107 protein-coding genes, 5 tRNA genes, 1 other RNA gene and 1 pseudogene (2 of these 114 running past the window's edge) are annotated in these 113,554 nt (G+C 66.4%); 72 read left to right on the top strand and 42 right to left on the bottom strand.

Features of this window, described 5'->3' with window-relative positions:
* Together AC5WS7_RS13450 and AC5WS7_RS13445 are read left to right on the top strand one after the other, a co-directional pair.
* Positions 1–825: the 3' portion of an ImmA/IrrE family metallo-endopeptidase gene (locus AC5WS7_RS13450; protein WP_495954789.1), read on the top strand. The gene continues 354 nt to the left of window position 1, outside the view; the window shows 825 of its 1,179 coding nt (coding positions 355–1,179); the start codon falls outside the window, past its left edge; its stop codon occupies positions 823–825.
* A gap of 425 nt (positions 826–1,250) precedes the next feature.
* Positions 1,251–2,144: a hypothetical protein gene (locus AC5WS7_RS13445; protein ID WP_495954788.1), complete on the top strand. Its 894-nt coding sequence runs from the start codon at positions 1,251–1,253 to the stop codon at positions 2,142–2,144.
* Positions 2,145–2,248: 104 nt separating this feature from the next.
* On the opposite strand, the gene AC5WS7_RS13440 is transcribed toward AC5WS7_RS13445, so the two are convergent.
* Complete coding sequence (locus tag AC5WS7_RS13440; protein ID WP_495954787.1) at positions 2,249–3,919, bottom strand: hypothetical protein; 1,671 nt, start codon at positions 3,917–3,919, stop codon at positions 2,249–2,251.
* The gene (locus AC5WS7_RS13435) at positions 3,916–4,443 is read right to left on the bottom strand and encodes a hypothetical protein (RefSeq protein ID WP_495954786.1); all 528 of its coding nucleotides are present in this window, start codon (positions 4,441–4,443) and stop codon (positions 3,916–3,918) included. Before AC5WS7_RS13435 ends, AC5WS7_RS13440 begins: the two co-directional genes overlap by 4 nt.
* A 739-nt stretch (positions 4,444–5,182) precedes the next feature.
* Between AC5WS7_RS13435 and AC5WS7_RS13430 the strand changes: the two genes are divergently transcribed.
* The 23 genes from AC5WS7_RS13430 (at position 5,183) to AC5WS7_RS13320 (ending at position 25,116) form a co-directional block, all read left to right on the top strand.
* The gene (locus AC5WS7_RS13430; RefSeq protein ID WP_495954785.1) at positions 5,183–6,514 is read left to right on the top strand and encodes a helix-turn-helix domain-containing protein; all 1,332 of its coding nucleotides are present in this window, start codon (positions 5,183–5,185) and stop codon (positions 6,512–6,514) included.
* A gap of 15 nt (positions 6,515–6,529) precedes the next feature.
* Positions 6,530–7,444, top strand: coding sequence for an NAD-dependent epimerase/dehydratase family protein (locus AC5WS7_RS13425; RefSeq protein WP_495954784.1), 915 nt, complete (start codon positions 6,530–6,532; stop codon positions 7,442–7,444).
* A gap of 587 nt (positions 7,445–8,031) precedes the next feature.
* On the top strand, positions 8,032–8,244 hold the full coding sequence (locus AC5WS7_RS13420) for a hypothetical protein (protein ID WP_495954783.1): 213 nt from the start codon (positions 8,032–8,034) through the stop codon (positions 8,242–8,244).
* The gene (locus tag AC5WS7_RS13415) at positions 8,244–8,540 is read left to right on the top strand and encodes a hypothetical protein (RefSeq protein WP_495954782.1); all 297 of its coding nucleotides are present in this window, start codon (positions 8,244–8,246) and stop codon (positions 8,538–8,540) included. The genes AC5WS7_RS13420 and AC5WS7_RS13415 overlap by 1 nt, the downstream gene beginning before the upstream one ends.
* Positions 8,537–8,689, top strand: coding sequence for a hypothetical protein (locus tag AC5WS7_RS13410; RefSeq protein ID WP_495954781.1), 153 nt, complete (start codon positions 8,537–8,539; stop codon positions 8,687–8,689). Before AC5WS7_RS13415 ends, AC5WS7_RS13410 begins: the two co-directional genes overlap by 4 nt.
* Positions 8,690–9,051: 362 nt before the next feature.
* Positions 9,052–9,411, top strand: a complete 360-nt coding sequence (locus tag AC5WS7_RS13405) for a hypothetical protein (protein WP_495954780.1) — start codon at positions 9,052–9,054, stop codon at positions 9,409–9,411.
* Positions 9,408–9,908, top strand: coding sequence for a hypothetical protein (locus AC5WS7_RS13400; protein WP_495954779.1), 501 nt, complete (start codon positions 9,408–9,410; stop codon positions 9,906–9,908). The genes AC5WS7_RS13405 and AC5WS7_RS13400 overlap by 4 nt, the downstream gene beginning before the upstream one ends.
* Positions 9,905–11,437, top strand: a complete 1,533-nt coding sequence (locus AC5WS7_RS13395; RefSeq protein WP_495954778.1) for a DNA cytosine methyltransferase — start codon at positions 9,905–9,907, stop codon at positions 11,435–11,437. The genes AC5WS7_RS13400 and AC5WS7_RS13395 overlap by 4 nt, the downstream gene beginning before the upstream one ends.
* Complete coding sequence (locus AC5WS7_RS13390; RefSeq protein ID WP_495954777.1) at positions 11,434–12,462, top strand: toprim domain-containing protein; 1,029 nt, start codon at positions 11,434–11,436, stop codon at positions 12,460–12,462. The genes AC5WS7_RS13395 and AC5WS7_RS13390 overlap by 4 nt, the downstream gene beginning before the upstream one ends.
* Positions 12,459–13,361 (top strand): hypothetical protein, encoded by a 903-nt coding sequence (locus tag AC5WS7_RS13385; protein ID WP_495954776.1) that lies wholly within the window; start codon positions 12,459–12,461, stop codon positions 13,359–13,361. The genes AC5WS7_RS13390 and AC5WS7_RS13385 overlap by 4 nt, the downstream gene beginning before the upstream one ends.
* Positions 13,358–14,257, top strand: a complete 900-nt coding sequence (locus AC5WS7_RS13380) for a hypothetical protein (RefSeq protein ID WP_495954775.1) — start codon at positions 13,358–13,360, stop codon at positions 14,255–14,257. The genes AC5WS7_RS13385 and AC5WS7_RS13380 overlap by 4 nt, the downstream gene beginning before the upstream one ends.
* A complete protein-coding gene (locus AC5WS7_RS13375; RefSeq protein WP_495954774.1) occupies positions 14,254–15,066 on the top strand; it encodes a hypothetical protein in 813 nt (270 codons plus the stop codon). The genes AC5WS7_RS13380 and AC5WS7_RS13375 overlap by 4 nt, the downstream gene beginning before the upstream one ends.
* Positions 15,063–17,273 carry a hypothetical protein gene (locus AC5WS7_RS13370; RefSeq protein WP_495954773.1) on the top strand — a complete coding sequence of 737 codons (2,211 nt, stop codon included), beginning with the start codon at positions 15,063–15,065 and terminating at the stop codon, positions 17,271–17,273. The genes AC5WS7_RS13375 and AC5WS7_RS13370 overlap by 4 nt, the downstream gene beginning before the upstream one ends.
* Entirely contained in the window at positions 17,270–17,863 is a 594-nt protein-coding gene (locus AC5WS7_RS13365) for a hypothetical protein (protein ID WP_495954772.1), read from the top strand. Before AC5WS7_RS13370 ends, AC5WS7_RS13365 begins: the two co-directional genes overlap by 4 nt.
* Before the next feature lie 72 nt (positions 17,864–17,935).
* Complete coding sequence (locus AC5WS7_RS13360) at positions 17,936–18,487, top strand: hypothetical protein (RefSeq protein ID WP_495954771.1); 552 nt, start codon at positions 17,936–17,938, stop codon at positions 18,485–18,487.
* A 22-nt stretch (positions 18,488–18,509) separates the two neighbouring features.
* The gene (locus AC5WS7_RS13355; RefSeq protein WP_495954770.1) at positions 18,510–20,267 is read left to right on the top strand and encodes a hypothetical protein; all 1,758 of its coding nucleotides are present in this window, start codon (positions 18,510–18,512) and stop codon (positions 20,265–20,267) included.
* The gene (locus AC5WS7_RS13350; protein WP_495954769.1) at positions 20,264–21,286 is read left to right on the top strand and encodes a hypothetical protein; all 1,023 of its coding nucleotides are present in this window, start codon (positions 20,264–20,266) and stop codon (positions 21,284–21,286) included. Before AC5WS7_RS13355 ends, AC5WS7_RS13350 begins: the two co-directional genes overlap by 4 nt.
* Positions 21,283–21,996: a DUF2786 domain-containing protein gene (locus AC5WS7_RS13345; protein ID WP_495954768.1), complete on the top strand. Its 714-nt coding sequence runs from the start codon at positions 21,283–21,285 to the stop codon at positions 21,994–21,996. The genes AC5WS7_RS13350 and AC5WS7_RS13345 overlap by 4 nt, the downstream gene beginning before the upstream one ends.
* A complete protein-coding gene (locus AC5WS7_RS13340) occupies positions 21,996–22,229 on the top strand; it encodes a hypothetical protein (RefSeq protein WP_495954767.1) in 234 nt (77 codons plus the stop codon). The genes AC5WS7_RS13345 and AC5WS7_RS13340 overlap by 1 nt, the downstream gene beginning before the upstream one ends.
* On the top strand, positions 22,217–22,603 hold the full coding sequence (locus tag AC5WS7_RS13335; protein ID WP_495954766.1) for an ASCH domain-containing protein: 387 nt from the start codon (positions 22,217–22,219) through the stop codon (positions 22,601–22,603). The genes AC5WS7_RS13340 and AC5WS7_RS13335 overlap by 13 nt, the downstream gene beginning before the upstream one ends.
* Positions 22,600–23,640 (top strand): sigma-70 RNA polymerase sigma factor region 4 domain-containing protein, encoded by a 1,041-nt coding sequence (locus tag AC5WS7_RS13330; RefSeq protein ID WP_495954765.1) that lies wholly within the window; start codon positions 22,600–22,602, stop codon positions 23,638–23,640. The genes AC5WS7_RS13335 and AC5WS7_RS13330 overlap by 4 nt, the downstream gene beginning before the upstream one ends.
* On the top strand, positions 23,630–23,830 hold the full coding sequence (locus AC5WS7_RS13325) for a helix-turn-helix transcriptional regulator (RefSeq protein WP_495954764.1): 201 nt from the start codon (positions 23,630–23,632) through the stop codon (positions 23,828–23,830). Before AC5WS7_RS13330 ends, AC5WS7_RS13325 begins: the two co-directional genes overlap by 11 nt.
* Complete coding sequence (locus AC5WS7_RS13320; protein ID WP_495954763.1) at positions 23,830–25,116, top strand: tyrosine-type recombinase/integrase; 1,287 nt, start codon at positions 23,830–23,832, stop codon at positions 25,114–25,116. The genes AC5WS7_RS13325 and AC5WS7_RS13320 overlap by 1 nt, the downstream gene beginning before the upstream one ends.
* Here the strand turns inward: AC5WS7_RS13320 and AC5WS7_RS13315 are convergent.
* Positions 25,082–25,166: transfer RNA gene (locus tag AC5WS7_RS13315), tRNA-Ser, on the bottom strand. The genes AC5WS7_RS13320 and AC5WS7_RS13315 overlap by 35 nt on opposite strands.
* 127 nt (positions 25,167–25,293) lie before the next feature.
* Here AC5WS7_RS13315 and AC5WS7_RS13310 point away from each other — a divergent pair.
* Positions 25,294–26,349 (top strand): alpha/beta hydrolase, encoded by a 1,056-nt coding sequence (locus AC5WS7_RS13310; protein ID WP_495954762.1) that lies wholly within the window; start codon positions 25,294–25,296, stop codon positions 26,347–26,349.
* Positions 26,350–26,370: 21 nt separating this feature from the next.
* On the opposite strand, the gene hisC is transcribed toward AC5WS7_RS13310, so the two are convergent.
* Positions 26,371–27,450, bottom strand: a complete 1,080-nt coding sequence (gene hisC, locus AC5WS7_RS13305; protein ID WP_495954761.1) for a histidinol-phosphate transaminase — start codon at positions 27,448–27,450, stop codon at positions 26,371–26,373.
* 122 nt (positions 27,451–27,572) lie between these two features.
* Between hisC and AC5WS7_RS13300 the strand changes: the two genes are divergently transcribed.
* From AC5WS7_RS13300 to AC5WS7_RS13290, 3 genes are all read left to right on the top strand, one after another.
* Positions 27,573–28,289, top strand: coding sequence for a dienelactone hydrolase family protein (locus tag AC5WS7_RS13300; protein ID WP_495954760.1), 717 nt, complete (start codon positions 27,573–27,575; stop codon positions 28,287–28,289).
* An 86-nt stretch (positions 28,290–28,375) separates the two neighbouring features.
* Positions 28,376–28,465: transfer RNA gene (locus AC5WS7_RS13295), tRNA-Ser, on the top strand.
* 36 nt (positions 28,466–28,501) lie between these two features.
* Positions 28,502–28,574, top strand: a tRNA-Arg gene (locus AC5WS7_RS13290).
* 503 nt (positions 28,575–29,077) lie between these two features.
* Here the strand turns inward: AC5WS7_RS13290 and AC5WS7_RS13285 are convergent.
* On the bottom strand, positions 29,078–30,001 hold the full coding sequence (locus AC5WS7_RS13285) for an MmyB family transcriptional regulator (protein ID WP_495954759.1): 924 nt from the start codon (positions 29,999–30,001) through the stop codon (positions 29,078–29,080).
* A 118-nt stretch (positions 30,002–30,119) separates the two neighbouring features.
* Here AC5WS7_RS13285 and AC5WS7_RS13280 point away from each other — a divergent pair, with 118 nt between their 5' ends.
* Positions 30,120–31,163: an NAD(P)-dependent alcohol dehydrogenase gene (locus AC5WS7_RS13280; protein ID WP_495955172.1), complete on the top strand. Its 1,044-nt coding sequence runs from the start codon at positions 30,120–30,122 to the stop codon at positions 31,161–31,163.
* 156 nt (positions 31,164–31,319) lie between these two features.
* Here the strand turns inward: AC5WS7_RS13280 and AC5WS7_RS13275 are convergent, their stop codons facing one another.
* From AC5WS7_RS13275 to AC5WS7_RS13260, 4 genes are all read right to left on the bottom strand, one after another.
* Positions 31,320–31,991: a PAS and ANTAR domain-containing protein gene (locus AC5WS7_RS13275; protein ID WP_495954758.1), complete on the bottom strand. Its 672-nt coding sequence runs from the start codon at positions 31,989–31,991 to the stop codon at positions 31,320–31,322.
* A gap of 213 nt (positions 31,992–32,204) precedes the next feature.
* The gene (locus AC5WS7_RS13270; RefSeq protein WP_495955171.1) at positions 32,205–32,483 is read right to left on the bottom strand and encodes a transglycosylase family protein; all 279 of its coding nucleotides are present in this window, start codon (positions 32,481–32,483) and stop codon (positions 32,205–32,207) included.
* Positions 32,484–32,913: 430 nt separating this feature from the next.
* The gene (locus AC5WS7_RS13265; protein ID WP_495955170.1) at positions 32,914–33,411 is read right to left on the bottom strand and encodes a hypothetical protein; all 498 of its coding nucleotides are present in this window, start codon (positions 33,409–33,411) and stop codon (positions 32,914–32,916) included.
* Complete coding sequence (locus AC5WS7_RS13260) at positions 33,411–35,834, bottom strand: molybdopterin oxidoreductase family protein (RefSeq protein ID WP_495954757.1); 2,424 nt, start codon at positions 35,832–35,834, stop codon at positions 33,411–33,413. The genes AC5WS7_RS13265 and AC5WS7_RS13260 overlap by 1 nt, the downstream gene beginning before the upstream one ends.
* Before the next feature lie 238 nt (positions 35,835–36,072).
* Between AC5WS7_RS13260 and AC5WS7_RS13255 the strand changes: the two genes are divergently transcribed.
* Genes AC5WS7_RS13255 through AC5WS7_RS13245 form a run of 3 tightly spaced genes read left to right on the top strand, consistent with a single transcriptional unit; the run spans position 36,073 to position 40,323 of the window.
* Positions 36,073–38,115 (top strand): CocE/NonD family hydrolase, encoded by a 2,043-nt coding sequence (locus AC5WS7_RS13255; RefSeq protein ID WP_495954756.1) that lies wholly within the window; start codon positions 36,073–36,075, stop codon positions 38,113–38,115.
* Positions 38,102–39,049: an alpha/beta hydrolase fold domain-containing protein gene (locus AC5WS7_RS13250; RefSeq protein WP_495954755.1), complete on the top strand. Its 948-nt coding sequence runs from the start codon at positions 38,102–38,104 to the stop codon at positions 39,047–39,049. Before AC5WS7_RS13255 ends, AC5WS7_RS13250 begins: the two co-directional genes overlap by 14 nt.
* Complete coding sequence (locus AC5WS7_RS13245; protein ID WP_495954754.1) at positions 39,046–40,323, top strand: ATP-grasp domain-containing protein; 1,278 nt, start codon at positions 39,046–39,048, stop codon at positions 40,321–40,323. The genes AC5WS7_RS13250 and AC5WS7_RS13245 overlap by 4 nt, the downstream gene beginning before the upstream one ends.
* A gap of 28 nt (positions 40,324–40,351) precedes the next feature.
* Here the strand turns inward: AC5WS7_RS13245 and AC5WS7_RS13240 are convergent, their stop codons facing one another.
* The 3 genes from AC5WS7_RS13240 to yczE all read right to left on the bottom strand — a co-directional run bounded on the left by AC5WS7_RS13240 (position 40,352) and on the right by yczE (position 43,714).
* Positions 40,352–40,867 (bottom strand): DUF2231 domain-containing protein, encoded by a 516-nt coding sequence (locus tag AC5WS7_RS13240; RefSeq protein WP_495954753.1) that lies wholly within the window; start codon positions 40,865–40,867, stop codon positions 40,352–40,354.
* Positions 40,868–41,048: 181 nt separating this feature from the next.
* A complete protein-coding gene (locus tag AC5WS7_RS13235) occupies positions 41,049–42,416 on the bottom strand; it encodes a glucose-6-phosphate dehydrogenase (RefSeq protein ID WP_495954752.1) in 1,368 nt (455 codons plus the stop codon).
* Positions 42,417–43,033: 617 nt separating this feature from the next.
* On the bottom strand, positions 43,034–43,714 hold the full coding sequence (gene yczE / locus AC5WS7_RS13230) for a membrane protein YczE (protein ID WP_495954751.1): 681 nt from the start codon (positions 43,712–43,714) through the stop codon (positions 43,034–43,036).
* Positions 43,715–43,774: 60 nt separating this feature from the next.
* Between yczE and yczR the strand changes: the two genes are divergently transcribed.
* From yczR to AC5WS7_RS13195, 7 genes are all read left to right on the top strand, one after another.
* Positions 43,775–45,166 carry a MocR-like transcription factor YczR gene (gene yczR / locus AC5WS7_RS13225; protein WP_495954750.1) on the top strand — a complete coding sequence of 464 codons (1,392 nt, stop codon included), beginning with the start codon at positions 43,775–43,777 and terminating at the stop codon, positions 45,164–45,166.
* Between the two features lie 891 nt (positions 45,167–46,057).
* Positions 46,058–47,200 (top strand): DNA cytosine methyltransferase, encoded by a 1,143-nt coding sequence (locus AC5WS7_RS13220; protein ID WP_495955169.1) that lies wholly within the window; start codon positions 46,058–46,060, stop codon positions 47,198–47,200.
* 15 nt (positions 47,201–47,215) lie between these two features.
* On the top strand, positions 47,216–47,632 hold the full coding sequence (locus AC5WS7_RS13215) for a very short patch repair endonuclease (RefSeq protein ID WP_495954749.1): 417 nt from the start codon (positions 47,216–47,218) through the stop codon (positions 47,630–47,632).
* 832 nt (positions 47,633–48,464) lie between these two features.
* Complete coding sequence (locus AC5WS7_RS13210; RefSeq protein ID WP_495954748.1) at positions 48,465–49,217, top strand: DUF998 domain-containing protein; 753 nt, start codon at positions 48,465–48,467, stop codon at positions 49,215–49,217.
* A 431-nt stretch (positions 49,218–49,648) separates the two neighbouring features.
* Positions 49,649–51,496, top strand: a complete 1,848-nt coding sequence (locus AC5WS7_RS13205; RefSeq protein WP_495954747.1) for an ABC transporter ATP-binding protein — start codon at positions 49,649–49,651, stop codon at positions 51,494–51,496.
* 96 nt (positions 51,497–51,592) lie between these two features.
* Positions 51,593–53,755 (top strand): ABC transporter ATP-binding protein, encoded by a 2,163-nt coding sequence (locus tag AC5WS7_RS13200; protein WP_495954746.1) that lies wholly within the window; start codon positions 51,593–51,595, stop codon positions 53,753–53,755.
* 176 nt (positions 53,756–53,931) lie between these two features.
* On the top strand, positions 53,932–54,510 hold the full coding sequence (locus AC5WS7_RS13195) for a putative glycolipid-binding domain-containing protein (RefSeq protein ID WP_495955168.1): 579 nt from the start codon (positions 53,932–53,934) through the stop codon (positions 54,508–54,510).
* Positions 54,511–54,658: 148 nt separating this feature from the next.
* Here the strand turns inward: AC5WS7_RS13195 and AC5WS7_RS13190 are convergent, their stop codons facing one another.
* Positions 54,659–55,609: a prephenate dehydrogenase gene (locus AC5WS7_RS13190; protein ID WP_495954745.1), complete on the bottom strand. Its 951-nt coding sequence runs from the start codon at positions 55,607–55,609 to the stop codon at positions 54,659–54,661.
* A 58-nt stretch (positions 55,610–55,667) separates the two neighbouring features.
* Here AC5WS7_RS13190 and AC5WS7_RS13185 point away from each other — a divergent pair, with 58 nt between their 5' ends.
* The 4 genes from AC5WS7_RS13185 (at position 55,668) to AC5WS7_RS13170 (ending at position 57,570) form a co-directional block, all read left to right on the top strand.
* A complete protein-coding gene (locus AC5WS7_RS13185; protein ID WP_495954744.1) occupies positions 55,668–56,207 on the top strand; it encodes a tRNA adenosine deaminase-associated protein in 540 nt (179 codons plus the stop codon).
* 18 nt (positions 56,208–56,225) lie between these two features.
* Complete coding sequence (locus AC5WS7_RS13180) at positions 56,226–56,678, top strand: nucleoside deaminase (RefSeq protein WP_495955167.1); 453 nt, start codon at positions 56,226–56,228, stop codon at positions 56,676–56,678.
* Between the two features lie 167 nt (positions 56,679–56,845).
* Positions 56,846–56,933: transfer RNA gene (locus tag AC5WS7_RS13175), tRNA-Ser, on the top strand.
* A 55-nt stretch (positions 56,934–56,988) separates the two neighbouring features.
* Entirely contained in the window at positions 56,989–57,570 is a 582-nt protein-coding gene (locus AC5WS7_RS13170) for a Panacea domain-containing protein (protein WP_495954743.1), read from the top strand.
* A 583-nt stretch (positions 57,571–58,153) separates the two neighbouring features.
* On the opposite strand, the gene AC5WS7_RS13165 is transcribed toward AC5WS7_RS13170, so the two are convergent.
* Both AC5WS7_RS13165 and AC5WS7_RS13160 read right to left on the bottom strand, forming a co-directional pair.
* On the bottom strand, positions 58,154–58,336 hold the full coding sequence (locus AC5WS7_RS13165) for a hypothetical protein (RefSeq protein ID WP_495954742.1): 183 nt from the start codon (positions 58,334–58,336) through the stop codon (positions 58,154–58,156).
* A 127-nt stretch (positions 58,337–58,463) separates the two neighbouring features.
* A complete protein-coding gene (locus tag AC5WS7_RS13160; RefSeq protein ID WP_495954741.1) occupies positions 58,464–58,772 on the bottom strand; it encodes a hypothetical protein in 309 nt (102 codons plus the stop codon).
* 199 nt (positions 58,773–58,971) lie between these two features.
* Between AC5WS7_RS13160 and AC5WS7_RS13155 the strand changes: the two genes are divergently transcribed.
* The gene (locus AC5WS7_RS13155) at positions 58,972–59,724 is read left to right on the top strand and encodes a helix-turn-helix domain-containing protein (RefSeq protein WP_495954740.1); all 753 of its coding nucleotides are present in this window, start codon (positions 58,972–58,974) and stop codon (positions 59,722–59,724) included.
* 440 nt (positions 59,725–60,164) lie between these two features.
* Positions 60,165–60,959, top strand: a complete 795-nt coding sequence (locus AC5WS7_RS13150) for a hypothetical protein (RefSeq protein ID WP_495954739.1) — start codon at positions 60,165–60,167, stop codon at positions 60,957–60,959.
* A 5-nt stretch (positions 60,960–60,964) separates the two neighbouring features.
* On the opposite strand, the gene AC5WS7_RS13145 is transcribed toward AC5WS7_RS13150, so the two are convergent.
* The 4 genes from AC5WS7_RS13145 to AC5WS7_RS13130 all read right to left on the bottom strand — a co-directional run bounded on the left by AC5WS7_RS13145 (position 60,965) and on the right by AC5WS7_RS13130 (position 63,144).
* A complete protein-coding gene (locus tag AC5WS7_RS13145; protein WP_495954738.1) occupies positions 60,965–61,165 on the bottom strand; it encodes a DUF6374 family protein in 201 nt (66 codons plus the stop codon).
* A 53-nt stretch (positions 61,166–61,218) separates the two neighbouring features.
* Positions 61,219–61,635 (bottom strand): hypothetical protein, encoded by a 417-nt coding sequence (locus tag AC5WS7_RS13140; RefSeq protein WP_495954737.1) that lies wholly within the window; start codon positions 61,633–61,635, stop codon positions 61,219–61,221.
* A 184-nt stretch (positions 61,636–61,819) separates the two neighbouring features.
* Positions 61,820–62,455: a LysE family translocator gene (locus tag AC5WS7_RS13135; RefSeq protein ID WP_495954736.1), complete on the bottom strand. Its 636-nt coding sequence runs from the start codon at positions 62,453–62,455 to the stop codon at positions 61,820–61,822.
* Positions 62,456–62,658: 203 nt separating this feature from the next.
* Positions 62,659–63,144 (bottom strand): carboxymuconolactone decarboxylase family protein, encoded by a 486-nt coding sequence (locus AC5WS7_RS13130; RefSeq protein ID WP_495954735.1) that lies wholly within the window; start codon positions 63,142–63,144, stop codon positions 62,659–62,661.
* A 164-nt stretch (positions 63,145–63,308) separates the two neighbouring features.
* On the opposite strand from AC5WS7_RS13130, the gene AC5WS7_RS13125 reads away from it, so the two are divergent.
* On the top strand, positions 63,309–64,229 hold the full coding sequence (locus AC5WS7_RS13125; protein WP_495954734.1) for an RNA polymerase sigma-70 factor: 921 nt from the start codon (positions 63,309–63,311) through the stop codon (positions 64,227–64,229).
* Positions 64,230–64,446: 217 nt separating this feature from the next.
* Here AC5WS7_RS13125 and AC5WS7_RS13120 read toward each other — a convergent pair whose 3' ends face one another.
* A complete protein-coding gene (locus AC5WS7_RS13120) occupies positions 64,447–65,379 on the bottom strand; it encodes a GlxA family transcriptional regulator (RefSeq protein WP_495954733.1) in 933 nt (310 codons plus the stop codon).
* Positions 65,380–65,451: 72 nt separating this feature from the next.
* Between AC5WS7_RS13120 and AC5WS7_RS13115 the strand changes: the two genes are divergently transcribed.
* Both AC5WS7_RS13115 and AC5WS7_RS13110 read left to right on the top strand, forming a co-directional pair.
* A complete protein-coding gene (locus tag AC5WS7_RS13115) occupies positions 65,452–66,114 on the top strand; it encodes an HD domain-containing protein (RefSeq protein ID WP_495954732.1) in 663 nt (220 codons plus the stop codon).
* Between the two features lie 17 nt (positions 66,115–66,131).
* The gene (locus AC5WS7_RS13110) at positions 66,132–66,551 is read left to right on the top strand and encodes a RidA family protein (protein ID WP_495954731.1); all 420 of its coding nucleotides are present in this window, start codon (positions 66,132–66,134) and stop codon (positions 66,549–66,551) included.
* A gap of 237 nt (positions 66,552–66,788) precedes the next feature.
* Here the strand turns inward: AC5WS7_RS13110 and rox are convergent, their stop codons facing one another.
* Together rox and AC5WS7_RS13100 are read right to left on the bottom strand one after the other, a co-directional pair.
* Positions 66,789–68,216 carry a rifampin monooxygenase gene (rox, locus tag AC5WS7_RS13105; RefSeq protein ID WP_495955166.1) on the bottom strand — a complete coding sequence of 476 codons (1,428 nt, stop codon included), beginning with the start codon at positions 68,214–68,216 and terminating at the stop codon, positions 66,789–66,791.
* A 195-nt stretch (positions 68,217–68,411) separates the two neighbouring features.
* Positions 68,412–68,813 carry a VOC family protein gene (locus tag AC5WS7_RS13100; protein ID WP_495954730.1) on the bottom strand — a complete coding sequence of 134 codons (402 nt, stop codon included), beginning with the start codon at positions 68,811–68,813 and terminating at the stop codon, positions 68,412–68,414.
* Between the two features lie 117 nt (positions 68,814–68,930).
* Here AC5WS7_RS13100 and AC5WS7_RS13095 point away from each other — a divergent pair, with 117 nt between their 5' ends.
* Entirely contained in the window at positions 68,931–69,866 is a 936-nt protein-coding gene (locus AC5WS7_RS13095; protein WP_495954729.1) for an LLM class F420-dependent oxidoreductase, read from the top strand.
* A gap of 123 nt (positions 69,867–69,989) precedes the next feature.
* Here the strand turns inward: AC5WS7_RS13095 and AC5WS7_RS13090 are convergent, their stop codons facing one another.
* A complete protein-coding gene (locus tag AC5WS7_RS13090; protein WP_495954728.1) occupies positions 69,990–72,353 on the bottom strand; it encodes an MMPL family transporter in 2,364 nt (787 codons plus the stop codon).
* Between the two features lie 198 nt (positions 72,354–72,551).
* Between AC5WS7_RS13090 and AC5WS7_RS13085 the strand changes: the two genes are divergently transcribed.
* From AC5WS7_RS13085 to tgt, 5 genes are all read left to right on the top strand, one after another.
* Positions 72,552–73,136, top strand: a complete 585-nt coding sequence (locus AC5WS7_RS13085; protein WP_495954727.1) for a TetR/AcrR family transcriptional regulator — start codon at positions 72,552–72,554, stop codon at positions 73,134–73,136.
* Positions 73,137–73,139: 3 nt separating this feature from the next.
* On the top strand, positions 73,140–73,679 hold the full coding sequence (locus AC5WS7_RS13080) for an RrF2 family transcriptional regulator (protein WP_495954726.1): 540 nt from the start codon (positions 73,140–73,142) through the stop codon (positions 73,677–73,679).
* Positions 73,680–73,972: 293 nt separating this feature from the next.
* Positions 73,973–75,709 carry an ABC transporter ATP-binding protein gene (locus AC5WS7_RS13075; protein WP_495954725.1) on the top strand — a complete coding sequence of 579 codons (1,737 nt, stop codon included), beginning with the start codon at positions 73,973–73,975 and terminating at the stop codon, positions 75,707–75,709.
* Positions 75,706–77,646: an ABC transporter ATP-binding protein gene (locus AC5WS7_RS13070; RefSeq protein ID WP_495954724.1), complete on the top strand. Its 1,941-nt coding sequence runs from the start codon at positions 75,706–75,708 to the stop codon at positions 77,644–77,646. The genes AC5WS7_RS13075 and AC5WS7_RS13070 overlap by 4 nt, the downstream gene beginning before the upstream one ends.
* Positions 77,647–77,843: 197 nt before the next feature.
* The gene (tgt, locus tag AC5WS7_RS13065; RefSeq protein WP_495954723.1) at positions 77,844–79,094 is read left to right on the top strand and encodes a tRNA guanosine(34) transglycosylase Tgt; all 1,251 of its coding nucleotides are present in this window, start codon (positions 77,844–77,846) and stop codon (positions 79,092–79,094) included.
* 64 nt (positions 79,095–79,158) lie between these two features.
* On the opposite strand, the gene AC5WS7_RS13060 is transcribed toward tgt, so the two are convergent.
* Together AC5WS7_RS13060 and AC5WS7_RS13055 are read right to left on the bottom strand one after the other, a co-directional pair.
* Complete coding sequence (locus AC5WS7_RS13060) at positions 79,159–80,340, bottom strand: Fic family protein (protein WP_495954722.1); 1,182 nt, start codon at positions 80,338–80,340, stop codon at positions 79,159–79,161.
* A 179-nt stretch (positions 80,341–80,519) separates the two neighbouring features.
* On the bottom strand, positions 80,520–81,293 hold the full coding sequence (locus AC5WS7_RS13055) for a queuosine precursor transporter (RefSeq protein WP_495954721.1): 774 nt from the start codon (positions 81,291–81,293) through the stop codon (positions 80,520–80,522).
* A gap of 49 nt (positions 81,294–81,342) precedes the next feature.
* Here AC5WS7_RS13055 and AC5WS7_RS13050 point away from each other — a divergent pair, with 49 nt between their 5' ends.
* Positions 81,343–81,834 (top strand): DUF4190 domain-containing protein, encoded by a 492-nt coding sequence (locus tag AC5WS7_RS13050; protein WP_495954720.1) that lies wholly within the window; start codon positions 81,343–81,345, stop codon positions 81,832–81,834.
* Between the two features lie 78 nt (positions 81,835–81,912).
* On the opposite strand, the gene AC5WS7_RS13045 is transcribed toward AC5WS7_RS13050, so the two are convergent.
* From AC5WS7_RS13045 to AC5WS7_RS13035, 3 genes are read right to left on the bottom strand one after another with little or no spacing between them, the layout of a single operon-like run.
* Positions 81,913–82,731: an RDD family protein gene (locus AC5WS7_RS13045; RefSeq protein WP_495954719.1), complete on the bottom strand. Its 819-nt coding sequence runs from the start codon at positions 82,729–82,731 to the stop codon at positions 81,913–81,915.
* Between the two features lie 50 nt (positions 82,732–82,781).
* Complete coding sequence (gene gluQRS / locus AC5WS7_RS13040; RefSeq protein ID WP_495954718.1) at positions 82,782–83,702, bottom strand: tRNA glutamyl-Q(34) synthetase GluQRS; 921 nt, start codon at positions 83,700–83,702, stop codon at positions 82,782–82,784.
* Positions 83,699–84,175, bottom strand: a complete 477-nt coding sequence (locus tag AC5WS7_RS13035) for a DUF309 domain-containing protein (protein ID WP_495954717.1) — start codon at positions 84,173–84,175, stop codon at positions 83,699–83,701. The genes gluQRS and AC5WS7_RS13035 overlap by 4 nt, the downstream gene beginning before the upstream one ends.
* A 365-nt stretch (positions 84,176–84,540) precedes the next feature.
* Here AC5WS7_RS13035 and AC5WS7_RS13030 point away from each other — a divergent pair, with 365 nt between their 5' ends.
* The gene (locus tag AC5WS7_RS13030) at positions 84,541–84,750 is read left to right on the top strand and encodes a DUF397 domain-containing protein (protein WP_218025846.1); all 210 of its coding nucleotides are present in this window, start codon (positions 84,541–84,543) and stop codon (positions 84,748–84,750) included.
* Positions 84,751–84,815: 65 nt separating this feature from the next.
* On the opposite strand, the gene qcrB is transcribed toward AC5WS7_RS13030, so the two are convergent.
* The gene (gene qcrB, locus AC5WS7_RS13025; RefSeq protein WP_495954716.1) at positions 84,816–86,447 is read right to left on the bottom strand and encodes a cytochrome bc1 complex cytochrome b subunit; all 1,632 of its coding nucleotides are present in this window, start codon (positions 86,445–86,447) and stop codon (positions 84,816–84,818) included.
* A gap of 117 nt (positions 86,448–86,564) precedes the next feature.
* Here qcrB and AC5WS7_RS13020 point away from each other — a divergent pair, with 117 nt between their 5' ends.
* Complete coding sequence (locus AC5WS7_RS13020; RefSeq protein ID WP_495954715.1) at positions 86,565–88,100, top strand: WS/DGAT domain-containing protein; 1,536 nt, start codon at positions 86,565–86,567, stop codon at positions 88,098–88,100.
* 95 nt (positions 88,101–88,195) lie between these two features.
* Here AC5WS7_RS13020 and AC5WS7_RS13015 read toward each other — a convergent pair.
* The 5 genes and pseudogenes from AC5WS7_RS13015 to AC5WS7_RS12995 all read right to left on the bottom strand — a co-directional run.
* Positions 88,196–88,483 (bottom strand): annotated as a pseudogene (locus AC5WS7_RS13015) (GFA family protein); the annotation flags it as partial.
* A 368-nt stretch (positions 88,484–88,851) separates the two neighbouring features.
* Positions 88,852–89,184 (bottom strand): divalent-cation tolerance protein CutA, encoded by a 333-nt coding sequence (gene cutA / locus AC5WS7_RS13010; RefSeq protein ID WP_495954714.1) that lies wholly within the window; start codon positions 89,182–89,184, stop codon positions 88,852–88,854.
* Positions 89,185–89,406: 222 nt separating this feature from the next.
* On the bottom strand, positions 89,407–90,093 hold the full coding sequence (locus AC5WS7_RS13005) for a PAS and ANTAR domain-containing protein (protein ID WP_495954713.1): 687 nt from the start codon (positions 90,091–90,093) through the stop codon (positions 89,407–89,409).
* Between the two features lie 37 nt (positions 90,094–90,130).
* Entirely contained in the window at positions 90,131–90,457 is a 327-nt protein-coding gene (locus AC5WS7_RS13000; protein WP_495954712.1) for a YciI family protein, read from the bottom strand.
* 91 nt (positions 90,458–90,548) lie between these two features.
* Positions 90,549–91,700 carry an MFS transporter gene (locus tag AC5WS7_RS12995; protein WP_495954711.1) on the bottom strand — a complete coding sequence of 384 codons (1,152 nt, stop codon included), beginning with the start codon at positions 91,698–91,700 and terminating at the stop codon, positions 90,549–90,551.
* A 122-nt stretch (positions 91,701–91,822) separates the two neighbouring features.
* On the opposite strand from AC5WS7_RS12995, the gene AC5WS7_RS12990 reads away from it, so the two are divergent.
* Entirely contained in the window at positions 91,823–92,407 is a 585-nt protein-coding gene (locus AC5WS7_RS12990; protein WP_495954710.1) for a TetR/AcrR family transcriptional regulator, read from the top strand.
* A gap of 56 nt (positions 92,408–92,463) precedes the next feature.
* On the opposite strand, the gene AC5WS7_RS12985 is transcribed toward AC5WS7_RS12990, so the two are convergent.
* A tRNA-Ser gene (locus tag AC5WS7_RS12985) sits at positions 92,464–92,548 on the bottom strand.
* Positions 92,549–92,612: 64 nt separating this feature from the next.
* Entirely contained in the window at positions 92,613–93,617 is a 1,005-nt protein-coding gene (locus AC5WS7_RS12980; protein WP_495954709.1) for a hypothetical protein, read from the bottom strand.
* Positions 93,618–93,755: 138 nt separating this feature from the next.
* Between AC5WS7_RS12980 and ffs the strand changes: the two genes are divergently transcribed.
* Both ffs and AC5WS7_RS12970 read left to right on the top strand, forming a co-directional pair.
* An RNA gene (gene ffs / locus AC5WS7_RS12975) (signal recognition particle sRNA small type) lies at positions 93,756–93,850 on the top strand.
* A 334-nt stretch (positions 93,851–94,184) separates the two neighbouring features.
* A complete protein-coding gene (locus AC5WS7_RS12970; protein WP_495954708.1) occupies positions 94,185–95,471 on the top strand; it encodes an aspartate aminotransferase type Ic in 1,287 nt (428 codons plus the stop codon).
* Between the two features lie 118 nt (positions 95,472–95,589).
* Here AC5WS7_RS12970 and AC5WS7_RS12965 read toward each other — a convergent pair whose 3' ends face one another.
* The gene (locus AC5WS7_RS12965) at positions 95,590–96,414 is read right to left on the bottom strand and encodes a methyltransferase domain-containing protein (RefSeq protein WP_495955165.1); all 825 of its coding nucleotides are present in this window, start codon (positions 96,412–96,414) and stop codon (positions 95,590–95,592) included.
* A 133-nt stretch (positions 96,415–96,547) separates the two neighbouring features.
* Between AC5WS7_RS12965 and AC5WS7_RS12960 the strand changes: the two genes are divergently transcribed.
* A complete protein-coding gene (locus tag AC5WS7_RS12960; protein ID WP_495954707.1) occupies positions 96,548–97,126 on the top strand; it encodes an HhH-GPD-type base excision DNA repair protein in 579 nt (192 codons plus the stop codon).
* Between the two features lie 178 nt (positions 97,127–97,304).
* Here the strand turns inward: AC5WS7_RS12960 and AC5WS7_RS12955 are convergent, their stop codons facing one another.
* Both AC5WS7_RS12955 and AC5WS7_RS12950 read right to left on the bottom strand, forming a co-directional pair.
* Positions 97,305–98,060 carry a hypothetical protein gene (locus tag AC5WS7_RS12955; protein WP_495954706.1) on the bottom strand — a complete coding sequence of 252 codons (756 nt, stop codon included), beginning with the start codon at positions 98,058–98,060 and terminating at the stop codon, positions 97,305–97,307.
* A 529-nt stretch (positions 98,061–98,589) separates the two neighbouring features.
* Complete coding sequence (locus tag AC5WS7_RS12950; protein WP_495954705.1) at positions 98,590–99,741, bottom strand: LLM class flavin-dependent oxidoreductase; 1,152 nt, start codon at positions 99,739–99,741, stop codon at positions 98,590–98,592.
* Between the two features lie 280 nt (positions 99,742–100,021).
* Here AC5WS7_RS12950 and AC5WS7_RS12945 point away from each other — a divergent pair, with 280 nt between their 5' ends.
* The 8 genes from AC5WS7_RS12945 (at position 100,022) to AC5WS7_RS12910 (ending at position 109,248) form a co-directional block, all read left to right on the top strand.
* Positions 100,022–100,726 (top strand): DUF8020 domain-containing protein, encoded by a 705-nt coding sequence (locus AC5WS7_RS12945; RefSeq protein ID WP_495954704.1) that lies wholly within the window; start codon positions 100,022–100,024, stop codon positions 100,724–100,726.
* A gap of 258 nt (positions 100,727–100,984) precedes the next feature.
* Positions 100,985–101,692: a DUF8020 domain-containing protein gene (locus AC5WS7_RS12940; protein WP_495954703.1), complete on the top strand. Its 708-nt coding sequence runs from the start codon at positions 100,985–100,987 to the stop codon at positions 101,690–101,692.
* Positions 101,693–101,815: 123 nt separating this feature from the next.
* Entirely contained in the window at positions 101,816–103,036 is a 1,221-nt protein-coding gene (locus AC5WS7_RS12935; RefSeq protein ID WP_495954702.1) for an acyl-CoA dehydrogenase family protein, read from the top strand.
* Positions 103,033–104,466: an LLM class flavin-dependent oxidoreductase gene (locus tag AC5WS7_RS12930; protein ID WP_495954701.1), complete on the top strand. Its 1,434-nt coding sequence runs from the start codon at positions 103,033–103,035 to the stop codon at positions 104,464–104,466. The genes AC5WS7_RS12935 and AC5WS7_RS12930 overlap by 4 nt, the downstream gene beginning before the upstream one ends.
* Before the next feature lie 143 nt (positions 104,467–104,609).
* A complete protein-coding gene (locus AC5WS7_RS12925) occupies positions 104,610–105,983 on the top strand; it encodes a styrene monooxygenase/indole monooxygenase family protein (protein ID WP_495954700.1) in 1,374 nt (457 codons plus the stop codon).
* 265 nt (positions 105,984–106,248) lie between these two features.
* Positions 106,249–107,364, top strand: coding sequence for a dimethylsulfone monooxygenase SfnG (gene sfnG / locus AC5WS7_RS12920; RefSeq protein WP_495954699.1), 1,116 nt, complete (start codon positions 106,249–106,251; stop codon positions 107,362–107,364).
* Positions 107,364–108,584, top strand: coding sequence for an SfnB family sulfur acquisition oxidoreductase (locus AC5WS7_RS12915; protein ID WP_495954698.1), 1,221 nt, complete (start codon positions 107,364–107,366; stop codon positions 108,582–108,584). The genes sfnG and AC5WS7_RS12915 overlap by 1 nt, the downstream gene beginning before the upstream one ends.
* Before the next feature lie 148 nt (positions 108,585–108,732).
* Entirely contained in the window at positions 108,733–109,248 is a 516-nt protein-coding gene (locus AC5WS7_RS12910; RefSeq protein WP_495954697.1) for a flavin reductase family protein, read from the top strand.
* A 98-nt stretch (positions 109,249–109,346) separates the two neighbouring features.
* Here AC5WS7_RS12910 and AC5WS7_RS12905 read toward each other — a convergent pair whose 3' ends face one another.
* On the bottom strand, positions 109,347–110,051 hold the full coding sequence (locus AC5WS7_RS12905) for a hypothetical protein (RefSeq protein ID WP_495954696.1): 705 nt from the start codon (positions 110,049–110,051) through the stop codon (positions 109,347–109,349).
* Between the two features lie 84 nt (positions 110,052–110,135).
* Entirely contained in the window at positions 110,136–110,762 is a 627-nt protein-coding gene (locus AC5WS7_RS12900) for a DUF8020 domain-containing protein (RefSeq protein WP_495954695.1), read from the bottom strand.
* A 291-nt stretch (positions 110,763–111,053) separates the two neighbouring features.
* Here AC5WS7_RS12900 and AC5WS7_RS12895 point away from each other — a divergent pair, with 291 nt between their 5' ends.
* Positions 111,054–111,785, top strand: a complete 732-nt coding sequence (locus AC5WS7_RS12895) for an LppU/SCO3897 family protein (RefSeq protein ID WP_495954694.1) — start codon at positions 111,054–111,056, stop codon at positions 111,783–111,785.
* Positions 111,786–111,797: 12 nt separating this feature from the next.
* Here the strand turns inward: AC5WS7_RS12895 and AC5WS7_RS12890 are convergent, their stop codons facing one another.
* The gene (locus AC5WS7_RS12890) at positions 111,798–112,661 is read right to left on the bottom strand and encodes an SDR family oxidoreductase (RefSeq protein WP_495954693.1); all 864 of its coding nucleotides are present in this window, start codon (positions 112,659–112,661) and stop codon (positions 111,798–111,800) included.
* A gap of 246 nt (positions 112,662–112,907) precedes the next feature.
* Here AC5WS7_RS12890 and AC5WS7_RS12885 point away from each other — a divergent pair, with 246 nt between their 5' ends.
* On the top strand, positions 112,908–113,554 hold the 5' portion of the coding sequence (locus AC5WS7_RS12885) for an amino acid ABC transporter permease (protein WP_495954692.1). Its footprint extends 295 nt past the window's final position; 647 of the gene's 942 nt are visible here — the first part of the coding sequence; it begins with the start codon at positions 112,908–112,910; the stop codon falls past the right edge of the window.

Below are 113,554 nucleotides of genomic sequence, written 5' to 3'. Positions count from 1 at the left end.
GTCGCAGCTGGGGTATCGGGTGTCGAGATCGACCGCTGGATCTCTCAGCGGTTCATCCTCCCCGAGATGGCATTGCCCCCACTGGCTGGCAACGATCCGAAGACGGCCGCGCAGGTGCTACGCGGGGTCTGGGGCCTGGGAACCAAGCCGTTGCCGAATCTTGTGCAGTTGTGTGAATCTCGCGGTGTCCGCGTCTACAGCTTGCCGCCTTTTGCTGATGCGGTCGATGCGTACTCGATGTGGCGATCCGGTACCCCATATGTGTTCTTGGCACGCCGCAAATCTCCAGAACGCATACGGTTCGACCTGGCCCACGAGATCGGTCACCTCGTTCTGCACGACGGCGAGCCCTGTGAGACAACCGCTGTGGAGAGGGAGGCTGACGCCTTCGCCTCAGAGTTCCTGATGCCGGAGGCGAGTATCGTCGAGTACCTGTCGTCAACCCCCACGGTCGCGGACATCTTATCTGTGCGAAGCCAATTCAAGGTCTCCGCGATGGCGCTTGCCATGGCGGCACACAAAGCTGGCTGGATCAGTGACTGGCTCTACCGGCAGATCTGTATCGAGTTGTCTACACAAGGATTCCGCTCGTCGGAGCCCGGTGGCATGCCGAACTATGAGATGTCCCGGGTGTTCCTGCAGGTACTCAGCCGGTCGAGTGCGAAGGTTAGTGCCCGGATAATCGCAGACGAACTAGACATCCCGGTAAGCGACGTGCATGCGTTGACGTTCGGCGCTGAGCTGCGAACGGTTCAAAACACCGAGGTAATCAGCGATGCGAGCCAAAACCAGTCCGCTGGCCGATACCGGCTACATGCGGTCTAGCTGCGCTGTCTCCTGAGTTTGGTGCTACCGCCGGTGGTCGGGTGGGGCCCCAAAACCCAGGACCCCGCGCGATCCTCTGGCCAGTCCGGTAAATCCAGACAAGGATCGCAGAACCTGCGACCACCTGACCCCCAGGACTCAAATCTGGTTGTTTCCGCACGTCATAGACGTCAAGCGATCGCTATCGTCAGGCGACCGACGTGCCAGCGTTCAGGGTCGCGCACAGCGTGTGGTCCCAGATTGGTCCCAAGTGCGGATCGCAGACAACGTCGCTCACAGCTCGACACGTTCTCGGTTGTGTCTGAAACGAGCTGGAGTGTGGCTGCGCCACCAGTCAGGCCGGCCCCTGTGGGCGGCCACGGTGTTGCCTCGGTCGCGGTGGGTGCGACGTCGGTGTAGCCCCGCGTTCGGGGATAATCCGAAGCGTGGATCCATTCAACGTGATCACTAAGGTGTTTCCGAATCTGCTTGGCTTTACCAAGCCGCGGTTCATGTTTGGCATGGTTTCCACCTGGCTACTGATACTTTCGGTCGTGGAATCGAGGCCTCCGGTAGACGCCGTCCGCACCCTGTTGGGAAAAGTAACCTTCTGGGGGCGAGGCACTCTCGCAAACCTGAGCAGGTACACCGCCGAGCATCATGCGGGCCTGGCTGGTTTCGCAACCTTCGTGTGCATCTACGCCGGAGTTGGCGTACTCCTCGTCGCCGCAATTGAAACCCGCAAGCCTGGTACTGAAGCTGGGCAGCGAGCCAATGCGACTGTGACGCTGCTGGTCGGGGGCGTTTTGTTGGCCCAGGCACACGGTCCAGGTTCTGTGATCTTGGCCGCGTGCCTGGCGCTTCCGGTGCTTGGACTTGTGCTCGCACTCCTTCTTCGGGCCTCCCCGATGTTAATGAGGGTTTTGGCGAGGACATGGCAATACCTTCCCGCAGCGATTCGAGATCTGATCGATTCTCGGACCAACTCGATCCGCTCTCGCGTGGGTGACGGCTTCGCACACTGGTTGACTGCGCTGATCCGCACCGGCGTAGGTGCCCTGCCGCAGCAAACGGAAAGCGGTGATAGGCCGTTGGCCACCGCGTGGTCGGTGGGGATTACCGTCGGCCTACTACGGCAAGGTGCGATGGTATGGGCTTTTGTCTTGTCGCCGCCTTTGCTCGTGATCTTTGGCACGCTGTTCTGGTTTCAGACGGCGAAGGTGGACGAGGTAGCTGCACCAACCGAAACAGTTGCTGCGGCGCCCGTTGACCCCATCGGCAACGGTCGAACTGGCGCCAGCCACTCCGCAGCCTCCACGGAGCCGAGCACAACTTCGTGATCATGCCCTGTTGGTTACCGATCTAAAAATGACTGGGACTGGTGGTGCGGTCAACTGGTCGCAGGGTAGATGTGCCGAAACAACATGGTAGGTACGGATGATTCCTATTGCGGAAGTTGAAGCCGATCCAGCGGAAATCGAGGCGCGCTGCGAAGAATCGCGGTAAATTGCCTTGAAGTGTGTGCGATCCTTGTTGGCTCAGAGCTTCGTGTCTGCCGCGATACAAACTTTCCGCTCTCGAAATCGAGCATGCGAATTTTCTGCTTCAGCCGAGCGCCTGAATACTGACTCAAATCAAGCATGTAAGCCTCCGATCGATGGCCGGCTGAATGTGGGTCGGATACGCCAGCCTCAACTAGATGAATTAGACGCACATCCATGAGGTCGGTCAGTAAGCTGTACCACATTGGGTTATCCTCTTTATCGCGAAAGCTTACGAGGAAATATGTGTATCCTGACTCGTCCAGACAGAAACTACGGATAGTCTTAAGAGTCTCAATAGTTCGTGCCGCCGAACCTGGATTAGATGCCATATCCTCTTCTAGTTCCTTTACTTTTGCGGCTGCGGCATCGCCAGCGGCTTGGTTCACTTCTTGGGCGCCTACCTGCCGTGCTCCTGACCTCTGCTGTGCGCGCGTCACCGCACTGGCGGCGAGCACCATGTAATCTCTCGGGACTGCTCCTGATGCGAGCACAAGGCGATCGAGGGCCTTACGGCTGAATATCTGCAGCAGTGACGATATCTGCACTGCTTTAGCGTATCCGGCGAGGACGTTTTCCAAGAACTGCCTCGCTCGTTGAGGGTCTTGGAGAGTTACATCGAGATCGATGATTTCAGCATCTTGACCTGTCTGCATGCCAGTGGGTGGGGAGCTAACCCACCATCGAGTCAGGTGTTTAATGGAAGCTATCTTTAGCCACAGTTTTATGTCGCGAGATACGGCATGGAGCATATCCAGTATTGCAGGCTGTCTATCTCGAGAAACATAGTAGAAGTCATCCAGGAACACATATATTTCGCCACCCGTAATTTCCAGGTAGCGACTAAGAGCGGCTTGCACCTTTGGTATTAGGAGCGTAACTTCCTGCTCCGAATTCTCATTTTTATCCAAGAGTGCCATTGTTTGTGCATGAACTCTAGAGACGGATATGGAAACCACGCTCTTTGTTGGAAGATCATCATAGCGAGAAACGACGCTAGATAGAATGTTTTCGAGGGTCCACAAGACTACCCTTTGCGGAGCCTCATGCCGATATGTCTGGACGTTAATCCAAGCGGTTATAGCCCCGACAGCTTCTACTCTCCGTCGCGCTTCGACCAGCAATGCGGTCTTTCCCGATCCTCTGCGGCCGAAGATGAGATGATGGCGAGCGGCCGTTACAGCCGAGAGGCTGGCACGAACGTCAGGTACATAAACCAGGCTGGGTTCGGCTGCTGAAACACGGGAACGGGCGCTAACAAGGCCGACTAGTTCCGTAACTCGAGGATCACCGAAGTCTTGAACCGGCGGTGCCAACTTCGTCGACTCTGCGATCATTTGTTCTTGCGCAGCTCGAACTATCAGAAAGATCTGAATGTCGTCAGTCGCGAGCTCCGCTTCTATCTCCGCAGTATGATTGGCGGCCGACGCAAGGTCGTCCTCCGGCACGTAAAGCACATAGTTGCGTTCACCGGGGTAGTCTCGTACCTGTACGTCTATAACCCGGACACCGCTCGCGCGTTCCATCATCAGGCGAACGACATCTTCCGGAGTATGACTTTGCCCGACTTTCACAGAAACCCACATCCTTTGCTTGCCAGGTAGGATCGGCACTCCCTTATGAAACTGTTAGCTAATGGATCTAAGGACTGCACGACGCTTCGAAAGTAATTGCTATTTATTGGATAAGGGTCGTAATCAGCTTCATTTCGGCGAACTCGAGCATCCTTCAATTCATTTGCTCGGAGTTGTCGGCCGGGGAAGTCGTCTGGTATGTACTTGTACAACTGATTGTGCTCTTCGTGGTCATCGCCAGCGTGATGAAAGTAGCATACGGCGCGCATGCCATTATACATTCCATAATAGAATCTTCCGATTACGCTGCGAGGGTTCAGTCTTCGAGCCCGCTTCATAGTGTTTGCGTCGTGAATGAATTCTTCGCCGAGTCGCAGGCGGTCCGCGGTGACCTGATGGACGATGTCCGAGATGCTTAGCCCCAGGGTTCCTTCAAGGGAAACACCTTCCTTGAAGAGGCGAATAGTCTTCTGATCCGCCTTGATGACGCGCCTCAGCCGATCGTCGTGCGCCGGCGTCGTCATGGCTTCTCCTCCTGGATCGCGTACTCCCACGTTGTGGGCGGCCTGCGGGCCGAGGGCTAATCCTCTCACGCACGCCACATGGTGCCCAAAGATCAACGCGCGACATACGGGATTCTGCGTTCTTGTGCGATCGATCCATACGCCCGGTCGTGTGGCGGGTCCTGCCGCCAAGCCTGCTTGGCCTACGGATAGTTGCCTACGGACCGCAGTCCGTAGGCCACCGTCCGCCCCGGTTTGCCCCGCCGACCAGCGGTTTTCGTGGTGGTGTCTGCCTGGCTGCCGCACGGACACTAAACACACCCTGCGGGCGCATTTAGTGTCCATGCGGCAGCCAGGCAGACGGTTGGGTGGGTGGGCTGGTCCGCGGGGCAAACCGGGGCTGATTTGGACTGGATGGATGAGGACTGGACTGAGGAGAGACTTAACCGAGGATTACCGGCACGAGGAGGGACCGGCACAAGAGAAGACCGGCACTGGGTGGGTTGGTGGCATGGTGCGTTGGGTCGGCCGGGTGGCTGTTGGGCCATTGATTCGGTGGGGGACCAGCACGCGCAGAAAGTCGTGATAGAGGGTCGGGGCAGCATGTGGCGATCCTGTTGGGCATTTCGGAGTTTGGGTCGATCTGTCGGTGGGGGTGCTAGAGTGGTGGATAGCCACCTGGGCGGTTGATTAGAGGGGAACGTTTCATATGGCGAGGTCTGTAAGTGATTCGCGTCTGCCTGACGTTATTCGCGCGTACATGCGCGCGCACGGATTGACTAAACAGGAGGAAATGGCCAAGGTCCTTGGCATCGATCGGACTCTCGTGTCGATGTATTTGACTGGAAAGAGAATCTGCCGGGACGTCGGGCAGTTGCGGCAGTTTGCGCGGGCAATGGATCTGCCGCCTGAAACGCTGGGAATTATCGATCTTCCGGATGCTGCCCAGGCGACGCGCGACGAGGCCGTTACTGAATGGCGACTTGTGCGGCAGACGTTGAACCGGAATCGGCATGCACTGACCGCTGCGGCGGCTCGCCTGTACTGGGATGCCACCGTCATCGAGGGGACGACTTGCATCACGTGGCCGGAATGGATGGCGCCGGCGCCGATCGACCTCGATTCGATCGACTTGACCTTCAATACCGACGCTGAACCGCCCATGTTCGATGGCAGCGAGGTGGAATCCGAGCCGTGGCGACCGATGCGGGCGAACGGCTTGCGGTATGGGCGTTATAGCCAGGCCATACGCGCGATCGCCCGGCCGTCGCTGTTCGAGAACCGCACGTCATATCGTCTGCTCGATGCTTCGTTCGAGGGGGCTGGCGGCCGGATGGCTTTCGGGCTGACTACGTACTTCGACATGGTGGACGTCTGCGAAGTCATCGCGCACGAGACCGCTGCTGCTTGGATATCGCGTAATGGGCAGGAGCGGCTCACTCTGGACGAGTTGCCGTTCCGCCGCCGAATCGGGGACCTGTTTGACCCTCGCCGGCGGCCGATTCTTCCGAGCATCAACACGTTGACGATCCGGAGGGCGCCCGAGGGCGACACCTTCTTCCTGCATAGACGTGGATCGGCGCAAGTGACGCTGGCCGCCGGGCTGACGCACATCATCCCCGCGGGCGTGTTTCAGCCTGCAGCGATCGGCCAGGTGAACGTATCGCGAGATTTCAGTCTGTGGCGCAACATGATTCGCGAGTACTCCGAAGAACTTCTCGACACTCCGGAACACGACGGGAGCAGCGGTGTTCCCGTCGACTACGACATCGAGCCGTTTCGAACTTTGACTGAGGGACGGCGAGCTGGTCAGGTTCGCGCATGGTGCTTCGGGATCGGGCTGGATCCGCTTGCGCCGGCGGGGGAGATCCTGACCACGGTCGTGATGGATTCCGACGTTTTTGATGCAGCGTTCGAAGGTTTGGTGTCGCAGAACGCCGAGGGCGAGGTATACCCGTCCGAACCTGGAACGGTGGGGATTCCCTGGACGTCGGCAAATGTGCGACGGGCGCTGAACCGTGAACCGCTGGCCGCCGCCGCGGCGGCGTGTATAGCGCTCACCTGGCGGCACCGTGACCAACTGCTCCCGTGATGCCATGATGGCCTGGTGCGTGTACTGGTAACCGGGGCAAACGGCTACATCGGTCGAGCCGTCGTGGCCACGTTGGGCGAGGCGGGCCACGAACCGGTGGCCATGGTGCGCGCGAAGGGCGCACCGATTACTGGTGCAGCCGAGGTCCGTACAGCTGATCTACTCGATAGCGAGTCGATGCATCGGGCGGTGCGCGACGTCGATGCGGTGTGTCACCTGGCCGCGATCACCCGCGCGCGGGAGTCATTTGCCGAGCCGATGCGCTACTTCCGGGTGAACGTAGGTGGGACGATCAACCTGCTGGAAGCCATGGAGTCCGCCGACGTACGGCGGATCGTCTTCGCGTCGACGGGGGCCATCTACGGGACGCCAGAGCGTCAGCCGATGAATGAAGAGGTCCGCGATGCTCCGCCGCATCCGTACGCGAGCAGCAAGCTTGCGGCCGAGCTAGCGATAGAGGCCCAGGCGCGAGGCGGACATCTCGCGGCGACCGTTCTGCGAGTTCCGAACATCGCCGGCGGCAGCGATCCTGACTTGACCAGGTTGGTTCCGCGAGCGATTGCGGCTGCAGCTGACCAGACTGCCCTGCCAGTCAACGGCGATGGCTCAGCGGTTCGCGACTATCTGCACATCCAAGACGCTGCAGACGCATTTGTGCAGTGCCTTGAGCACCTTCCGGAAATGGGCCAGGCGATCAGGTACAACCTCGGCAGTGGTCACGGTGCGAGCGTTATGGATATCGTCGCGGCTGTCGAGCGGGCGAGCGGTCGGCATGTACAGCTGGAGCACAGACCCCCAGCCTTCGAACCAGCGAAGTTGATCAACGACCCGTCGAAGGTGATCGCTGAGACCGGTTGGTCTCCACGTCGGTCCAATATCGATGCGATTGTTCGGGATGCTTGGTCGGCGACTGTAGCCGCAACTCGCTGAAAGTCACTCCGGCGCAGTCTGATCCGTGCTCGAATTCGTGGTGCCGCGACGGCTCGTCGAAGGGGGCCGCGGGGGGAGTTCGTCGGTATCACCAGACAGCCAGCTCAGAAATGCGATGACATGCGCATTCATGTTCGAACCAACCTGTTCGACCGCCGCTTGGGCGCGCTGGTACAGCGCGGGATCCGGTCGGTAGACCCTCGCTGGATTCAGGTGCTTACTCGGCATAGATAACAGCATGTCATGGTGGCTAGCCATACGTCCACCGGGGGCGTATGATTATGAGGTGGCTAGCCACCGTGACCATTGGGAATGATCCGGTGACAAATCATCACACCGTGATCTTGGGTTCGTGATCAGGCTTATAAGTACACGGATGATCTAGCTCATTGAAAGGGGTTCTGTACCGCCAACTTTGATCGCCTCAGCGGCGAGCGCCTTGGCCCGGATGAATTGTTCCAGCGATTCGGAATGGGTTACGACGCAAAAACTCCCCGGCAGTTCCAGCTACCGGGGAGCCGAGAACCAAAGCGGTTGCACCCGCTTCAGTCATTTCCCTTACCTCAGTGACGAAAGGTCCCTGAAGCATGTCCAGTGTATCTGGCCGGTCGGCCAAATCTGGTTACAAGAAGTCCCGTACCCGCACGAAGACCCGCTCGGTGCTGCCGAGCCGGTTCGAGCGGGCGGTGGATCCCGATGGGCTGTTGCAGCCCGAGGAACGGAAGCATCGCGCCGCGCTGCTGCGCAATCAGGTGCAGTTCACGCGCCTGGCTCGCCGTTACGAGCAGGGGGTCGCGTGATGCGCGATCGCATGGGTGCTCATGTCTCCCAGGTCGACACGTTCGGTTCGCAGGAGGACGCCGACGACGTGTTCGTAACCACCTGTGTCCGTGGCTCGTTCCGGGTCCGGTACTTCGACCACGTCGACCGGGTGTGCCTCGATGTCCAAGGCCCGATCGGTGGCGGGGATACGTCGATGCAATTGACTCTAGACCAGGCCGTTCTTTTGCGCGAACTGCTCGATGCCGGAATCGCGGACGCGATCGCGGCTGCGGCGCCGGTGCGGGCGCTTCCTGCCGGCGGTGATGCGGTGTGAGGCTCGCGACCGAGGTTCTGCTGATTCTGTTCGTGCTCGCGGCGCTGTTGTTCATCGCGGCGCCGGGCACGGTCCTGGCCGTGGTCTTCCTGGCCGTGCTGTACGCCGCCTGGCGCCGGCGGCCCCGTCGATCGGGGGTGCGGCGATGAGCGAGGACTTGGAGCGATACGAGCTGGTGTACAACCCGACGACGCTGGAGCCGGTCGGGGTGACGGATCTGTGGCAGCCGGCCGGCGCCAGCTCCGGGGTATGGGCCGGTGTACCAGCCGGTTCCGATGTCGGCGCCGCACCCGGCCGCGTATCAGCCTGTGCGGTCGCGAGTTCCGGGCCGGATCTGGATCCGGGTGGGCTTGTATACCGCGGCAGGGATTTTCGCGGCCGGTGTGGCGGTGGGGTGCTGGTTCTCCAGCTCCCGCGAGCCTGAGGCCCCGACCGTGGTCGTGTGCCCGCCGCCGGGAGTTCAGGTTGCTGCCCGGCCCGCTGAGTGCGGACCGGGGCAGGAGGTGGCCCGATGAAGCTGCCGAAGATATGGGGACCTGACGAGTGGGCGCGTGCCGCCGCGCCGGCGATTCCCTCGATCACCGTCGATCACGGTGTGATGCGGTCCGAGGCGACCGGGCACCGGGCGATGGACGTCGGTGAGGGCCAGTGGGTGTTCACCGGGCTGCCTGGACGTCAGTTCACTCCAGAGCAGGCCAAGGCCGGTATGCGCTTGGCGGTCGCTCCGGATCGGCTGGAAGCCCGTGAGTGGGCGACCACGCTCGGGCTGACATTGAACGAGGCCGTCGGTCTCATCAACACCGCACGTCCTTCGCTGGAGAAGACCGCGAATCCGGTTGAGGTGCAGCGGGAGTGGGGGCTGGAGCGATGACCCCGAAAATCAATCGCGACCACGCCACAGGGCTGCGGGTGGAGCCGAGCCGGATGTGGTTCGACGAGCTGCCGCACACCGCGGAGTTGGGTGAGCGGGGCTGGCAGGTGTCGTGGCTGCCCGGTCGCGACGATCTGAGCCAGACACAGGCTCGTGACGCGCTGACGGTGGCGAAGATGTCGACCAGCTACCGGATGCGGGAGTTCGCACGCCGGGACTGGCCGCGGATCAAGCAGTTGGCCCTGGGCGTAGGGGTGGATCCGCGAGACGCGGTCAAGCTCGTCCGCGACGCGGAGGCACGTGCTCAGGAACAGGCGATACAGACCCCGATATGGCAGATCGCGCACCTGGAGGCGCCTCTGCCGTCGGGGTCCGAGCTGGCCGAGAAGGTGATACGGGTCGATGCGCCGAGAGCGCCGGAGGTCCGCACACCCGGCCGGGTGCCGGGGCAGTGGCTCGCGTCGGGTGAGTTCCTCGATCGGGGGTTGGAGCGATGAGCCTGACCGTCACCGATTTGTTTTGCGGCGCTGGGGGATCCAGTACTGGTCTGTTGCAGGTGCCGGGGTTCGAGGTGATCGTGGCCTCGAATCACTGGCAGCTCGCGCTGGACACGCACGGCGCGAATCATCCGCAGATCGATCACAAGCGCGCCGATATCCATGCGGTCGACCCGTTGACGTTCCCGCGTACCGAGGTGCTGTGGGCGTCGCCGGAGTGCACGAATCACTCGCAGGCCCGGGGCCGTAAACGCAATGTGGACGCGACGCCGGATCTGTTCGGGGAGATCCTGCCGGACGAGGCCGCGGAGCGGTCGCGGGCCACGATGTGGGATGTGCCGCGGTTCGCTGAGCGGCACATGTATCAGGCGATCATCACCGAGAACGTGGTCGATGCCGCGCAGTGGGTGATGTTCCCGGCCTGGTTGCAGGCGATGACGTTGCTCGGCTACGCGCACCGCATCGTGTACGGGAACTCGATGCACGCCCAGGCCGGCGGGCTCCCGGCGCCGCAGTCCCGCGACCGCATGTATGTGGTGTTCTGGCGCAAGGGCAACCGCGCCCCGGACCTGGAGCGGTGGACCCGCCCGTCCGCGTACTGCGAGGAGTGCGGGGAGATGGTGTCGGCGATCCAGTCGTGGAAGCGACCCGAGCGCGCACCGTGGGGCCGGTACCGGGCGCAGTACGTGTGGCGGTGCCCGCGCACGAGCTGCCGTAACAGCGTGGTTGAGCCGGGCTGGCTCCCGGCCGCCGCGGCGATCGACTGGACGCTCAAAGGCGAGCGGATCGGCGATCGAGCGAAACCGTTGGCGCCCAAGACGATCACACGGATTCAGGCCGGGCTGGCCAAGTTCTACCGGCACGAACCGTTCCTGACCGTTCACCGTCACGAGTACCGGACGCACCCGGTGAGCGTGCCCGCGCCGACGCTGACCGCCAGCGGTAACCATGTCGGATTGTTGGTGCCCGCCGGCGGGACGTGGCGCACCGAGGCGACCTCGCTGCGGGAGCCGATGCCTACGCGCACGACCCGCGACAGCGACGCGCTGCTGATCCCGGTCGAAGGCCGCGACGGCAAGGAAGCCCGCTCGGCGAGCGAGGTGTTGCGCACCATGACCACCCGCAACGAGACCGGGTTGTTGATGCCGTACTACGGCACCGGCCAGATGCGGCCGGTCGGCGAGCCGATCGGCACGTTGACCACTCGGGACCGGTACGCGTTCGTGCTGCCGATGCGGAACAACAACACCGCCAAGGGGATCGGCGAGCCGTTCGACACCTTCGCTGCGGCCGGGAACCACCACGCGATGGTCACTCCCGACCGTGAGCCGAAGACGCCGGCGGTCGAGGACTGCGTGTTCCGGATGCTCGAGCCGCACGAGATCGCCGCGGGCATGGCGTTCCCGCCCGAGTACCGGATCCTGGGCAACAAGCGTGAGCGGGTGCGCCAGGCCGGGAACGCGGTCACCCCGCCGATGGCCCGCGACCTGGGCCATGCGGTTGCCGAATCGCTGGGGGTGACCGCATGACCGGCCACCAGCACGGCGCCTCGTTCGACCGCGTCGTCGACGCGCTGCGACAGGTGACCACCGAAGGCGCCGGACGGTCGGGGCAGTGGACCAAGTTCGTGTGCCCCGCGCACGCGGACTCACACCCCTCGCTCGGGGTGAAGTACGACCCGACGCGGGAGAAGACGATCGTGGTGTGCTTCGCGGGCTGCCCGCAGGAAGACATCCTGGACGCGGCGAAACTGCGGGTGCGGGACCTGTTCGACCATCTGCCCGACGGCACTGCGCCCGGCTACCGGCCCCCGCAGCGACGGCCCGATCAGGCCGCGCCACGCCGCACCCCGCAGCGTCTGCGGCCGGGGCCCGGTCGGGGCGATGAGCTGGGGGAGGTGACCGGGCCGCGGCGGCGGGTGGCGACCTACACGTACACCACTGCGGCGAATGAGCCTGTCGGACAGGTGATTCGCACCCAGACCCCGCACGAGCACGGTGTGGAGAAGGGGTTCTATCAGCGGCGCTGGGACGCCGAGCAGCAGCAGTTCATACCGGGCGGGTTCGCGCCGGTGCTGTATCAGGCGCCGACGGTGGCGTGGGCGGTCGAGCACGCGCATCCGATCCTGGTGTGCGAGGGCGAGAAAGACGTCGACCGCGCCATCGCCGCGGGATACCCGGCCACCTGCAACGCGGCCGGGGCGGGCAAGTTCACCACCGAGCACGCCGAGCAGCTGCGCGGCGCCGCGCACGTGGTGATCGTCGCGGACCGTGACCGGGCCGGGTTCGATCACGCCCTGCAGGTGCACGACCGCCTGCAGGGGATGGCCGGGCAAGTCACGGTGATGCAGGCCGCCACAGGCAAGGACCTGTCCGATCACCTCGACGCCGGCCACGGCATCAACGATCTGACCTGGATCCCACCGGACCAGCTGCAGATGTACCGCGAAGGCCCCACCACCGCAAGCGGCGGCGGTTCGCCGCGGCCGTCGGCGGTGTCGGTGATCAACCGTGCGATGCGGCAGCCCGAGATGGAGTGGGGGCTGGATCGATGAGCACACCTCACGAATCCGCCACCAGCGGAACCGCCTCGGGTGCAACGAGTTCGGCGTGCGGCTGCGGGGCCACGGAGGTGTTTTCGCGCGGCATGTGCAGCCACTGCTACAGCCGTGACCGGTACCGGGGCAAGGTCCTGCGGACCTGGAACCCGGATCGCGTCGACCCCGCCGTGGCGCGCGAGCACCTGGACCGGTTGCAGGCCGCGGGTGTCCCGGCGAACCAGATCGCCAAGCTCGCCGGGATCAATCACTCGGTGCTGTCCCGGCTGCCCAACGCCGTGCACATCACCCGCCGCACCGAGGCCGCGATCCTCGCGGTCGACGTTCCTGCGGACCCGGCCGCAGTTGTGGAGGACGCCGCGCGGGTGCCCTCGATCGGGGCGGTGCGCCGGATCCAGGCACTGGTGGCGGCGGGGCATACGCAGACCGAACTGGCGCGCGAACTCGGCATCGACGTGGCGAACATGCGCCCGCTCACCGGCCGCCCTGCCGGGGACGCTCGACACCGTGGTGAGGAGATCACCGCAGGGCGGCACCGTCAGATCGCCGAGTTGTTCGACCGGCTGCAGATGGTTCCCGGGACCTCGCAGCAGGCCCGCGAGCTGGGCAAAAAGCTCGGGTGGGCGTTGCCGTTCGAGTGGGACGAGGACGCGATCGACGATCCCGCCGCCCGGCCGCAGCGGGCGCGCTGGACCCCGACCTCGGGCCGCACCGAGCGCCGATCCTCGCGCCAGATGCGTCGTGAGCAGGTCAGCCACCTGACCGAACTGGGCATGTCCGCCGGCCAGATCGCGACCCAGCTCGGCGTCACCGGCCGCACCGTCCAACGCGACCGCCACCAGGCGGCACTCGCGAATTCACGACAGCCACAGATGGATTGGGGGTTGGACCGATGACATCACCCACCTTGCGTTTACTCAGCCTGGGGGCAGGCGTGCAGTCAACCGTGCTCGCGCTGATGGCCTGCCGCGGTGAGCTGCCCGGCCTGGACGGCGCAATCTTCGCCGACACCGGGTGGGAACCGAAAGCCGTGTACGCCCAGGTGAATCGCCTGGAGGTGGAGCTGGCGGCGGCGGGGATCCCGTTGTACCGGGTCAACAACGGCAACCTGCGCGATGATGCGCTGGACCCGCAGCACCGATTCGTGTCTGTCCCGTACTACACCCGTTCGGCGGCCGACGACGATGGCATGGCGCGCCGCCAGTGCACCAGTGAATACAAGCTGGTGCCGATCAACCGCAAGGTGCGAGAACTGCTGGGCGCCAAGCCTCCGACGTTCCGGACGGTGCCCAAAGGCCGTGTGGCCGAGCAGTGGATCGGGTTTTCCACCGACGAGGTGCATCGGGTCAACGATCGCCGCCAGAACCGGTACACCACCAAACGGTTCCCGCTGCTAGAGCTGGAGATGTCCCGCAAGGACTGCGAACGCTGGCTCAAAGTCCTGGGCTGGGGCCACACCGTGAAATCCAGCTGCATTGGGTGCCCGTTCCACGGCAACGCCCACTGGCGCGACATGCGCGACCGTCACCCCGAGGAATGGGCCGATGCCTGCGATTTCGACCGCCGCATACGTAAAGGCAACGCGGGCGCTGCCCCGATCCGTGGCGAGGCATTCCTACACCGCTCACGAGTGCCGTTGGAACTGGCCCCGATCGGCCGTGTGACTCGTCGTGAGCGCGCGGACTTGCAGCTGGAGATTTTCGACGAACTCGCTGAACAAGGCGACCTCGACGGCTGCTCACCGTACGGATGCCGCTCGGGTATCCCCGTTGCGCGGAGGACGAATCGATGACACGTCGACCGAAGCCGGACCCACGATTGCAGTGGACCGAAGGTGATGAACAACTGACCGTATTCGTCTGCCAGCAGTGGTGCATCGACTTCGCCACGCTGCAGGTGCTGCGCGGCACCGAACGTTCCCGCACGTACGAGCTGATGGCGCGGTTGCGGGACGGGTTCGGGGTGTTGCGGTCGGTGTCGATCCGCCCGGATGGTGCTGACCGGGATGTGACGGTGGTGTGGCCGTGGCCCGCGGTCGCGGCCGAACGGCTCGGGCACGCGGTGTCCGGGTGGAACCCGACAGGTACGAACATCGCGCACAAGCTCGCGGTGTCGCGGGTGCGTGCGGCGCTGTGCGGGCTGGATGCGTCGCTGTGGGTGCCGGAGCGAAAGCTGTTGCGCGACGCGGCGATCGCGACCGGGCAACGTCCCGGCGGGCTGAGGCTCGCGGACCGTTCCGGATTCCTCGGCAACAGCCCTGGTGCCGGTCCTGTGGTGCGTGGGCACGTGCACGACGGCCGGTACCGGTACGGCGAGAAGTGGCTGGCGGTCGAGGTCGAACTCACCCTCAAACGCCCTTCGCGCAAGCGGCTTCCGCAGGTGGTGCTGGCCGCGTACGAGCGGGCGGCCGCGGTGGGGGACGGGTTGCTGTACGTGTACGGCACCGAGGTGATCGGCCGCTCTCTCAAACGCCTGGTCCGCGAACTCATCGACGACGGGCGCCTGCCCCAACATCCCGACATTCGTTTGCGGCTGCTGGACAACGTGATTCAGCGCCGCAGCATCGACCTGCCCTCGACACGAGAGGAGCGCAGCCAATGAACCCCTACACCAGATTCCACCTGCCCAGCGACTGCCAGCCCCTGATCACCGCAGCCGACTGCGGCACCACCGCTACCGGGCCCACCCCGGCCGCACCAATCCCGACAGCACCGGCAGCGGGGAGCGAGTGCCACCCGTTGATCACCCCGGCCGACTGCGGCACCGCGCCGGCACCGGGGACACAGCGCCCGGTGTTCGACCTGACCCCGGCATCGGACCAGCATTCGACCGGTCTGCTGCACTTCATGAACAGCCACGACCCGAGCATGCACACCGACACCGAATGGGTGCATCATCTCGGCGGATTCCTGGCCGATACCGGTATCGGAGTTGGATTCGCCGGCGCGGTGGTCGCCGCGGCGGTGTGGCAGGCCCGCCGCGGCGGCTGGGACGCGGCGCGGTTGCGGAACTACACCGCGGGATCGCTGGTCCTTCCGGCCGCGACCGCAGCGGTGTCCGGATCGGTGTGGACACCGCTGGAGTTGTTCGCACACGGCACCGCCCTGGCCGCGGAGGCGGACTGGATCCCGGCCGTGCTGGATATGAGCGTCGCCGGCGTGCCCGCCGGGTTGGCGGTGGCGATGGTGTGGTGGGCGCAGCGGGTCAACAAGCTGCACACCGTCGGCAAAAAGGACATTCCCGCGACCGAACGCGCCCAGCGCCGCGAGATCGACGCCAAATTCAGTGCCGCTCGCGACCTGGCCACCCGCGCCACCCCGCTGACCGTCGTGACCGGCCGCGGCCGCCGCCAGGTGGTGATGGGCCGCCAGGCCGCCACGGTCACCCAGCACCGCAAATCCGTTGCCGGCTCCCTGCTTTCTGGCACCGACACCCTGTTGAGCATCCCCTACAGCGCGGTGTGTAAGCACCTGGGCGTGCTCGGCGGGCCGGGCACGGGCAAGACGATTGCGGAGTGCCGGTTGTCCGTCGCGGCGCACTTCGCCGGACACGAACGCTATCTGGCCGCCGCGGGCACCTCGAAGGTGGCGCGCAAAGCGCTGGGGATCAAGCCCAAACGCGCGGTAAGCATCTTCCTGTCCTGCAAGGGCGGCATCGAGGACCTGGTCACCTTCGCCGACATCAAAGCCGCCCTGCTCGCCGGCGGGGTGCATCCGTCGAAGATCGCGATGGTTCCCGCCGACAAACTCAACATCTGGGGACTGGAGCCCGACCGGCTGCGGCACGTGATCGAGGACCTGGCCCCGACCGCGAAGGCGAGCGATTCGGCGCAGAAGTTCTACGAGGAACTGCGGATCTCGCTGGTGCACTTGATCATCGACGCCCCGGACCCCGACACCGGGACGGGGCCGGGGGAGAACCCACCGACGAACTCGAAGGAGTTCATGGCCCGGTTCGATCCGGCGTTCCTGTGGCACGCCTGGGGCGGGATGTTCGACGGCGACGGGCACTTCACGTTCCCGCCGACCCCGGCACATCGGGCCGAGCTGAACGCGATCATCGCCGCCAACGACGGCAAACAGCCTGTGCTGCCCGCGGAGACCGCGCGTTTCGACAACCTGTTCCGCGAGCTGGACGGGGTATTCGACGGCCCGTTCGATGTCCTCGATAAGGACTACTGGTTCATCACCGTGCCCGGCACCGCCCAAAAGAGCGTCGCTATCTCGCAGGCCAAGGCCGTGATCAAGCTGGTCGAGCAGGTCGCGGCCACTCCACACGGCTGCCAGATCACCTTCACCATCGACGAATTCTCCCGCGTCTCCGAAGGCGCCAGCCTCACCGACGCCTGCGAGGCGCTGCGCTCGCAAGGGGTGTCGTGCATCGTCGGCGCGCACTCGTTCGAATCCCTCGCCGGCACCGACCGGGACGCCAAACAGCTGATGAAGGCGTGGTCCGGTGGCCTGTTGTGCTTCGGCATGGAAGGCCCCGACGAGGTCGTCACCCTGTACGGCACCCGCCGCGCGTTGGAGCCGTCCAAACACACCGTCGGCGAACGCCACGGCGACGAGGGCCAGGTCCGCATGCAAGACGCGCTGCTGATCGACCCGAACCTGTTGCGGCGCTTGGAACCCGGGGACTGCGTGTACGTCAACCGCGGCACCGCGGTCTGGGGCCGAGTCAGCGTGCTGGACCCCGACACCATCCCCCTGCTGCCCATGGAACCCGGCACCAAACCGAAGGACGCCCGCAGCCGACGGTGGCTGCGCGCAGGTGGCGCGCTCATCCACGGGCCCGGAGCGCCCGCGTGAGCGAGGAAGCCGATTCCGAAAGCGACTTCGGCCCCGCCGACGACAGCCACGATCGAGCCCGCGGCCTGCCCGACCCCACCAAACCCGACGACAAGGAGGACCCCGACATGCTGCCCGAACCCCTCGACCCCGACGACGACACCCCCGCCTCGCACCGCGCCATCGACGCTCCGAAACCGGCCGCCGAACCCCGCGACGCGCAGGCCCCGACCGCGGGCCAGTTGCACGCGATGTTCCCCGACGCGTTCCCGAAGAACACCCCCGAGCGCCGGGAACGGCACCTCACCGCCGTCCCGGACCCGGTTGACGAGACCACCGTGGACACCCTGCCCGCAGACCTCGACCAGGACGACCCACTGATCGCCGCTGCGCTGCGGTGGCGCGCGGTGATGACGTTCTGGTGGCGCCCGGCCGCGACCGTCGCTGTGGTCGTGGTGATCGGCGTTGTCGCGTTCTTCGCCACCGGTATCGCTGTCGGCATCGCCTGGTGCGTCTACGGCATCGGCTGGACCGGCCACAGCGTGTGGGCCGCCCACGGCCGCCCCAGCCTGCACCAGCTCGCCCACACCCGCCGCGGAGGCGGCTGGTGACAGAAGACGAACCCCAGTCCTCGGCGCCCATGCCGACGACCAGCAGTTCTGACTTGGAAGGAGTCTCACCCCATGCCCGACAACACCTCTCACAACCCGGCCGACATCGACTACCTCGACGATGACCAGCTGTTCGACACGCTCGACGACCCTGATTCCGACCCCGGTCACGCCGACGACTGTCCGGTGTGCGGCACAGACATGGACCGCCCCGAGCTGGATTGGCTGTGGGCCCTGGACTCGAACACACTCCGGATCCTGTTCGAAGGCGCCGGGCCGATCGCCATCGCCGCAGCCGAAGGGCGTGTGCCGGCGTTCGCGATCGAAATGCGCAGCCTTGCACTGCATCTGATCATGGACGCCCCCGCTGGCCCGCCCACCAGCGCCAGCGAATTCATTGCCCGATGCGTCCCGAGCGAACTGGCCACCGCATGGCGTCTTGATTGGGATATCCCGGCCCCGCCAGCGCAACCCGACGCCGTCGACATCCAGATCGCGGCTGTCAACGAGGAGCGCACGCTGGTCAACCTCGTCGCCGAGTTCTCCAACCTGTTCCGGCAGTGGGCCGCTCACCCCGAACACGCCCGCACCTGCCTCCACAGCGCGGCCCGTGCCATTCACTGACCCCCAAGGAGGTCCAAAGCCTATGTCCAATAACTCTTCTGAAATCGACCAGATCACCGGCGAGGCCGCCAGCCTGGGCCACAAGGTGCACCAGCTGATCAACACCTGGCGCGCCAACAACCCGAAAGCCCGCCGGGTGCCGCGCAGTGTCCGCCAGGACATCAACCGGTTGATCAAGCTCGACAACCACCAGCGCGAGTTCGCGCACGCCCAGGAACGCGCCGGCATCGAGCGCCGGGTCCTGGAGTACCGGTGGAACCTGTTGCGCGACCGCGACGTTCGCTCCTGGGACACCCAAGAAACCTGGTTCGCCCGCCAGCAACAGTTGGCGATCGAGCACGAACAGCTGCGCACCAGCATCTACACCGCCGGTCACCTGACCGCCGTCGAACGCGGCCAGGCCGATCGTGCCCTGGCCATCGCGCACCAGCACCCGCGGATCCCGATCAAGACCGTGTTCGGCAAGACCAGTGGCATCGCGGCCCTGCGCGCACGACTGCACGACGGATTCACCCGCGTACGCCTCGGCCTGGCCGGACCGGGCGAACAGCAGCGCGTGCAGCAGTGGCAGCACCTGCGGCGCGAGCAGACCACGTCCGCCCCACCGCAGTCCGACCGGGCAGCCATCGACCGCGACGCGGCCGAGGAAGCCATGTGGCACAAGGAATGGGCCGAGCAGTACAGCCCCGAGCAGAGCGCGCAGATCATCCGAGACTTGCAGGCCGATCGAGCCCGCGGCATGCAAGCCGCAGGTGCGATCCCGTTCCAGAAGGAGCAGCAGCGCACCCCGGCACAGGGACCCGACCCGGTTCCGGTCCCTACTGCTCCACCGGCATCGCCGCAGGTGACCGTGGGCGGGCTGACCGCCCGGATCGACCTGTACGCCGACGTCCTGCAGTACCGGGACAGCTACGCCGGCGAGAACCCCGAGCAGTTGGAACCAATCGACCGCGCCAACGCTCGTATGCGTGAGCAGATCATCGCCGACGCGCGCAGCCTCGGGCCGGACCAGGCTGCCCTGGTCGAAGCAGCCCTCTACGGCGTCGACAACCTCCACCGCGCATCCATCGTGCCCGCGGAGGTGGAGCAGGAGCTGAACGCCCTGCGGCAGGACAAGGCCGCCGTCGAGCTGGAGCGCGACCAGGCCCGCGCCGAACTCGGAACGGTCACCCAGGAGCGTGACCAGCTCGCCACTCAGATCGACCAGCACCAGGCCTCGATTCCGGTTCCGGAAGAGCCCGCGCGTGGCTATGAGGTGATCGTCGGTACTCACGACTATCTGGAGAGGAACTGGAAGGACGCCGAGCGCATCCCCGCGCAGACGAAAGCCGAGGCATTCACCGCGGTGCTGGATCGTCTCAGCGATGACTCGCAGGGCTGGCCGGACAAAGCCCGAATGCTGGCTTACGTCTACGACCACGGCGCCGTGCCGAGTGAGATGTCCGTCGACGCAGACGCCTCCGACCTGTCGGGGCAGGTGTTGTTCAACTACGGCACCCGTGACGAGCTGATCAATAAGGTCATCGCCCACCAGGAGCGCCACCACAACACCACGTTGGACCGGATCGAGCAGCTGCAGGCCCGGCTCCAGGCCGCGCAGGCCGAGAACGCCCAGTTGCGCACCGAGAACACCGATCTGGTCCGCAAATTCGCCGACAACGAGCGGATCCGCAAGCCCAGCCCGACGGCGCCGGCGATGCCCGGTGGCCCGAAACTGGCGCAGCCGATCTTCTCCGGCCCGGTCCTGCCCCGCCCCGCGATGAACGGACTGGACCGATGAACGGCGAGTCCCAGCACACCCCGCTCACCATCGGGGACGTCGTCAGTCGCTACCAGCGCCTCGATGAGATCAGCACCGCGATCGACCACGCCCGTACCACTGCCGCCAGCACACCCGACAACGTCCAAGAGGACCAGATGCGTCGCTCCCACATGGCGCATCTGCGGTCGCTGCTCACAGACATCGCCACGGTCGGTTCGGGAGTCGATCCCGAACGTGCGCACGCCCTGCGAGCCCTCAGGAACTGGGAGCCCTCCCAGCCGGTACAGACCGCCACGCCCACGCACGATGTCGAAGAGCTCTACCAGACGTTCGAGCACGCCAGCGACGAGCTCGAACGCGACATCGCCGCAGTGGCAGGCCCGGAATTGCTGATGGACATCATCGCCGAGCGTGAGACCTGGGCCAGCAGCATTGTGGACGACCTGAATGAGCAGTATGCCGAGAACGTCGAGCTGACAAAGCGATTGACAGGTCGGGATCGCCGTATCGAGGGCCTCGAACGGGACAACGCCGCGTTGAGCAAACAGATACGGATCGAACGAGAGTGGCACGGTGTCGCGCTCCGCGAGGCCGGGATAACCGACACCAAGCTCGACGACCTTCAAGCCAAGCACGACCGCACGATCGCCGAGCACGAGCACCAGATCAGCGACCTGGACGCCCGACTCGAACGTCTCACCGACGAAAACTCCGCGCTCACCGAGCAGGTTGCCACGCTGAAAACCGAACTGGCCGAACGCGACCGACACCTCACCGAGCTGAACGAACAGCCGCGGCGACTCGACCAGGACAACAACACCTTGGCCACCTCGGGCGGCGGGCCGGCGGCGCCCGCACGCGATCCGCGCGGCGCGATGCCGCAAACGGGCACCAAGCCTGGTCCTGCAGCCGTGGAGCGGCACAGTAGTCCAGCCGATCACCGGCGGCCGGGTCCAGGATCGGCCACGGCTTCAACCCTCCCGGTGCCGGTCTTCGCCCGCCCCACCCTGCCGCACCTGGGAGGGCTGGATCGGTGACACCGACTCAAGCCCGCGACAAGGTCGCCAAACTCCGCGCACACGCCGCCAGCGTCGACGGCACCCCCGAAGCGGCCCTGTTCTACGCCAAGGCCAACGAACTCGCCCGCACCCACGGCCTGCCACTCACACCGCACACCCAGCCCGCCACCGAAACACCGCGCCCCACCGGGGCGCGGCCCGGCCCGGCACAGCAGCCCACCACCACCACGACATCGAGGAGGACCACCACCATGACCAACACCACCACCAAGACCAAGCCGAGCAAGCCCACCCGCAAGGCCACCGACGGCACCCTGCGCAACGCGTTCAACCCGCGCGCCCGCGCCGGGTTCGGCCGCACCAGCGAACCGGGCGCCGAGGTCAACGGGTACATCGTCGCGATGGAGGAGGAGCCGGATCTGGACTACTACACCAAGGCGCCCAAGCTCGACGCCGACGGCAACGAGCTGATGGTGCCGATCCTGATCATCCAGACCGACGGCACGGCAAAACCCTACGGGCAGGGCCTGCGGAAAGTCTGGGTGCGCACCGGCATCGCCGACGCGCTGATCGGGGCCTGCCTCGACGCTGGGGTCAACCGCACCGCGATCGGCGGCAAGGTCGGTATCCGCTACGAGGGCCTGGGCGAGCCCGCCCGCGCGAACTTCGCCGCCCCCAAGCTCTACACCGCGGTCTACGAGCCGCCCATCGACGAGGAGGCATGCTGATGACCGACCAGCACGACACCGAAGCAGCCCCCGACACCGTCAAACTCCGTGTCACCGGCGACCGAGCCGTGGTCAAGACCATGATCGATGCGCTGGACCCCATCGTCGACATCGTCACCGATTGGCGGATCTTCCCCCAGCGCAACGGCACCACCGTCAGCGCCTACCTCGAAGCCCGACCCCGCACCGACGCCGGCAGCGACACCCCCGAGGGGGCCGCATGCCCCGACTGATGTCCGTCGCGCTCACCGAACCCCAGGTCCGCAGCCGCACCAAGACCGTGACCCGCCGCGCTGGCTGGCGCATGCTGCGGCCCGGCGACCGCGTCACCCTGTGCCGCAAGGTGCAGGGCCGCAAGCCCGGTGAGCCACTGGACCGCATCACCGACGTCGAAATCGTCTCCGTGCACCGCGAACGCCTCGACGCCATCACCGGCGCCGAGGTCGCCGCGGAAGGATTCCCCGAGTGGACCCCTGCTCAGTTCGTCGAGTTCTTCTGCAACACCCACCACGACATCCGGCCCGACAGCCAGATCACCCGGATCCGGTGGCGCTATCTGGACACGACCGGCGAGCCCATGCGCATCCAGGAAGGCGGTGCGCAATGACCACCCCCGTCCCGCCGACAGGACAATTCGAACCCGTCGAGGTCGGCTCGCGCATGCTGTATCTGCCCGGCCAGGCCGCGCCCACGCACCACGAACAGCCGGTCGCGGACACCGATGGTGCGCACGCGGTGCGCAGCCAGGATCGTGCGCACCAGCACGCACCGGGCGGTGCGCAGTCGAAAAACAAGCCGTTACGGGCGTGGCCGATCCTGCTGCTGGCCTTGCCCGCGTTCGTGGCGATCTGGTCCGGATGGGTCGGACTCGGCCAGTTGACCGGGTTCGGACCCGTGCACCCGCTGCCCGGAATCTGGGACCGGTTCACCCTCAACACCGCGATCACCCTGCCGATCGGGATGGAAACCTACGCCTCCTACGCGCTGTACGTGTGGCTGTCCGGACGGATCCGATCCAACCGAACCCGCAGCTACGCCAAAATTTCCGCGTTCGGCAGCCTGATCCTGGGCGCGGTCGGGCAGGTCGCCTACCACCTCATGCGCGCCGCCGGCGTCACCGCCGCACCGTGGGGCGTGACCGTGCTGGTCGCCTGCCTCCCGGTCGCCGTCCTCGGAATGGGTGCAGCCCTGGCGCACATGATCATCCGTGAGCACCACCAAGCGAACCGTTCGATCCCTAACGCACCAGCGGTGCACAGCGACCCGGACCCGGTGCGCAGCCCCGACACCGTACGCACCGTCTCGGTGCGTGAACTGCGTACCGAGACCTACGCGACCACCGAAACCCTGCCCACCGTGGCACCGCTGCAGCAGATCGAGCAGACGCCACGCACCGCCCTCGAAGCTGGCAGTGCGCAGGATCGGTGGGCTGAAATCGCTGACGCGGTCTGCGAGGCCGACCCCGCCGGCCGCCGCGACCCCGACAAGGTCGCCACCATCCTGCGGCTGAAATTCGAACAGCAGTGGTCGCACTCGCGCATCGCCGACCACGTCGAACTCAGCGCCTCAGCAGTCACCCGCACTCTCACCGCTGCGCGCGAGCACATCGGTGCGACGGAAGGAGGAACACAACATGGAAAGTGAGATGTATCTGCAGGCGAAGGATTGCGAACAGCTGACCGGAATTCCCGCCGCCACCTGGCGCTACTGGGCGCACATCGGTGCCGGTCCTGCCAACTTCAAGATGGGCCGGCGTCGGGTCTGGCGCAAGAGCGTGATCCTGGCCTGGATCGCCGAGCAGGAAGCAAAGGCCACCCGTGGAGGTGCCGCCTGATGACAGCGGTTCGCAATCCGCGCTCCGGTGTCGAGGACCGCTGGATGAAGACTGTCACCAAGACGGACCCTGCTACAGGCAAGAAGGTCAGCAGTCGGGAGCGGTCCGCGAAGTACGGACAGGGAAAGCGTTGGCGTGCACGATATGTCGATCCGAACGGCGTCGAGCGTGAGCGGTTGTTCGGGACCAAAATCGAAGCGCAGCGCTTCCTCGACGGTGATGTCACAACGAAGGTTGTGACTGGCACTTGGGTAGACCCGGATCGCAGTGGTGTGCGGTTCGAGGTGGTGGCCGAGAAATGGTTCGCCACGAAAAAGGGCCGCAAGCCGAAGACGGTCGCCGGATACCGGTCACTGCTGGACACCGTGGTACTTCCGCGATGGGGAGAAATTCCCTTGCGGGACATCGAATTCGAAGATGTCCAAGGCTGGATTGTGTCGCTCTCGGAATCCGGCAGCACTCGATTTGAAGGCCGCGGCCTTTCGGCATCGCGAGTGACTCAGTCGTACCAGATACTTGATCGCGTCCTTCGGTTCGCGATCAAGTCGAAGCGATTGGCATCCAACCCAGCCGAGGACGTCGACTTGCCGCCGATGGCGGCCGGCGAGCGGCGCTATCTCACTCACCTGGAGGTCATGGAGTTGGCGCTCGCTGCCGGCCGATTCCGCGCGTTGGTGTTCACCCTCGCGTATACCGGCATTCGATTCGGTGAAGCTACGGCTCTGCGCGCGGTCGATCTCGACCTCGATAGACGACGAATTCGAGTGTCACGATCGGCATCATCGGTCACTGGCCAGGGCGTCGTGGAGACCGACACGAAGAACCACACCACCCGTGAGGTGCCGGTCCCAGAATTCCTGGCGGCTGAACTGACTCGGAAGGCCGAGAACCTCACACCGAGAGCGCTGGTGTTTCCCAGCCGTTCCGGTGAATACCTGACCTCGAGCGAATTTCGGTGGGCGTTCGATCAAGCGGTCAGGGCAACCGGATTACACGGTGTGATTCCGCATGGATTGCGCCATACCGCGGCGTCGCTCGCGATCCGCGCCGGCGCCAATATCAAGGTCGTTCAGAAGATGCTCGGGCACAAGACGGCCACGCTGACGCTCGATCTGTATGGCCACCTGTATCCCGATGACCTCGACACCGTGGCAGCCGGGATGCAGGCGGGTGCTGTGGCTGCTGCGGGCCAATTGCGGGCCGCGCCCGACAAACCCGCCGTCGAAGATGGTGAAAATGGTCCCTCACCTGCGGTGGGTGTGGGATTTGAACCCACGGTGGCGTGAACCACGACGGTTTTCAAGACCGTTCCCTTAGGCCGCTCGGGCAACCCACCTCGCCTCGCGTGGGAGCGGGGCCGTTTCAGAGTAGCGGCGGGAGGGGTGGGTTGCCGAATCGGCGGTTCGGGGGTGTCGCTGTCGTCCCACAGGAACGATTCAGGGGACTCTGGCAGTATGTCGGCCATGAGACGCCGTTGGACCCGGCGTCGGGTTGCCGGCGCTCTCGCGTGCGTCGCACTGGTGATCGGTGCGGCCACGGGGACGACGCCGACCGCGCTCGCAGGTCCACCAGTGAATACCGGGTCGTCGGACGGTCCCGAACCGCAGGCTCCGGTGGACAATCCGCGCCCGGTCGCGGCCTCGATCGACCGCGTTCAGAAGATCACCGATCGCCGGTTGAAGGTGTTCGTCCGGTCGCCCGCGATGGGCCGCACAGTGCCGGTGGAGTTACTGCTGCCGAAGGACAACCACGGCCCGCGCCCGACGCTGTACATGCTCGATGGACGCAGCGCGAGCAACGAGGTGAACAACTGGACCAAGCACGGCGGCGCGGTGCAGTTCTTCGCCGACAAGAACGTCAACGTGGTGCTCACGCTCGGCGGGCCGGCCAGTTACTACACCGATTGGCAGCATCCGGATCCGGTGCTGGGCGCCAACAGGTGGGAGACCTTCCTCACCAGCGAGCTGCCCCCGCTGATCGACGCGAAGTTCGACGGCAACGGTCTGAAGGCGCTCGAGGGCGTGTCGATGGGCGCGGAGGCGGCGATGATGCTGGCCATGCGGCATCCGGGCGCGTATCGCGCGGTCGCCGCGCACAGCGGCTGCTACGCCATGGGGTCGGATGTCGGCCAGGCACAGGCGCGCGCGATCATCAGCACCTACAACGGGAATCCGGACAATATGTTCGGCGAACAGAACAACCCCGCCTGGCTCGCGCACGACGTGATGGCGCATGCCGACCAACTGCGCGGTACGGCCCTGTTCCTGTCCGCGGGCAACGGTTTGCCCGGCTCGTTCGACGGCCCGAGCAATCCCGATTCGCGCACCTCGGTCGTCTTCGGCGGCCCGCTCGAGGCCGGCGCGTACGCCTGCACGATGGCGCTGGCCGACCGCCTCGAGCGCATGCAGATCCCCGCGAAGGTCGATCTGCGCAGCGTCGGCACACATTCCTGGCCGTACTGGGCCGCCGAGCTGCCGCAGGCCTGGCCGACGCTGGCCGGTGCGCTCGGCGTCAGCTGAGCCGGCGTCGGCCCTGCCGCGTCAGCCCAGGAAACGCCCGGTGATCTCCGGATCGGTTGCGAACGCGAGGAATTGGTCGTTCTCGTGCGGATCGCCCGCGGTCACCCGCACGCCGTCCGCGCCGTAGGGGCGCACCAGCACTCCGGCCGCCGCGCTCGCCTCGCCGAATTCCGCACTGCGCGAACCCAATGCGAGCCAGACGAAGTTTGCCTCGCTCGGGACGACCGGGTATCCGGCGGCCAGCAGCGCCGAGCGGATCCGATCACGTTCGGCGACAGTGTGTTCGGTGCGATCGAGCAGTTCGTCGCGGGCCTCGAGGGAGGCCATCGCGGCCGCTTGGGCGAGACGGTTCACGCTGAAGGGAATATGCACCTTGAGCAGTGCGGTGATCACTTCCGGATCGCCGACCGCGTAGCCGACGCGCAGTCCGGCCAGGCCGTAGGCCTTGGAAAAGGTCCGCAGCACAAGCACATTCGGGCGGTCGCGGCCGATCTCGACACCGTTCGGGTGGTCGTCGGCGGGCAGCCGCAGATATTCGTGATACGCCTCGTCCAGAACCACCAGAACGCGCTCGGGCACCCTGTCCAGGAACCGGATCAGCTCGGCGCGGCCGACAGCCGTGCCCGTCGGATTGTTCGGATTGCAGACGAAGATCAGGCGGGTGTGCTCGGTGATCGCGTCGGCCATCGCGTCGAGGTCGTGCACCAGCCCATCGGTCAGCGGCACCTGCACGGACGTCGCGTTGCCCACCTGCGTGACGATCGGATACGCCTCGAACGACCGCCACGCGAACAGCACCTCGTCGCTGAGGGAATCGCAGGTGATCTGCACCAGCTCCTGGCACAGCGCGACGCTGCCGCACCCCACCGCGACCCGCTCGACCTCGATGCCGTGGAACGCCGCGATGGCCGCGCGAAGTTCGCTGGACTGGTTGTCCGGGTACCGGTTGGCCTGTTCGGCGGCCTCGGCGATGGCCTTGGCGACGGTCGGCAACGGGCCGAGGGTGGTCTCGTTGCTGGCCAGTTTCACCGCGCCGGGGTGGCTGCGGCCGGGGGAGTAGGCCGGGATGGACTCGAGGTCCGGACGAATACGAGCGGTCACCCCTCCACATTAGACGGGCGGTAGGAGAGCGATTACCCGGTGGATGCCACGGGCCATTTCCCCTCGAATATTCGCCGTACGAGTTGTCCGGAATGTTACCCGGCCGAACTATTGTTGGCGGCATGCCGGGCAGCTATCACGACTACGCGCCCCTGCGCGCCGGCGACCCCGGTCAGGCGCAGGACGGACAGGCCACCACAATCGCGCGAGTACCCATTCGGGTGATCGAACCGGAGCGCCGTGCGCGCGGCGGAATCGTACTGCTGCACGAATCACGAGAATTCGCCGAAACATTGCTGGATTTGATGACGGCGCTATCGACCGAGGGCTGGATCGTCGTGGCGCCCAATCTGTTCCATCGCGATGCCGACGGCGACCAGATCTTCGGCGAGGAGTTGTTCGCCGATTTCGACGCCTGTTTCGACTGGCTCGTCGAGCACGGCGTCTTTCCGGACCTGACCGGGGTGCTCGGATTCGACAGCGCCGGAACCGCCGCGTTCCTCGTCGCCACGAATCGCCGGATCGGCGCGGCGGTCAGTGTCGCCGCGCCCGGTATCGACGAGCCGCTCACCGACCGCGCCGACGCGCTGGTCCGGGCGGCCGCCCACCTGCAGGCCCCCTGGCTGGGCCTGTACGGCGCGGACGATCCGGTCATCTCGGCCGATCAGGTCGAGCGTCTGCGAGACGCCGCCGCATGCGCCGCGGTGGCGACCCTGGTCGTGAGCTATCCGGGCCTGGGGCACCGCCCCGATCGCCTCGCCTTCGACTCCGCCGACGCGGACGAACTGGTCTCCGCGCACACCAGAATCTTCGACTGGTTCGATTCTCACCTACGTTGACCAGCCGTTTTGCGTCCTGAGCTGTAGCTCTGTACTCTTTCGTCTCGGCGGTTCGAAAGGACCGGGCCCTCGAAGAGAAGGCTCCAGGAGGCGTGCCAGAGCGGCCGAATGGGACTCACTGCTAATGAGTTGTCCCTTCACGGGGACCGGAGGTTCAAATCCTCTCGCCTCCGCCACCGTCCGGTCCGCCGGACACACAACTTGATAGACCTGCGCCCGTAGCTCAACGGATAGAGCATCTGACTACGGATCAGAAGGTTAGGGGTTCGAATCCCTTCGGGCGCGCAGTGAGGAGCCTCTTTCGACAGCGATCGGCCGGAAGGCTCGTCATCCGCGATGCTGGTCCGGTTCGGATTGGATGGCGCCGATAAGTCTGGCGAATTCGGCTTGTGGTGACCAGGAGTTCCGCTGGCCGCGCCCACACCAACGGCAGGGCAGTTCGGCTGGCCAGCGGGTTTCGAGGAGTGCAGTGCGCCAGAGGCGTCCCACTGGCCCAGCGGTGGTCCGGCAACCGGCAATGCCGGGGCCGTCATCCGGGTGTGGTCGACACCCGGCTGTGCGGGAGGCAGGCGACCTGGCAGGGCCGATGACCTCGAGCCCGGTTCCTCGAGCATGACCGGATTCGGCTACCTGTTGCCGACCTGCACGAAGCACCCGCCGGCCTGAACGCACTGCGGCGGCGACCGAGCGACGTCCTCTCCGTCGGCTCCGGGTGCGCCACAGACGGGTCCGCGCCTCGGCGGTGATATGCCGCTCCACCGACGAGCCCGGATGGGGCGCTGGTTCTGTCAGGGGCGAGTTGAATCGATGGGCGCTTGGGTGGCGTCCGTTCCCCAGCTGGCCAAAAGGGACAGGGCCTCGGCGGACGGCGAGCCTGGTTCCGCGTGGTAGACACACAGGTACTGCTCCGCGTCGTCCGGCAGGTACAACGTCTCGTACGCCAGGGTCAGCTCACCGACCAGAGGGTGCCGCATCCGCTTGACACCGTGCCCCTTTTCTTTCACGTCGTGTGTGGCCCACAGCCTCCGGAACTCCTCGCTCTTGACTGACAGTTCTCCCACCAGCGCCGACAGTTTCGGGTCGTCCGGGTGCTGACCCGCGTACAGCCGCAGGTAGCTGACCATGTCGGACGCCTTGGAATCCCAGTCGAGGAACAGCCGCCGGTAGTCGGGAGAAAGGAAGGTCAGCCATGCCCAATTGCGTTCGGCCGGCGGCAATTTCCCCCAGTCGCCGAAGAGCGCCGCCGCCATCCGGTTCCAGGCGAGGATTTCCGACCGCGCCCCGGCCACGTACGCGGGCATCCCGTCCATCGACCCCAGGAGTTGCCGCAGTCCGATCCGCACCTGCTGCCGCTCGGGTGCTCGATTCTTGCGCCGCAGTTGCTTGGGCTTGGCGAGGCGGGTCAGGTGCGCGTGTTCGGCATCGGTCAGCCGCAGGGCGCGTGCGATCGAATCGAGCACCTCCGCCGATACATTGCGCCCGTTGCCCTGCTCGAGCCGGGTGTAGTAGGCCACGGATACGCCGGCCAACTGAGCCAGCTCCTCGCGACGCAGCCCTGGCACCCGCCGGTGTCGCCCTTGCCAGGGAATCCCCACATCGCCCGGCTCGAGCCGGGCCCGACGCGTGCGCAAGAACTCGCTGAGTTCGGCGCGCTGGTCCAGGCCGTCGGAGTGGCTGGTGTGAGCATCGTCCGGGGCGGGGTTGTCGCTCATGCTCTCCAGTATTCCCGGTCGTACGACCATGAGCCTGATGCTGTCAGTGGTAGGACCACTGGACGTACGCAAAGCGGTGGTCTGGGCGAATGCCGATCCGTCCAGCACGCTGGAAGTCATGACCACTACTGTTGCCGCATACGCCGCGCCCGGCGCCAAGGCGCCGCTGGAGCGCACCACCATCGAACGCCGCACGGTCGGTGAGCATGACGTGCTGATCGATATCAAGTTCGCCGGGATCTGCCACTCCGACATCCACCAGGCCCGGGCAGGCTGGGGTGAGGCCATCTTCCCGATGGTCCCGGGGCACGAGATCGCCGGCATCGTCGAGGCGGTCGGCCCCGGTGTGACGAAGTTCAAGGTCGGCGATCGCGTCGGCGTCGGCTGTATGGTCGACTCCTGCCGTGAGTGCGAGCCCTGCCGCAACGGCCAGGAACAGCACTGCGTGCGGGGAAATGTGCAGACTTACAACGGAATCGGCAAGGACGGAAAACCCACCTACGGCGGCTACTCGCAGAAGATCGTCGTTGCCGAGGCGTTCACCGTCCGCATCCCCGAGGGCATTCCCCTCGACGTGGCGGCGCCGCTGCTGTGCGCCGGCATCACCACGTACTCCCCGCTCAAGCGCTGGGGTGTCGGTCCCGGCAAGAAGGTCGCCGTGGTCGGTCTCGGCGGGCTGGGGCATATGGGCGTCAAGATCGCCCACGCTCTCGGCGCGGAGGTCACCGTCCTGTCGCAGTCGCTGCGCAAGCAGGACGATGGCCTGAGGCTGGGCGCCGACCACTACCACGCCACCAACGATCCGAAGACGTTCGAGGATCTGGCCGGTTCCTTCGATGTCATCCTCTCCACGGTGTCCGCCCCGCTGAACTTCGGCGCGTACCTGAGCCTGCTGAAGACCGGCGGCGCGCTGGTGAATGTGGGCGCCCCCGAGGAGCCCATCTCGTTCAATCTGTTCTCGCTGCTCGGTGGATCCAAGATTCTCGCGGGCTCCATGATCGGCGGCATCGCCGAGACACAGGAGATGCTCGACTTCTGCGCAGAGCACGGCCTGGGCGCGGAGATCGAGCTGATCGAGGCGAGCCGGATCAACGAAGCGTACGAACGGGTCGACAACTCGGACGTGCGCTACCGCTTCGTGATCGACACGGCCACGATCTGATCGGCACTCGTCGGCGGGAGTGTGCAGCCGGGCCGGTCATCGTGTACTCATGCCGCTTCGGCGTGCCGAGTGGCAGGTCATGATCGCGGCACACCGACGCGATTCGGGGCATGCATACGGGAGCCGGAACCTTCGACGCGGAAGCGGCGAGCGCCCTCAGCGATGCGCTTCCGGAAGCCGCTCGTGTGTCGTCAGCAGGAGGTGATCGAACACATTCGTCACCCCGGGCTCGGGAGGCGGGAGCAGCGCCAGGTCGGCGATCAATTGGGAGGCCAGGGTCCGGAGTTTCACGTTGGTTTCCTGGGAGCGCCATACCAATAGGCGGAATGCTTGGGGTGCGCTGATTCGGTACATCAGCATCAGCACGCCCTTGGCTTGTTCTATTACGGCGCGGGCTTCGAGCATTTCCGGCAGCAGCGTTGCGACCGTTGTTTTTTCGTTCTGGGCCAGTGTTTCGGTCAGATCGATGTAGAAGCCCGACATGCCCGCGACCGTTCCGGAGGGCTCGACGATACGGTCCGCTACCACCATGACGTTGTGTATCGCGCCGGTGGTGTCCAGGAAACGGTGACGGCTGGAGAAGGGTTCGCCATTTTCCACTGCGCGGTATATCAGGTCGGCGACCTGTTGGCGGTCGTCGGGGTGTTTGTGGGACAGCACCAACTCGGTGGTCGGCTCGATCTCACCCGGAATATAGCCGTGCATGCAAAACACTTCCGGCGACCATTCCCAGCGCCCGCCGGCGAACCAGAAACGGAAGCTGCCCGCTGTCGAGGGATCCACTCGGCAGCCTGTGGCAGCTTCCATCGGAACGAACGATTCGCCCATTCGGGACAGTATGGCCGCATCGAGTTCGCGGCCGAACAGGATGGACCGATCATTGGTCGATCCGTTATGTGGCATGTCGCACATGTAGCTGTAGCGGCCGTACGTTCGAGCCCTGCCTGGAGGCGCGGATGATTCGCGCGGTGCGGGCGGCCCCGGTGAGAACCTGGGCTCGATCGGCTCCCGCCGGGACCGCGCGCGTCCTGCGCGGGGCTGTTACAGGTAGGCCCCGCATTCCGGCCATGCGCTGCGGCCCTGGTTGGCCAGGACGTTCTCGGCGACGCGGATCTGCTCGGCGCGGCTGGCGTGCGCGGGTGACCCGCTACCGCCGCCGGCCCGCCACGCGCTGGGGGTGATCTGGAGGCCGCCGAAGTAGCCGTTGCCGGTGTCGGCGCTCCAGTTCCCGCCGCTTTCGCACGCGGCGACCGCGTCCCAGTCGTGGCCGGATTTGGCCTGTGCGGCGGGAGAACTCATCATCACGGAAACCGCGGTAATAGCGGCGGTGACGCCGAGAATACGAATGTCGGAAACACGCGGGTGTTGCACGGAGAATCTCCTTCCATGTTCAGCCGACTCGACCGTTGGAAACCCGCTGTCGTGCGCGCGGGTGTCTTCAGGGATTTCGCGAACTCTGGTGTGGAAATATCAGGTGTGCGTAAGACTCACCGGCGCGCAGGAGATGTACTGCGGCCGGGCCACTCCCGCCGCAATCGCGCGTACCGCCAGTCGGTAATGCGCCGGATACCGGGTCGACACCGGCTTTCGACCGGACGAAAGGCCTGTGGATCCGTGCGGGGGTGGATAACTCTGGGCACTCTTTTCTCCGGAACAGACGATACGTGGGAACTCGTATTCGCGCCGGAGAGTTTATTGAATCGAAACCAACCGATCACGGTATATTCTCGGAGAATGAAATAGGCATGTTTCACCTATTCGGCACAGCGATGGCCTGCGGTGCGCTTTCTTTCAGGCGAGCATTGGCCCAGCGCAGCTGCCGAAGTGTTTGCGGATGACACTCGGTGGCGAGCGTGAGCAGCTCCTGGTCTTTCTTCGCCTGCGCGGCCTGGGCGAGCAGTTCCCAATCGACCGACGCCGCCGCGGCGCGCAGATGGATGGCCCGCAGATCGCGCAGCAGCAGCAGCAGCGCGGTGGCCTGCCGGCGGCCGGCCAGTGTCCCGGTCCGCAGGCGCAGCCATTGCAGTAACCGAAGACGTTGCGGCAGATCGTCTTTCATTCGCAGACCGCGCGCCGCGCCGATTCGCGCGAGTCGGCGCTGATGGTCGCGGGACCAGCCGGCCAGGTCTCGGCACAGGTGGAACATCTCGTGGTCGGCACGGTGGCGTTCGCCGGCCCGCAACAGCATCAGGCCCAGATCACGTTCACTGCGGTGCACCTGGGCGATCGTGGCGGCCAGTTTGTCCATCACCGTGCCCGCTCCGCCAGGACCGGGGACTCGCGGCGATCGGCAGCGGCCGGGGCCGCCTCGAGCCGCGGCGCCGGCGAGGTGCCATCGCCCGGACGCATCCGTTCCACCGCTGCCGCACCGGATTTGAACAACGGCTGCTTGGACGCGGGATCCCAGTCGGTCATGGTGAGTTCGTTGGCCGCCGTGCCGTTGTCGCCGTCCGGCCGGAACCCGCCGGGCGCATCCCAGTAGCCGTAGTGGAACGGGACGAACAGAACGCCCGTGCGGATATCGCCGAGCCGCAGGCGGGCCTCGATATGCCCGCGCGGGGTGTGCACCCGGAGCAGGTCGCCCTCGGCCCAGCCGCGGACCTGCGCGTCCGCCTCGGCCATCTCCACCCACACCTGCGGGGCGGCGGCCTGCAACTGTGGTGCTCGACCGGTCTTGGTGCGGGTGTGGAAGTGGAAGATGGTGCGTCCGGTGATGAGCAGGAACGGGAAGGCGCTCGACGGAGTTTCGTGCGGCAGGAGGTATTCCGCGGCTTTGATCACCGCGCGGCCCCGCGGGTTCAGCGCGGCGTATTCGGTCGGTTCCAGCGGTGCGCCGGTGACCATGTCGCGACCGTAGCTCTCGCAGTAATCCGGTGCGGCCCAGAACTTTCCGTCCACGTACAGCCGCTCGGTGCCGTCCGGGCGTTCCGGTGTGCACGGCCATTGCACGCCCCCTTCGCGCAACTTGGCGTAGCTCAGTCCGCTGTAGTCGCACGGGCGGCCCGCACTGCACCGTTTCCACTGTTCGAACACCTCTTCGGGAGTCCGCCACGGCATCAGCGGCCGGCCGTCCTTGTCGCGCAGGTCGAGACGACGCGCGAAGTCCAGGAAGATGTCCAGGTCCGAGCGGGCCAGGCCGGGCGGGTCCACCGCCTTTTCGGACAGATGGACGGTGCGGTCGGCGTTGGTGAACGCGCCGGTCTTCTCACCCCACGCGGCCGCCGGGAGCACCACATCGGCCAGTTGCGCGGTTTCGGACAGGAAGATGTCCTGCACCACCAGCATCAGCCGGTGCTGGCTCAGCACCGACCGGACCCGACGAAGTTCGGGCAGCGAGACCGCCGGATTGGTCGCGGTCACGTACAACAGCCGAATGGAGCCTTCCTCGGCGTAGCGCATCATCTGCATCAGGTGCGTGGGCGGGCCGTAATGCGGAATCCGCATCGGCTCGACGTTCCACAGCCGCGCCAGCTCTTGCACGTGAGAATCGTTGGCCCAGTTGCGGAATCCGGGCAGATCCCCGTCGGCGCCGCATTCGCGGGTGTTCTCGGCGGTCGGCTGCCCGTTCATCTGCAGCACCCCGCACCCCGGGCGGCCGAGCTGACCGCGGATCAGGTGAATGTTGTTGACCTGCACCGCCGCCGCGGTGGCCTGATGGGATTGGTAGAACCCCTGCAACACCGTCGAGAGCATCCGGTCAGCGGTGCCGATCAGGCGCGCGGCCGCGCGCAGATCCTCCGCGGGTACGTCACAGATCTGCGCCGCTCGCTCCGGCGTGCATTCCGCGACGCGGGCACGCAATTCGTCGAATCCGACTGTGTGACTGTCGATGTAGTCGTGATCGAGACGATCGTCGCGGATCAGCTCGTGCAACAGCGCGTTCATCACCATGACGTTGGTGCCCGGTCGCGGCGCGAGATGCACCGTGGCGTGCCGCGCCACCGGTGTGGTGCGCGGGTCGACGCAGATCAGCTTCGGCGGGTTGGGCCCGGCGAGTCGATCGAGCATCCGCATCCACAGCACCGGCTGCGTCTCCGCGACGTTGTGGCCGTACAGCGCGATGAGGTCCGTGTGATCCACATCGGTGTAGCTGCCCGGCTGGCCGTCGCAGCCGAAGGTCTCCTTCAGCGCCGCCGCCGCGGTGGCGGTGCACAACCGGGTGTTGCCGTCGAGGTGATTGGTGCCGATTCCGCCCCGGGCCAGCACCGCCAGCGCGTAATACTCCTCCAGGAACAGCTGTCCGGTGGTGTAGAAACCGATCGAGCCCGGGCCGCGCTTGTCCAGCAGATCCCGGGTGCGGTCGACGATACGGTCCATCGCGGTGTCCCAATCGGTTTCCCGCAACCGGCCCCGGCGGCGAATGAGCGGGACGGTGAGCCGGTCGGGTGAGTGATTGGCCTGCCAGCCGTACAGGTCCTTCGGTCCCAATCGGCCGCGGTTGACCCGGTCTTGCGGACGGCCGCGCACACCGACTATGCGCCCGTCCCGCACCGCGAGCTCGAGCGCGTCGCCGTTGGAGTGCAGGACCGACGCGGTCGGAACCCACCGCTGCACCGATTCCGGCGTGACACCCTCCGCCAGACAGCCGTCCACGCGCACGGGCCACGGCGTATCGCGAGCATACGGAACCCGGGCGCCCCACGGCCGCTCGATACGATCCTCGACGCTCATACCGGCCGCCTTACCCGTCAGCGGCCGAAGGAAACGTCGCCGCATTGCAGCACCGGTTCGTCGCGGTCGCGCGGCCGGGATGTCGCTACGGGGTACGTGTGGCGGAAGTGCCGACGGCAGCCCGCATCCGGCGAACCAGCCGTGCGGGAATCACCGTGATCGGCGGGCGTGCCGTGTAGTGCCGCCCGAAGCGGGTAGGCCGACCGAACCCGGAGTCGATGGTGAGGAGAGCTTGTAGATGCCCGTCGAGAATCCGATGCGGACCGTCGCGTCCCTGCCTCAGCAGATCACCGTGGACGAGCACGTGTGGATCCCGATGTCGGACGGAGTCCGGCTGGCCGCGAAGATCTGGCGACCGATCGCCGCGCAGGACCGGCCGGTGCCCGGTGTGCTCGAGTACATCCCTTATCGCAAAAGGGATTTGACCGCGGTGCGGGATTCGATCCATCACCCGTACCTGGCCGGCCACGGCTATGCCTGTGTGCGCGTGGATTTGCGGGGAACCGGCGAATCCGAGGGAGTGCTCGCGGACGAGTACCTCGAACAGGAACACCTCGATGCCGAGGACGTTCTGCGCTGGATGGCGGATCAACCGTGGTGCGACGGCCGGATCGGCATGATGGGAATTTCCTGGGGCGCTTTCACCGCATTGCAGGTCGCCGCCCGCAAACCTCCCGAATTACAGGCCATCGTGATCTCCTCGTTCACCGACGACCGCTATTCCGACGATATGCACTACATGGGTGGAGCGCTGCTGTCGGACAACATCGCCGAGTCGGCGACCATGTTCGCCTACAGCACGCTGCCGCCCGACCCCGCGCTCGTGGGCGAGCGGTGGCGGGACATGTGGTTCGAACGGCTGGAGAACTGCAGCCTGTGGGCGGGGAATTGGCTCGAGCACCAGCGCCGGGACGAGTACTGGCGCCGCGCCTCGGTATGTGAGAACTACGCCGATGTGCAGGTCCCGGTGCTGGCTTCGAGCGGGTGGGCCGACGGCTACTCCAACGCGGTGGCACGGCTGCTCGCCAATCTGAACGTTCCGCGCAAGGGCTTCATCGGCCCGTGGAGCCACAAGTATCCGCATCTCGGTGAGCCGGGTCCGGCCATCGGGTACCTGCAGGAGGTCGTGCGCTGGTGGGACCACTGGCTCGGCGGCGTCGACAACGACGTGATGGACGGGCCGATGCTGTACACCTGGGTTCAGGAGAGCGTGCCCCCGTCCACCTCGTACGAGGAGCGTCCGGGTCGCTGGGTCGGTGAGCCGACCTGGCCGTCCCCGCATGTGCGGATGGTCGAATATCCGTTGGCGCGCAATCGGATCGCGCGTCCCGGCGAGGCGGTGCAGCCCGCCGATCTGCTGGTCGAATCACCCCTGTCGGTCGGGCAGTTCGCCGGAAAGTGGGCCTCCTACAGCGCTCCTCCCGACCTGCCCTACGACCAGCGCGAGGAGGACGGCGGTTCGCTGGTCTTCGACACCGACGAGCTGACCGAGCGCTGCGAGATCCTGGGTGCGCCGACGCTGAGGCTGGAGGTGTCCGCGGACGAGCCGGTGGCGATGGTCGCCGCGCGGATCTCCGACGTCGCCCCCGACGGCCGGGCGACCCGGGTGACGTACGGGCTGCTCAACCTGACCCACCGCGACGGTCACGAGTGCCCGCGCCCGCTCGAGCCCGGGGAGCGTTACCGCGTCGTCGTCCAGCTCAACGCGATGGCGCAGGCGTTTCCCGCCGGGCACCGCATCCGGTTGTCGCTGTCCACGTCGTATTGGCCGCTGGCTTGGCCGCCGCCGCGACCGGCGCAGCTCACCGTGCACACCGAGGGCAGCGGGCTGCGGCTGCCGATCCGGCCGATCCGCGAATCCGACGAGATTCCGCCGCAACCCTTCGGCGTGCCCGAGGGGTGCGCTCCGATGCCGACCACCCAGCTCGCTCCGGGTGAACAGAAGTGGACCGTCTCGCGCGACCTGATCGAGTACGACTCCGCGCTGGACATCGTCAAGAACGCCGGCCCGATGCGCTTCGACGAGCACGGCATGCGGGTCGATCGGCAAGTGCACGAACGATATTCGTGGCGGGCCGACGACTTCTGTTCCGCCACCGCGGATACCTCGTGGTCGATCGGCTTCAGTCGCGGCGACTGGTCCGCGCGCACCGAGACTCGTACCCATGTGACTTGCACGCCAACGGATTTCATCGTGCATGCGCAACTCGACGGGTTCGAGGGACAACAGCGTACGTACTCGCGGAACTGGAACAGGGTGATCCCACGTGACAACGTTTGACACCGGTCCGAGCTTGGCCGCCCGGCTGCGGATCGCCGGGTTGCGGCTGACCCGGGCCAAGAAGACGTTCGCCGATCCGCGGGCGCTGCGCAAGAGCATCGCCAAGAGCCAGCGGCCTTCCCGGGATCGGCCCCCGGCGGTACTGCGACGCCATCACCGCGTGACGCGGTCGCAGGTACACGGGCGTCCGGTGTTCACGATCACCCCGCGCGCGCAGCGCGGCAACACCCGGCAGGTGTTCTATCTGCACGGCGGCGCCTACGTGCACCAGATTCAGCGCGATCACTGGAATTTCCTGTCGCGCTTGGTCGATGTGACCGGATGCGCGGTGACGGTCCCGCTCTATCCGCTGGCGCCGGACCACCACTACGAGGACACCATCGCCATGGTCACCGCCGCGTACGACGAGGCGTTCGCCGATACCGCGCCGGAAGACCGTGTGCTCATGGGTGATTCGGCCGGCGGCGCGCTCGCGTTGTTGCTGGCGCGCCGGATCGGCGGCGCCGGTGCGGCGGGGCCGAAGGAGGTCGTGATGATCTCGCCGTGGCTCGATATCACGATGACCGATCCGCTTGCCGCCGAACTCGATCCGCGGGACCCGTATCTCGGCATCGCCGGACTCGCGGAGGCGGGCAAGCTCTACGCCAGTCGGCTCGATCGCTCCGACCCGCTGGTCAGCCCGCTCAACGCTCCCGCGGCCACGCCCGGTTCGCTGAGCCTGTTCATCGGCACCCGGGACGTGTTGCTGGCCGACGCCCGCAGGTTCCGCGCACGCTGCGCGGCCGAAGGGGTCGAACTCGAATACCACGAGTACGAGGGCATGTTCCATGCCTGGCCGCTGGCGGACATTCCCGAAGCCCGACGTGCCATGCGAGAGCTGGTGCAGCTGATCCTTCGCCCCGCACCCGGGCAGGAATGGAAGGTAACCACATGAATGAGATCGATGTCTTCGTCGTGGCGCTCGACGAACCCAATTTACGTACGTTGCAACAGGTTCCGGAGGCGGACCGATTCCGGTTCCGTCCGCTGCTCGGCATCGCCGAGACCCAGGAAGGTGATATCCCGATCGAGGACCTGCTGAAGAAGGCGCAGCGGGAACTCGAGCAGTTCGACGGCCGAATCGGGGCGATCGTCGGGTATTGGGACTTCCCGGTGTCGGCGCTGGTGCCGATGTTGTGCCGCCCGCTCGGGTTGCCCAGCCCGAATCTCGAGGGCGTCGTCAGATGCGAGCACAAATACTGGAGCCGGCTCGAACAGAGCAAGGTGCTGGACGACATGCCGAAATTCGGGATCGTGGATCTGGATGTGCCGGAACCGCGGCTCCCGGACGACATGCACTATCCGGTGTGGTTGAAACCCGTCAAATCGTTCTCCTCGGAATTGGCGTTCCACGTGCACGACGACCGCGAATTCGCCGACGCGGTCGAGCAGATCCGCGAGGGTGTGGGCCGGGTCGGCAAACCGTTCGAATTCGTGCTCGACCAGGTGGATCTGCCGCCGGAAATCGCCGATATCGGCGGCCAGGCATGCCTGGCCGAGGAGACGCTCACGGGCGTGCAGGCGGCGACCGAGGGGTACGTGTATCAGGGACGAGTGACCGTCACCGGCGCCCTGGACTCGATCAATTACCCGGACACACCGTGTTTCCTGCGTCACCAGTACCCGTCACAGCTGCCCGCCGAGGTGGTGGCCCGGATGCGGGAGATCTCCGAACGCGTCATCGGCGGTCTCGGCCTGGACAATTCGATGTTCAGCGTCGAATTCTTCTACGATCCGGACACCGGGCGGGTATCCGTGCTGGAGATCAATCCACGCCACTCACAGTCGCACGCCGAACTGTTCGCCGCCGTGGACGGCGTGCCAAATCATCACGGCATGCTCCGGCTGGCTCTGGGACAGGATCCGGAATTCCCGCACGGCGCGGGCCCGCACGAAATCGCGGCCAAATGGTATTACCGCCGCTTCTCCGACGCGGTCGTCACGCGAGCGCCCACCGCCGAGGAGATAGAGACCATTCAGCGTGAGATTCCCGGCGTCATCATCGACGTGACAGCCGGTGCGGGTACCCGGCTGTCGGATCTGCCGGCGCAGGACAGTTACAGCTACGAGCTGGCCGATATCTTCATCGGCGCGGCCGATGAGGCGGAAATGCGCCGCAAGTACGACCGCTGCGTCGAGAAGCTGCATTTCGAGTTCGACGAGAACTAGGGCAGGTGGCCGGGGCTGGTGTGGTCGGCTAGGGGCGGTCGAATCCGGTGGCCTGGGTGCCTTCGTCGGCGACTCGCACACCGTAGTGGTAGGCGAGTTTGCCGCCGAGCCATCCCGAGCCGCCCAGTACGAGCAGTGCGATGATGCTCAGCACCAGTGGCCCGGCCGCCGTGGCGCCGTACGGACCGCAGCCGTCGTACCGCCAGAAGAATCCGACGACGAAGGCCACCAGAACCGCCAGGTTCAGGCCCATGTGCAGCAGGCCGGTCCGGAACGCGGTGGTGCGGGTGGGGATGGTCAACAGATCCAGCGCGCCGACCGCCGCGGCGACGAGTGCGCCGATCACCCCGATCGCGATCAGCCACAACGCTCCTCGGGCCAGGAAGTCCGGGTCGTCGACCACGTGGGAGCCGATGTCGAACACCAGGCTCGCGATCCAGGCTCCGATCGGCACAGTCACCAGGATCGGGTGGAACGGATGTCCGTAGGGGCCGGTCAGCACTGCGGCAAGGGGGCGTTTGCCGCGCTGCGATTCGCTCGTCACGACGATCTCCTTGTCCGAGAGGCGAAAGATCTCCTTGTCCGAGAGGCGAAATGTTGCCGGAACGGCTCGTCGCGTCCGCCCGTATGCGGATCACGCCGGGCCGGAATCCACCCGCGCACTACCCGGGTGATCGCAGATCAATCGGCGCGCGAAGCTGTCGCCGCAGCTTCCCCCGCTCTGTTCAGCGGGTCGGGCGCGATGGTCCCGAGGACCCTGCCGGGTACTCGTCGAGCGGCACGAGGTTGCGGGACCAAGCCGACAGGATCGGAGTGACCACCCGCCAGGCCTGTTCGGCCTCGTCGGCGCGGATGGCCAGGGCCGGGTCGCCGCGCAACACGTCGAGCAGGAGCCTGCCGTAGGCCGGAAGTTCGGGCGGGTGCATCTGCGCGGTCAGGGCGAGTGGTTCCAGCGTGTTGACGGTGCGGCCGATCGCGGTGAGTTCGAGCGACAGGCATTCGGGGTCGAGCCCGAATCGCAGCACATCGGGCGCGGCGGTGCCTTGGTGACCGAAGGGCATGTGCGGGACCGGTCGGAAGTGGACGGCGACCTCCTTGCGATCCGAACCCAGCGCTTTGCCGGTGCGCAGCACGAAATTCGTTCCGGACCAGCGCCAGCTGTCGATCGTCAGCTCGACCTCGGCGAACGTTTCGGTGCGCCGCTGTGGGTCGACGCCGTGCTCCTCGACGTAGGACGGGACGTCGCGCTCGCCGATACTGCCCGCCAGGTAACGGCCGCGGGTGGTGCGGCGCGGGATGTCGGCGTCGGTCAGGGGGCGGATCGATCGCAGGACATCCACCTTCCGGTCCCGAAGATCACGCTCGGACAGGGTGATCGGCGGTTCCATGGCGATCAGGCACAGCAGTTGCAGCAGGTGGTTCTGCACCATGTCCTCGAGTGCGCCGACATAGTCGTAATATCCGGCGCGGCCCTCGAGCGTGAGGGTTTCCTCCCAGACGATCTCGACCTCGGCGATGTGCGCGCTGTTCCAGACCGACTCGAGTATCCGATTCGCCAGCCTGCTGCCGAGCAGGTTCTGCACGGTCGTCATGGCGAGGAAATGGTCCACTCGGAACACGGCTTGTTCGGGCACGAGATCCGCGAGCAGCCGGTTCAACTCCTGCGCACCGGCCAGGTCCTCACCGAACGGCTTCTCCAGCACGATCCGGCTCCCCGCGGGCAGACCGGCCTCGTGCAGCGTCGTGACCGCCGTGGGAAACAACGCCGGGGGAAGCGCGAGGTAGATCGCGACGGGTTCGTCGCCGGGGATCAGTCCCGCCACATCCTCCGAACTCTGGACATCCGCCCGTCGATAGCGGGTCGCGGCCTCGGTCGCCTTCCTCGCCGTGGCCGGTGTGTCGGCGGCATGGCGATCGAGCTGGGTCGCGACCCACTGCTGAAACTGCTCCTCGCTCCGGCCTTTCCGATCGGCGCACACCATTTCGAAACGGCTGTCCAGATGCCCGTTCGCGAACAGTGCGCTAACCCCCGGCAACAGGTACCGGCCGGCGAGGTCCCCGGTGCCGCCGAAGACGACCAGCCGGGTGATCACGCGGTACCCGCACGCGCTCGGCCCGGATTCGCGACGTCGGGATCGTACATGCCGCCCCTTCCACGAGTGTGACTGTTCTGCAAGTGATTTCAGTAGAATCTGGGCAGCGGCCACGTGCCCGGTCTTCGTGTCCGATACCTGGAACCTCTGGTCGCAACCGTCGACATCGAATTTCCGCGCCATCGTGGACCGCACCGTCGTGACGCCGAAGGGCGTCCTGCCTCGCGATTTCAGATTATCAGTTGGCTTCATCTCGGCAAACAGTTGCGATCGGCGCACTCGGGAGCCCGGTCGACGGGGCTCGCCGAGGTGTCGATCGGCGTGACGCAGACGTGTGCGCAGCTCCCGCTACCCGTCAGGAGCCGAAACGCTGCGGAATCCGGCCGCCGACACGCCGCGGCTGACGCGCACCGATGAGGGATTCGTGGCAGATCCGATCGCTCGGCACGGCGTCGAGCGGTTGTTCGACACCTTGCCGGTACCGAGGCCGGCCGAGCCTGGACACCAATACCTCTGGTGGCGAGCGGCTTTCCGATCTCCGACCGCAATCCTCGTGTGCTCGCCGCACCTGCTCGCCCGATCACGGCCACCTGCCGCGAATCGAGATCGCCCGACAATCACGTTGTCCTGGAATCGATTTCGACGACGACCCGCGGCAGGAAGTAGCCGACCAACGGGCCCATGGCGACGGCGATGAGTACGGTGCCGACGCCGATGCTGCCGCCGAGCAGCCAGCCGGTAACGGCCACGGTGACTTCGATTACCGTGCGTACCAGGGCAATCGGCTTACCGGTGAGCCGTACCAGGCCGGTCATGAGTCCGTCGCGGGGCCCGGAGCCGAACTGCGCGCCGAGGTAGAGGGCGTCGAAGAATGCCAGCCCGACGATCCCGGCGATCAGGTAGAGAACTCGGATGCCGATATCGGGTGGTTCCGGGAGGATGAGTGCGGTCGCGTCGGCGGCGATGCCGATGAGGACGACGTTGAGAAGTGTTCCGAGACCGGGAAGTTCGCGCATCGGGAGCCAGGCGAGGAGTACGACAACGGCGATGAGGTTGGTCGCGGTGCCGAACGAGATGCCGGTGGAACCGGAGACGCCTTCGGTGAGCACACTCCAGCTGGCGGCGCCCAGCCCGGAGGTGACCAGCACCATCACCGATGCGCCGTAACCGATCAGCCCGAACAGCAGTTGTGCGAACCTGCGTGGCGTGCGTCCGGCGCGCAGTTGTTCGGCCGCGTTCATGCGACGGAGGACGAAGTGATCGCCGTGCCCGGCGGTCGGGGGATGCGGTGGAGTCACCGGATCATCCTCCGAAATTCTGGTATGTGATTCGATAGCCAGATTTGCGATTCTGGTTCGATGAAGATCAGTTCGTCGGCGGTGGCGCGAATGCTCGGCTCGTGGGATGCCGGGCCGGGCCCGGCGCACCAGCGCCTTGCGGACCGGCTGCGGCTGCTCGTGCTGGACGGACGCCTGGTGCTGGCCGCGGCGTTGCCGAGCGAACGTGATCTGGCGCTCGCCCTCGGCGTGAGCCGCACGACAGTCGGCACCGCCTATCGAACGCTGGCCGACGCGCAGTTCATCGACACCCGGCCGCGGTCGCGGGCGGTCGTCCGGTTGCCCGACGACCCGGGGCCGCGTCGGCGCGCCGCGTCCTCGGCTCCGACGATCGACCTGTCGTTCGCCGCACCGGCCGCACCCGGCCCGATCCTGCACCACGCCTTCAGCACCGCGTTGGAGCGGCTGCCGCGCTATTTCGATCGCCGGGGCTACGAGCGCGACGGCGTGGCCGAACTCCGGGAGTCTGTCGCGCGGTGGTACGCCGGGCGCGGGCTGCCGACGCGGCCGGACCAGATCATGGTCACCAACGGCGCTCAGCACGCGCTCGCCCTGATCGCCCGCACCCTGGTCCGCCCCGGCGAGCGGGTCGTGATCGATCATCCGACCTACCCGCACGCGATCCGGGCCTTCACCGACGTTCACGCCCGACTCGTGCCGGTCGCGCTCGAACCGGAGGGATGGAACGCCGAACAACTCCGTGTCGCCGGACGGGGTGCGGCGCTGGCCTATCTCATTCCGGACTTCCACAACCCGACCGGGCAGTGCATGTCCGCGCAGGTGCGGCGCGGCCTGGAGCCGGGTTGTCCGGTGGTGGTCGACGAGACGATGGCCGAGCTGGGCATCGACCTGCCGCGGCCGGCCGCGTTCGCGGCCGATCATCCGGATGCGATCAGCATCGGGTCGACGTCCAAGAGCATCTGGGGCGGTTTGCGGATCGGCTGGATCCGGGCCAGACCATCGATCCTGAACCGCCTGTCGCAACTGCGTCCCGGCTCCGATTTGGGCACTCCGATCCTGGAACAACTGGCCGCGAGCATCCTGCTCGACAGCCTGCACACCCACCTACCCGACCGGATCGAACGACTTCGGGTACAGCGTGATGCGTTGTATTCGGCACTGTCGCAACAGTTTCCGGACTGGTCGGTGCCGATCCCGCCGGGCGGCTTGTCGTTCTGGGTGGCTCTCGACGAACCGATCAGCTCGCGCTTGGCCGCGATCGCGCCGGACTACGGCATCACCCTGGCCGCCGGGCCGCGTTTCGGCATCGGCGGCGCATTCGAACGCCATGTGCGCCTGCCCTATTCGCTGCCGACGGACGAACTCGGCGCGGCGGTCGAACATCTGGCCGCGGCACGGCAGGCCGTCGTGCGCGGTGAACGCGGAAAACACGAACCGTCGACCGTCGCGTGAAAGGCCTCGGGCCCGAGCATGTTCGGGGCTGACGGGCATCGTTCGGGTAGCCCGGGCAGATCATCGAACAGGGGATCACAGCGTTGCGGGTCGGGCCGATCCACGACCCCGATCGGCGCTCGCCGAGTGGCGACCCGCGGGTGGTCGTCGGTAATTCCCGAGCGGGCTACGAGTTGGTCGAGCGTTGGTGCTTGGACCAGCGGCGGTAACCTGATTCGCCGCGGCAGGCCGGTCGACGTGGCGAAACCGCCACCATTTCCAGGGAATTCATCCCTTGCTTGCTCCGCTGCGGATCACACCCGCCTCCTCGTCTCGATAGCGCTGGGCAGTCGGCGCTTGCTCCGGTGATCGTGGTGTTCCGGTAGTGAAGCACCGAGATCGATGTGAGGTCCGGCCATCGTGGCGGGGCGCGATGCCGAAAGTCGACCGGTGTGGTGGTTGGGTGATTCGGTGTCTCTCGCCCCACCTGGTGGTTATCTAGTCCACAACCAGCGGACCAGTGCGAGCGCCCCGGCGATCACGGCAGCTGTTGTCGACATGATGCCGTAGTCGACCGGGGCATTGCTCTTTGCCCGGCGGTGTTTCGCCATTCCCACCACCTCCTTCCTGGGCGCGGCGTGTGGACCATGTCCACCGCCCCTCGGCCGGAGGTGTCGCCACTCTACGTCATAGATTCAGGCAAAACTGTTGGGGAACAACGGGTTTCACGTAATCGGAACGTTGTGCAAGTGGACCTGCTTCGGAAGCGGGAGTTGCGAGTCGTTCCCGTACGGGAGCGCGGGACACGAGTTGCTCGGAGGTCGCCTGATCGGGCTCGAGTAATCTGCTCATCCAGGCGCCTCGATGCCGGTCGGGGTTCACGGCGAAAGGGCAGGTGTGGCGGGCGCGAGGATGGTGGGGCTGTTCGCCGGTATCGGCGGACTCGAGCTCGGCCTCGCCGCGCACGGGTGGAGCACGGAATTGCTGTGTGAGATCGATTCCGGTGCGCGGGCCGTGCTTTCGGCGCGTTTTCCTGATGTCGAGGTGCATCAGGACGTCACCCGGTTGCGCGGGCTGCCGGCCGGGACCGAGCTGGTCGCGGCGGGCTTCCCCTGTCAGGATCTGTCGCAGGCGGGGCGGACGGCCGGTATCACCGGTGCGCGTTCGGGTCTGGTGGACGAGGTGTTCCGGTTGGTGCGGCGGCGTCGCGGTCCGCGGTGGCTGTTGATCGAGAACGTGCCGTTCATGCTCCAACTCGGGCGCGGACAGGCGATGCGGCACATCACCTCCGCCCTCGAGGAATACGGTTACATGTGGGCGTATCGGGTGGTGGATGCGCGGGCGTTCGGACTGCCGCAGCGGCGCTTGCGAGTGCTGATGCTCGCCTCGCGCACCGAGGACCCGCGGCCGGTGCTGTTCGGGACCGATGCCGGGCCGCACGAGATCGGAGATCCGGCGATCGATCCGTGCGGTTTCTACTGGACCGAAGGTGTGCGCGGGCTGGGGTGGGCGGTCAACGCCGTGCCGACACTCAAGGGCGGGTCGGGGCTGGGGATCGCGAGCCCACCGGCCGTCCGGCTGCGCTCGGGCGAGATCGTTACGCCCGGGATCGTCGATGCCGAACGGCTGCAAGGGTTTTCGCGGGACTGGACCGCGCCCGCGCTGACCGTGCCGGGGGTTCGGGCGGGGCATCGCTGGAAACTCGTCGGCAACGCGGTGAGTGTGCGGATGGCGACCTGGGTGGGCGGACGGCTGGCCGATCCGTCGGGCGAGGCGATACCCGAGGACGGGGTGTTGTCCGGGCAGCGCTGGCCGACCGCGGCCTGGGGCCGGGCCGGTACGTCGTACCGGGTACCGATCTCGACCTGGCCCATCCACGCACCGTACGAGGATCTGCGCTGGTTCCTCGAGGACGCCCGGCTGCTGTCCGCCCGCGCCACCGCCGGATTCCTGCGCCGGGCCGGACGTGGGACGTTGCGCTTCCCGCCGGGTTTCCTCGCCGATGTGCAGAACCATCTGCTACGCATGGGCGGATCACCGCAGGAAGCCGCCTAGCGTGCGGAGGTGCGCATGAGTTCGGAACGACCCGGCACCGACGCGGCGACCAGCGCCCGGATGTCCCGGCAGCGCCGGGTCGGCACCAAGCCGGAGATCGCGTTGCGCAAGGAGTTGCACCGCCGCGGCCGCCGCTATTTCGTGGACCGCGCGCCGCTGCCCGGAATGCGCCGGCGCGCCGATCTGGTCTTCCCGCGCCATCGCGTCGCGGTCTATGTCGACGGCTGTTTCTGGCACAGCTGCCCCGAACACGCCACCTTCCCGAAGAACAACGCCCGGTGGTGGGCCGAGAAACTGGCTGGGAACGTCGCCCGGGATCGCGACACCGACGCCCGCCTCGCCGCCGCGGGCTGGACCGTGGTCCGGGTCTGGGAACACGAGGACCCCATCGGCGCCGCCGATCGAGTTCAGGCCGCGCTGACCTCCCAATAGCGGTTCTCGCCTCGCTCATCAGCGATGATTGCGGAACAACTTCGGTACCCGGCCGTCGGAGTACGCGTGCCTGGGTCGAGGAATCGAGGGCGATGACAGCGCACAGGCGAGCACCCGCATCAATCGAGCCTCGACGCGGTCCGGGCGAGTCCCGGTACCGAGTGCACGCGCCCCCGCACAGGCCGAACAGAACCTGCGCACAAGGCGGCTGTCGCCCCGCGAGTCCGGATCGCGAGTGCGTGCATGGCTACCGGTCGCTTTCGGGGAGCGGCGGCCGTGAGTTGTGCGGAACGTCACCGAATGCGCGGGTATCCGCGGCGAGTGGACCGAGTGTGCGCGCTTCGCGCAGGGTCCGGATAGAACCTGTGGAGGCGGCAACGGTGGCGGCTGTGGTTCGGGAGGTTCGGGTCGCGAGTGCGTGGATTGCTGCGGGTCGCTTTCGGGGAGCGGCGGCCGTGAGTTGTGCGGAACGTCACCGAATGCGCTGGCATCCGCGGCGAGTGGACCGAGTGCGCGTGCTTTGCGCAAAGACCGGATAGAACCTGTGGCGGCTGTGGTTCGGGGAGTTCGGGTGGCGAGTGCGTGCGCGGATGCTGGTCGCTTTCGGTGCTCGGCGGGCGTCCGGCAGTCGTGGGGAACGTCGCAGGATGCGCGGGTGTTCACGGTGAGTGGGCGGGTAGGTCTGTCGCATCCGGCGGACGACGCCGTCGTGCGAGGTCGGTAGGTGTCGCTGTCGAGTGAAGTGGGCTGGTTTCGGGGTGCGTGAGAGGAAGAGGTCGGTGCGGACGGTTGCTTCGAACGGGCGCAGACCATGACGCGGGGTGCGACCGCCGTGGCGGTCGATTCCGTGCTGTACTGGCGGTCCCGGGCGGTTCGGTGGGGCATCGCGATGGCGATTGCCGTTGCGGGGGTTTGCTATTCGTCCTGGGTGCTGGAATTCGTGTTGCCGTTGCAGGCGAATCCGGTGCGGTCGTTCCTGAGTGAACTGGACGCGCAGGGCCGGGCCGATGCCTGGGTGTTCACCGCCGGGGACACGATCACCGGCTCGTTGGCGCTGGCCGCGGGGGTCGCGGGGCTGGTCGCGTTCGCGCGGCGGCGGTTGTCCACGGTCGGTTGGGTGGCGCTGGCCTGTTTCGGCGCGTCGACGATCGCCGACGCGCAGTGGCCGCTGCACACCTGTACGCCGAATCCGTGTCCGCCCGAGGACGACGGCATGTTCCCGCAACTACACCAGGTCCACGCGTTGACCAGCTCGCTCGCGGTGATGTCGATCTTCGTCGCGATGTTCGCGTTCAGCGCGGCGGCGTTCCGGTATCGGCGCTGGCCGATCCTGCGGCACAGCGGGCTGTGGATCCTGATCCTGGGATCGGGTGTGACGATCTGGATGATGATCGCGGACAATCTGCCGGGTAACTACGCCCTCGGCATCGCCCAGCGCATTCAGGTGGGAGCGATGTCGCTGTGGCTGGTCGCGCTGGCCGTGCAGATCTTCGTGGCCGAACGCACGGTCAGCGGCGACGAACCCGCACCGCGACCAGCGAACGGGGAGCCGAGGAGGCCAGGAATCCGGACGCGGCCATCGTGAGGAAGATGGCCAGTATGGCGGTCACGGCCAGGAGTTCAGCAACTGCGGTCATGACACCACGGTGCCAGCTCAGCCTGTACGCGATCCGTGGGCTTTATTGGTAAATCCTGAGAATCTCACCGGAGCGGGCGGATTGTCCGGTTCCGGCGGGATCGCGCAGGGGGTTCGCGCCGGGTATCGGACCGGTCGGTAAGCCACGTCGCATCGGCGGCCGGATATGTCCGCGACCGGCCGCCGTTGCCGGACCCGGCGGGTGATTCGTAGCGCGGATTTCCACCTGTGTGCGGGCTCCCGACCTGGCGGTACGCAGTCGGTCCATCGCTTGGACGGCCAGAAATTCGGTTGGCCGGGATGCCGATTGCTGGCAGCCTGGAAGGTCGCGCACGGAGCATGCGGCGCGCGAGCAGTCTGCCGATGAGGAAGGGGGAGCCTTGTCCGTTTCCGTATCGGAGAACGCGGCTCGTCAGGATATTGATTCGCCGAAACCGGTTGTCGCGCAGGCTGATCCGGCCGCCGGTTCGCTGCGTCGGTTGTGGCCGCAGATCCGGTGGTACCGGCGGGCGATGTTCGTCGCGGCGGCGCTGTCCGCGCTGGGCATGCTGTGCGACATCCTGCTTCCGGTGCTGACCGGACGGATCGTGGACGGCCCGGTCACGCATCGTGAATTCGGCGCGATCTGGTATCCGCTGCTGATGGTCGCGGCTCTGGCCGCGGTGAGCACGGTGACGGCCTGGATACGGCGCTGGATGGTCGCGCATCCGGCCAGCCGCCTCGAGCTGGATCTGCGCGCGAAGCTCTTCGCCCGCTTGCAGATTCTGTCGGTAGGCGTGCACGACGGGATGGAGTCGGGACAGCTGACCTCCCGGGCGATCACCGATATGTCCACGCTGCGAAGGTTTTTCGCCGCGGTCGCGCCCTCGCTGCTGTCACTGGGCGCGACGCTGTGGATCGGCATCGGTCTGCTGTTCGTGTTCAGCTGGCAGATCGGGCTGGTGGAGCTGGTGATCGAGGTGCCGCTGGTGATCCTGGCGTTGCGGTTCGAGCGCGGTTACGGTCTCGCCTCGCGGCGCGCGCAGGACAAATCCGGGGATCTGGCGACCATCGTGGAGGAGTCGGCGCAGGGCATCCGGGTGCTCAAGGCTTTCGGTCGCGGGCCCTGGTTCGGCGAGCGGTTCCGGCGGCAGTCCGGTGAACTGCGCACGCTGGAGCTGGCCAAGGTGCGTCTGGCCGCGACATTGTGGACGGCCTTGAACACGCTGTCCGCGTTGGGTATCGCGGCGGCGCTGGGCATCGGCGGATATCTGCTGGCCGAACACGCGATGTCGTTGGGCGCGCTGATCGCGGGCATCACGCTGACGACCTATCTGCAGTGGCCGATCATGGGATTCGGTTTCCTGCTGGCGGAATTGGAACATGCCCGCACGGCCGCCGAGCGGTACTGGGAGGTGATCGACACCCCCGTCGAGATCACCGATCCGGACGTGGCGGTGGCCCGGCCCGCCGAACTGCGCGGTGAATTGTGCTTCGAGGACGTGCGTTTCCGCTTTCCGGACAGCGAACGCGATCTGCTGCAACGGATTTCGCTCCGGCTGCGTCCCGGCGAGACCGTCGCGGTGGTGGGCGCCACCGGTAGCGGTAAATCCGCGCTGCTGGGACTGGTTCCGCGCCTGTTCGACGTGTCCGAGGGCGCGGTGCGGATCGACGGCATCGATATCCGCGCGCTGCGGCTGGCCGACCTGCGGTCGATGGTGTCGGTGGCGTTCGAGGATCCGGTGCTGTTCTCGGCGAGTGTGCGGGAGAACATCACCCTCGGCCATCCCGAGGCCACCGAATCGCAGGTACGCGCCGCCCTGGAGGTCGCCTGCGCGGACGATTTCGTGGACGCGCTGCCGTGGGGTTTGCGCACCCGCATCGGGGAGCAGGGGTTGAGCCTGTCCGGCGGTCAGCGTCAGCGATTGGCGCTGGCCCGCGCGGTGCTGGCCCGGCAGCGGCATCCGGGCGGGCACATCGTCGTGCTGGACGATCCGCTCTCGGCGCTGGACGTCAGCACCGAGAAGCAGGTCCAGGACCGCCTGCACAAGGCCCTGTCGGGCGCAACGGTCCTGCTGGTCGCGCACCGGCCCTCCACGGCGGCGTGGGCCGATCGGGTCGCGGTCCTGGACGGCGGCCGGATCATCGCCGACGGCCCGCACGAGGAACTCCTGGACACCTGCCCGCGCTATCGCGAACTGATGGGCGGCGAGATCACCGAGGACATCACCCCGGCCCCCGCCCGATGATTCCGACCTGCGCAACTCGTTCGACAGGAAGTGAAGATGTCGGAAGATTCTGATACCCAACAACATTCACAGCCGAGCCCATCCCGGTCGGCGGCCGTGGCAACGGGGTCGATTCCCGATTCCGTCAGCACCCCGGCCGGTTCGGACCGGATCGGCGCGAAGGGCGCGGCTCCGGCGCGGGACCGCGACTCCGGCACGGCCGCAACGGGTTCGATGTCGGCGGTCATGGCATCGGGCTCCCCGGAGGCTGCCGGTTCGGTCCGGCGTGAGACACCGAACGAGGTGGCGGAGCCGAGCACCGCCGCAGCGTCGGCGCGGACGTCCGAAGCCGGCGCGTCCGGGTCCGAACACGGACTCCATACCGACGCCGAGGCGGGGGCGCGGTTACCCGATGCCGCGACGAGTTCGGCGACCGGCGGCGAAGACGGTTGGCGCGGTGTCGCGGCCGAGGAGGCCGAGGCCACCGAGGAGGTGAATCTCGCGCTGGCGGCTCGGTCGCGGCGGTTGCTGTGGTCGTTGGTGCGGCCGTACCGGATGTGGGCGTCGGCCGCGATACTGCTGGTGATCGTGGACAACGCGACGATGGTGGCGGTGCCGCTGTTCGTCGCTCGCGGACTCGACTCGGGAGTGCGTAATGCGCTGGGCGGCAACTGGAATGCACTGACCCTCGCGGTGGCCTGCGTTACCGGCTGCGCGCTGTTGGGCGGGCTGACGACCTTCACCTTCGTGCGGATATCCGGACGGTTGAGCCAGAACGTGCTGTTCGACCTGCGGACGCGGGTGTTCGGGCACGTGCAGCGCCTGTCGATCGCGTTCCATGAGAACTACACCTCCGGCAAGATCGTCGCGCGACTGACCAGTGATCTGGAATCGCTGGAGGACCTGCTCGACCGCGCGCTCAACGACGCGCTCAGCGCGGTGCTGTCGGTGCTGACCATCGCGGCCGTCCTGGTCTGGCTGGATGTTCCGCTGGCGCTGGTGGTGCTGGCCGGATTCGTTCCGCTGGTCTACGTCACCCGGTGGGCGCAGCGGCATCAGCGCGCGGGCTATCGGCGAACGCGTGGCGCGATCGCCAAGGTCGTCGTGCATTTCGTCGAGGTGATGGCGGGAATCCGTGCGGTGCAGGCATTTCGGCGTGAGGAGCGCAACGAAACGCTGTTGGCGCAGGAGGATTCGGTCTACGGTGCGGCGAATACCAGTGCCTTGCGCGGCATGGCGACCTACATCGGCTGGGCCCGGCTGATCCAGAACGTCACGACCGTGGTGATCCTGGTCTTCGGTGCGTGGCGAGTCATCCACGGCCACACCCGGATCGGTGTGCTCGCGGCGTTCCTGCTGTATCTGCGGCAGTTCTACGGCCCTGTCGATGAACTGGCCCAGGTGTTCAACTCCTATCAGTCCGCGGCGGCAGCGCTCGAGCGCGTCTCCGGTGTGCTCGAGGAGCAGCCGAGCGTGCCCGAGCCCGCGCGGCCGCGAACGTTGGACCGCCCGCGTGGTGAATTGCGTTTCGAGAACGTCGGTTTCGAATATCCGGCGCGCCGGACGCAGGCCGATGAGGCCGAGGGCAGGCCGATCCCGGTGCTGCCGACGTTCTCGCTGCGGATTCCGGCCGGGCAGATCGTCGCGCTCGTCGGAGCGACCGGGGCCGGGAAGTCCACGCTGGCCAAACTCGTCGCGCGGTTCTACGACCCGTCGCGGGGCGAGGTGCTGCTGGACGGTGTCGATCTGCGGGAGATCTCCGATGTGCGGCTGCGTCGTGCGGTGACCATGGTGACGCAGGAGTCCTACCTGTTCTCCGGTTCGGTGGCCGACAACATCCGGCTCGGCAAACCCGAGGCCACCGACGCTCAGGTGCACGCGGCCGCCCGCGCGGTCGGCTTCTACGACTTCGCGATGTCCCTGCCTCAGGGTTTCGACACCGATGTGCGCAAACGCGGTGGACGGCTGTCGGCGGGGCAGCGTCAGCTGGTCGCCTTCGCCCGGGTTTTCCTCGCCGATCCGGCGGTGATCGTCCTGGACGAGGCCACCTCCAGCCTCGATATCCCCGGTGAGCGGCAGGTGCAGAAGGCCCTGGAGACGGTGTTGCGCGACCGGACCGCGGTCATCATCGCGCACCGCCTGTCCACCGTCGCCATCGCCGATCGCGTCCTGGTGCTGGACTCCGGCCGGATCATCGAGGACGGTGCCCCGGCGGATCTGATGACCGGAACCGGCCATTTCGCCGGTCTGCACACCGCGTGGCGGGAATCACTGGTCTGAGTGGGGGGTGCGGGCGTGCCCGCACGCCGCCACTGCACCGCCTCGACGGTGCAATATCCGGCCCGCACAGCGCCCGCCGGGGTGGTAAGGCGTCCGAAGTCGCCTACGGTATAGGTGTGACGAATCCAGCCCAGGGCAATTCGCATGCCGCCCCGGTGAGCGGTGCCGACGCGGATGTGCAGCCGACCGTGTCGCGATGGCCCTCGATTCTCACCTGGCGCGCGCACAACGGCAGCCGGATGGAGTCGGTGCGCGTCGTGGTGACCGGCAACCGGATTCGCGCCTCCGGTCGCATCACCGGCGGCGAATGCGCCGATCACCCCGCGTTCAGCGCCTCCTACGACCTGATCACCGACGAGAACGGCGCGACCAAGCGCCTGTCGCTGCGCAGTACCGTCGCCGCGGGCGAGCAGCACGCGTCGATCGCCCGCGACCAGGAGAACTACTGGCTCATCGACACCGGCGGCACCCACGTGCGCTCCACCTTCGCCGGAGCGCTGGACGTCGACGTGGTGCTCAGCCCGTTCTTCAACACCCTCCCGATCCGGCGCCACGCCCTGGCCCGCTCCATCGGCGACGTCGAGGTCCCGGTCGTCTACGTCCGCCTGCCGGATCTGCTGGTCCAGGAGGCGAGCCTGACCTACTCCGCCGGATCGGACGGCATCCACGTGCTGTCGCCGGTGTCCAGCGCGACCCTCACCGTCGATCCGGACGGATTCGTGCTGGACTATCCGGGCCTTGCCCAGCGGATCTGAGCCGGACCGTCGATGGCCGGTTCGCGGCCGGGAAGCGGCCCGCCCGCGCGGCCGCTGTGTGACGAGCGGCATCCGCCGCAGGGCCGGTCGGCCGCCGGCGCTGCGGGTGGGCCGTTCGTTCCACCGGGGCTTCGAACGGGGCGGCGTTCTAATCCAGGCTTCGGATAACCCCGCCGCGCTGACCGGCCTCGTGCAGGCGGTTCAGCCAATCCTGGTCTCCGGGGCGGATATCGGTGATCTCCCAGCGTTGCAGGTCCTCGTAGCGGACTCGCTCGCTGTACCCGGCGTCGGCGATTTCGCCGAGGGTGCCGTCGGCAGCCAGGCTCGCGCGGGCGTCGGTGAGCAGGCGCAGCGCGTCGTCGAGCGCGTCCAGCAGGGCGGTCGCGTTCGGTTCGCAGATCGCGCGGACCAGGTCGGCCGCGGTGCCCGCGACCCGGGTGCCGTCGCGGAAGGAGCCCGCGGCCAGGCCGAGCGCCAGGTCACCGCCGCCGGCGCCGACGACGGCCAGCGCCTCGGCCAGCACATGCGGCAGATGCGAGATGCGCGCCACCGCGCGGTCGTGCTCGTCGGCGAGTACCGGCACGACATCCGCGCCGCAGTCCAGCGCGAGCCGCGCCACGCGGGTCCAGGTCTGCGCATGCGTGCCCGGGTCGACGCCGAGCGCCCAGGCCGCGCCCCGGAACAGCTCCGGAGTCGATGCGGCCCAGCCGGATTCGGAGGTTCCGGCCATCGGATGCCCGCCGACGTACCGGGCGTGGAGTTCGTGCCGGCGGACCGTGTCGGCCACGGGAGCCTTCACGCTCACCACGTCGGTGAGCGCGCAGTCGGGGGCGAAGAGTTTCACATCGGACAGGATCGAATCGAGGGCCGGCATGGGGACGCCGACCACGAGCAGCGCGTCGTCGGTCGCGGCGCGGCGCAGCACGGTCTCGATATCGTCGGAGACGTCGAACCCGTCGGCCCGCGCGGCCTGCACACCGCCGCGGGAGCGGTTGTACGCCCACGCCTCGTATCCGGCCGCGACGGCCGCGCGAAGCACGGAACCGCCGATCAAACCCGTTCCCAGCACACATATCGCGGATTTCGGCTCGAGGGTCACCGAACCAGATTCGCATACGACTTCAACATTTGAGCCGAAGCGGACTACCGTTGCGGCCATGGCAGCACAGCGCTCGAGCACGAACAGGGCGACGTCGGATGAATACGACGACGTGGAAGGGTTCGCAGTAGCGGTTGTCCGCGAAGAAAGCACCTGGCGATGCAGTCCGTTGAGCTCGGCGGCACTGCATTCCCTGGCCGAGGCCGAGGCCGAGTTGCGCGAGCTGCGCAGCACCGGCGCGGTATTCGGACTGCTTGATATAGACGATGAGTTCTTCATCGTGCTGCGGCCCGCACCCACAGGTTCTCGCCTACTCATTTCCGATGCCACCGCGGCGATCGACTACGACATCGCCGCGGACGTGCTCGAGGCCTTGAACGTCGAGATACCCGATATCGATCCGGACGATCTGGACGACGTAGAGCCTTGGGAGGAGGGCGATCTCGGCGTGCTGTCGGATCTGGGCCTGCCCGAACCGGTGCTCAGCGTGATCCTCGCCGAGAGCGACCTGTACCCGGACGAGCAGCTCGGGATGATCGCGCAGCGTCTCGGTTTCCCGAACGAGTTGTCCGCGGTTCTGGACAAGCTGCCGCGCTGAGCAGTGCCGTCCCGCGATGTGCGCGCCGACGAGGAGCTGATTCGCGCGGCCTTGTCGGCGGCACGGGCCGCCGACCCGCGTGACGTCCCCGTCGGCGCGGTGGTGTTCGACGCGTCCGGCCGGGAGCTGGCGCGCGCCGCCAACGCCCGCGAGGCCTTGGGCGACCCCACCGCCCACGCCGAGGTGCTGGCGTTGCGCGCCGCCGCCGCGGTCGTCGGCGATGGTTGGCGGCTCGAGGGCACGACCCTCGCGGTCACCCTGGAGCCCTGCACGATGTGCGCGGGCGCACTCGTCCTCGCCCGGGTCCGGCGCCTCGTCTTCGGCGCCTGGGAGCCCAAGACCGGCGCCGTGGGCTCCCTCTGGGACGTCGTGCGCGACCGCCGCCTCAACCACCGCCCCGAGGTCCGCGGCGGTGTTCTCGAATCCGATTGCGCCGCAACCCTCGACGCATTCTTCCGCGGCCAGCGCTGATCACCGCCGCTTCGTCCCGGCGTCGCACACCCGCTGATACCTCGCTCCGTGCGCGCCGGTGCACCCCGCATCGCGGTCGCGAGGTTGTCCGATGCGAGCGGCCCGGCTCCGAGCTGCCGAATCTCTCGATTTCGGGTTCGGCGGGGTGTTCCGGTAAAGTCACCTGCGGTGGCGTGTCCGAGCGGCCTAAGGAGCACGCCTCGAAAGCGTGTGAGGGGTAACCCCCCTCCGAGGGTTCAAATCCCTCCGCCACCGCTAGGAGCTCCTGATCTGTATACACAGGTCAGGAGCTTTTCTTATGGTTCGCAGAGTGATCGGACCGCAGACTCCGAACGAATTCCTGGCATACAACTTGCCGTCTGTCGCAGCGGTCAAGATTGTCAGTGCCTTGGCCTACACTGGCGGACAGACCGAGGAAACCGGGGGAATGGGGCGTCCGATGAGCAAAGAGTTGGGTGCGATCGATATCGCGCGATGGTTCGTGGCCTGGGCTGAGAACATCGATGCCGAGCTGTCGAACTTGAAGGTCCAGAAGTTGCTTTACTACGCGCAGGGGCGTCATCTCGCGGAGACCGGTCGGCCGCTGTTCGCCGACCCTATCGAGGCATGGGCACACGGCCCAGTGGTTGCAGACGTCTACCACGCCTTGAAGCAGTTCGGCCGGAACCCGATTGATCCGGACAGTTTTCTCGGCGAGGACTTCGATTGGGACAACTTCAAGGCTGTCGAGCCTATTCTGCTGGGTACATGGGATACCTACGGCAGCCTCGCGGCTTGGGCGCTGCGCGAGCGCACTCACAAGGAAAGCCCTTGGCAGGAGGCGTTTGATGAGTCGCGAAACAAGACCATCACCGTAGCCCAACTCGAGGCGTTCTTCGTCCGTGGCGAATAAGAACGGCGTCCGCCGTAAAGGCACTGTCCCGCAACATGTTTCGAAGCCGACACCGCCACCCGTGGTCTCGAATGGCGAGCACGGCTTTCCTGTCCTTTGTTTGCGTCATCTGCAGGGTGGCTGGTGAATTGACCAGCTTACGCCGAAGCAGTGTCAGGAATTCCTTGCCAAGTGGCACAAACGTGCCCAATTGTCCTGGTTAGAGCTGCATCAACATCCAAAGCACGGGCTCGGTTCCGAACTACTGGATCGGTCGATGTTCAAACCCCGAGTCCCCGAGTGGCTCGAACGGGACAGGTACATGGTCTTCCGTCATGAAGCCAATCTCCCGTTCGCAGGTTTCCGAACCGGCGACATCTTCCATGTCCTATGGATTGAAGCCCGCTACAACGACCTCTACAACCACTGACCGTCATCCACCGTGGGCGTCGCAAGCAAGCCCAGATCAGTACCGTCAGAGGTAGGTCGACTGCGGTGCACGTGCGCGAAGCACGAAACGTGGTCTGCCTGGTGGGCGGGGACGGCCTGCGCCGGCACTGTTCCGGCGAGGACGCCGGTTGTGGTGACTGCGGCGTTTTGGGGGTTAAACAGATTTCGATCGCCCGATGTGCCGGCCGCATTCGGCCCACTGGTCGAGGCCCTCCGCGACCCGGATCAGCAGCGCCACGGACGGGGTCGAAGTCTGGAAATGGGGTGCGTCGGGAATGTCGGTCATGCCGGGGGTGCGCTGGGGAAGCTCGTCGCTCATGGTTCGGGCATGCGTCATCGGACCGGTTCAATCCTTCGTGTAGTGGCAGTGATGGGGCGCGTTCACCGCGGGCGCTTCGGCGGCCGGACCGCCCAGGTAATCACCAGCAGCGGCAGGCCGGTGGCGAGCAGGTAACCGAGGCCGATCACTCGACTGCTCCCGTGTTGACGTCGAGCCATCGCGCAAAAGTCAGTCGCGGGGACACGCACTCGACGCTCACCAGCGACATCAGCGCATTCATGGTCAATGCGTCGACGCGGTCGATAGTCGCGATGATCACCACGTCGACATCGGCGCCGCGCACCTGGTCGACGAGAGGTAGGAGGCTCGTCTCGGATGCCCACAGGATCTTGTAGCCGAGCGTGCGGGCGAGGCGCTGCACCTGTGCGCGCTGGAATTCGTACGCTTCGCCGTCCGGGTCCAGCAGTCCGAGCGCTGTCGGGTTCCATCGCATCGTTGCCTCCGTGGGTGACTGGAGAGCAACCGACGGCGGGGGCGGTACAAGGCGGATCGGGGAGGTCTTGGCCGCTCACCCCGGCGTCGGTGCCACCTTCGAGACTCGTCGTGACGGTGTGACCGGACGACGTCACAACCGGCGTCAATGCGCGCCCAAACGGGGCGACATTTCGGCGTCCAAAAGCTACCGTGAAGCCATGACGACAGCAGCAGCGCCGAACACGGCTTTGCGTGCGGCCCGGAACGCGCGCCGCATGTCACAGGACGACCTCGCCCGCGCACTCCGCGAAGCCGGATGCGTCAGCGCCAACAAACGACTCGTGCAACGCTGGGAATCCGGCCGTACCACGAACCCGCGACCATCACACGCGAGAGCCCTGGAAGAAGTCATGCGACTCCCTATCGAAACCCTCGGATTCGGTGCCGTGAGCACCGGTCATTCCCTGCCCGGCGATCCTCCCGGCCACGCGGTCGACTCGGCGATTGGCGATGTTCCGGTCGAGCGGCACCCGGGCGACTCGACACCGCAGGCCGCGGGCCCGTTCAGCGGGGTGTGGCTGAGCACCTACGAGTTTTACTCGTCCGGCCGGGACAAGACGTTCACCTCATCTCATTACGTCGTGCTGCTACAGCACGGGGACCGGTTGACCGTGCGCAGCCTGCCGAACTCCGCGCCGAGCATCATGCAAATGGACCTCACCGTCGACGGGCACATCGTGACGGGTACGTGGTCGGAGTCCACCGCTCCGAAGGGCTACTACAAGGGTGCGAAGTACCACGGGGCCATCCAGATGCTGTCCGAGCTGACTCACACTCGCCTGGCGGGCAAGTGGCTAGGGTATGGGAAGAACTTCGAAATCAACTCCGGCCCTTGGGAATTGGTATTGCAGGATCGGTCGACGTCCAAGGCGACTATCGAAGCGTTCGACCGGCCCGCGGAGTCGGTGTGAACGGCTGGATTTCCCAACTTTTCCCAACAACAGGCACTAATCCGGGGTGATCGGGCTTTTCCTTCCCCGCCGCGAGCCGGTCGAATGATTTGCTCCCAAGCTCACACCCCGGGGTGAGATCCCCCCACCCACGGGGCCCGGGAGTCATCTCGAGGGTTGCTGTCGCGGGTGCCGCCGAACAGGGAGATTAGAGGTACGAACACCGCCGCCACCGAGACCCTGGAGATCCGATCTTGCACACGAGCGCTCCGACACTCCCGCACGATGTCGGCAATCATGCACGCGTCGCGGAGACCGACAGCAAGCCTCGTCACCGTATTCCTGCTATCGCGCACCGCTTTCGTGCCGTGGCCGCGTTGAACCGTCCCGGTCGTGGGCATTCTCGTCCTGGCACTGCTCGTTCCCTGGCAGGGGGCACCCGGAAATCACGGCGGAGGCAGGTGTTGGCGGGCCTCGGTGTGCTCGGGGCTGTCGTGGTGTTCGTTGTCCCGCAGCCGGTTGCCGGGGCGGCCGTGGGTTCCGGGGGTGCGGAAAATCCCGCAGCCCGTGCGGCTGTCATGGAGTTGACCGGAGCGCATCCGGGCGCGGTCGCGATCCCGGCGGATTTCGCCGACGACAGTGGATACCAGCCGGTGCTCACGGACGGACTTCAGGTCGATCCCGGTGGCGCCTGCTCCTCCCCGGTACCGCTACCCGCCGAATTCCGGACCGCGTGCCAGGCGCACGACCTCGGCTACGACATGTTGCGTTACGCCGACGACCACGGGCAGCCGCTGGGCCCGTGGGCGCGCCAGGCCGTCGACGCAACGCTCGAACAGAGATTGCGGGACGTCTGCGATCACCACCACGGGCTGGGGCAGGCCCGGTGTCAGGCTACGGCCAACGTCGCGGCGAACGCGGTGGACCTGAACTCCCGCCGTCAGAACTACGCGACGCCCCGGCCCGAGTACATCTTCGGGATCATCCAGCTCTCGGGCGAACATCTCGGCTACCAACTCCTGGCCGTTGCGGCCACTGCCGCACTGGTTCTCGGTGGTATCGCGCTTGCTCGTCACCGAGTTCGTACGCGGCAGGCGGCGGCGAACGGCGCAGAACACCGAAACGACGCCAGCTCGCGCGCCGGGTGGGTACCCCTCGACTCACCGGCGCCCGCTTCGAGGAGCGGTCGCATCCCGTGTCGCACATGCCGGGACGATTGGCCGCGCCTCGATCTGGCCCGGGTCGCACTGTCCTGAATCCCTCAGGCCGCGGACGCCGGGCCGGTTCGGTCGGTGACGCGGGCGGCTTCGGCGAGGATCTGGAGTCCGGCGGCGACCTTGCCGGACATGATGCTGAGCTGTTCGGGCGGGACGGGAGTGCTGGTGGCGGCGGCGTCGGCCAGGTGGTCGCGGACCTGCTCCAACCACAGCTGCGCGAACTGGATGTGGCGGTCGAGTGGCATGAAGACACTGTACCGAAATTCGAACATCAGTTCGAGCATTCCGTCCGTTCGGCTCAGGCGAACATGTCGGGACTCAGGTAGGTGTCGGTCTTCACGTTGCTCCATTGCACTCGCATCTCGGCCTTGTAATCGTGGCCCGGAGTCGGATTGGCCAGGCCGCCCGGCCGGTAGTGGTGCGGACCGGTCGCGGCGGGAAAGTCGGTCATGAAAACCCTTACGCCGCCGGGCTTTTCGGTGTAGTCCCACAGCCACAGGTGAATCGTGCCCGTCGCGCCGTTGGCGAAATCGGTGTACCCGGTGTAGTTCAGGGTGGCGCCGTCCTCGCTGATGCACACGTGGGCGTATCCCGGTCCGCCGCATCCGCCGGCGCGATCCGCCGAGGCGGTCCCCGTCGACATCGCCACCGCCGCAGCCGTCATCACCACTCCGCTGAGCACTGCTCCGGCACGGCCGAACTCGGACTTCGACATCTGTTTCTCCCTACGAAGGCTCGCCATTGCGAACAGATACGAACGTCCCGCCGTGTCGGCGGTGCGCCGTCCGTACTGCCTGGACGCCTAATACATCGTGGGAAAGCCGCTCGAGCGCAACACCACTCGACAGCGCGGGCGCGAAAACCGGTTCGCCGCACGGCCGCACAATGCGCGACCCGAGCTAGTTCGCGCCGGTCAACGCCATCCCGGCGCCTACTCCGATGATCATCAATCCACCTGTGCTGCTGACTGTTTCGAGGCGACGAGGCGAGCGAACGAACCACGAGCGCGCCGTTGCCGCCACCAGCGCCCAGGTGCTGTCCGAAAGCGCCTGGATCGCTAGGAATATCGCGCCGAGGGTCAGCAATTGCGCGGGCAGCGCGCCCCGGGCCGGTTCCGCGAATTGCGGGAGGACCGCGGCGAAGAACACGATCGTCTTGGGGTTGGTGGCTCCGACGACGAACCCCTGCCGGAAGACCCGGCGGCTGTCGGTGTCCGGAACCTTCGATTGCAGCGCCGCCGCGAGCCTCTTGCGTTGCCGAATCGTGCTGACGCCCAGGTAGATCAGATATGCCGCGCCGACGATCTTCACGATCAGGAACAGCATCGCCGAGGCCATCAGAACCGCGCCGAGGCCGAACGACACCGCGATCAGCGGTACGAAGGACCCGCTGACGCCACCGGCGACCGACACGACCGCGGGCCTTCGCCCCAGACTCAGTGCGCGCCCAACGGCGAACAGCACGTTCGGTCCCGGAATGACGATGATGATCAGCGCGGCCACGGCGAACGCCGCGGCATGTGACAGCGGAACCATCTCTCGAAGCGTAGCCGTTGTTCATCGCGCCGGTGGCGGATACGGCGACGGCGAGATCGAATGCGCCTGTGCCGCGGGGCCTATCGCGATACCGCGATGATCGGCGACGGGCACCGGAACCGGACGGTGCCACGCCCCATCGCGCTCGGCGGCGATCGTCTGCCGTCGGCGCGATGAGCGCGGGATGGGAAACGGCGCGGTGGTCAGCTCGCCGCGGCGTCGAACGTGCCGGGTTGGTACGCGCCGCCCTTGGTCCTGGTGATCACCAGCAGCCGGTTGGCGGCGTTGATCATGGCGACCAGGTAGACCAGCGCGGCGATCTGGTCGTCATCGAAGTGCTCGCGCACCAGGGCCCAGGTTTCGTCGCAGACGCCGTGGCCGGCGTCGGCCATGCGGGTGCCCTCCTCGGCCAGGGCCAGTGCGGCCTGTTCGGCGTCGGTGAACACCGTGGATTCGCGCCAGGCGGCGACCAGGTTGACTCGGACGGCGGGCTCACCGGCCGCGGCGAGTTCCTTGGCGTGCGCGTCGACGCAGTATCCGCAGCCGTTGATCTGACTGGCGCGCAACTCGACCAGTTCGATCAGGGATTTCGGCAGCGGTGACCGCATGATCGCCGTGCTGGTGTTGGCGAAGCGCTTGCCGATCTCGGCGCCGAGCTGGTTGGCATTCAGGTCGAAACGGGGTTCCATCGGGTGATCCTCACTCGCGGTAACGGATTGAACGATCACAGGACGGCTCGGGGCCGACCGGGATAACGGCATCGCGGTGTGAGGTGAACCATGCCGCTTCCGTGTTACGGCGCGGCGGTCACCGGCGTCGGATGGGCGAGACTCGCCTCCAGAAAGCAGCAGCCATGGCAGATACGAACACCGCACCGCCCGTCAGCGGCAGCGGCCGCCCGGACCCGGCCACCGAAGCCTTTGTCGCACACCGCAATCTGCTGTTCACCGTCGCATACGAGCTGCTCGGTTCGGCCGCCGACGCCGAAGACGTCCTGCAGGAAACCTGGCTGCGGTGGACGGGCGTCGATCTCGACACCGTTCGGGACCAGCGCGCATACCTGATCCGGATCACCACGCGCCGGGCACTCGACCGGCTGCGCGCACTCGGTCGCCGCAAGGAGTCGTACATCGGTCCGTGGTTACCGGAACCGCTGCTCACAGCGCCCGACGTGGCCGAGGATATCGAACTGGCCGAACATATTTCGATGGCGATGCTGCTCGTGCTGGAAACCCTGTTGCCGATCGAGCGGGCGGTCTTCGTCCTGCGCGAGGTCTTCGATCTGGAATACGAGGAGATCGCCGAGGCCGTCGGCAGAACTCCGACCGCGGTCCGCCAGCTCGCCTACCGGGCCCGCTCGCACGTCTCGGCCCGACGCCCGCGCGGAAAGGTATCCGCCGCAGACACCAGGGCAGCGCTCACGGCCTTCCAGTGCGCCGTGGACACCGGCGACCTGCAACATCTGCTCGACATCCTCGCGCCCGACGTCGTATTCCTCGGTGACGGTGGCGGCATCGCCCAGGCCGCCCTGACACCCATCGTCGGAGTGGAGGCCGTCACCGCCGTCCTGTCCGCCGGACTGGGCAATCTGGCCGCCCGCACGCCCGAACCGGTTCATGTCAACGGCCATCCGGCGCTGCTGTTCCGCATCGACGGCCGGATCGACACCGTCCTGGCCCTGCGGCTCGACGACGGCCGCATCACCGGTCTGTACTCGGTCCGCAATCCCGGCAAACTCGAGCGGCTGCAGGGCGAAACCATCCTGCTTCGCTGAATCCGGGACTGGCTGCGGCGCAACGAGTTTCGGAAAGTCCGAGCGAAGGCCTGCCGTTGGCATCCGGCTGGCGCACCTGGCCGGCGTTGCGTATCGATGTCGTTGTGGTGGGGCCGGTGGTGCAGATCGCGGCCGCTGCTTCCGAAGTCGTGCTGGCATGTTCGCTGGGCGGGTCCGGACTCGAGCGCGAAACATCCTGCGGCAGTGGCTGTCGGGGTCAATGAGTGAAAGTGCGACGGTAGGCGGTGGGGGTGGTGCCGAGGTTGCGGCGGAAGTGCAGGCGGAGGTTGGCGGCGGTGCCGAGTCCGCAGGCGCGGGCGATGTGGTCGATCGGCTGCTCGGTGGTTTCCAGCAGTTCGCGGGCCCGGCCGAGGCGGGCGTTGAGCAGCCATTGCATCGGGGTCGTGCCGGTCTCCTCGGCGAAGCGGCGCATGAGGGTGCGTTGTGAGACGCCCGCGTGCCGGGCGAGCAGCCGCAGCGTGAGCGGTTCGCCGAGACGTCGCAGAGCCCAGCCGCGGGTATCGGACAGCGACGTTTCGCCGGCCACCGGAACGGGTGCGGGAACATATTGGGCCTGACCGCCTTCGCGATGCGGTGCTGCCACCACACCGCGGGCGATCCGATTGGCCGTCACCGCGCCGAGGTCGCGGCGCACGATGTGCAGGCACAGATCGATACCGCAGCACACCCCGGCCGAGGTGAGCACATCTCCCTCGTCGACATACAGCACGTCGCGCTCGACGCGCACCGCCGGGAAACCCTGCTCGAAATCATCGATGTACTGCCAGTGGGTCGTGGCGCGCACACCGTCCAGGATGCCCGCGGCGGCCAGCGAGAAGGCCCCGGTGCAGATCGATACCAGGCGTTTGCCCTGCTCGCGAGTCTGCTGAAGCAACTCGACCGCGGCTTCGGGTGGACGACAGGGGATTTCGCAACCCGGCACGATCACGGTGTCGGCGGCGCGCACCTGTTCCGGACCTCCGGCGGCGGTGACGGTGAAACCCGCGCTGGTGCTCACCGTCGGCGTGAGAGCGCACAGCGTCATCTCGTACGGGGTCTCCGGGCGGGCGCTGAAGATCTGCGCCGGAATGGACAGATCGAGCGGGGTGACCCCGTCCAGCGCCAGCACCGCGACTCGATGCACAGCCATGGCAATATCCTAACGAAACCAGGCAATCTCGCCACTCACCAGTTCAGGATGCTGAGCGGCAGGCTGGAGAACATGACCGATCCGGCCCGCGAACTCATCGCACTACCCAGCACGCCCCTGGCCGATGCCATCGTGAACCTGATCCGAGGGGTGGAATCGACGTCTGTGTTCAACCACAGCATCCGCACCTATCTGTTCGCCCGGCTGGTCGCCGCGCGCCGGGGCCTGAGCGCGGATCACGACTACGACGACGCCCTGCTCTTCGCCGCGTGCGCCATGCACGACCTCGGCGTCGCCGCCGACAGCCCGCGCACCCAGCGGTTCGAGGTCGAAGGCGCGGACCGGGCCGCGAATTTCCTGCGCGAGAGGGGGATCGGCGCGCGCGAGGCCGACCGGGTGTGGCAGGCCATCGCCCTGCACACCTCGCCGGGCATCGCCGAACGTCGCGGAGTGCTGTGCGTACTCGTGCGCGAAGGCGTCGCCGCGGATTTCGGCGGACCGCTGGGCGCGAACCACCTCGCGGATCTCACCGAGGAGCAGGCCGAGGCCGTCCACACCGCCTATCCGCGACTGGACATGGTCCGCTCCCTCACCGACGCGATCGTCGCGCAGGCCGCCGAGAATCCGGCGAATGCGCCCCGGTACTCGCTGCCGGGCGAATTGCTGCGCGAACGCGAAACCTTCGGCCACACCAGGCTGGAGCACTCCTGCCGAACGTCCCGATGGGGCAACTGATCAGAAAGGTAGCACCGATGACCATCCAGACCATCGAAATCGCGGACAGCTCAGCGGTTTTCGGTAAGACGACCGAAGCCTTCGCCCGCTTCGGGCATTCCGCCGCGGTCCGCGCCCACGGCCTGCTGTTCATCTCCGGCCAGATCGGCCGCCGCCCGGACGGGACCGCCGGTGAAACCGTCGAGGAGCAAACCGAACTCGCATTGCGCCGCATCGAGGAGATCCTGCGCCAGGAGAACCTCGACCTCACCGCCCTGGTCGACGTCACCAGCTACCACGTCGACATCCGCCGTAATCTTCCCGGATTCCTCACCGCCAAACAACGTTTCATCCGCGCCCCGTATCCCGCCTGGTCCATCATCGGCGTCGACGGCCTGGCCGGTCCGGAACTCCTCGTCGAAATCCGCGCAACCGCAACATATCCCGAGCGCGGCTGACCCGGCATCCACGCTGTGGACCTGGTTGAGCGCGATCACCGAAATAGGAACCGTGATCGTGGGTGTGCTCGCCGTGCGCGCCAGAGCGCACGATCGGCCCCGGCGATCCCCTCCGGCGCAGCGTCGAGAACCATCGCGCCGCACTGACCGCGCCCGGAAGACTCGCCGGGACTGTGCGGCGCGATACTGCGCATCACAATCCCGGCAGAGCGATCAATCCGGGTGTCCGAGCTGAATTCAGTTGGCGGGCTTGCCGAACCAGCGAGACAGGTGGTCGTTCAGGTCCTGCTGGTTGTCGCCGATCCAGGCGATGTGGCCGTCGGGGCGGAGCAGCAGAGCCGGGACATCCAGTGCCGCGGTGGGGTCGGCGATCAGGTCGACGCGGTCGGACCAGCCGTGGACGGACAGCTGTTCGGTGCGGTCGAGTACCAGGGCGCGGCCTCGGTGCGTCCGGTCGTAGAGGCGGCCCTGTTTCAGGTCGATGTCGCGCAGGCGGCGGCCGAGCAGGTCGGGTCCTTCGCCGAAGTCGTAGCGGATGCCGATCGCGGTGATCTTCTCGATCAGATAGCGGTTGACCTCGTCGAAGGCCATCAGTTCGGTGAGGAGTTTGCGCACGGCTTGCGGGCCGGGTTCGGTGGACAGGAGTTCCATCTGGGCGCGGGTGTTGTTCAGCACGTCTTCGGCGACCGGGTGGCGTTCGGTCTCGTAGGTGTCCAGCAGGGTTTCGGGTGCCCACCCGTTGATGTGTGCGGCGAGTTTCCAGCCCAGGTTGAATGCGTCCTGAATGCCGAGGTTCAGGCCTTGGCCGCCGGTGGGCGGGTGGATGTGCGCGGCGTCGCCGGCCAGGAGAACTCGCCCGGCCCGGTATCGCTCGGCCAGCCGGGTGGCGTCGCCGAACCGGGACAGCCAGCGGGGGGAGTGCACACCGAAATCGGTTCCGGCGATGGCCTTCAGTTGCCGCTTGAAATCATCGAGCGTAGGCGGCTGCGCGCGGTCCTCGCTCACTCCCTCGGCGGGCACGACGACGCGATAGATACCCTCCCCGAACGGCCCGATGCCGAATCGCTTGTTGATCTCGCGCACCTCGGCCACCTTGGCGATGACCTCATCCTGCGGCACACCCACTTCCATCTCGCCCAGCAGCGTCTCGGTCCTCGACGGTTCCCCCGGGAACCCGACGCCGAGCAGTTTGCGCACCGTGCTGCGCCCGCCGTCACAGCCGACCAGGTACCGCGACCGCAGCCGTCGGCCGTCGGCCAGTTCGACGGTCACGCCGTCGTCGTCCTGCTCGAAACCGGCCACCGCACAGCCGCGCCGGACCTGCGCACCCAGCTCGACCGCATGGTCCACGAGCAGTTGATCGATGACCGGCTGCGGGATGCCGAGCACATAGGCGTGCGCGGAATCGAGTCCCTCGGGCGAGGGTCTGGTGATGGCGGCGAAGAATCCGCCGACCGGATGCTGCTTTCCGCGTTCGAGGAAACGGTCCAGCAGCCCGCGCATGGCCATCACCTCGATACTGCGAATATGCAGACCGAGCGCGCGCACGAACGGCACGGGTTCGGGCTCGGCCTCCACCACCAGAACGCGCACATCGTGCAGCCGCAATTCGGCGGCCAGCATCGCGCCGGTCGGCCCGCACCCGGCAATGATCACATCGAACATGAACCACCCATTCGCCCAGTCCTCCACCATCCAGTCGCCCGCTCCGGTGCGAGTCGCGCGCGCCTCGTGAATTCCGGATTTCCGCAGGTTCTGGCTTCGGCCGCCCATTGTGCGGCATCCACCGGGCCTTGCCGCAAGCCCCGGTGTGCGATATATGTTGAAAGGGGAGGGAGTTGGTCCGTTGTTCTCGGGCTCTCAGCGGGCGGCGAACTTGTCCCGGGCCGCCTCGGTGACCGGTGTGAAGAGATTGACCAGGTTGCCGTCCGGATCGCGCAGCAGCAGGGCCCGATTCCCCCACGGCATGGTCGTCGGCTCATTGACGAAATCAATTGTCTCGGAGCGCAATCGGGAATACTCGGCGTCGACGTCGGGTACCAGGAATTCGATGATCGCCGTGTGGTTGTCGGCCGGGCGTGCGCTGCCCGCGGCGAAAAGCGCCACCGTGCGGGTACTTCCGATGGCGAGCGTTCCGGCCGGAGTGACGATTTCGGCGAAATCTTCTGTGTACCAAGTGCTTTCGAATCCGGTGACGAGCCGGTAGAACTCGGCCAGACCACGGACGTCATCGGTGATGAGACGGATCGATACGAGGTTCATGCGCATGTCCTTCGGTCGCTGCCGGGGGTGAATCCCCCGGCTTCCGCCACGCTAGAGGCACAAGCGGACAGGATCGGTCCGCTGGGTCGGGCCGCCGTGGGCGTACGGTGGAAGCCCGTGGACCTACGGATCTTTACTGAACCCCAGCAAGGCGCAACCTACGACGATCTCCTGAAGGTCGCCAAGACCACCGAGGATGCCGGATTCGACGCGTTCTTCCGGTCCGATCACTTTCTGAAGATGGGTGAGGTGTCCGGGCTGCCCGGCCCCACCGACGCGTGGATCACCCTGGCCGGTCTGGCCCGCGAGACCTCGCGCATCCGGCTCGGCACGCTGGTCACCGCCGCGACCTTCCGGCACCCGTCGGTGCTGGCGATCTCGGTGGCGCAGGTGGACCAGATGTCCGGCGGCCGGGTCGAATTCGGCCTCGGCTCGGGCTGGTTCGCCGATGAGCACACCGCCTACGGCATCGAGCTGTACGAGGTGAAGGAACGCTTCGACCGGTTCGCCGAACAGCTCGAGGTCATCACCGGCCTGTGGGAGACGCCCGAAGGCGAGAGCTTCGACTACGCGGGTAAGCACTACCGGCTGGAGAACGCCCCGGCGCTGCCCAAGACGACGCAGCGCCCGCGTCCGCCGGTGATCATCGGCGGTTCCGGCAAGAAGCGCACGCCGGAGCTGGTCGCTCGCTTCGCCCAGGAGGTGAACCTGCCGTTCGTCGACGCCGCGACGGCCAAGGCGCAGGGTGAGCGGGTGGACGCGGCGGCGCGGGCGATCGGCCGGGATCCGGGTGAGATCATCCGCTCGGCCGCGCAGGTGCTGTGCACCGGCCGCGACGATGTCGAAATCACCCGTCGCGCAACGGCGATCGGCCGCGAACTGGACGAGATGCGACAGAACGGCCTGGCCGGGTCGGCGGCGGAGATCGTCGACAAGATCGGCCGCTATCGCGAGCAGACCGGCATCAGCCGGGTGTATCTGCAGGTGCTGGACCTGTCCGATCTCGATCACATCGAATTCGTCGCCTCGGAGATCGCGCCGCAATTGGACTGAACCGTACGGCCGGGGTCCGGTTCGAATTCGACCGAGGCCCAGGTCTTTTCGATCCGCGGACGTGAAATGCCGCGGCCCCGCACCCGATTCGTGAGTGCGGGGCCGCGGCGTTCGCTCGCGTGATCAGCCGACCGGAACGGGTTCGGACTCCCGCGCGGACTCGCGCTCACGCTCCTGCAACGCCCGCAGCTTCGTTCCTTCGACGTCGATATCGGGCAGGATCCGATCCAGCCACCTGGGCAGCCACCAGGCCGAGCGGCCCAGCAGCACCAGCAGCGACGGAATCAGCACCATGCGCACCAGGAAGGCGTCGAACAGCACGCCCGCGGCGAGCGCGAAGCCCATCGACTTGGCCGTCACGTCGGGCATCATGACGAATCCGCCGAAGACCGAGATCATGATGACCGCGGCCGAGGTCACCACGCGGGCGCCGTGGTGGTAGCCCGCCACGACGGCCTCCTTCGGCGACTTGCCGTGGGTGTATTCCTCCCGCATCCGTGAGACCAGGAACACCTGGTAGTCCATGGCCAGGCCGAAGACCAGCCCGATCAGGATGATCGGCAGGAAGCTCACCAGCGGATGGGTCTCCTTGACCAGCCCGAGCTTGCCCTCCTGGAAGATCAGCACCGTCGCGCCGAAGGTGGCGGCCATCGACAACAGGAAGCCCAGGGCGGCGGTCAGCGGCACCAGAATCGAGCGGAACACCAGCATCAGCAGGATGAATGCCGCCGCGGCCACGATCGCCATATAGGGCACGATCTTGCCCAGCAGCGCACTGGAGACATCCGCGTAGATCGCGGTGGTGCCGGTGATGCCGTATTCCATCCCGTACTGGGATTTGAACTGGTTCTCCGCGCTGCGCGCGTTCTTGACCAGATCCTGGGTTGCCTTGTCGTTCGGCCCGGTCTTGGGCACCGCCGACAGCCGCGCACCCGTCGAAGCCGCGTAGTCCGCAGCCTGCGTGGTCTTGTCCACGACATTCGTCATCGCCGGGGTGACGAAATCCATCCCCGGGTACGAGGCCAGCTTGTCGTGCAGCGCGGTCACCGCGGCCTGCCGCTGTGCGGGTGCGACACCGCTCAGATCCGCGACGACGGTGAGAATTCCGTTGCTGCCCACGCCGAATCCCTCGGTGCGCAGGTCGTACGCCTTACGCACGGTGCTGGTGGCGGGCTGGCTGTCCTCACCGGGCAGGCCCAGACTCAGCTTGGTGGCAGGGAGAGCGAACAGACCCAGCACGACGATGCTCAGCAGCAGCGTCACCGCGGGCATCCGGCCGATCAGGCGGCCGAACCGCATACCGTTGGTGATCGACGAGGCGTCCTCGGGATCGTGCTTGGCGACCAGCGGCAGTTTCGGCTTGAACAGGTATTTGCCGAACGCGCCCATCAGGGCGGGCAGCAGCGTCAGCGCGACCATGATCGCGAACGCCGCCGCGAGCGCGCCGCCCAGGCCCATCCAGGTCAGGAAGCTGACCCCGACGATGCTCAGCCCGCACAGCGCGATGATGACCGTCAGGCCCGCGAAGACCACCGCGGAACCCGCCGTGCCGATCGCGGTGCCGGCCGCCTCCTCCGGCGAATCCTGTACCGCCAGTTCGTGTTTGTACCGCGAGACGATGAACAGCGCGTAGTCGATGGACAGCGCGATGCCGATCATCGAGGCCAGGATCGTGGTGAAGCTGGGAATGTTCGCGATCGAGGTCCCGGCCATGATCAGCGCCGAGGCCGCGCCGACGCCGACGATGCCGGTCAGGATGGGCACGAACGCGGCGAGCAGGGCGCCGAACGCGATCATCATCACGATGAAGGCCACCACGTAGCCGACCATCTCCGAGGCGCCGGTGTCGATGGCGTTGTTCTGCGCGATGGTGCCGTCCATCTCGACGGTCAGCCCGGCGCTGCGCGCGACATCGGCCACGTCGTACGCGGTCTTGCGGTCGGCGGCGGTGATATCGGAGAACTTCTTGATGCTGAACGGAACCTGAAGGTACGCAACGGTATCCGCGGGTGCGGTGGAACGGTCGCCCTTGCCCAGCACGTTCAGCGGGGCCAGGCCGCAGCGCGCGACGAACGCCGCGTCGGCGCGGTCGCCGGTGAGGCAGCCCATCTTCTCCGCGGCCGCGAGCGGATCCATCAGCGGTTTGCTGTGGTCGACGATCTTCAGCTCGCCCAGCTTCTGCACCAACTCGGTGACCGCGGCACGGTTCGCGGGGTCGGTGAGCTTCTGCCCGGCCGGTGCGCCGATCACGTAGGTCCCGGTGACGGCGTCGAAGCTGAACTGCGCCGACAGGCCGGGGAACTGTTTGTCGAGGATGTCCGTCGCCCGCTGCGACGGCAGGTTCGGGATGTTGAAGTCGTCCTTCACCGGCTTCTTCAGCCCGAGGCCGAGTCCGCCGATGATCAGGAAGATCAGTAGCCAGACCGGCAACACGATCCATTTCCGGCGATAGGCGAACTTGCCCCACCGGTAGAGGTATACGGACACGAGCGGTTTCTCCTAGCTATCGCTGGGGCGTGTGCTGGCGGATTCGTAGACAGCTCTTCCGCGGCTGCCGTGCGTGCCGCCTTCACAACGTTTTCTGCCTACCGTGCGGTAGGTAGACTACCCAGCCGTAAGCGGAGCAACAACCTCGACTTGGTCACTGTCGCCCGCGTCGCGCACCGTGGATGAGAGGATCGCAATATGGCAATGCGCAGTGCTGCCGGATCGGTCGCCGCAGGTAGAAGCACCAAGGAGGCGATTCGGGAGGCTGCGATCCGGCTGTTTTCCGCCAAGGGATTCGATCAGACGAGCCTGCGCGAGGTCGCGGATGCGGTAGGAATCACAAAGGCGTCGCTCTACTATCACTACCCCTCGAAGCTCGACCTGCTGTTCGCCGTCATCGAGCCGATATTCGACGAACTGCGGGCCAACGTCGACGCCGCCGAAGGACTCGAGCACGATATGCCCTCGGTTCGTGAGGTGCTCACCAGGCAATTGCGAGTGCTGCTGCGGCATCGCACGGTAGGGGCGATGTGCATGCGGGACGGCGTCACGATCCTCAACGCCATCGGCGACCGCTATCCGGACCTGCTCGATATCAATCGACGGCTGTGCGTCTGGCTGGCCGGCCCCGATCCCGACGACGCGGCCATGCTGCGGGCCAGCGCGTCACTGGAATTGCTCAGTTCGGTGTTCTGGTCGCGCGAGCTCGCGCCCGGCGCCGATGACGAGCTCATCGAACGGGTGCTGTTGAACGCGGCGCTCGGCGCCCTCGGCGGGGAGTAGGACGTGCACATCTCACCGCGGGTCGACAACGCCGTCCGGATACTGCTGGAGATTGCCCGTACGCAATCCGATTCACTTGGCACGCATCATGATTCGGTGAAAGCGGAAACCATCGCGGCGGCGCAGGACATACCGCCGAAGATTCTCGAGGCGACCGCCGCGCAACTGCGCCGGGCGGGCCTGCTGACCAGCCGGCGCGGGCCCGAGGGAGGTTACCGGCTCGCGCGCCCGGCCGAGCGGATCAGCATCGCCGAGGTCATCCGCGCGGTCGAGGGGCCGCTGGCCTCGGTGCGCGGGCAGCGTCCCGAGGACGTGCGGTATTCCGGTGTGGCCGAACCGTTGCAAGAGGTGTGGATTGCGTTGCGGGTCAACATCCGTGCGGTCCTCGAGGAAGTGTCGATCGCCCAGATCGCCGAGGGTGAGCTGCCGGAATTCGTGCACACATTGACCGCCGATCCCGGTGCGTGGGCCCGGCGTCCGGCCCCCGAAGGTGCCGACGACGCAGGCGAGCGGGATCCCGCTGTGCGGCCGAACCCGTTGTGAGGGAGGGGGATTCGGTGCCGCCAGGTGTTGGTGTGCGACGTGTGCCGAATAGCGGTTTCGGTGCCGGAACGACATCGGTGGTGTAGGAAAGTGGGGCGGGTGCGCATATGGATGGGATGCCGCGATGTGCGGAGTGTCTCAGGGGCAAGGGTTCTGCGCCGGACCGCACATGAGTCCGTGCGCGCGGCCGGTCGTGTCGCCGAACCGGCCTGTGACGTGGGTGCGCCATATGTGTCCGCTCCGGGAGAAACTCCGGCGACCGTGTCGCCGGTAGACGGTAGCCTGCATCCATCATGTTGATCCGACTGCTCCGCACCTTCGCCGCACCGTATCGTGCTCAGCTGGCGGGGGTCGTCGCGCTGCAGCTGATTTCGGTGATCGCGATGCTCTACCTGCCCACGCTGAACGCCGACATCATCGATAACGGCGTCACCAGGGGCGATATCGGCTACATCTGGCGCACCGGGCTGTGGATGCTGCTGGTCTCGGGCGTGCAGATCCTCGCCTCGGCGACCTCGGTCTACCTCGGCGCGCAGGCCGCGATGGGCGCCGGGCGCGATATGCGCGCCGCGCTGCTGCACCGGGTGGGCACCTTCTCCGCCAGGGAGGTCGGGCTGTTCGGCGCGCCCTCGCTGATCACCCGCAACACCAACGACGTTCAGCAGGTGCAGCTGCTGGTCGTGATGAGTGTGACCATCCTGGTGATGGCGCCGATCATGTGCGTCGGCGGCATCGTCATGGCACTGAAACAGGCCCTGGGGTTGTCCTGGATCCTGCTGGTCGCGGTGCCGGTGCTGGCCCTGACTATGGCGGTGATCATCTCCCGGATGGTGCCCGGTTTCCGGGCCGTGCAGTCCCGCATCGACGGAGTGAATCGTGTTCTGCGCGAACAGATCACGGGTATCCGGGTGGTGCGCGCCTTCGTCCGCGAGCGGCACGAGACGGCGCGATTCGACCTCGCCAACACCGATCTGACCAAGGCGTCGCTGTACGTCGGGCGGTTGAGCGCGCTGATGTTCCCCGCGGTCATGCTGATCAGCAACGTCACCACGGTGGCGGTGCTGTGGTTCGGCGGGCACGCGATCGACGACGGAACCATGCAGGTCGGCTCGCTGACCGCGATGCTGGCCTACATCATGCAGATCCTGATGGCCGTGATGATGGCCTCGTTCCTGGCCATGATGGCCCCGCGCGCGGCGGTCTCGGCCGAACGCATCTCCACGGTGCTGGCCACAGAGTCCTCGGTGGTTCCGCCCCGGCAGCCGCGAACCTTCGGCCGCGATCCCGGTTCGGTGGAATTCGCCGCGGCCGAATTCACCTTCCCCGGTGCGCAGGAACCGGTGGTGCGCGATGTGCGGTTTCAGGTCGAGCCGGGGCAGACCGTCGCGATCGTGGGCTCGACCGGTGCGGGCAAGTCCACGTTGATCAACCTCGTTCCGCGACTGATCGATGTCACTGCCGGGGAGGTCCTGGTCGGCGGCGTCGACGTGCGGCAGCTCGATCTGGATGTGCTGCGCGCCCAGATCGGCCTGGTCCCGCAGAAGGCGTACCTGTTCACCGGCACGATCGCCGATAATCTGCGCTACGGCAAACCCGAGGCCACCGATGCGGAGCTGTGGCACGCCCTCGAGATCGCCCAGGCGGCGGACTTCGTGCGGGCCATGCCGCAGCAGTTGCAGACGCCGATGGCGCAGGGCGGCACCACGGTGTCGGGCGGTCAGCGCCAGCGTCTCGCGATCGCCCGCGCGCTGGTGCGCAGACCCCGGATCTACCTGTTCGACGACTGCTTCTCCGCACTCGACGTCGCCACCGACGCGCGGGTGCGCGAGGCATTGCGGCCGGAGACCGCCGACGCGGCGGTGATCACTGTGGCACAACGGATTTCGACGGTCCGCGAGGCCGATCGGATCATCGTGCTGGAGGACGGCGCGGTGGTCGGGCAGGGTACCCACGACGAACTGCTGCGCGAGTGCGGTGAGTACCGCGAGATCGTGGAATCGCAGTACAGCCCGGAGGAGGCCGCGCGATGAGACCCGGTATGCCCGGTCCGGGCGCACCCGGAACCAAGGCGAAATCCTTCGGCCCTTCGCTGAAGCGGCTGCTGCGGCGCCTGGCGCCGGACCGGATCCTGGTCACGGTGATCCTGGTGCTCGCGGTGATCGCGGTCGTGCTCAATACCCTCGGCCCGCAGATTCTCGGCCGGGCCACCAACCTGATCTTCGACGGCGTGATCGGCAAACAGCTGCCCGCCGGTCTGACCAAGGATCAGGCGATCGCCGGCCTGCGCGAGCGCGGCGAGAGCCGCATGGCCGACATGCTGGCCGGAATGGACGTGATTCCCGGCGCCGGCGTGGATTTCGGTGCGGTCGGCCGGGTGCTGCTGGTGGTGCTGGTGCTGTACATCTGCGCCGGAGTGTTCGGCTGGTTGCAGGGATATCTGCTCACCACGGTGATCAACCGGGTGATCAAGCGGCTGCGCGCCGAAGTCGAGGACAAGATCCACCGGTTGCCGCTGAGCTATTTCGACAACAATCCGCGCGGTGATCTGCTCAGTCGCGTCACCAACGACGTGGACAATATGTCGCAGAGCCTGCAGCAGACGCTGAGCCAGATGGTGACCTCGGTGCTTACGGTGATCGGCATCCTGATCATGATGTTCTGGATCTCGCCGCTGCTGGCGCTGATCGCGCTGCTCACCGTGCCGGTCGCGGTGGTGGTGACCGCGCAGATCGCCAAACGCTCCAAACCGCATTTCATCAACCAGTGGAAGTACACCGGCCTGGTCAACGCGCAGGTCGAGGAGGCGTACACCGGGCACGAGGTGGTCACGGCGTTCGGCCGGATGAGCGAGGTGGGCCGGGAGTTCGATCAGCGCAACGACAAGCTCTACGAGGCGAGTTTCCGGGCGCAGTTCATCTCCGGGCTGATCATGCCGGTGATGATGTTCGTCGGGAACCTCAACTACGTGCTCATCGCCGTGGTCGGCGGGTTGCGGGTGGCTTCGGGCAGTCTGTCCCTGGGTGAGGTGCAGGCGTTCATCCAGTACTCGCGCGGGTTCAGCCAGCCGCTCACGCAGATCGGCTCCATGATCAACCTGCTGCAGTCGGGGGTGGCCTCGGCCGAGCGGATCTTCGAGATCCTCGATGCGCCCGAGCAGATCGCCGATCCGGTGCGGGAGGATCCGCGCCCGGTCGATCGCGGCCGGGTGGCGTTCGAGAACGTGTCCTTCCGGTACGAGGCCGACAAGCCGATCATCGAGAACCTTTCGCTGGTCGCCGAGCCCGGACACGTGGTCGCCATCGTCGGCCCGACCGGTGCGGGCAAGACCACGCTGGTGAATCTGCTGGAGCGGTTCTACGAGGTGGACGAGGGCGTCATCAGCATCGACGGCGTCGATATCACCCGCCTGACCCGCGATCACCTGCGGTCGCGGATCGGCATGGTGTTGCAGGACACCTGGTTGTTCGGCGGCACGATCCGGGAGAACATCGCGTACGGCAATCCGGAGGCGAGCCAGGAGGAGATTCTCGAGGCCGCCCGCGACGCCTTCGTCGACCGTTTCGTGCACTCGCTGCCCAACGGCTACGACACGGTGATCGACGAGGAGGGCTCGGGGGTCAGCGCCGGGGAGAAGCAGCTCATCACCATCGCCCGCGCGTTCCTGGCCAAACCGTCGATCCTGATCCTGGACGAGGCCACCAGCTCGGTCGACACCCGCACCGAACTGCTGGTCCAGAACGCGATGGCGGCGCTGCGCCGCGACCGCACGAGTTTCGTTATCGCGCACCGTCTTTCGACCATTCGCGATGCCGACCTGATCATAGTCATGGATTCCGGCCGCATCGTGGAACAGGGCACCCACACCGAACTGCTGGCCGCCCGAGGGCACTACTACCAGCTCTACCGCGCCCAGTTCGCCGGCGCCGCGACCGACCAGGACCTGGAGGATTCACTCGACGCGGTGTAGGACTTGATGGGCACCCCGACGAGGTTGCTCGTTGACCAAATTCATTCTCTCGATACGCAATACGTCCACGAACCGGTCGATTTTCTTCCGCGAGTGGAGAGGGAGGCTCTGGAACACGCCACACGGCGTTATCTCGGGCTTTGACCAGGGGGACCGGCCGTGGCGGCGGCGCTGGCGCGGCCTGGCAGTATTGCGGCGTGGCTGATCCCGCTGATTTCTCGTTCTCCATCGGTACCCGGCTTCCGGGGCGGCACGGGCGGTCGGGGGTGTTGCGGACGCCGCACGGGAGTATTTCCACGCCGGCGTTCATTCCGGTGGGGACGAAGGCGACCGTGAAGGCGGTGCTGCCGGAGACGATGCGGGAGATCGGGGCGCAGGCGTTGCTCGCCAATGCCTACCACCTGTATCTGCAGCCGGGGTCGGACATCGTGGACGAGGCGGGCGGGTTGAGCCGGTTCATGAACTGGCCGGGCCCCACTTTCACCGACAGCGGCGGATTTCAGGTGATGTCGCTGGGGGTCGGCTTCAAGAAGGTGCTCGCCATGGAAGCCGTCGGGGTGCAGAGCGACGATGTGATCGCCAAGGGGAAAGAACGTCTGGCGGTCGTGGACGACGACGGCGTCACCTTCCGGTCGCATCTGGACGGGTCGAAACATCGCTTCACTCCCGAGGTGTCGATGGGTATCCAACATCGGCTGGGCGCGGACATCATGTTCGCCTTCGACGAGCTGACCACGTTGTTCAATACCCGTGGCTACCAGGAGAAGTCGCTGGCGCGCACGCACGAGTGGGCGCAGCGCTGCATCGATGAGCACGAGCGGCTCACCGCCGAACGCGCCCATCGGCCGTATCAGGCGCTGTTCGCGGTGATCCAGGGCGCGCAATACGAGGATCTGCGCCGCAAGGCATGTCGCGATCTGGAAGCGTTGCGCGGAAGCGGCGGAACGAGTTTCGACGGTTACGGTATCGGCGGCGCGCTGGAGAAACACAATCTCGGCACGATCGTCGGCTGGTGCTGTGACGAACTGCCCGAGGACAAACCGCGTCATCTGCTCGGCATCAGCGAACCGGAGGATTTCTTCGTCGCCATCGAGAACGGCGCGGACACCTTCGACTGCGTCAACCCCTCCCGGGTCGCCCGCAATGCCGCGATCTATGTCCCCGAAGGCCGTTTCAACATCAACACGAGCCGTTTCCGCCGCGATTTCACCCCGATCGACGAAAACTGCGACTGCTACACCTGCAGGCATTACACCCGTGCCTATATCCACCACCTGTTCAAGGCGAAGGAAATGCTGGCCGCCACCCTCTGCACAATTCACAACGAGCGCTTCACCATTCGCCTCGTGGACGATATCCGCGCCGGTATAGACGGCGGCTACTACGACGAATTCAAAGCCGATGCGCTCGGGCGCTGGCAGGGGCGCATCACAGCGCCCACGACGTGAGTCGCCGACTCGCCCAGCATCTTCGGACTCGGGACGATTTTCCAGGTGAGCGCTACTGCTCAGTTCATCGCAGCAAGATGGCGAGTATGTCGGGTGCGGTGAAGCGTCGCCCGTAGGAGCTGTTGTCGTACTGGCGGAGGACATCGGCGGCGACCAGTTGGGCCACCAAGGTTCTGGCGCGGGCTGGGGTCACGTCGAGGTGCTGACTCACGTTGCGAATGGTGAAGATCGGTTGGGCGAGTGCGTAATCAACCAGTCGCACAGCGTTTTCCGCGCGCAAACCGGCCTTGCGCACCCTGGTCTTCAGTTCGTGCTGCACCCGCATCAGGTCCGTGAGTTGCCTCCCGGTGGAATTCGCCGCCGCGCCCACACCCGTTGCGAAGAATTTGATCCATCCATCCCAATCGCCCTTCGTGCTGACCGCGAGCAGGCGGTCGTAGTACTCGGCGCGGCGGGCTTCGAACCAGGGGGAAACCGTGAGCGTCGGTTCCGACAGCACTCCCGACATGTGCAACTGCAGCACGATGAGCAGGCGACCGATACGCCCGTTGCCGTCGTTGAACGGATGCAGGGTTTCGAACTGATAGTGCGCCATCCCCGCTCGCACCAGGGGATCGATCGCATCGCCGGGGTGCATGAGCCAGTCGATGCAGTCTCGAACCCGGCCATCGAAATCGATACCTGGGGGTGGTGGAATGAACCGAGCATCGCGCACGTGCGCGCCACGGTGGCTACCGATCACCACCTGTGAGGTTCGGATACGTCCGGCTTGGCTGGTATCGGCGGATGTGCCGTCGACCAGGATTCCCTGCATCGACTCGAGCATCCCGATGGTGAGTGGCCGTCCGTCGTCGACCCAAGCGAACGCATGCTCGGCCGCGATGACGTAGTTGAAGACCTCCCGCATCGCCGCATCGGCCGGACGCTCGTCGGCATCCACGCCCAGCACCTCCTCCAGTGGTGCGTAGGTTCCTTCCAGTGCGGAGGTGCTCTGTGCCTCCTGTCGCAGTGTGGGCTGGCGCAACAATGCCGGGTTGGGTAGCTGGCGGGCGGATGCGTCCAGTGCAGCCAGGGCGGCTCGAGCGTTCGCGACCGCGTTGAACGTTGGCGTGCTCAGCTCGGGAGTCTCGGTGGGTAGCTGTTCTGGGACGAACGCGACATGGGACCACGCCCCCCACCGCTGGTCCGTTCCATTTATGGGCACAAGGAAGCCCGTAGGGCTGTCGGCGAACATTTCGGGGTGCACAATGAAAGTGTATGCCCACTTCTGTTGCTTTTTGGGCACACACCGCATGTGAATGGCTGCTTTTGTTGCTTTTAGGGCTGATTTTCGCTCTGAAGCGCAACACTGTGGCAGCAGGGACGAGGCAGGCGGTCCGTGTACTGGGACCGGGATAGATGTCGGGTGGTCGTTTGTAATTCTGATCAGCTGTACAACGCCGGGCGGTCCAACGGGCCGTAGCTCGGCTCGCGCTTCTTCAGGAAGGCGATGCAGCGGTAGCTGATCGGCATGACGATGACCTCGCAGAGGGTCTTCCAGATGAAGCCCACCAGAACGTAATTCAGGAACGCGCCCCAGGTGTTGATGCCGATGGCGGTCGCGGCGATCGAGCAGAAGATCAGGGTGTCGCCGAATTCGCCCGCGACGGTGGAGCCCAGCAGGCGGGCCCACAGATGCTTCTCCTTGGTGCGTTCCTTGATCAGGACCAGCGTCACCGAGTTCAGGAACTGGCCGACGACGTATCCGGCCAGGCCCGCGGCGACCAACTGCGGGGTGGTCCCGGCGACGGTGCGGAAGGCGTCCTGGTTGCTGTAGAAGTCGGCCGCGGGCAGGCCGATGGCGATCCAGAAGCACAGCACCATCAGCGCCAGCATGCCGAAGCCGTAGTAGATGGTCCGGCGGGCGGCCTTGAAGCCGTACACCTCACTGAGGATGTCGCCGATGACGTAGGCCAAGGGGAATAGGAAGAACGCGCCGTCGGTGGTGATCGGCAAGATCTCGAGCGGTCCGAGGGACAGGTGGTGCCCGCCGAAGAATTGGACGCCCTTGGTGGCGCAGATGTTCGAGATCATCAGGGTGGTGGTGAAGAGCACCACGATCAGGGTGTAAGGACTCCCCACGGCCCGGGCGAACGACGCGTGTTCGGCCGCGGGGTGTCCAGACTCGTCGATTTCCGGCGTTTGTCTTGTTTCGCTCACGAGGTACTGACGATACCGGGAGCAGGGTGACTTCGAATAGGCTGGACGAATGACGAATCCCGGCGATTCCGACGAGTGGTGGAAGCAGTACGGCGGCGAAGGTGTGTCGTCGGAGTCGGGGGGCCATCCATCCGCGCCGCCGCCTCCGCCGTCCTACAACTCGAATCCGCAGTACCCGGCCGCGCCGCCGCCACAGGCGCAGTCGTATCCGAGCTATCCCCAGCAGCCGGTGCCGCAGCAGCCCTACCCCGCCCCCGGATATCAGCCCTACGGCGGCTATCCGCCGGTGCGCAGCTCGAACGGTATGGCCATCGCCTCGCTGGTCACCTCGCTGGCCGGCCTGGCGACCTGCGGTGTGACCTCGATCGTCGGGGTGATCCTGGGATTCGTCGCGCTGAACCAGATCAGGCAGCGCAATCAGGACGGCCGCGGCATGGCATTGGCAGGGATCTGGATCGGGATCGGGATCATCGTCCTGGTCATCGCCTACTTCGTCATCGTCTTCGTCGTCATCGCGAACAGTTCTTCGAACACCTATTGAGCGCCGGGACAACGACGAGGGGCGCACCCGTGATCGGGTGCGCCCCTCGGTATTTCGCCGTGAGCCGGGTCGTCGGTCTCAGCCCTTGATGACCTGGGTGCCGCCGGCGATCCGGTCGTGCCAGCCCTGCTTGATGGGGGACTGCTCGACGGTGACCATCATGACGATGATGATGACCAGCGCGGCGATCTCCCCGATGCAGAACAGCAGGTTGCAGACCGCGTACAGGTTGCGGATCAGCGCCTGCTGGAAATCGGGCTTCGGCGCGCCGTTCGGCCCCAGGACCCGGAGCCCGAGGATCTTCTTCCCGAGCGTGTAGCCCTGCGTGGACTCCATCAGCACGTAGTACAGCACGCCCACCAGGCCCAGGAGCAACCCGCCGACCAGTTCACCGGCGATATTGGTGCCCATCCCCAGCCGGATGAGGAAGAAGAAGATGTATCCCGGAATCGCGACGATGATGCTGTCGATCACGCGCGCGCCGATCCGGGCGCCCAGATCACCGGGCTGCGTCCCCGGCGGCAGGCCCGGAATCGAGGGCGCCCCGGGAAAACCGGGCGCACCCGGCGCGCCGTATCCCGGCTGTTGACCGTAGGGCTGCTGCCCGTACGGCTGCTGTTGACCGTAAGGCTGCTGCCCGTAGGGATCCTGCTGCGGATACGGCTGTCCGCCGGTTTGCTGCCCGTACGGCTGCTGCTGTCCGTAAGGGTTCTGCGGTGCCCCCTGCGGATACGGCTGTCCCCCCTGCGGGTACGGTTGCTGGCCGTACGGCTGCTGCTGCTGTCCGTAGTCCGGCTGGCCCGGGTAGGGCTGACCGGCCTGCGGGTACGGCTGACCGTACGGCTGGCCGCCCTGGCCCTGGGGGTATTGGTTGGGGTCGTACCCACCGCTTGTCATATTTCGCGTAGTCCTCGTAGAAGTGGTCGTGGCTTCGGACTCGGCGTACGTTACGGATTTCGGCTCGGTTCCACCACATCACCAGGAGCGAAGATCCACGGTGTGGTCGGCAACACTGCGGGCCGGAACTGCTCGAGCAATTCGTGCGGGTGGTTTGCCCGATATCCGAGCGAGCGCGCCAGCAGCGCGAACACCTGTTGCGGTGACTCGCCCAGAGTGCGCCGATCGGTGAGCGTCACGGCTCCGTCGCGCTTGGCCAATCGTTTGCCGTCGCGATTGAGCACGAGTGGAACATGCGCGTACCGTGGCACATTCGCGCCGAGCAGCGTGGCCAGATAGGCCTGGCGCGGCGTGGACGGCAGCAGATCGTCACCGCGGACGACCTGATCGACGCCCTGCTCCGCGTCGTCGACCACGACCGCCAGATTGTAGGCCGGGACACCATCGCCGCGACGCAGCACGAAATCGTCCACGAGCCCGCGATATCGGCCGCGCAGCCCGTCGATGATCTCGAACTCGGTTGTCTCCGAGCGCAATCGCAGGGCCGCGGGTCGCCCCTCGGCTCGTCGGGCGGCGCGTTCTTCGTCGGACAGCTTCCGGCAGGTACCCGGATACGCGCCCATCGGACCGTGCGGGGCCCGCGCTGCCTGCTGAATTTCCCTTCGGGTGCAATAACATTCGTAGGTCAGCCCGGCGGCGGTGAGCCGATCGATGGCGGCGTGGTGCAGTGCCAGGCGCTCGGACTGCCGGACCACCGGCCCGTCCCAGTCCAGGCCGAGTGCGGCCAGATCGGCCAGTTGACGGTCGGCCGCACCGGGGCGTACCCGGTCCAGATCCTCGATCCGGACGCCGAAGGCGCGTCCGGTGGAGCGGGCGAACAGCCACGCCAGCAGTGCGGTGCGCAGGTTGCCCAGATGCAGATCGCCCGAGGGGCTGGGCGCGAATCGGCCGGCGCCGTGGTGTGCGTTCATGTCAATCCCCGTAGACGAGGAATCAGATCGTCCTCGCGGATCTCCCGGCCGGCGGACAGATCCGCCAGCAGACGCTCGGCATGTGTGCGCAGACCTGCGCCGTCGATCTCGTAGGGCAACGGTTCCGCGGCCTGCAGACGCCCGACTGCCCGCTCGAGCAAGGTTCTCGCCCCCTTCGGATTACCGCGCTGGATATGGGTGAGCCCGACCGCGTATTGGGCCAGCCCCTGCCACAGCATCCTTTCGGCGAACGGCCCGCTCTTCCATGCGGCCTCCAGAACCTCGTGCGCGTTGAAAGCCAGACCGTCGTCCAGTAGTCGCTGCGCGTAGTCCAGCGTCTGGTTCGGCGTGAGTTCGAGATCGTCGGGAATCCGCTCCACACCGGGGCTGCCGAGTGGTAGCGGGCGCCCGAAACGGTCACGGGGTCGGGCATTGCGGGCATGTCCGGCATCGTCTCGATCGCGTTCCACCACGGCTCCATGATCCACGGTGGTCGCCGCGGGTGACGGTCCGGGCGGATCGGTGCGCGGAACATCCGACGAATTATGTACCTCATAATGTTTGCCCGGCCGCGGAAATATTTGCTGGCTATAATTGTGCAAACATATTCGATGGGTCCGGTCTGGGAAGATATGCACGATTGGATTCGAAAAGAGGACAGCGCAACATTGCGGAAACCTGCTAGGGTGCACAACGGGAGCGAGAGCCCCGCAAGGTGCGGAAAGTGGACACGCACCGCGAGTCATGCAGTGTGCAGACTGCGCCGTGCAGGCGTGGTTATGGGGAACGAATGAAGTCAGCAAATTCTCAGGCTCGAAGCAGTGAAGGAGCAAGTGCTGTGAAGGTTGATACGACCGACGCCGTGTGGTTCAAGAGCAGACACAGTGGTCCCGATGGAAATTGTGTCGAGGTGGCCTTTCTCGGTGACGGCAATGTCGCCCTGCGCGACACCAAGGACCACGGCCGCGGTCCGGTGCTGGGGTTCACTCCCGGCGAATGGGACGCGTTCGTCGCGGGGGTGACGGGTCGGCTGTCGGGGCGAGCCTGACGGCCGATAATAATCGACACATCGGGCCCCGGGCCGTGCGGCTCGGGGCCTTCGCGTGTGGCGGATCAGCGCTCGTTTCCAGGGTCTTCGAGGCGACTTCGCAGCACGGCGAGTTGCTCGTGCTCGCGATTGCGGTCAGCTGCCTCCAGTTGTGTGGCCTCCACCTGCGGATCAGCTCGCAGGAAGCTGCCGCGGCCGGGTTTGCCGGAAAGACCCAACCGGTTCATTTTCTTCGGAATCGCCGCTCCCTGATATTCCAGCGGAATCGGTTGCCCGTGCTCGTCGACCGGGCCCAGCGGCTGATGGATCTCGATGTATTCACCGTGCGGCAGCCGGCGCACGATTCCGGTCTCGATGCCGTGCTCGAGTACCGCGCGATCGCTGCGCTGCAGGGCGATGCACATCCGGTAGGCGAGCAGGTAGGCCAGCGGCGGCGCGATCAGCAGGCCGATCCGGAATATCCAGGTGGTCGCGTTGAGCGAAATGTCGAATTTCAGGGCGATGATATCGTTCACGCAGGCCAGGGTCAGGACCAGATAGAACGTCAGCGCCATCGCGCCGATCGCGGTGCGCACCGGGACATCGCGGGGGCGTTGCAGCAGATTGTGCGCTGCGCGATCCCTGCTGAGGCGTTTCTCGATCCACGGATACCCGGTCAGCAGCCCGAAGACGACCACCATCATCACCGCGACCGCGACGGGCCCGGGAACGGTGTGCCCGAGCGGGTACAGCTCCCAGGCCGGGAACAGGCGCAGGAATCCGTCGGTCCACATCATGTAGAAATCGGGCTGGGTGCCCGCCGACACCTGGGATGGGTTGTAGGGGCCCATATTCCAGATCGGATTGATCTGCAGGACCCCGCCCATCAGCGCGACGATGCCGAGCGTGAACATGAAGAACGCGCCCTGATCCGCGGCGAATACCGGGACGATCCGGGCGCCGACGACGTTGCGTTCGGTGCGCGCGGGTCCGGGGAACTGGGTGTGCTTCTGATACCAGACCAGGGCCACATGGGCCGCGATCAGCGCCAGCATGATTCCGGGCAGCAGCAGCACGTGCGCGATGTACAGGCGCGGAATGATGATCGTCCCGGGGAAATCGCCGCCGAACATCAACCAGTGCAACCAGGTTCCGACCACCGGCGTGCTCATCGTGATGCCCGCGAAGGCAGCGCGCAGGCCCGTGCCGGACAGCAGGTCGTCGGGGAGCGAATAGCCGAAGAATCCCTCGAACATGGCCAGTATCAACAGCACCGAGCCGATCACCCAATTGCCCTCGCGCGGTTTGCGGAACGCGCCGGTGAAGAAGACCCGGCACAGGTGCACGATCATCGAGGCGGTGAAAAGCAGTGCAGCCCAATGGTGTACCTGTCGCACGAACAATCCGCCGCGCACGTCGAAGGTGATGTTCAGGGCCGATTCGTAGGCACGCGACATGGAAACGCCGCGCAGTGGCTGATATGCGCCGTGATAGATCACCTCGGTCATCGACGGATCGAAGAACAAGATCAGGTAGATGCCCGACAGCAGCAGGATGACGAAGCTGTAGAGCGCGATCTCGCCGAGCAGGAACGACCAGTGCGTCGGAAAGACCTTGTTGATGGAACGTTTCGCGAAATTGGCCGCCCGATATCGCTGATCCGCCGAATCGGCCTGTCCGGCGAGCATTCGGCCGATCCGGCCTTCTGGTACTGCCATGGCAGTCACCCCGCCCCGAGAGAGATGGGTCAATCGTCTACTACAGAGCGTAGCACTTCGTGATCCCCGGATCGATGGGGTTTTCCGGCCGTTGTCGGTGATGGATATCGTCGACGGGTGACTTCGCTGGCGCCGCAGGATGCGACGAGATACTGGCTGTCCCATCGGGCGGTCAACGATCTGTTCCTGCTGTACTGCTTCGCCGACACCGGGCAATCGTTCGAGCGGCTGCGGGACGAGGTGCTGGTCCGGGCGGCCGGTATCCCCGATCTGTGTGTGCGGTTGCGGGAACGCCGGTTCGCTTATCCGGAATGGGTGCCGTGCGACGTCTCGGCCGGGCAGATCACCGAACCTGTCCTGGACGCTCCGGATTGGCCGAATGCCGTTGCGGCACTGGGAGATTTGCTGACACAAGGCGTCCGGGCCGATGAGCATCCGTGGCGTTTACATCTGTTTCGTGGGATTCGTGATGCGCCGGGTGGTGTTTCGCCCGCGTTGATCGCGGTGTTGCAGATTTCGCATGCGTTGGCCGACGGGCGGCGGTCGGCCGAGATCGCGCGGGCGTTGTGGAGTGAGGGGAAAGGGTCGCGGTCGACTCCGGATCGGTCGGGGGGCGAAGGGCCGCAGGGAGCGTCGATCAGTTTGGCGTGCAATATGTTTCGATCGGTTTCCGCGAGATTTACCCCGAAGGGGGCAGTGGCGCTGCGCAAGGTTTTGGGCAGTTCGGCGCGCACAGCTGCTGTCGGCGCCTTCGCCGCGTCACTCCAGCTCGGCGAGGCCGTAGCGCTGTTGGGTATGCCGATCGCGATGGTGCGTACGGTGATTCGCGGACTGGGTGCGGAACGTGCCTGTCGGAAACTGGAAGAACTCACCGTTCGAGGCGAAATACCGCCGCCCGCAACGGAATTGCCGATCACCCGGATCAACCACCCGCCCGCGCCGAGATCCCACGCGGTCCGCATGATGGTCCGCGAGGATCTGCGTGTCCCCGGCCACACCGTGACCGTGGTGGCCGCGACGGCGATAGCCCAGGCTCTGTCCCGTTATCTGGCCGAGCACGGCGAGCCGAATGTGCTTCTGGGCGCACAGGTTTCGATGGCACTGCCCGATGCGCAGCTTGCGAGATTCCGGGCCCGCGCCCCGCAACGCCTGCGCCGTATTTGCGTACCCGAAGGCCGCCGTCCCCGAAACAACTATGTGGACTTGGCCGTCGAACTACCTGCGGACGAACCCGACCCCCACCGTCGAGCCACCCGCATCGCAGCCGACCTGGCCGCCCGCCGCACACGTGCCCTGCACCCCGTCATGGCCGCCCGAAACGGGGTCACCGAGGTGATTCCCGCCCCCATACTCCGCCGCGACATCGCCGGCTACCCCCTCGACCTCACCCCCGAAACCCTTTCCGGCCACACCGTAATCTCCAGCGTCAACCGCGGCCCCGCCGACCTGACCTTCGGCAACGGCCGGGTCCACTGGACCGCTGGATTCCCCGCCCTCGGCACGGTCATGCACCTCACCCACGGCATCCACGGTCTCGGCGATACTGTCACCGTTTCGATCCACGCCGACCGGGACGTCGTCCCGGACATCGACGCCTATGCCGAACTACTCGACACCGCGCTCACCGAGACCACGACGGCTCTGCGCTCCTGATTCGACCCCGACTGTTCGCCGACCCGCCACGACTGTCACCGCCCGGACAAGAAGGTGGATATTCCTCAGATCGACTGTCCCCGCAAGATGTCACGTCAGGCCAGCGGGTCCAGCCACGGAACGGCGTTGTCCTTGAACGACTGATGCTCGGGGACGAGTCCGGAGTGATCGTCGAGCGCCATGATCGTGACCCCCACGAACCCGGCCTCATCTCCCCTGGACGCGACCGACGCACCGCATTTCGGACAGAAGCCACGTTCGATCGCCGGTTGCGTGCCGGTCGCGGGATACGTCTGGAACCACGTGGGTTCCCCGCCGGGCCCGGTCCACGCGAATCCTTCCTCCGGAAAACCGACCCATGCCATCACCGGAGCCCCCGAAAGCCCCTGACAGTGCGGACGCGCGCCCGTCGTCGCCGATCGGTTCCCGGTGTTCGTGCCCGTCGACGACGGTGGCGACCTCGGTGGTTTGCCGCCGGACTCGCCGCCGGCTTACGTGGCGTCGTCGATGGCACATTGGTCAACGCGGCGACGGAACACGGAAAGCCTTCGTGTCGACTGCTCAAAGCTCAGTCGGTGGAGAATCTGTCGGGCAAGCCTGGGGTCGGACGCTTGGCGCCGACGCGAAAGTCGTTGTTTCCGTTCATAAGTCGTGCGCTGCTGTCGCCCATCGCTCGGGTGCGCGAGGTTGCTCGCGCTGCGCGACAGCTGGAGCGCCGGACCCGACGCCGCACGGCATCGGGCTCGTGCGCCTATACCTGTGCGGCGGTAGTGCGCTCGACCCATTCCGCGTAGGTGTCCGAGCACCATTCGACAGGTGTCGCTGTGATCTCGGGGCTGGCCCACGGGTGTAGTTCCGCGATCCGCGCGGCGAGGCGGTCCCGCGCGGTCGCGCAGGTGCGCAGCGAGACCCGCCACTCTTGCCCTTCGCCGAGTTCGCCGAGGTGCCAGAACACCGATACCGCAGGGCCGGTGATCTCGGCTCCTGCGGCAAGGCGTTCGGCCACAACAGCTTTCGCGACGGTCCGTGCGTCTTCTTCGGTAGGGATCGTCGAGGTTACCGTCCACACTCGCGCTGCGCTCATGGTGGCCACTGTATGGCTCAGGACACGGTTGCCGACCCGTGCACGGAGTTCGTCATCCCGCGCCCATCCGTGCGGCGGGCCCGGTACCCGGCCGGTGCGGTCCAGCCCCGCCGGCCTTCGCTACATCGCGGCCTTGTTGCGGCCGAATGCTTTCGGCCGCCCGGCGGGCATGGCTTTGCCGAACGTGGATCGAATCCCGAAGGGATCGGCCGCAGTCCGAGTTCAGTCGGTCGGGATGCGTTCGTGGAGGGTGAGCAGGATGTGGTCGAATGCGGTCACGGCCGCCGGATCCGGTGGCGGGACCGTGGGGAGTTCGGCGATGAGCTGTTCGGCAAGGTCGCGCAGTTTGGTGTTGGTTTCCTGTGAGCGCCAGATCAGGACGCTGAACGCTTGGTTGGCGTTGATCCGGTACATGTGCATCAGGATGGCTTTGGCCTGTTCGATCACCGCGCGTGCCTCGACGATCTCGGGGATGCGTTGCCCGTAGGTTTCGCGTTCGGCGTCGGCGATGGTGTCGGACAGGTCGATGTAGAACCCGGCGGTCCCGGCCGGATCGCCATCCTCGTCCAGAATGCGGTCGGCCACCACCATTACCGAGTGCTCGACGCCGTGAGTGTCGATGAACCGGTGGCGGCTGGAGAACGGTTCGCCCTGGCTCTCGGAGCGGGTGATGGCCTCGGCGACGAATTCGCGGTCGTCGGGATGCTTGTGCGCGAGCAGCAGTTCGGTGGTCGGCTCGATCTCGCCCGGTTGGTAGCCGTGCATCCGGTAGATCTCGGGCGACCATTCCCAGCGGTGGGTGGCGAACCAGAAACGAAAACTTCCTGCCGGGGGCTGGTACCCCGCGGTTTGTTCCGGCAGCGACAGGGGGATCCGGTCGCCGGAAGAAGGAGTAGACGCAACGCTCACCAGATAGCTATTTCCAACAGCACCCCGATGAACCAACCTAGGATTCCGGCGTCGTATGCGGGTCCGGATTCCGGACCTCGTGGCCGACGACCGCGCCGGCCATGGGCAGGATCTCGAAAGTCAGCAGGTCCTTGGCGGGGTCTCGGGCGAGAAGCCGGCGCATGTGGTCCTCGTCGGCGACCTTGTAGACACCGATCCCGAAGAAACCCGCGGGATCGGCGACGGGTCCGAAGACGACGGAGACCCCTTCTTTCGCCTGTTCGGTCCAGTACGCGACGTGTTTCGACATGATCTCGCGCTCGGACTCGGTCATGTCCAGATGGAACGTGGGCCGGGGGTTGTCGGCCCGCACGAAGTAGTACACGGATTTCCTCCCACGAATGGCAAGCGGTTGGTCGACCTGACCGCAATCCTTGCCCGGCGCCGTGGTCGTGTCGAGTGCGGCACTCCCGGGTTCATCCCCGCGACCGCCAGGGAATCAGTGCCGTGACCGCGAGCGCGATCAGCATGATGCCGTAGCCGGTCGCGGTGGTCAGCAGGCCGGCGCTGGTCGCGATGACGCCCGCCGCGACGGCCGGGACGCAGAATGCGAGGTAGCTGAGTACGTAGAACGCGGCGACGAGCTTGCCACGTTCGGTGGCCGGGGCGAGCGGGAAGACGGTGCGGGTGATGCCCTGAAAGCTGGCTCCGAAGCCGATCCCGGCGATCACCGTGCCCACGAAAAGCATTGCCGGTGAACGGCTTTGGATGGCCACGATGGTCACCGCGATCCCGGCCGCCAGCGCGGCGGCCGCGAAGCGCATCACCCGGGCGGCCGCGACCGTGCGCAGCAGCCAGATCGCCGCCGCGCCCACCCCGGCCAGCGTGAAGACCAGCAACCCGCCGAGCAGGATCGAGTTCGAGCCGGTGACCACACGCACCAGGCTCGGGCCGAGCGAGAGGTAGAAGCCGCTCAACGCCCATGCCGCGATGTCCAGTAGCGCGGTGGCCGCGAACGCGTTCCGCGCTACGGCCGGGACGCCGACCTTCGGCCGCAGCGACTGCCGCGCGCCGGGCATCATCGGCGAGGTCTCGGTCGCCAGGATCGTGCCGATCGCCTCGATCGCGAACAACACGATCAGCAGCAGGTACACGGTTTGGCGCGGCCACGGCAGGAACTGGACGAGCGCCGCGGAACCGAGTCCGCCGACGGCCAGACCCGCCACCGGAGCAACGCTGTTCACGATCGGCCCGTGCGGTCGTTCCGCGTCCAGGATGGCGGCGGCCAGCGCACCGGTTGCCGCGCCGGTCGCGATGCCCTGCACCATGCGCGCCGCGATCAGCAACGGAACACCGTCCGCGGTGCTGAACACCAGCATGGCCACCGCGTCGAGCGCGATGGCGGCGAGGATCACCGGGCGGCGTCCCACGTGGTCGGACAGCGACCCGACGGTCAGCAGCGCCAGCAGCAGGCACACCGCGTAGACGCCGAAGATCACTGTCAGCATGCCGGAGGAAAACGACCAATGCGCTTGGTAGACGCGGTAGAGCGGGGTCGGCGCGCTGGACGCGGCGAGGAACGTCAGCATGGTCGCCGCGGGCAGGACGGTGGCCATCCCGGAGGGCATGCGCCGGGTTGTCGGAGCGATCAGCATGGAGAACCCCCACGTCGACTAAAGCAAAGGTTATTGCTTTAGCTGACGGTACACGGGGCGACCCTTAAAACAAAGGCCTCTGCAATAATGGCCGCATGTCGGCCACCACACCAGCCCGGCGGCCGGGCGGGCGCAGTGCGAAGGTCCGGGACGCCGTCTACACCGCCGTCGGCCAGCTCATGGGCGAGGGCAAGGCGGACCGCATCACCATCCCGCTGCTGGCCACCCGGGCAGGCGTCAATCCGACCAGCATCTATCGCCGCTGGGGTGACCTGGACACGCTGCTGGAGGAGGTCGCCGTCGCCGCGCTCACCAAGGACGGCGACGAACTGCCGGACACCGGGTCGCTGCGCGGTGACCTCTCGGCGTGGGCCGGGATCGTGGTCGACGACATCACCCAACCGCGCCGCACGCGCTACCTGCGGGCCATGATCTCCGCCCGGGACGAGGTGGGCCTCTGCCCATGCTGGGAGCAGCGCCGCACGCAGGCCGGGCAGATGCTGGACCGGGCACGGGCGCGCGGGGAACGGGTGCCGACCGAGCGGCAGATCCTCGATCACGTGATCGCGCCGATGTACCACCACGTGGTCTTCGGTCTGGCCGCCGACCGGGACTATGCGGACCGACTGGTCCACGACGTACTCGCGATGGCCGGGGCATCCACCCCGTCGTCCCGTTGAATTGACGAAGCCCTGGCCGAGACCGAATCGGAGTCTCAGACCAGGGCTGTCAACAGCGGAGGATAGGGGATTTGAACCCCTGAGGGCGTTAACCCAACCCGCGTTCCAGGCGAGCGCCATAGGCCACTAGGCGAATCCTCCGGTCAGGAATATACCGGCTGACCCCCTCCGGGCACCAAACCGGCCTGTCGGAGGGGGTGCGGGATCATTTGTGCAGCCCGGTGAGGACCTTTTTGAGCTGGTCCTTGCAGGTGGTTCCGGCCTGTTCGGTGCTGGGGGCGCTGTCGGCGTCGATGCGCAGCTCGATCTTCACCGAGACGTTGGAGTCCATCGTCGCGCAGGTGTAGTTGAGCACGTTGAAGCTGGAGTAGTTGCGCTGCTCGATGGCGTAGTAGGCCTGCTGGCCGATACCGCTGATGTCCCCGGAGCTGCGACCGCTGCCGGTGGTCTTGGTGTCGGTGTCCTTCCACATGTTGTAGTCGGGCGAACCGTATTTGCTCTGGAACTCCACGTTCAGGGACAGTTGCGAGCTGTCGGTGCTGTATTTGCCCGCGCCCTCGTAGGTGCCGTCGCAATCCAGCGAGCCGCCGCCGATGCTGCTGTCGGGTGCGCGCTCGGTGTGCGTCGGGTTGGGTTTGGCCGTCGGCGCCCACTTGCTCAGCACCGTCAGGTCGACCAGGCTGCAGGCGTTGGTGACGTTGGCCATGCTGTAGTCGCCGTCGATCTTGTTCTTGCCGAGTACCGAGTTGGAGCTGTCGTCACCGCCGGCCACGGCCACGATGCCGATCACGACCCCGATGACGATCACCAGGCCCACCACGCCGCCGATGACCCACAGCGCGGCGTTGCTCTTCTGCGGCGGCCTCGGCGCGAAGGACGGCTGCTGTGGATAGCCGCCGGTGTACTGCGGCTGGTGCTGCTGTCCGGTGTAGCCCATCTGCGGTTGGACGACCGGTTGCGGCGTCGGCTGCGAGGGCGGCTGCGGGATCGCGGTCGGCTGCGACGCGGACTGGGCATAGGGCTGCGGGTTGTAGGGCTGCGGGGTGTACGGCTGCTGGGCGTAGCCCGCGGCGCCATAGCCCTGGCTGCCGCCCAGGATGGTCGGATCGGTGCCGGTGAGCGGCGTACTCGAACCGGTGCTGGCCGGTGTGGACCACCATTGATTGGAGTCGTTGGGCGGCTCGTCCTGCGGCGGGGTGTTGTCCGTCATATTTTCCTTCCCTCCGGTTGCGGTAGCCGAAGCCCCCTCGGAATGTCGGACAGATCGTAGCGACTCCACCGCTCCCGCGTCTCCCGCGTTTGGCGGGGGCGAATGCGGGCCGAATCGCGGCGAGTGGCTACACTGGTCGACGGATCCCGCGCGGCGCGCATCCTGTGAACTCCCCCAGGGCCGGAAGGCAGCAAGGGTCAACGGGCTCTGCCGGGTGCGCGGGGTCCCCTTATGTTCACGGGGTCCCCACACGCCGCGCCGAGTACGCGGCCCGCTAACCGCTCGGAAACGCGACGACGGCCTCGAGAAATACCCCCGGTGATCACCCGGTCCACCCACCTCGAACAACGCCGACACCAGGTCGATGGCCCGTCTTACCGCTCGAACATGTGCCGATGGCGTCGAGAATCCCCCGATGATCACCCTGGCTCGTCCACCCAGGACAACGCCAACACAGCCGGAGCGAAGCGGAGGCAGAAGACACAGCACCCGAGTAACGTGGACGGCTGGACCGGCGCGGGCCGCGTCCGAACCAATCCCCAAGCTGCTTGGAAAGGCTGTTGAGTGATGCCCCGGCAAACGCAGATCGGTTTGATGAGCCATGCGGAACTCGTATCCGAACACGAGACGCAGACCGCGAACTACGCGAAGCTCGAAACCGAGAAGCTGACCCTGGACCTCACCCGCGGTAAGCCCTCGCCGGAGCAGCTGGATCTGTCGCTGGATCTGCTCGCGTTGCCCGGCACCGAATTTCGTGACGCCGCCGGTACGGACCTCCGCAATTACGGTGGCCAGCAAGGGCTTCCGGAGTTGCGGGCGATCTTCGGCGAGCTGCTCGGCATTCCGGTGGCCAATCTGCTGGCCGGGAACAACTCCAGCCTCGAGCTGATGCACGACGTGCTGACCTTCGCGCTGCTGTACGGCACCGCCGATTCGCAGCGCCGCTGGGTGGACGAGCCGACGGTCAAGTTCCTGTGCCCGAGCCCGGGATACGACCGGCACTTCGCGATGACGCAGGCGCTCGGCGTGGAGATGATCCCGATCGCGATCGGCCACGACGGCCCGGACGTGCACGCCATCGCCGAGTTGGTGGCCGCCGACCCGCAGATCAAGGGTCTGTGGGCGGTACCCAACTACGCCAACCCGACCGGCGTCACCTTCTCCGAAGAGGTTGTCCGGGAACTGGTTTCGATGCCCACGGCCGCGCCGGACTTCCGGCTGTTCTGGGACAACGCGTACGCGGTGCACCCGCTGACCGACACCACCGAACCCTCGCTGGACGTGCTGGGCCTGGCCGCCGCGGCCGGAAACCCCAACCGCCCCTACGTTTTCGCCTCCACCTCGAAGATCACCTTCGCCGGTAGCGGCGTGAGCTTCCTGGGCAGCTCGACCGCGAACCTGGACTGGTACCTGAAACACGCCGGGAAGAAGAGCATCGGCCCGGACAAGATCAACCAGCTGCGGCACGTGAAATTCTTCGGCGACGCCGACGGCGTGCGCGCGCACATGCAGAAGCATCGTGCGATCCTGGAGCCGAAATTCGCTCTGGTGCTGCGGATTCTGGAGGACCGCCTGGGGGCGTCGAAGATCGCGTCGTGGACCGAGCCCAAGGGCGGCTACTTCATCAGCCTCGACGTGCTGGACGGCACCGCCGCCCGGGTCGTCGCGCTGGCGAAGGCGGCCGGAATCGCGCTGACTCCAGCCGGTTCGGCCTTTCCGTACGGAAAAGACCCGGACGACAAGAACATTCGCATCGCGCCGAGCTTCCCGCCGCTGAGTGATCTGGAGAAGGCGATGGACGGCCTGGCCACCTGCGTGCTGCTCGCGGCCACGGAGAAGCTGCTCGGCAAGTAGCGCTGTATCTCTGGCCTTCGCTCCGCTCCGGCGGGTTCGATTGTCTCAGCTGCGGCGGGTTCGATTGGCTCTCAGCGTCTTCCAGGTCCGCTGCGGCGTATGCCGCAGCGGACGTCGGCTATTCGGGTTTGTGCGCCAGGACCGCGAACATGGTCACCGACAGGTGGATGTCGCCGGATTCCGCGCCCGCCCGCAGATCGTCGAGCAACTGCTCACGCTGCTGTTCGGTGATCGCGCCGCGCGCCACCGCCATCGCCGAAATGCGTGCGACGAGCGCGCCCGCGCCGATTCCGGCGTCCTGGACCAGCGCGTACGAGCCGACCTCGTCGACGATCAGCCCGGCCTGCTGCAACTGTCCGTGCAGGCGACGCCCGGCGAACGGATTGGTGGTATTGCTGATCAGCGTCTCGATCACCTCGTGCACCACCTTCCGGTCGCCCGGATGCACGATGGCGGTGCCCCAATCGCTGTCGGTCACCACGACCCGGCCGCCGGGCCGCAGTACCCGGGCGATCTCGGCGGTCGCCCGGGTGGGGGCGGTCAGATGCTGGAAGACGCGCTCGCACAGGGCCGCGTCGAACGATCCCGCGCCGAACGGCAGGCCGTAGGCGTCGCCGGTGACGAACCGCGCGGCCGAGCCGGCCTCGGCGGCATTGCGTTCGGCGGCGGCCAGCAGATTCGGATCGGGTTCCACGCCGACGGCGTGGCCGGTCGGGCCGACCGCGTCGGCGAAGGTCAGGACCTCCGATCCGGTGCCGGAACCGATGTCGACCGCGCTTTCGCCGGGTCGCACGCCCAGGGCCTCGTGGGCCCAGGACCGCAGTCGCGCGATACCGGGCAGGGCGGCCTGTAGATCGCGGACGTCGATGAGTTGATCATGCCCCTCGCGGTCGAATCGATCCGGTCGGCGGGCAGGGTTCGTGGTGCTGTGTGTGGGCGCCATATAACTTGCCGTTCTGTCTTTCGGCGCCTTGTCCACTGTGGGGGGTGTCACCAGAGTGTCAGGCATGCGCCGAGCCTACGCGGCGCACCCGGCTACTCGCCGGTTTCGAATCGGCAGGCGTCATAATGGCCGCATGGCCCATCAGCTGTGTCTCGCGCAGGAACCCGAAGCGGATCGGCTTCTGTCGGCGGATCCGTTCGCACTGCTACTGGGGATGATGCTCGATCAGCAGTATCCGCTCGAACACGCGTTCCGGGGGCCGCGCAAACTCGCCGAGCGGATGGGCGGATTCGATATCCGCAAGATCGCCGAGGCGGATCCGGCCGAGTTCGAGGAGTTGGCGGCAACGCCGCCCGCGATTCACCGGTACGGGCGGTCGATGGCGCGGCGCGCGCAGGAGCTGGCTCGATACGTCATCGAGAACTACGAGGGGCGGACCGAGCGGATCTGGACGCACGGCGATCCGGACGGCGCCGAGGTGCTGCGGCGGCTGAAGGATCTGCCGGGGTACGGGGATCAGAAGGCCCGGATCTTCCTCGCGCTGCTGGGCAAACAGCTCGGGGTGCGGCCGAGCGGGTGGGAGAAGGCAGCGGGGGCGTATTCGGAGCAGAACTCGCGGCGTTCGGCGGCCGATATCGTGGACGGGGAGACGTTGCTCGAGGTGCGGGCGTTCAAGAAGGAACAGAAGGCCGCCGCGAAGAAGAAGGTGTGAGTTCCGTCATCGGGCCCGGTGCATATGTGAAAACTCTTGGCCGACAGCTGGTTCCGGATGACGCGATCGCCGCAACGTCCTGGCGATGAGGAGTCGCGGCGACCGCGTTGTTGCCGAAGGTCGTGATCCGGTCCGGCGGCCTCGTGATCGTCGGGGCGGGCCGGTGACCGTACCGGAATCAGGCGACGGTGATGATCGTCCGCTCGTCGCGAACATCATGCGCCGGCAGGGTTTTCACCCGCTGCCGCACCAGCCGCATCGTGTACCAGGTGTGCTTGCGAACGCCCGAGGCGATCGCGGCCACCGCGCCGCCGAATGCCGCCGCGCCGCAGAGCATCGCGGCGGGATCCAGGCCCGCGCTGGCGACTTCGTGGGTGCCGTACCCGGAGGTGCCGTCACCGCCCAGGAACAGGCCGAGGAGGCTGCCGAGGCCATCGCCGAATCCGTGTGCGCCCTGAACCATCGTGCGCAGTTCCGGGGCCTTGCCGCTGAGGTAGAGCAGGTCGGCCAGGACGAACATGGCGGTGGCCAGGGACGAGCCGAGGACCAGATAGGACAGCGCGTCGGTGCGGATGCGCAGGTACATCAGCACCGCGCTGATGGTCACCACCGCCGCCAGCGTGGCCAGGACCGCCCAGACGCCGCTGACACTCGGCTGGCTGTAGCCGTCCGTGTACCAGTCGTCGAAACTTCTTGTCGCACCGTCTATTCGGCCGAACGCATCCGAACGCAGCCGCCCGTTCGGGCCCGATGCGGTGAGCCACGGCTGGAACATCAGGATCAGGGCGAGTGCCGCCGCTATGGCCGCGGCCACGTAGCCCTTGTCGGCTCGTGCGGACGAAATACTTTGTGTCACAAGGCTGGTGTGCCGGACCGGCGGCGCGGGGAGGTTTTCCGAGTCGTCGTGAACATGCCAGGGTGTCGAAGAGGTCATTGTTCCAGTCATTGTTTTCCGCACCGCTGATATCGGGAGTTTTTCTCCGAAATCCCATCTCGTGAATGGCGCTGTGCGTGTTCATTTCAGTGGTTCATGACAATGAGCGGCGGCGACCATTGCCTCGTTCACGGTAGTCCGGTTCTCCTGTGGAGTACAACGTGGTTCGAATCCCAGGGAGACTCCGGGCACAGTAAAATCCGGATGTTTCGGAACGTGGAATGCGTGCCGTTGACCTGCTGATACCGTTGTGTCTCAGTGCCTTTCGGGATGCGGCATACGGTGGCGACGGTCCGCCGCGGTATGCTCGATCGTCGCCGGAAGAGAATTCTTGTGATCGAGCAGACAATATTTCAGGACCGTTGTAAAACATTACCGACGAGTAATCGAATTCGAATGTTCCCAATTCTGAGAACGGCGGCGAATACGGGGTATCGTGCCGTGACCCGATCCATCTCGCGCGTCGCGGATACGACAACGGCGACCGCCCGGGGTGGGACGGCCGCCGCCTGCGATGTCTGCGCGGGACTCAGCTGCTGCTGGCCGCCGCCGTGGCGAACGGGGTGGTCGCCACGGGACGCACTCGCCGGGTGGGGTGCTTCCACAGACCGCGGCGCTCCAGAATCGGCAAAACGCCCTCGCCGAACCAGTACGCCTCCTCCACATGGGGATAACCCGAGAGGATGAACTGCGTGATCCCCAGGCGCGAATATTCGATCAGGCGCTCGGCGACCTCTTCGTGCGATCCGACCAGCGCGGTGCCGGCGCCGCCGCGCACCAGCCCCACGCCCGCCCATAGATTCGGCGCGATCTCCAGCCGATCGGTTGCGCCGCCGTGCAATTCGAGCATCCGGCGCTGGCCCTCGGACTCGCTCTTGGCCAGATTCGCTTGCACGCGTTCGATATCCGCGGGATCGACCGCCTCGAGCAGCCGGTCGGCCTCGGCCCAGGCCTGTTCGGAGGTGTCCCGCGAGATGACGTGGATGCGCAGGCCGTAGTCGAGCTTGCGGCCGTGGTCCACCGCCAGGCGGCGGATCCATTCGAGTTTCTTGCTCACCGCGAAAAGCGGCTCGCCCCAGGTCAGATAGGTGTCCGCGTACTGGGCGGCGATCGGGCCGGCGGGAGCCGACGAACCGCCGAAGAACACCGGCGGGATCGGGTCCGGGTGGTTGTTGAGCAGGGCGTTGCGGATCTGGAGGTGCTTGCCCTCGAAGCTGACCGGCTCGCGCGCACCCCACAGTTCGCGCACGATGTGCAGAAATTCTCCGGTGCGCTCGTACCGCTGGTCCTTGTCCAGGAAGTCGCCGTACGCCTGCTGTTCGTGCGGTTCGCCGCCGGTGACGACGTTGAGCAGCAGTCGGCCGCGCGAATGACGCTGGAAGGTTCCGGCCATCTGCGCGGCCAGGGTCGGGCTCACCACGCCGGGACGGAACGCGACCAGGAATTTCAGTGTCTCGGTCGTCTCCACCAGCATGGCCGTGGTGAGCCAGGCGTCCTCACACCAGGCCCCGGTCGGGGTGAGCACGGCCTCGAAGCCGTTCTCCTCGGCGGCCCCGGCGATCTGGTTGAGGTAGCGCAGCGAGGCGGGGCGGTCGCCCGACATCGAGGTGCCGTGGCCGCCCGCGACCAGGTTGCGGGAATCACCGTAGGTGGGCAGGAACCAATGGAAATTCAAGCTCATTCGAGCGCAACCCTTTCAAGACGGAGCACGGGCGGTCGACGGCCGTAGGTCGGCGATCCAACACCCCGATACTGCCCAGGCCGAGCCTGGGCGTCACCGGTTGAAATCTGGGTGTTTCTTAACCTGGCTGGACCGTAGCCCGATCTCCAGGCTTCCTGTGAGTCGCTCGCGGTGCTTGCGAGCGGCTGTTTTTCGGCGAACTCCGCCGAATTTCTCGCGACGCCGGTCATGGATGTGGCCACAGCCGCGCGGCGTCGCGATTCGATGATGAGGGAAAACCATGAAAATGAACAAGGCCGCGGTTGTCGCGACCCTGGTCGTCACGGCGTTGGGATTGTCTTGCGGGGTGGCTTCGGCCACGTCCGGCGGTTCCGAGGGCGTGGTCGACTACAAGGCGACCACCACCAAGACCTCGACGATCATCTCCACCGATGCCGGATCGCTGGATGTGCACGACGGGGTATTCGAGATCAAGGCAGCCAACGGCAAGACCTTGGCCGGAACCGAATTGTCTTTCCGGGTGGACGATTTCGTCTTTCCGATCGCCGCGGATATCGCCGGTCGGACCGCGACGCTGACGCCGCGGTTCGACGTGCAGCACGCGGTGTACAAGCCGGTGGATCTGCCGTATCAGAACACCGCGCCGTGGAAAACGCCGTATGACCGCGAGCAGGCGGCGTGGGGGCGGCTGCGTGACACGATCGGTACCGGTGCGACCATCGGCACCCTGGTCGGTGGACTCGCCGGTGGCGCCGTTGGTTGCGTGCTCGGCGGCATCGCGGGTGCAACCGTCGCGACAGCGGCGATCGTCGGACTGTTCGGCGCATTCGTGCCGGCGGCCGCGATCGGCTGCCTCGGTGGAATCATCGCCGTGGGCGCATTGGGCACGCTGGCTGGGCAATTGCTGGTGACCGCGCCGGTGGCCATCGCCGCGGCGATTCAATATTTCACCACGATAAACGCGCCGTTCACTCCGGCGAAGTAACATTCACCGTTATCGCGTCGCCGCTGAGCGCGAACGGCGACGCGATCGGTGGATCGGGCCCGGTGCTACCGCACCGGGGGGACACCGCCCCTGTTCAGGGATGCAGACCTGGGCGGGGCGGGTCCGGAGTGAGCCCTGTGCTTGGACACACTCCCGGATTCCGTGCCGGTCGGATTTGCCCGCCCAGGTGAATTCACCGGAATACCGGGGCGGTGCAGCGCCTCAGTCCTGTTGTTCGATGATGAGGGAACAAATAAAGTGAAGATGAGGAAGTTCGCGGTGGTCGCGGCTCTCGTGACAACGGCACTCGGCGTCACCGCCGGAGGCGTCAACGCCGCTCCGCAGCAGAGTGCGCCGGAGGCGGTCAACTTCAAGGCGTGGACCACGCCGACCGCATCGGTCGTCCAGACCGACGCCGGTTCCATGGATGTCGAGAACGGCGTCTTCAAGATCAAGGCCGCCAACGGAAAGACTGTCGCCGGAACCGATTTGAAGGTCCGGGTCGACGATTTCGAATTCCCGATCGCCGCGAACATCGCGGGACACACCGCGACGCTGACCCCGCAGTTCGATATGCAGCACGCGGTCTACAAGCCGGTCGATCTGCCGTATCAGAACACCGCGCCGTGGAAGACCCCGTACGACCGTGAGCAGGCGGCCTGGAACCGCATGAAGGACACCATCGCCACCGGTGCCACCATCGGCACCCTGGTCGGCGGTCTGGCCGGTGGCGCCGTGGGCTGTGTGCTCGGCGGCATCGCGGGTGCGACCGTGTCCTCCGCGGCCATCATCGGCCTGTTCGGTGCGTTCATCCCGGCCGCCGCGATCGGCTGCCTCGGCGGCATCATCGCCGTCGGCGCGCTGGGCACCCTCGCGGGCCAGCTGCTGGTGACCGCACCGGTCGCGATCGCGGCCGCGGTGCAGTACTTCCAGACGATCAACGCGCCGTTCACCCCGGCGAAGTAATTTCGAATCCGCGGGGCCCCGTCCGGAATCCGGGCGGGGCCCCGCGGCGTGCGTCCCCGGTGTGTTTCGATCCGGCTGCGCGTAAACCGTGAGCGAAATCCGTGTTCGGGTGATCGTTCGGGTATGACCTCCACCGCCGCACGCACCACCACCGATCGCGAGCTCACCGAGATCTTCGCGCCCATCTTCGACCGGATCGCCGCCGGCGCCCTACAGCGCGAGATCGACCGCCGCCTGCCGTACGAGGAGGTGGGCTGGCTGCGCGAGGCGAAGTTCGGCGCGCTGCGGGTGCCCGTCGAATTCGGCGGCTACGGTGCGAGCGCGCGTCAGCTGTTCGGCTTGCTGATCGATCTCGCCGCGGCGGAATCGAATCTGCCACAAGCCCTTCGGGTGCACTTCTCGTTCGTCGAGGATCAGCTGCTGGCACAGTCGTCCGCGACCGGCCAGAAGTGGCTGCGGGCGGTGGCGAACGGAACGTTGGTCGGCAACGCGATCACCGAACCCGGCGTGGGCGCGGTGGATCGGTACCGGACGGCCCTGACGCCCGAGGGTTCGGGCTGGCGGTTGAACGGCGTGAAGTACTACAGCACGGGTTCGCTGTACGCCGATCACATCCTGGTGGCGGCGGACAAGGACGGCGAGCGGGTTTCGATCCTGGTCGACGCCGACGCCGACGGAGTCCGGCAGCACGACGACTGGGATGGTTTCGGACAGCGGCTGACCGCAAGCGGCACAACCGAATTCGATAACGTCGCGGTCGCCGAGGACCGGATCCTCGGGCCGGGGTACGGCGGGCCGGGGGCCACCTACGCCACCGCCTACCTGCAGCTGGTGCAGCTCGCCGTGCTGGCGGGCATCGCCCAGCGCGCCGAACTCGACGTGCGCGCCTGGGTTTCCGAACGCACCCGCACCTACACGCACGCCGCCGCCGATCTGCCGCGGGAGGATCCGCTGGTGCAGCAGGTGATCGGCCAGCTCTCGGCCGCGGCGTTCACCGCCCGCGCCACCGTGCTGGCCGTGGCCGATCGGCTGGACGAGGTGCTCGATTCCGGTGCCAGCGATGAGAACGCGCTGGTGGCACTGGAACTCGCGGCCGCGCAGGCGCAGCTCGGCGTGATCGATATCGTGCTGGCGGCCACTACCAAGTTGTTCGAGGTCGGCGGCGCGTCGATCGTGTCCGAGCAGCTGCGGCTCGATCGGCACTGGCGCAACGCCCGCACCATCTCGGTGCACAATCCGGCGATCCAGAAGGCCCGTGCCATCGGCGATCACCTGCTCAACGGAACCGCCCTGCCCTTCGCCTGGAGTGCGGGCGCGCGCGGAACCCAGGAGGCCGGGAAATGACCCGGCGGATCAGGTTCAACGCCTTCGACATGAATTGCGTTGCGCACCAATCCCCGGGGCTGTGGCGTCACCCACAGGACCAGTCGCACCGGTACACCGAACTGAGCTACTGGACCGAACTCGCGAAACTGCTCGAGCGCGGGCGATTCGACGGCATCTTCATCGCCGACGTGCTGGGCACCTACGACGTCTACGGCGGTGACGACACCGCCGCGCTGCGGCAGGGCGCGCAGATCCCGCTGTCCGATCCGCTGCTGCTGGTCTCCGCGATGGCCGCTGTCACAACGCATCTCGGCTTCGGCATCACGACCGGCACGGGTTTCGAGCATCCCTACCCGTTCGCCCGGCGGCTGTCCACGCTGGACCATCTCACCGGCGGACGCCTGGGCTGGAATGTGGTGACGGGGTATCTGCCCTCGGCCGCAAGGAATTTCGGCGAGGCGGACCAACTCGACCACGATGATCGCTACGACCGCGCCGACGAATACCTCGAGGTGCTCTACAAGCTGTGGGAGGGCTCCTGGGAGGAGGACGCGGTGGTGCGCGACGCCGAGGCCGGGATCTACGTGGATCCCGGCAAGGTGCACCACATCGGGCATTACGGCACGCATTACACGGTTCCGGGAATCCATCTGTCCGAGCCCTCGCCGCAGCGCACACCGGTGATCTACCAGGCCGGGGCATCCACCCGAGGCACCCGGTTCGCCGCGGAGAACGCCGAGGCGATCTTCGTCGCGGCGCCGTCGAAACACGTTCTGGGACAGACTGTCTCGCGCATTCGGGCGGCGCTGCGGGAGGCCGGGCGCGACCCGTATGCGGCGCGGATCTACGCGCTGGCCACCATCATCACCGATGCCACCGACGATGCCGCCGAACGCAAGCACCGGGAATACCTGGAGTACGCGAGCGTCGAGGGCGGGCTGGTGTTCATGTCCGGGTGGATGGGGATCGATCTGTCCGAATACGACCTGGACGATCCGATCGGCCAGGTGCACAGCAATGCCATTCAGTCGGCGGTATCGGCTTTCCAGGAGTTCGACGACGACGGCCGGGAATGGACCGTGCGCGATATCGCGCGCTGGGCCGGGATCGGCGGTATGGGACCGGTGTTCGTCGGCTCCGGCGAGTCGGTGGCCGATCGGCTGCAGGAATGGGTCGAACAGACCGATGTGGACGGATTCAACCTCGCCTACGCGATCACCCCGGGAAGCTTCGAAGATATTGTGCGGCACGTGATTCCGGTGCTGACCGAACGGGGCGCCTACCCGACGGAGTATGTGCCGGGCACGCTGCGCAACGCCCTGTTCGGTGCGGGTGACCGGCTGCCGCGTGAGCATCGGGGCGCGCGGTACCGCCTGGACGGCCCGGGTTCCACGGCATATCCGGCCTCGGTGCGTCGCCCGGATCTCACGGCCGCCGCGAAATCCTGAATCGGGCCCGAATTGTGAAAATGTCGAATTCACAATTCGGGCGCTTTTCGCTGTGACAACGAATGAGGCGAACCGGTTCCACAGATTGGTTCTCGGTGATTACAACACTCTTCCGCGGAGCCGCTCGATTGCAGAATTTCGTTATGACCGAACAGAATTCGCCTCGCACAGCCGCTGTCATCGGCGCCGGGCAGACCGGTGCTACCGCCGCGCTCGGCCTCCTGGACGCCGGCTTCCAAGTCACCATCTACAGTGATCGCGATCAGAAGAGTCTGCGCGATGACGTCCCCGCCACCGGCACCGCGCTGGGGTTCGGTGAGGCGCAGGCCGCCGAGGCCGCGCTCGGGCTGGACACCTATGTCGATCGCGCGCCCAATCACACCGGGCTCAGCGTGCGTATCGCCGGGCCGGAGAACGCCGAATTGATCGGCTTCGACGGGGATTTCGACGGATTCGTCGGTCTCGCGGTGGACACCCGGCTCAAGGCCGACGAGCGGCTGACCGCGTTCGCGGAGCGTGGCGGTCGATTCGTGGTCGAGCAGGTGACGCCGCAGAAGCTGGACGAGATCGCCGCCGCCAACGATCTGACTCTCGTCGCCACCGGTCGCGGCGGCCTCGCGGACCTGTTCGAGGTGGACACCGACCGCACCGTGTACTCCGAGCCGCAACGCAAGGTGCTGACCGTCACGCTCACCGGATTGGGTACCGGCCCAGAGGTTTTCGCGCATCGGAGCCCGGCCGGCGGGGCACACAGCCTGTTCTCGATCTTCGCCGAGCAGGGGGAGGCGTGGTGGGGTCCGTATCTGCACAAGGACGCCGGGCTGACCTGGGTCTTCCTGGGCTGGGCACGGCCCGGCAGCGACTGGGACAAGCGTTTCTCGGCCGCCGATTCCGCGGCCTCGGCGCATCAGATCGTCAAGGAGCTGTACCGCGACTACATCGACTGGGACCTGCCCGAGGTGCTCTCCACCCAGGTGCTCGAGGACGATCCGCACTCGTGGCTGAAGGGCGCGGTGCGTCCGGTGGTGCGCAAGGGCGTCGGGACGACCGCGAACGGACATCTGGTGGCCGCGCTCGGCGATACCGCGGTGGCCTACGACCCGATCGCCGGACAGGGTGCCCAGAGCGGACTCGTCCAGGCGCAGCGCCTGGTCGCGGCCGCGGCGGCACACGAGGGTGCGTTCGATCGCGCCTGGCTCGAGGCGCAATACCAGGACTTCCTGAACTTCCGGTCCGATGCGGCCAGTCACGCGACCCGGCTGTTCCTGAGTGATCCGGAACTGGGCGACGTCGCCAACAGGTTCTTCCCGGCCGCCGCGGTGAACAAGAAGTTCGCCTCCGCGCTGGTCTCCCTGCTGCACCGCCCGCAGCCGTTCCTCGGCATCGACACCGTGGCGGCGGCGGACGAGTACATCGAACAGGTAACCGGCGCCAAGGCCGACGACGTGCTGGCCGAATTCGCCCCGGCGGGCCGCTTCGAGCGTTCGACGTACAGCGCGGCCGCCCAGGTCTCCTGACCTACCCGAGCTTCGCCCCCCGCTTCCACGCCTTGCCGCCATTCACCCAGGCTCGCTCGCTCCGGACAACGTCAACTCCGAAGGCCGCGGCCCGGGTCGATTCCGGACCGACGGAGCGGGGAGCGAAGCGGAGGCCGCGAACGCATCCAAAAATACAGCTGATTCAAAACCTCGCGCCGGGCTGTGCGTGGTGCTGAAGTGAAAGGCACACGCGGTGCCCGGTCAACGAGGGCGCAGGTTCCGGCCGACACCACTGGGAGCAGGAGTGAGTACCGAAAAGATTGCCGAGCAGACCCGGTTCGCCTACTGGGTGCCCAATGTCAGTGGCGGCCTGGTCACGAGCGATATCGAGCAGCGCACGTCGTGGGATTTCGAATACAACAAGAAGCTGGCCCGCACCGCGGAGAACAACGGCTTCGAGTACGCGCTGTCCCAGGTTCGCTACACCGCCTCGTACGGTGCGGAGTTCCAGCACGAGTCGACCTCGTTCAGTCTGGCGTTGCTCGGCGCCACCGAGCGGCTCAAGGTCATCGCTGCGATCCACCCAGGTCTGTGGCATCCGGCGGTGCTGGCGAAATTCGGCGCGACGGCGGATCACCTGTCCAATGGGCGATTCGCGATCAACGTCGTCTCGGGTTGGTTCGCCGGTGAGTTCCGGGCGCTGGGCGAACCGTGGCTCGAACACGACGAAAGATACCGGCGCAGTGCGGAATTCCTCGAGGTGATTCGCAAGATCTGGACCGAGGACGCGGTCGATTACGGCGGCGACTTCTACCGGATTCGCGATTTCACGCTCAAGCCCAAACCGCTGAACACGCCGGAGCGGCCGAATCCCGAACTCTTCCAAGGCGGTAACTCCACCGCTGCCCGCCGCAACGGCGGACGTTTCGCCGACTGGTATTTCTCCAACGGCAAGGATTTCGACGGTGTCACCGAACAATTGGACGATCTGCGGGCCGTGGCGCGGGCGCACGATCGCGAGGTGAAGTTCGGGCTCAACGGGTTCATCATCGCCCGCGACACCGAGAAGGAGGCGCACGACACCCTCCGCGAGATCATCGCCAAGGCCAACAAGCCTGCGGTGGAAGGGTTCCGGGACGCCGTGCAACAGGCCGGGGCCTCGACCGGGGACCGCAAGGGGATGTGGGCCGATTCCACGTTCGAGGATCTGGTGCAGTACAACGATGGTTTCCGGACGGGGCTGATCGGCACGCCTGAGCAGATCGCCGAGCGTATCGTGGCATACCGCGATCTCGGCGTCGATCTGATCCTGGGCGGATTCCTGCACTTCCAGGAGGAGATCGAGTATTTCGGGCAGCGGGTGTTGCCGCTGGTGCGCGAACTCGAGGCGCAGCGCGCTCCGGCGGCTGTGGCGGGCTGATGACGGCCACAGCGGCACAACGCATCACCTCCGCCGGGCACGCCCGGCAGGTGGCGCGGGAGCTGGCGGCGCAGTTCGCCGTTACCGCCGCGGAGCGGGACCGCTTGCGGCAGTTGCCCTATGGCGAGGTGGAGCGGCTGGCGGCCAGCGGACTGCTGGCCGTCACCGTCCCCGCCGCGCACGGCGGCGCGGATCTGCCGCCGAGTGAATTGGCCGAAGTGGTGCGAACTCTCGCGGTCGCGGACCCCAATATCGCGCAGATTCCGCACAGTCACTTCGTCTATCTGAATTTGCTGCGGCTGGCCGGATCGCCGGATCAGCGGCAGCGGTATTTCGCGCAGGTGCTCGACGGTGCGCAGATCGCCAACGCCCAGTCCGAACGGGGTGGCGCGACGGTTGCCGAGGTGGCCACCACGCTGCGTCCGGATGGGCCGGGGTTGCGCGTCGACGGAACCAAGTACTACTGCACCGGTTCGCTTTTCGCGGGAATTCTCGCGGTGCTGGCCCGGCTGGACGATCCGGAGGGACGCACCGGACTGCGCCCGGGGGAGTACGTGGCATTCCTCCCGGCGAGCAGTCCGGGCGTCGAGATCGTCGACGACTGGAATGGCTTGGGGCAGCGCACGACCGGCAGTGGCACGGTGCGATTCGACGGTGTCCGGGTCGAGGCCGGGCAACTCGTCGCCCGGGATTCGGCGGTGCGCGCGCCGACCGGATACGGGGCGTTCGCCCAATTGCTGCACGTGGCGATCGATGCCGGTATCGCGCGCGGAGCACTCGGCGCGGCAACACAATTCGTGCGCACCAGTAGTCGTCCGTGGTTCGAGGCGCGGGTCGAACGCGCCATCGACGATCCACTGCTGATTCAGCGCATCGGTGAGCTGTCGGTCGTGGTGACCGCCGCCGAGGCCACCCTGACCGCCGCCGGACTGGCCGTGGACGCCGCCACCGCGAGCCCGGATCCGGGACAGGACGTCGTCGCGCGGGCCTCGCTCGCGGTGGCGGCGGCCAAGATCCTCGCCGACCGGGCCGCGACCGAGGTGTCCGCCGCCCTGTTCGAGGTCAGCGGAACACGCAGTGCCGCAGCGGATCTCAATCTGGACCATTTCTGGCGCAACGCCCGCACCCATACCCTGCATGATCCGGTGCGCTGGAAGTACCAGCACTTGGGCCGCGCCCTGCTGCACGACACCCCGCCGCCCTTACATGGAGTGCTGTAATTTTGGCCTCCGCTTCGCTACGGCGTGGCTGTACCTTCGGCCTCCGCTTCCAGGACCGGGCGGGCCCCGGCCTTCGGGTGGGCGTTGCTTGGGTTGGGCGGAACGCAGGCGATCCATGTTCCGCTCCGCCAGAACAGAGAGGTACCCCATGTCCGAACTGCAGGAGATTCCCGCCGACGCCGCCGGTTTGCGTGCCGCCTTCGCCGCCTTTCCCAGCGGGGTGGTGACCGTCTGCGCCGAAATCGACGGCGTGCGTTACGGATTGGCGGTGAGTACGTTCGTGCCGGTATCGCTCGAGCCGCCGCTGGCGTCGTTCTGCGTGCAGAACAGTTCCTCGACGTGGCCGCTGTTGTCGCGGGCCAGCCATCTCGGATTGAGTCTGCTCGGGACGGATCAGCAGGATGCGGCGCGGTCGTTCGGGTCGCGCACGGGCGACCGGTTCGCGGGGGTGGGGCTGCATCGCGGAACCGGACACGCGGTATTCGTCGAGGGTGCGTCCGCGTGGATCGAGGGGACCGTGCACGCGCAGGTGCCCGCGGGGGATCACCAGGTGGTGCTGGTGCACATCCAGCGCCTGGCCACCCGTGCCGATATCGATCCACTGGTCTTCCACGGCAGTCGGTACCGCCGTTTGCACGCCGAGGAGTTGCGCGCCGCCGGGTAGTCGGCCGGATGCGGCCGGGCGTGTCGCCCTTCGTGTCGTTGGTGAGATCGATCACGTGTGCGGGCGCATGCCCACAGCTGGGAAAACGCCCGTTCGGATCAGATCGGGTGCGCCGGCCGGAAACACAGGCGCTTCCGGGGACCCGTACTCGGCCGGGTATGGGCGATGACACCGGCAGCCAGGCCCCGCGCGGTCAGGCCGTGCCGTTGCATGTCCTGGCTGAATCCGTCGAGGTGAATGAGGGTGTGCTGGATCATATCCGCGGCGATCCCGGCCGGTTCGGTGCAGGCCGTGTGGTAGGCCGCCACCGCCCGGGGATCCTCGGTCAATGCCGCGAGTGCGCCCAAACGCACTCGCTGCGTGAGATTTTCCCAGAGTCGTTCCTGGTCGGCGCTGCGGATGACCCGTCTGCAACCCCGGTAATCGAGGTCGCGAATGATGTTGTCTGCGGATTTGCCGAGCCTGGTTTCACACACCACTGCCCAGAGCGCGCACAACCAGCTGAGACCGCGCAGGAGATCGATTCGCTCGTCCGGTCCGCGCAGGGCCAGATAGGCGTCGGCGGATGCCTGGGTGTTGACGTTCTCCCACTGGAACACCAGGGTCTCGAGTTCGACCAGGAACTCGCCGGGCAACTCGCTCTCGTCGGGACGGACGATGCCAACCGCACACCGCGACAACGGATCCCGCAATTCGACCATCGCCGGATCCCCGGTGCGGATCCAGACGTGCTCGTGCCCGGTCATCAGCGAACCCTCGAGGTCGATGCGGACGGGCGGCAGGTAGGGGCCGCCCCTTCGCATTGAGCCACGAAATGCGCGGGCGCGCAACGTCCCAGCGCAGCGCCCGCGACCTCGTGCCGAGGCCGCGGGCTCGCGGGTGTGCGATCAGGGCCGGCCGGACAGCACCGCGGTGACCGCGTCCATGAACGGCTGCCCGCCCATGGCGTATCCGCCGCCGATCGCACCGATCAGCAGGCCGACGGGCCCGGTGAGCCAGCTCAGGAAGAAGAATCCGCACACGGCGCCGATCAGGCCGCCGAGCACGCCGCCGACGACCACGCCGACGATGTTCTTGTTGATCTCGGCCATCAGCCGGGCCATCGAGTTGACCGGCCGCAACTCACCGATGTCCTTGGCGCTGGGAGCTTTCGGCTCCAGGACGAGCTGGTGCCCGTCCGCGCTGATCTGCTGCGCGAGATGCAGTGTGCCGCCGTTGATCCGGAACGCCAGCGGCACCTTGGCGAGGGCGGTGCCGTCAGTGTTCTTCAGATCGACCTCGGTGCCGTTCGCGGCGAGCTCGAACCGGCCCTTGTCCACGACGGTCGTCAGCTTGTGCGACAGGTCCGACAGGACCGAGTGATACGCGACGCCGTGATCGACGCCGGAGGCCGTGGTCTGTTTGGCCACTGTGGGGGAATGGGGTGCCGAAGGGCTCGCGTTCGCCGTCCCCGCGGCGATCCCCACCGTCACAACCGCGAGAAGTGCGGTTGCGGCGAACTTGCCGAACTTCATACAGATTTCCTATCGGAGCCTACCGCCGGCATGAGCAGCCGGACGGCGAATGACTGTACCGGGTCCGAAGCCTGTTGGCAGACATGGCTATACGCGAGAGCCCGCCCGGCATCGTTATTGAATTGTTATATGCAAAGGTGCGTACCCGGTTCCGAGTAAAAATATGCAGCTTCACAATTCGCGTATGCCGTCGCAGGTGGTGTATGCACTGTGTGATCGCAAAACACGTGTGTTCAAACTTGGAATCTCGCGATACGGATTCGAAGTGTTACAGCTCTGGAGGACGGTTTCGTGCCGCGTCGTCGTGTCCACGCCGGAATCATCCTGGTGGGCTTCGTGATTGCTTCCGGCCTGGCGATGGCTTGCCTGATCTTCGCTGCGCTGTCGGTGGGCGGCCACCATGTGAACGCGGCCGACGCCAGTGCCTCGCAGACCTCGGCGCCGAGTGCCGAGACCACGACGCCCACGGCGTCGCACACGGCCAAGACGACCGGCCCCAAATCGCCGGCCGCCAAGCCCGGTACCACCATCGCGCCGCTGCCGCCGCTGGCCGCCGCCTCCTCGGCCACGGCTACCCCCACCTCCACTCCGGCGCCGACTAGCAGCAGGGGTGCGAACCAGCGCGACACCGCGGACCCGGTCTCCGCGGGCGACTGTGTGGCCGGGGTCGGCTCGGACGGTTCGGTGACCAAAACCTCTTGCGGCAGTTCGAATTCCGCCTATCGGGTGAACAGCAAGGCGGGTTCGGGCGGGCAGTGCCCGAGCGATTCGGATCGGTCGGTGTCGCAGACGCTGCCCGGCGGCGCGAAGGACACGCTCTGCCTGGACACCGACTGGGAAGTCGGGCGCTGCATGGCGGTCTCGGGCAATTCCGCGACCCCGACCGACTGCACCGCGGGCCCCGGCACGATGCGGGTGCAGGCGATCAACCGCAATACCGCGGATGTGAACACCTGCACCGACGCGAACCACGGCGTGGTCTACAAGCAGCGCAAGTTCGTCGTCTGCCTGGCTCAGATGTGATCGTCGAATTGCTCAGCGCGACACCGCACTCCGGCGCTGCGCGTCGAGCAGGCGGCTGAACTGCCGGTTGGCCAGTCGCATGGCGATCTCGTAGGGCAGCGCGAATTTGCGGGCGAACCAGTAGCCGATCCGGATATCCGCCGAGGTGTGCACCAGATAGCGGTTGCGTTCGACGCCGGACAGAATCCGCTCGGCCACCTGTTCCGGTGTCGCGGCGTGGCCTTCGAACAGGCCGGTCAGCCGTTTGACCCGAGGATCGTCGCGATCGACGCCGACCACCTGCACCGTGCCCACCAGCGGTGTGCGCACCGCGCCCGGGACGACCAGGCTCACCCCGATGTCATGCCGCTCGAGGTCGAAGCGGAGCACGTCGGAGATGCCGCGCAAACCGAACTTGCTGGCGCTGTAGGCCGCGTGCCAGGGCAGCGCGAGCAGCCCGGCGGCCGAGGAGACGTTGACCAGATGTCCCCCGCGTCCGGCGCGAACCATCGGCGGCAGGAAACTCTCGATGACGTGGATAGGACCCATCAGGTTGACCTCGACCACGGAGCGCCAGTGCCGGTGTTCCAGATTCTCCACAGTGCCCCAGATGGCGATGCCGGCGATGTTCATCACCACGTCCAGGCTCGGATACCGCCCGTGGATCCGTTCGGCCCACGCGCGCACCGCCTCGTAATCGGCGATGTCCAGGGCCTGCGCGTCGAGTACCTCGCCGCCGGTGGCACGGATCCGCGCGACCGTGTCGTTCAGCCCGTCCTCGGAGATGTCGGTGAGGAACAGGCGCATACCCCGGTCGGCCGCGGCGATGGCGGTCGCCCGCCCGATACCACTGGCCGCGCCGGTGATCAGGCACAGGCGGCCGTTCAGATCCTTCATGGACGCACTCCTCCGAGCTGGTTGAAAACGGCATGTTCTGATCATGTCCGGATGGGTGTCAGCTCATTGCGAACAATAGTGTACATAGAACTCCCGCGCGCCCGATCCAGGCCGCGCGTGCCCGGACCAACAGTTCAATTCACGCTGAGCAGGAGTACCGACAGCCGGACGCTGCTGTTCTAGCGTCGATGCAGCGGCTCGCCGCCGCCGGGTGCGAGCGCTACCGCGGGATCGCTGGAGGATTTCATGAGCACAGTGACCGCTGTCGGCAGTCCGCCGGTACCGGAGGCCGATGAGGGGGCCCTGCCGGTCGCGCGCACTTGGCACCCGTGGCGTTGGCTCGTCGCGGTGCTGGCACTGGTCGTGGTCGCGCAGTTCGCGCACGGCCTGGTCACCAATCCGGGGTGGGACTGGCCGACGTTCGGGCAGTACTTCACCGCGAAGTCGGTACTGTCGGCGATGCGCGTCACGCTCGAGCTGACCTTCTGGGGAACGTTGTTCGGATTTCTCCTCGGTGTCTGGATCGCCGTCGCGCGATTGTCGAAAATCCCTGTGTTGCAAGTGATCGCGTGGGCCTATGTATGGGCTTTCCGATCCATTCCGCTCATCGTGCAGCTGTTGTTCTGGTTCAACATCGCTTACCTCTACAAGCGGATATCGATCGGAATTCCCTTCGGCCCCGCATTTTTCGCGTTCGATGTGAACGGCGTGATCAGCGGGTTCACCGCGGCGGTGATCGGGCTGGCACTGCATCAGGGAGCCTATTCGGCCGAGATCATCCGCGCCGGCATCATCTCGGTGGATCCCGGACAGCTGGAAGCGGCGAAATCACTCGGGTTGCCGTGGCGGCGGCAGTTCTTCACCATCGTTGCGCCACAGGCGATGCGGGGCAT

This window comes from Nocardia sp. PLKS1-43 (genome assembly GCF_059510335.1).
Note: the sequence above shows the minus strand (reverse complement) of the source record. Positions and strands in the feature narration are given on the sequence as shown.

What these genes read in the sequence shown, in the direction of transcription:
- AC5WS7_RS13435 (WP_495954786.1), bottom strand. Translation starts at nt 4,443, where the DNA reads ATGACGACGCCGGCGCACGACGATCGGCTGAGGCGCGTCATCAAGGCG.
- AC5WS7_RS13430 (WP_495954785.1), top strand. Translation starts at nt 5,183, where the DNA reads ATGCGCGCGCACGGATTGACTAAACAGGAGGAAATGGCCAAGGTCCTT.
- AC5WS7_RS13420 (WP_495954783.1), top strand. Translation starts at nt 8,032, where the DNA reads ATGTCCAGTGTATCTGGCCGGTCGGCCAAATCTGGTTACAAGAAGTCC.
- AC5WS7_RS13415 (WP_495954782.1), top strand. Translation starts at nt 8,244, where the DNA reads ATGCGCGATCGCATGGGTGCTCATGTCTCCCAGGTCGACACGTTCGGT.
- AC5WS7_RS13405 (WP_495954780.1), top strand. Translation starts at nt 9,052, where the DNA reads ATGAAGCTGCCGAAGATATGGGGACCTGACGAGTGGGCGCGTGCCGCC.
- AC5WS7_RS13400 (WP_495954779.1), top strand. Translation starts at nt 9,408, where the DNA reads ATGACCCCGAAAATCAATCGCGACCACGCCACAGGGCTGCGGGTGGAG.
- AC5WS7_RS13395 (WP_495954778.1), top strand. Translation starts at nt 9,905, where the DNA reads ATGAGCCTGACCGTCACCGATTTGTTTTGCGGCGCTGGGGGATCCAGT.
- AC5WS7_RS13390 (WP_495954777.1), top strand. Translation starts at nt 11,434, where the DNA reads ATGACCGGCCACCAGCACGGCGCCTCGTTCGACCGCGTCGTCGACGCG.
- AC5WS7_RS13385 (WP_495954776.1), top strand. Translation starts at nt 12,459, where the DNA reads ATGAGCACACCTCACGAATCCGCCACCAGCGGAACCGCCTCGGGTGCA.
- AC5WS7_RS13380 (WP_495954775.1), top strand. Translation starts at nt 13,358, where the DNA reads ATGACATCACCCACCTTGCGTTTACTCAGCCTGGGGGCAGGCGTGCAG.
- AC5WS7_RS13375 (WP_495954774.1), top strand. Translation starts at nt 14,254, where the DNA reads ATGACACGTCGACCGAAGCCGGACCCACGATTGCAGTGGACCGAAGGT.
- AC5WS7_RS13370 (WP_495954773.1), top strand. Translation starts at nt 15,063, where the DNA reads ATGAACCCCTACACCAGATTCCACCTGCCCAGCGACTGCCAGCCCCTG.
- AC5WS7_RS13360 (WP_495954771.1), top strand. Translation starts at nt 17,936, where the DNA reads ATGCCCGACAACACCTCTCACAACCCGGCCGACATCGACTACCTCGAC.
- AC5WS7_RS13355 (WP_495954770.1), top strand. Translation starts at nt 18,510, where the DNA reads ATGTCCAATAACTCTTCTGAAATCGACCAGATCACCGGCGAGGCCGCC.
- AC5WS7_RS13350 (WP_495954769.1), top strand. Translation starts at nt 20,264, where the DNA reads ATGAACGGCGAGTCCCAGCACACCCCGCTCACCATCGGGGACGTCGTC.
- AC5WS7_RS13340 (WP_495954767.1), top strand. Translation starts at nt 21,996, where the DNA reads ATGACCGACCAGCACGACACCGAAGCAGCCCCCGACACCGTCAAACTC.
- AC5WS7_RS13335 (WP_495954766.1), top strand. Translation starts at nt 22,217, where the DNA reads ATGCCCCGACTGATGTCCGTCGCGCTCACCGAACCCCAGGTCCGCAGC.
- AC5WS7_RS13330 (WP_495954765.1), top strand. Translation starts at nt 22,600, where the DNA reads ATGACCACCCCCGTCCCGCCGACAGGACAATTCGAACCCGTCGAGGTC.
- AC5WS7_RS13325 (WP_495954764.1), top strand. Translation starts at nt 23,630, where the DNA reads ATGGAAAGTGAGATGTATCTGCAGGCGAAGGATTGCGAACAGCTGACC.
- AC5WS7_RS13320 (WP_495954763.1), top strand. Translation starts at nt 23,830, where the DNA reads ATGACAGCGGTTCGCAATCCGCGCTCCGGTGTCGAGGACCGCTGGATG.
- AC5WS7_RS13310 (WP_495954762.1), top strand. Translation starts at nt 25,294, where the DNA reads ATGAGACGCCGTTGGACCCGGCGTCGGGTTGCCGGCGCTCTCGCGTGC.
- AC5WS7_RS13300 (WP_495954760.1), top strand. Translation starts at nt 27,573, where the DNA reads ATGCCGGGCAGCTATCACGACTACGCGCCCCTGCGCGCCGGCGACCCC.
- AC5WS7_RS13285 (WP_495954759.1), bottom strand. Translation starts at nt 30,001, where the DNA reads ATGAGCGACAACCCCGCCCCGGACGATGCTCACACCAGCCACTCCGAC.
- AC5WS7_RS13280 (WP_495955172.1), top strand. Translation starts at nt 30,120, where the DNA reads ATGACCACTACTGTTGCCGCATACGCCGCGCCCGGCGCCAAGGCGCCG.
- AC5WS7_RS13275 (WP_495954758.1), bottom strand. Translation starts at nt 31,991, where the DNA reads ATGGGCGAATCGTTCGTTCCGATGGAAGCTGCCACAGGCTGCCGAGTG.
- AC5WS7_RS13265 (WP_495955170.1), bottom strand. Translation starts at nt 33,411, where the DNA reads ATGGACAAACTGGCCGCCACGATCGCCCAGGTGCACCGCAGTGAACGT.
- AC5WS7_RS13260 (WP_495954757.1), bottom strand. Translation starts at nt 35,834, where the DNA reads ATGAGCGTCGAGGATCGTATCGAGCGGCCGTGGGGCGCCCGGGTTCCG.
- AC5WS7_RS13255 (WP_495954756.1), top strand. Translation starts at nt 36,073, where the DNA reads ATGCCCGTCGAGAATCCGATGCGGACCGTCGCGTCCCTGCCTCAGCAG.
- AC5WS7_RS13245 (WP_495954754.1), top strand. Translation starts at nt 39,046, where the DNA reads ATGAATGAGATCGATGTCTTCGTCGTGGCGCTCGACGAACCCAATTTA.
- yczR (WP_495954750.1), top strand. Translation starts at nt 43,775, where the DNA reads ATGAAGATCAGTTCGTCGGCGGTGGCGCGAATGCTCGGCTCGTGGGAT.
- AC5WS7_RS13220 (WP_495955169.1), top strand. Translation starts at nt 46,058, where the DNA reads ATGGTGGGGCTGTTCGCCGGTATCGGCGGACTCGAGCTCGGCCTCGCC.
- AC5WS7_RS13215 (WP_495954749.1), top strand. Translation starts at nt 47,216, where the DNA reads ATGAGTTCGGAACGACCCGGCACCGACGCGGCGACCAGCGCCCGGATG.
- AC5WS7_RS13185 (WP_495954744.1), top strand. Translation starts at nt 55,668, where the DNA reads ATGGCAGCACAGCGCTCGAGCACGAACAGGGCGACGTCGGATGAATAC.
- AC5WS7_RS13165 (WP_495954742.1), bottom strand. Translation starts at nt 58,336, where the DNA reads ATGACGCATGCCCGAACCATGAGCGACGAGCTTCCCCAGCGCACCCCC.
- AC5WS7_RS13160 (WP_495954741.1), bottom strand. Translation starts at nt 58,772, where the DNA reads ATGCGATGGAACCCGACAGCGCTCGGACTGCTGGACCCGGACGGCGAA.
- AC5WS7_RS13155 (WP_495954740.1), top strand. Translation starts at nt 58,972, where the DNA reads ATGACGACAGCAGCAGCGCCGAACACGGCTTTGCGTGCGGCCCGGAAC.
- AC5WS7_RS13145 (WP_495954738.1), bottom strand. Translation starts at nt 61,165, where the DNA reads ATGCCACTCGACCGCCACATCCAGTTCGCGCAGCTGTGGTTGGAGCAG.
- AC5WS7_RS13140 (WP_495954737.1), bottom strand. Translation starts at nt 61,635, where the DNA reads ATGTCGAAGTCCGAGTTCGGCCGTGCCGGAGCAGTGCTCAGCGGAGTG.
- AC5WS7_RS13135 (WP_495954736.1), bottom strand. Translation starts at nt 62,455, where the DNA reads ATGGTTCCGCTGTCACATGCCGCGGCGTTCGCCGTGGCCGCGCTGATC.
- AC5WS7_RS13130 (WP_495954735.1), bottom strand. Translation starts at nt 63,144, where the DNA reads ATGGAACCCCGTTTCGACCTGAATGCCAACCAGCTCGGCGCCGAGATC.
- AC5WS7_RS13125 (WP_495954734.1), top strand. Translation starts at nt 63,309, where the DNA reads ATGGCAGATACGAACACCGCACCGCCCGTCAGCGGCAGCGGCCGCCCG.
- AC5WS7_RS13120 (WP_495954733.1), bottom strand. Translation starts at nt 65,379, where the DNA reads ATGGCTGTGCATCGAGTCGCGGTGCTGGCGCTGGACGGGGTCACCCCG.
- AC5WS7_RS13115 (WP_495954732.1), top strand. Translation starts at nt 65,452, where the DNA reads ATGACCGATCCGGCCCGCGAACTCATCGCACTACCCAGCACGCCCCTG.
- AC5WS7_RS13110 (WP_495954731.1), top strand. Translation starts at nt 66,132, where the DNA reads ATGACCATCCAGACCATCGAAATCGCGGACAGCTCAGCGGTTTTCGGT.
- rox (WP_495955166.1), bottom strand. Translation starts at nt 68,216, where the DNA reads ATGTTCGATGTGATCATTGCCGGGTGCGGGCCGACCGGCGCGATGCTG.
- AC5WS7_RS13100 (WP_495954730.1), bottom strand. Translation starts at nt 68,813, where the DNA reads ATGAACCTCGTATCGATCCGTCTCATCACCGATGACGTCCGTGGTCTG.
- AC5WS7_RS13085 (WP_495954727.1), top strand. Translation starts at nt 72,552, where the DNA reads ATGGCAATGCGCAGTGCTGCCGGATCGGTCGCCGCAGGTAGAAGCACC.
- AC5WS7_RS13075 (WP_495954725.1), top strand. Translation starts at nt 73,973, where the DNA reads ATGTTGATCCGACTGCTCCGCACCTTCGCCGCACCGTATCGTGCTCAG.
- AC5WS7_RS13070 (WP_495954724.1), top strand. Translation starts at nt 75,706, where the DNA reads ATGAGACCCGGTATGCCCGGTCCGGGCGCACCCGGAACCAAGGCGAAA.
- AC5WS7_RS13050 (WP_495954720.1), top strand. Translation starts at nt 81,343, where the DNA reads ATGACGAATCCCGGCGATTCCGACGAGTGGTGGAAGCAGTACGGCGGC.
- AC5WS7_RS13045 (WP_495954719.1), bottom strand. Translation starts at nt 82,731, where the DNA reads ATGACAAGCGGTGGGTACGACCCCAACCAATACCCCCAGGGCCAGGGC.
- gluQRS (WP_495954718.1), bottom strand. Translation starts at nt 83,702, where the DNA reads ATGAACGCACACCACGGCGCCGGCCGATTCGCGCCCAGCCCCTCGGGC.
- qcrB (WP_495954716.1), bottom strand. Translation starts at nt 86,447, where the DNA reads ATGGCAGTACCAGAAGGCCGGATCGGCCGAATGCTCGCCGGACAGGCC.
- cutA (WP_495954714.1), bottom strand. Translation starts at nt 89,184, where the DNA reads ATGAGCGCAGCGCGAGTGTGGACGGTAACCTCGACGATCCCTACCGAA.
- AC5WS7_RS12995 (WP_495954711.1), bottom strand. Translation starts at nt 91,700, where the DNA reads ATGCCCTCCGGGATGGCCACCGTCCTGCCCGCGGCGACCATGCTGACG.
- AC5WS7_RS12990 (WP_495954710.1), top strand. Translation starts at nt 91,823, where the DNA reads ATGTCGGCCACCACACCAGCCCGGCGGCCGGGCGGGCGCAGTGCGAAG.
- AC5WS7_RS12980 (WP_495954709.1), bottom strand. Translation starts at nt 93,617, where the DNA reads ATGACGGACAACACCCCGCCGCAGGACGAGCCGCCCAACGACTCCAAT.
- AC5WS7_RS12970 (WP_495954708.1), top strand. Translation starts at nt 94,185, where the DNA reads ATGCCCCGGCAAACGCAGATCGGTTTGATGAGCCATGCGGAACTCGTA.
- AC5WS7_RS12965 (WP_495955165.1), bottom strand. Translation starts at nt 96,414, where the DNA reads ATGGCGCCCACACACAGCACCACGAACCCTGCCCGCCGACCGGATCGA.
- AC5WS7_RS12960 (WP_495954707.1), top strand. Translation starts at nt 96,548, where the DNA reads ATGGCCCATCAGCTGTGTCTCGCGCAGGAACCCGAAGCGGATCGGCTT.
- AC5WS7_RS12955 (WP_495954706.1), bottom strand. Translation starts at nt 98,060, where the DNA reads ATGACCTCTTCGACACCCTGGCATGTTCACGACGACTCGGAAAACCTC.
- AC5WS7_RS12950 (WP_495954705.1), bottom strand. Translation starts at nt 99,741, where the DNA reads ATGAGCTTGAATTTCCATTGGTTCCTGCCCACCTACGGTGATTCCCGC.
- AC5WS7_RS12945 (WP_495954704.1), top strand. Translation starts at nt 100,022, where the DNA reads ATGAAAATGAACAAGGCCGCGGTTGTCGCGACCCTGGTCGTCACGGCG.
- AC5WS7_RS12935 (WP_495954702.1), top strand. Translation starts at nt 101,816, where the DNA reads ATGACCTCCACCGCCGCACGCACCACCACCGATCGCGAGCTCACCGAG.
- AC5WS7_RS12930 (WP_495954701.1), top strand. Translation starts at nt 103,033, where the DNA reads ATGACCCGGCGGATCAGGTTCAACGCCTTCGACATGAATTGCGTTGCG.
- AC5WS7_RS12925 (WP_495954700.1), top strand. Translation starts at nt 104,610, where the DNA reads ATGACCGAACAGAATTCGCCTCGCACAGCCGCTGTCATCGGCGCCGGG.
- AC5WS7_RS12915 (WP_495954698.1), top strand. Translation starts at nt 107,364, where the DNA reads ATGACGGCCACAGCGGCACAACGCATCACCTCCGCCGGGCACGCCCGG.
- AC5WS7_RS12910 (WP_495954697.1), top strand. Translation starts at nt 108,733, where the DNA reads ATGTCCGAACTGCAGGAGATTCCCGCCGACGCCGCCGGTTTGCGTGCC.
- AC5WS7_RS12905 (WP_495954696.1), bottom strand. Translation starts at nt 110,051, where the DNA reads ATGCGAAGGGGCGGCCCCTACCTGCCGCCCGTCCGCATCGACCTCGAG.
- AC5WS7_RS12900 (WP_495954695.1), bottom strand. Translation starts at nt 110,762, where the DNA reads ATGAAGTTCGGCAAGTTCGCCGCAACCGCACTTCTCGCGGTTGTGACG.
- AC5WS7_RS12890 (WP_495954693.1), bottom strand. Translation starts at nt 112,661, where the DNA reads ATGAAGGATCTGAACGGCCGCCTGTGCCTGATCACCGGCGCGGCCAGT.